Below are 115,343 nucleotides of genomic sequence, written 5' to 3'. Positions count from 1 at the left end.
CTGGCCCGTCAGCTCGGTGCCGCCCTGCCGGACTACGATGCTGAAATTCTGGAAGTCCATCACCGCCAGAAGCTGGATGCACCTTCTGGCACGGCGCTGGCCATCGGTCGAGCCGTAGCCGCAGGCCGGGATGATGACTTCGAGGCTGTCAGGCGGCTGGATCAGAACGGGAAACGGCCTGATGGTGCCATCGGCTTTGCCTCCCTGCGGGGCGGGCAGGTTGTTGGCGAGCATGATCTGCGCTTCTTTGCCGCTGATGAGGAAATCTCCCTCTCCCACCGGGCGCTGGACCGCCGTGTCTTCGCCCGTGGGGCACTGAAAGCCGCCCTCTGGCTGGCTGATCCCCGCCGTACCCCCGGCCTTTACGGGATGCAGGACGTACTGAACACACCCTGAGCCCCCTGCATCATGTGGGAGCTGCCAACAGGCAGGTCCCACATGCCATCCCGTCCTTTCTGGTCGTGTATCCTTACCTTTTGTCCACCAGATACAGATTCTCTGTTACATATCTGTCCCTGTCAGACAGATTCCGGCAGCCACGGAACGTGTTGTAACACGTATCCATGACACTCACCTCCCCCAAGGACCAGAGTTCCGATATGAAACGGTCACGCTTGATGAACCCTTCGGAATTATAGGAAATAAGCACGAAATCGGCTTTCACATTGTCAATGGCATCAAAGAGACGTGTCTCTGCATGTCGTGCCTTGTTGTAGAAAGATCTGTTCCACTCCTTCGGGATGCCGGAAACCCGACTGATATCAAGCGGTCTCCTGTAATCACATAAGATATTCAGCATGAAATAGTTCGATCCATAAGGATGCTGATTGTAAGGGGGATCAAAATAGGCAATGTCCACCTTCCCAACATCCCTTACAACGTCATTCGCATCGCCCTTATGAATGAACGACTCACAGGAAAAATGGCTCAGAACCGGCGCAACCACCTCAATATTCCGCATGATGCGGGACAAGGCATTGCGGGAATCTCCTCCAAACTGACCAAATCCGGCCCGATTCTTGTAAAATCCCTTGAAAACACCAGATGTATTCGTGTGCACGGAAGCTTGGGCAATGACCGGAGCAAGAACATACGGTTTCAGATGATCCGGTGTCTGGGCAAGAGCTCTACAAAAACTGTCCAGAAAAATGGCATTCCGTCTCGTGTAAAAAACTCTTTCTCCGTATTTTATGGTGCGATCATCCTGCGGAGCATATAATTCCGCAATGAAGCCCGGCTCGAAATTCGTTTCAACATCCCGTCTGATCCGCCGGATTTCATGATCCAGCTCATGAATATCAAGAGCCCCCCTGTTCGTCTGGTAGCAGGTATTCGTAACGAAGCTGTACTCTTCAAGATCATTGCAGTGGATACATCTAGCATGGCGTCTGGCCATGCGGGCCACGACGCCTGTTCCTGAAAAAAGGTCAAGAAAATCAATGTGATCCTTGCCAAGCCTTGTTTTCACATCGACGATGGCTGCCTCGATGAAATCCAGAAGCGCCCTTTTATTTCCCAGATAGGTAATCAGCTGGGTTCTGAGAAAATCCTCTTCTTCCCGGAACAGGATTTCATTTTCCCCTGCACATCCAGTCACTCTGAAACCTATCCTCTCATATTCACCATGCCCCTCCCATACAGCACATCCCGGCCATGCAGTAAGCCCGCTCTTGACCTCGAGGGCATTTTCAGCCAAGCGGTAGAACTCTTACTTCCTGTCACTTGTGCCTTTCGGGGGGCAGGGGCAGCCTCTTTTCACCACTCATTCCCTGTGAGGTCCCTGAGTGCGCAATCACGGCGATTTTCTCTTTACGTCTGAATCCGTTTCCGAAGGTCATCCCGACAAGGTGGCAGACCGTATCTCCGATACCGTCCTCGATGCTTACCTTGAGGCCGACCCGGAAGCCCGTGTAGCCTGTGAAACGCTGGTTACCACCAACCGTGTCATTCTGGCCGGTGAAGTCCGTGGCCCCAAGGCCGTGGAGGACACCCTGATCGACCGTGCCCGTCAGGCCATCAAGGACATCGGCTACGACCAGGAAGGCTTCTCCTGGAAAAAGGCCGAGATCACCTCCTTCCTCCATGCCCAGTCCGCTGACATTGCCGTCGGCGTGGACAGCGCAGGCGACAAGGATGAAGGGGCCGGTGACCAGGGCATCATGTTCGGTTTCGCTACACGTGAAACGGAAGAGCTGATGCCTGCTCCCCTGTTCTATGCCCAGAACATCCTTGAGCGCATCCGGGACTACCGCAAGCAGGGTGATGCCCGTGGCGTCGGCCTGCTGCCAGATGCCAAGAGCCAGGTCACGCTGCGCTATGTGGATGGCAAGCCGGTCGGTGCGACCTCCGTTGTCGTTTCCACGCAGCATGTCGAAGGAATGCGGCAGAACACCATCCGTGAGATGGTGCGTGAGACCGTGCGTGAAGTCCTGCCGGAAGGCTGGATGTGCCCGGAACACGAATTCTACGTCAACCCGACGGGCAACTTCGTCATCGGTGGGCCGGATGGTGATGCCGGTCTGACAGGCCGCAAGATCATCGTGGACACCTATGGCGGTGCCGCCCCTCACGGTGGCGGGGCTTTCTCCGGCAAGGACCCCACCAAGGTGGACCGTTCCGCCGCCTATGCCGCCCGCTACCTCGCCAAGAACGTGGTAGCTGCCGGTCTGGCCGACCGCTGCACCATCCAGCTCAGCTACGCCATCGGCGTCTCCCGCCCGCTTTCCGTCTATGTCGATCTCGACGGCTCCGGCAAGGATGTGGATGAGGTCCGCCTCGGCTCCCTGCTGAACGAGATGGTGGACCTTTCTCCCCGTGGCATCCGTGAACGCCTGCGCCTGAACCGCCCCATCTACGCCAAGACGGCTGCCTACGGGCATTTTGGCCGTATTCCGGACCCAGCCTTGGACAACTTCACATGGGAGAACACCGACCTGGCCGAGCAGCTCAAGAGCGCGCTCAACCGCTGAGTCTGTCTCCATGGAGGGGGCTGTCCCCCTCCACCCTTCAGGCCCCTTCTCCCGACCCGCATGGACCATGCGTTGAGGGTGGGGGCTTTTTGCCATTTTCAGACTGTGTATCGACCGTTGCCTGACGACATCAAACCCCAGCCCGAACGTCTCTATGGCCGCCAGCGTGGCCATCCTCTCCGCCCCCGCCAGCAGCGCCTGCTGGATGAGGCCCTGCCCCGTGTGCATTTCCGCAACATGGCCGACCCGCTGAAGGGCTTCGGGAAGCCGGTTTCAAAGCTCTATCTGGAAATCGGATTCGGTGGCGGTGAACATGCCTTCGATCAGGCGGCCCGGAACCCCGAGACAGGCTACATCGCCTCGGAAGTGTTCGATAACGGCGTCTGCTCCCTCCTCTCCCGCATCATTCCCGAAGGCGAAGAGGCCACGGCCACCGGTCCTGACAACCTGCGCCTCTGGGCGGAAGATGGTCGCCAGCTGCTGAAGGGCCTGCCCGATGGCTGCCTGGACCGGGCCTACCTCATGTTCCCGGACCCGTGGCCGAAAGCACGCCATGCCAAACGGCGTTTCATCCATCCCGAAAACATCCGGCAGATGGCCAGACTCCTCAAGCCCGGTGCCCACTGGCGAGTGGCCAGCGACCATCCCGTCTATCAGGAGTGGGTCACGGAGGTGATGGGCCAGCAGGACCTCTTCGAGGCTCCAGCCCCTGCACTGGAACGGCCTGAGGGCTGGTCCCCCACCCGTTATGAGGCCAAGGCCTTCCGTGAAGGACGGCAGCCTTTTTACTGGACCTTCACACGGAAAGGGTGAGATACGTCCCCCGTACAGCTTCATGTTTCAGGCAGCCAGCAGGAGTACGCCATGACGCAGCCACAGAGCGATAACACCGCCATTGAACGGGAAGAAATGGCTTTTGATGTTGTCATCGTGGGTGGGGGGCCTGCCGGACTGACGGCGGCCATCCGGCTGAAACAGGAAAATCCGGACCTCTCCGTCTGTCTGCTGGAAAAGGGCAGCGAAGTCGGCGCCCATATCGTCTCTGGCGCCGTACTGGAGCCCACAACGCTGGCCGAACTCTTCCCGGACTGGAAAGAACGGGGGGCCCCGCTGGATACACCCGTCAGCAGTGAAAAGCTGCTGTTCCTGACCAGAAAGGCCGCTCTCCCCGTCCCGGCCCTGCATCTGCTCATGCCGCAGATGGACAACCGGGGAAATTACGTCATCTCTCTCGGAGCCTTCTGCCGCTGGCTGGGAGAACAGGCCGAGGCTCTGGGAGTCGAAATCTATCCCGGTTTCGCCGGAGCTGACCTCTTCATCGAGAATGGCAGGGTCTGCGGTATCATCACCGGGGACATGGGCGTGAACCGGAAGGGAGAAGAAAAACCGGACTACATGCCGGGCATGATCCTGCGGGCCAGCCAGACCATTCTGGCCGAAGGTGCCCGTGGCTCCCTGAGCAAGAAGGCCATGAACACCTTCGAGCTCCGCAAGGGGGCCGACCCACAGACCTTCGGCCTTGGCATCAAGGAAGTCTGGGAAATTCCGGCAGAAAAACACCGCCCCGGCTTCGTGCAGCACAGCTTCGGCTGGCCGCTGGACACACACACCTACGGCGGGGCCTTCCTCTACCATTTCGGGAAAAATCTCGTCTCCTACGGCTTCATCACGGCCCTGGATTACCGCAACCCGTGGCTGTCACCGTTCGAGGAAATGCAGCGCACCAAGCAGCACCCGGCCTTCCGGGAGCATTTCGAGGGTGGCCGGCGCATCATCTACGGGGCACGGGCCATCTCTGAGGGAGGCGTGCAGTCCCTGCCCCATCCGGTCTTCCCCGGAGGGGTGCTGACAGGCGATTGTGCCGGCTTCCTCAACATGCCCAAGATCAAGGGCATCCATACCTCCATGAAATCTGGCATCATCGCTGCCGAGGCGGTGATGGACGCCATCCAGAATGAGCGGGCCGAAGCGTCTTCCTACATGGACCGCCTCAAAAGCTCGTGGCTGTGGAAGGAACTGCACGCCGCCCGCAACATCCGTCCGGCCTTCTCGCACTGGGGGATGCTGGGCGGGGCCCTCTATAGCGGAATCGACAGCATGATCTTCCGCGGGCAGGCCCCGTGGACGCTGCGCCATCGCCATGCCGACAACGAGACGATGATCCCGGCAGAAAAGGCCCCAAAAATCAGCTACCCCAAGGCGGACGGGACACTGACCTTCAACCGGGCCGAGTCCGTCTTCCTCAGCAATCTGAGCCATGATGAGGACCAGCCCGTACACCTGAAAGTGCAGGACATGGCCACATGGAAAGAGGTCAACCTGACCCGCTTCGCCGCACCGGAGAGCCGCTACTGCCCGGCTGGTGTCTATGAGACCAGCGAAACGGACGAGCTGGTCATCAATGCCCAGAACTGTGTGCACTGCAAGAGCTGCGACATCAAAGACCCGGACCAGAACATCACCTGGTGCACGCCAGAGGGCAGCAGCGGGCCCAACTATCCTTCCGGGATGTGACTTTTGAGACAAAAGGGGATAGTCTGAAGACAGTTTCACTTTGAGCCGCGACAGCAACAAAGGATGACCATGAAGGTTCTTGTCCCCGTCAAAAGGGTTGTTGATTACAACATCAAGCCGCGTGTCGCGGCTGATGGTAGTGGTGTCGAAACGCAGGGCGTGAAAATGTCCATGAATCCGTTCGACGAAATTGCACTGGAGGAGGCCCTCCGCCTTCGTGAGAAAGGCCAGGCTGACGAGGTGGTTGCTGTTACCATCGGGGCACAGGTCGCTCAGGATGTTCTGCGCACGGCCATGGCCATGGGTGCCGACAGGGCCATCCTCATCCAGACCGATGCCGAAGTCGAACCCCGTGCCGTCTCCAGCCTTCTCAATGCCGTTGTGGAGAAAGAACAGCCGGGTCTTGTCTCCATGGGCAAACAGGCCATTGATGACGACATGAACGCCACAGGCCAGATGCTGGCCGCCCGTCTGGGCTGGCCGCAGGGGACCTTCGCCAGCAAGGTGGAAATTGCCGATGGCAGGGTCGAGGTCGCCCGTGAGGTCGATGGCGGAACGGAAACCGTCTCCCTGAGCCTGCCAGCCGTCATCACAGCGGACCTGCGCCTCAACGAGCCACGCTATGCTTCCCTGCCCAACATCATGAAGGCCCGCAAGAAACCGCTGGAAACGATCGAGGCCGGTTCCCTCGGCGTGGACCTGACGCCGCACCTGAAGATCGTCAGCGTGGCGGAGCCGCCGGAACGCAAGGCCGGTGTCATTGTGGAAACGGTGGAAGAGCTGGTCGAAAAGCTCAAGACGGAAGCGAAGGTGATCTGATGACCGCACTTGTTCTGATTGAAGCCGAAAACGGCAGGATCCGTCAGGGCTCCCGCTCCGCCGTTGCCGCTGCCTCCCGCTTTGGCGATGTCGATGCCCTGCTTCTGGGCAAGGCAGGAACAGAGGCCGCCAGCAAACTGCCGGGCATCCGCAAGGTCCTGCATGTCCCCGCACTGGACCATGCTCTGGCCGAACCTGCGGCTGCCCTGCTGGCCAGCCTGGCAGAGTCTTACAGCCATATCCTCTCCGCAGCGTCCTCCACTGGCAAAAACATCCTGCCCCGCCTCGCTGGTCTGCTGGACGCCCAGCCGATCTCCGACGTCGTGGCCATCAAGGATGATGCCACCTTTGTGCGGCCCATCTATGCGGGCAATGCACTGGCTACCGTGCAGTCCAGCGACAGCATCAAAATCATGACTGTCCGCTCCTCCAGCTTCGACCCCGTGGAAGAAGAAGGTGGCAGTGCCCCCATCGACGTGCTGGACGCTCCGGCAGATGACGGCAAAAGCAGCTTCGTAAAACTGGAGCAGAGCCAGTCTGACCGGCCGGAGCTGGAAGTGGCCCGTGTGGTCATCTCTGGCGGCAAGGGCCTCAAGGATGCCAGCAACTTCCATACCCTGCTGGAACCAGTGGCCGACAAGCTGGGCGCTGCCATCGGGGCCTCCCGTGCGGCTGTTGATTCCGGCTTTGCGCCCAATGAGATGCAGGTCGGACAGACCGGCAAGGTCGTGGCCCCCGAACTCTATATCGCCACCGGCCTCTCTGGGGCCATCCAGCATCTCGCCGGGATGAAGGACAGCCGTGTGATCGTTGCCATCAACATCGACCCTGAAGCACCGATCTTCAAAGTGGCCGATTATGGCATGATCGGGGATCTCTTCGAGCTTCTCCCCGCTCTGGAAAAAGCCCTCTGAGGCACCCGGCAGGCGAGGCAGACACGCCCCTTTGCCCGGTTCTTTGCAAAAACCCGCTCTTCCTTCTGGGAGGCGGGTTTTTTTGCGTGTCATGCCCATTTCTGTAAAGAAGGCTTCATTTTTCTATAAAAACAGTCCGTTTGCCCCTTGCGCCTTTCCCTGATGAAGGGTAGGAATAGCCCCACAAAGTCGGAGTGTAGCTCAGCCTGGTAGAGCACTGTGTTCGGGACGCAGGGGCCGGAGGTTCGAATCCTCTCACTCCGACCATTTCATCCCCTGACAATTCCATTTTCTTTCGTTGGCCAGGCAGGTTGTCTTTCCCGGCGTGGTCCCTTTGTCATGTTGGCGCTCCCCATAGTGTGATCGTATCATTAAAGTAAAGATTAACCTTTAGCATCCTTTCCAGCCCTGTCCCTCTCCCCATATCATGAAGGGGCAATGGACGCTCTCTCCATTATGAGCAATAAGAGGGCGTGCCTTTCATCATGATGGCCGAAACCGGACGCCACTCATCCATGACCAACAGGCCAGTCTCATTTTTCTGCAAGGATCAGATCATGACCCGCAAGATTTACTCTCTCATCGCTGCTGCCGTGCTGGCCGGTTCTGCTGCTCCAGCCATGGCCGAGCCGGGTGGTTGCCTGAAATATGGTGCCGCCGGGGCCGTAGCTGGCCATGTTGCCCATAAGCATGGCGTAATCGGTGCTGTAGGCGGCTGCGCCGTCGGCATGTATCAGCGCCACAAATACCGCAAGAGCATCGCCGAGAAAGCTGCCCTGTGGGAGAAGGAACATCCTGTCGACAGCAAGCAGAATGGTTCCGGCTGGTGGCAGAACAACCATTCTGCTGCTGCGACAAACCAGAAGGCCCAGTGGTACGATGCCGAACATCCGGAAAGTGACGCACAGCCTGCGGCTCACTGATGCCTGACCGTTCCTGTGTGAACAGAAAAACCCGGCCAGAAATGGCCGGGTTTTTTCATGCCTGAACGGAATGTTCCTTCACCCAGTCAGAACTGGAACCCTTTCATGGCCTGCCGGGAGAGGGTCTCCAGCAACGTGACAGCCTCTGGCGCATCATTCAGGCAGGGGATGAAAGCAAATTCCTCACCCCCCGCTTCCATGAATTCCTTACGCACCTCACGACCAATTTCATCCAGCGTTTCGATGCAGTCCGCCATGAAACCGGGCATGATGACGGCAATCTTCGTGATCCCCTGTTTCGGCAGGGCCGAGATGTAAGGGGCCGTATAAGGCTGCAACCATTCCATGGGGCCGAAGCGTGACTGGAAGGTCAGCGGAACCTCCTCCTCGCTCAGACCCAGAGCCGCCGCCAGAGCTTTCGTCGTGCGGACACATTCATCCCGGTAGGAGTCGCCCTTCTCCACGAACTCTTTCGGCAGGCCATGATAGGAGGCCACCAGACGCTGCGGCGTGAAAGACAGTCCCTCATAAACCCGGCGCACGGAAGCCACCAGGGCCTCAATGAACCGTGGATGATCCGGGAAGGAAGGAACCGTCAGCACGGAAGGCTGACGCCGCAGGCGCATCAGGGCACGGAACAGCTGGTCATTGGCCGTTGCGGTCGTCGTGGCGGAATATTGCGGATAGAGAGGAATGCTGACGATACGGTCACAACCCTGGTCCATCAGCTCCGCCACGGCCTGCTTCACAGAGGGCTGGCCATAGCGCATCCCCCAGGCCACCGGGATTCCATCCGGGGCCAGACGCTCGGCCAGCCCTTCCGCCTGCTTGCGGGTGAAGACACGCAGAGGGGAGGCATTCTCCTCCCTGTCCCAGATGCGGGCATAGTTGGCCCCACTGGCCGAGGGCCGACGGGCCAGCACCAGCGTGTTGAGGATCGGCTGCCAGATGAGGGGATGGGCCTCAATCACCCGCCTGTCTGAAAGAAACTCCCTCAGATAGCGGCGGACGGAGAAATACCCCGTATCATCCGGCGTGCCGAGATTGACGAGAAGAACACCAACCCGCCCCCCGGAGGGAACAGGCGTGCGAGGAGGCGTGTAAGTGAAATAAGACATAGCTCATCCACTATGGAGACAGCACCACCTTTTGGGAAGAGGATTTCACTTACACTCTTTTACAGGCATAACTTATGAAAAGATTCCACCAGAAAGGCAGAACCTTTTCCAGAAAGTAACGCCTTTTACGCCGGCTCTTCCGGGCGGGCAACCGGCTGCCAGAGCGGCGAGTTCTTGCCGATCAGATGCTGCTCATGCAGGCTTTCGGCAATCTGCACGGCATTGAGGGCTGCTCCCTTGCGGAGATTGTCCGACACGCACCAGAAGGCCAGACCATTCTCCACGGTCGGGTCGATGCGCAGGCGGGACACATAGGTGTCATCCTCACCCACACATTCGATCGGAGTGACGTAACCGCCATCTTCCCGCTCGTCCCGCAGCACGACGCCCGGAGCCTTCCGCAGGGCGGCACGGGCCTTCTCCAGATCGACCGGCTTCTCACACTCGATGCTGATGGCCTCGGAATGACCGATGAAGACCGGCACACGCACGCAGGTGGCCAGAACCTTGATGTCCGGGTCCAGAATCTTGCGGGTCTCGACCGCCATCTTCCATTCTTCCTTAGTGGAACCATCCTCCATGAAGCGGTCGATATGCGGGATCAGGTTGAAGGCGATCTGCTTGGTGAACTGGGCAATGGTCGGTGCGTCATTCACGAAGCTGCCCTTCGTCTGGCTGAACAGCTCATCCATGCCTGACTTCCCGGCTCCCGACACGGCCTGATAGGTGGACACCACCACACGCCTGATGCGGAACAGGTCATGCAGCGGCTTCAGGGCCACCATCATCTGGGCGGTGGAGCAGTTGGGGTTGGCGATGATGCCCTTGCGGGCCTTCTTCAGGGCAGCTGCATTGACCTCCGGCACCACGAGCGGCACGCCCGGCTCCATGCGGAAATGGGACGTGTTGTCCACGACCAGACATTTCGCTGCCGCAGCCTTGGGGGCATACTTTGCAGATACCGCCCCACCGGGAGAAAACAGGGCGATATCCCAGCCCGTGAAATCGAACGTCTCCAGATTCTGGACCTTCAGGACCTTCTTCTCACCAAAGGACACCTCACGCCCGGCAGACCGGGCGGAGGCCAGTGCCACGATGTCATCCACCGGGAACTGACGTTCCGCCAGTGTCTTCAGAATCTCACGCCCAACAGCCCCTGTCGCTCCAACGACGGCAACCCTGTAACCCATTCTCTCATTCTCCCTCGGGCAGGGCCCAACCCCGCCCCGTTTCATTCAGAAACCCATCCGGGCCTCATTATAAGAGCTGTCTCTACCCGAAAAAAGGCAACCGCTTGCAGAAGGCAGACACATGATGGCGCACCAGCTCATACCGGGCACGGCCATCCCGCGCCATGTAATTGAGCTGGACCGTGTGGCGTGCCCCCACATAGGGGCGGTGGCCGTGCCATGTGTCCGGCCCATTCGGAAAAATGACCAGCGTACCACCAACAGGCGGAATCTCGCTGGCATAATCCTCCACATCATCAGGCCCGTTGAGAAAACGCAGGCACCCCCCCTTGTGATCCCAATCCTTTTCCGGGTCATTGAGATAGAGCAGGATGGTCACACGCTTGGAGGCACTGTCCCTGTGTATGCGGCCATCCTTGGCCCGTGTCTGGCCCCGCATGGTCACCATGCTGGGCGCAGAACGGACATCCAGCCCGAATTTCTCAGAGACGATCTCTTTCAGCCGGGGCCCGGCAAAGTCTTCCATCATGGCCTTGAGCTCGGGATGGAGCTCCAGCGCCCCGATGGGGAAAGACCCGCCCGCCCGTATCTCCGGCAGCAGGGACACAGCCCGGGCCAGCGACGGCCCCGCAAGGAAATCCGGCACCACAATGTGCGGACATGGCACCCGGCTGACCACGGCCCGCCTGACAGCCTCGTAATTGATAGAAATCGTACTCATGGTGACAGTCACGCTACCGCCCTCCGGCAGGGCAGGCAAGCCGTCCCCGCCCCTCTGACGACAAGGTGAGGGAAGATTTTGCCTTCCCGGCACGATCGGTTAAAAATACCCTCCCAGCGAGGCAAGAAGGAAAGATGCCATCATGACGGGCTCACCGAACCACCAGAATGCGATCAATGGCGAAAACATCGCCTATCTCGGTGAGCTGTACACCCAGTGGCTGGAGGACCCGGCCTCCGTCCCTTCCGACTATGACACGCTGTTCGCCACCATGGGCGACCCTGCCAGACATGAGACAGGCCCGCACGCCACGGTCCCGGACGTCAGCCTGCGGGATGAACGGCTGAAGGAGGCCTTCCGCCTCTGCGGGCATCTCCAGGCAGAGCTGGACCCGCTGGGCCTGCGCCCTGCCCGCCAGATCGATGCCCTCACCCCCGACAGCCAGACCGACCCCACCCTGTTGGCCCGCCTGAAACGGACCTATTGCGGGCCGATCGGGGCGGAGTTCATGCATCTTCAGGACAGCCAGCAGCGGCAGTGGTGGATCGACCATCTGGAAGAAAAACCGGCCACCGCCCTGCCCCTCTCGCAGGAGCGCATCCTGAGCCTGCTCACCCGTGCCGAAGGCTTCGAGACCTTCTGCCAGCAGCGTTTCACCGGGATGCGCCGTTTCGGCCTTGAAGGCGGAGAAAGCCTCATCGTCGCCCTTCAGGCCCTGCTGAATGAGGCGGCACGGGACGGCGTGCGCTCCATCTCGCTCGGCATGCCCCATCGGGGGCGGCTGAATGTCATGGCCAACATCCTGCGCAAGCCTTATGCCGCCATCTTCAGCGAATTCGCAGGCAAGGCCTTCTACCCGGAAGGCATCCGGGTCTCCGGGGACGTGAAGTACCATCTGGGCACCACGACCACCATCCGGCAGGGCCGCCACGAGATCCGCATCTCCCTCCTCCCCAACCCGTCCCATCTGGAGGCGGTGGACCCTGTCGTGCTGGGCCGTGTCCGGGCCGACCAGGACAGGGACAGGGATGAGGACCGCCAGAAGCATCTGGGAATTCTCGTCCACGGGGACGCCGCCTTCGCCGGGCAGGGCGTGGTGTATGAAACACTCCAGCTGTCCCGGCTGGAAGGATACCGTACCGGCGGCACGGTGCATCTCATCATCAACAATCAGGTGGGCTTCACCACCAGCCCGGACTCGGCCCATTCCGGCATCTGGAACACCGACATCGCCAAGACCGTGCAGGCCCCCATCCTGCACGTGAATGGCGACAACCCCGAGGCCGTGGCCCGCTGTGCCGCCCTTGCCCATGAATGGCGGAAGACCTTTGCCAGCGACATCGTGATGGACATCATCAGCTACCGCCGCCACGGCCATAACGAGACGGACGACCCCGCCTTCACGCAGCCTGCGATGGTGCAGACCATCAGCCAGCACCCGACACTCCGCCGCCTCTATGCCGAGAAGGTTCTGGCCGAGACGGACATCCACCCTGCCGAGGTGGAGGCCCTGTGGGATGATGTGCAGGCCCAGCTCCATCAGGCCTTCGAGGATGCCGACACCTACCAGCCGGACCCGACCGACTGGCTGGATTACAGCCCGCAGGACCCCACCCGCCTGCTGGACACGCCCGAACGCATCCAGCCCATGACGGGCGTGCCCCTGCCCCGGCTCCAGCAGGTTGGGGAAGCGATGACAGCCATTCCGGCGGATTTCACCGTCCATCCCCGTCTGGCCCGGCAGCTTCGGGCGAAGCAGGCCACGCTGGCCGAGGGCGGCCCGGTGGACTGGGCCACGGCAGAGGCCCTTGCCTTTGGCACGCTGGCCCTTGATGGCCACGCCATACGCCTCTCCGGGCAGGATTGCGGCCGGGGAACCTTCAGCCAGCGCCATGCCGTGCTGACGGACCAGCATACGGGCCATCACTACACGCCGCTGGCCCATATCGCCCCCCGGCAGGCTCCCGTGAACGTGTGGAACTCCCCCCTCTCCGAATATGGCGTGATGGGGTTCGAGTATGGCTATTCTCTGGGCAACCCGGATGCGCTGGTGCTGTGGGAAGGCCAGTTTGGCGACTTTGCCAACGGGGCGCAGATCATCATCGACCAGTTCCTTGCAGCCGGAGAGACAAAATGGCTGCGGACATCCGGCCTGACCCTGCTCCTGCCCCACGGCTATGAGGGAGCCGGGCCGGAACATTCCTCCGCCCGCCCGGAGCGCTTCCTCCAGCTCTGTGCCGAGAACAACATGCGGGTCTGCATGCCCTCCAGCCCGGCGAGCTTCTTCCATCTGCTCCGGCGGCAGATCGCCCGCCGCTGCCGCAAGCCGCTGGTCGTGTTCAGCCCCAAGTCGCTCCTGCGGCACAAGCAGGCCGTCTCCCTGCTCAGCGAGATGGGACCGCAGACACGCTTTGCGCCCGTCATTGCCGATGCCACCTGCGCCGGTGGCGCACGGCGGGTCATCCTGTGCAGTGGCAAGGTCTATTACGACCTCCTCCAACAAAGGGAAGACGCCGGACTGAAACACTGCGCCATCATCCGGCTGGAGCAGCTCTATCCTTTCCCCCATCATGCCCTGGCCGAAGAGCTGGGTCATCACCCCCAGGCAGAAGACGTCATCTGGTGTCAGGAAGAGCCGGAAAATGGCGGGGCCTGGCAGTTCGTGGACCGGCGCATCGAAGCCTGCCTGCGGGAGATCGGCCATGCCTGCACCCGCCCGCATTATGCCGGGCGCAAGGCCTCCGCCTCACCCGCCACCGGGCTGCCCGGCATCCACCAGGCCGAGCAGGAAACGCTCATCCGGCAGGCCTTGGGGCTGGAGGCCGCCTCCCCATCCATCGACTGATCCTTCATTCAAGACGTAAAGACACACATCATGCCAGTAGACAAACCCATCACCAGCCAGCTCAATTCCCTTCGCACCGGACCGGATGAACGGGGGCATTTCGGAATCCACGGCGGGCGTTTCGTCGCCGAAACCCTCATGCCCCTGATGCTGGAACTGGAAAAAGCCTACAACCACGCCAAGACTGACCCGCAGTTTCAGGAAGAGCTGGATTATTACCTCCGCCACTATGTGGGCCGTCCCAGCCCGCTCTGGCACGCCAGACGGCTGAGCGAGACGCTCGGCGGAGCGCAGATCTACCTCAAGCGGGAAGAGCTGAACCACACGGGCTCCCACAAGCTGAACAACGTGATGGGCCAGATTCTTCTGGCCCGCCGCATGGGCAAGACCCGCATCGTGGCCGAGACCGGGGCCGGACAGCACGGCGTGGCCACGGCCACCGTCTGTGCCCTCTTCGGGCTGGACTGCGAAATCTACATGGGGGCCACCGATGTGGAGCGGCAGAAGCCCAATGTCTTCCGCATGCACCTGCTGGGAGCCAAGGTCCATCCCGTCACGGCGGGAGCCGGCACGCTGAAGGATGCCATGAACGAGGCCATGCGGGACTGGGTGGCCAATGTGGAGAACACCTACTTCCTTGTCGGCACGGTGGCAGGGCCACATCCCTACCCGGCCATGGTGCGGGACTTCCAGTCCGTCATCGGGACGGAAGCCCGTGAGCAGATACAGGAACAGACAGGCCGCCTGCCGGATGCCGTCATCGCCGCCATCGGGGGCGGGTCCAACGCCATGGGGATTTTTCACCCCTTCCTCGATGATGCCGATGTCCCGCTTTACGGCGTGGAGGCCGCCGGGCTGGGGCTGGACAGCGGCAAGACGGCAGCGTCCATCGCCCGTGGCAGGCCCGGCGTCCTGCATGGCAACCGCACCTACCTGCTACAGGACGAACACGGGCAGATCACGGAGGCCCACTCCATCAGTGCGGGGCTGGACTATCCCGGCATCGGGCCGGAACATTCATGGCTCAAGGATATTGGCCGGGTGAACTACGTCAGCGCCACGGACGATCAGGCCCTCGACGCCTTCCAGACCCTCACGAAGCTGGAGGGCATCATCCCGGCGCTGGAAAGTGCCCATGCCGTGGCCCATGCCATCGTCATGGCCCCGACCATGACCAGAGACCAGACCATCATCGTCAACCTGTCCGGCCGGGGTGACAAGGACGTACCCACCGTTGCGGCCCATCTGGGCGTGAAACTGTAAGGAGAGCCACCATGAGCCGCATCAAGACCTGTTTCGACCGCCTGAAAAAAGAGGGCCGTGGTGCCCTGCTGCCCTATCTGGAAGCCTTCGACCCGGACAGGGAGACATCCCTGGCCCTGCTGCGCCAGATGCCCGAGGCCGGGGCCGATCTCATCGAGGTCGGCGTGCCCTTCTCCGACCCCTCCGCCGATGGCCCGACCATCCAGCTAGCCGCACGGCGTGGCCTGAAGGCCGGGGCCACCCTGAAGGGAACGCTGGAGCTCATCCGGGACTTCCGCAAGGAGAATGACCATACGCCGATCATCCTGATGGGCTATTACAACCCGATCGACAGTTACGGTGTGGAGCGATTCTGCAAGGATGCCCGCTCCGCCGGTGTGGACGGGCTGATCGTTGTGGACCTGCCACCTGAGGAATCCGAGGAGCTGGCCCCCCACGCCAGAGCGGAAGGGCTGGACATGATCACCCTGACCGCCCCCACCACCCCGGATGACCGGCTGAAGACCATCCTCAGGAAGGCCAGCGGGTTCATCTATCATGTGAGCATCACGGGCATCACAGGCACACGCAGCGCCACGGAAGAGCAGCTGAAAGCCGCCATGACCCGCCTTCGGGCCGCCACGGACCTTCCCGTCGTGGCTGGTTTTGGCATCAGCACGCCGGAGCAGGCCCGCACGGCCTCCCGCATCAGCGACGGGGCCGTCGTGGCATCCGCCATCATCAAGGAGATGGCCGCCACCTATGATGAACACGGCCACGCCACGGCCAGAAGCATCCCCACGGCACTGGAGAAAATCCGTTCTCTGGCCAAGGCGGTGCGCAACTGAAACCGGACACGAAAAACCCCCAGCCGCAGGGCTGGGGGTTTCCCGATTGCATCTTTTTGCAGAACTGGCTCTGAAGGCTTACTTCTTCAGCCAGCGGCCAATGGCACACAGGCCAGCCAGAGCGGCCACAATGGCACCACTCCACAGCAGCGTCTGACCAACACACTGGCAACGGCTCTTGGGCTTCAGGTCCTTGCTGATGGACTGGAATGCCTCCTGGGCACGGCTGGCATATTCCTCAGCCTTGGCTTTCAGTTCATCGGGGTTGACGATTTCCTCAGCCTTGGACTTGAGCTCATCAACATTGATAGCGTCCGCCATGGATATTCCTCCCTGAATCCGCCACTGTACCGGAACAACCGGTCTGGCGGATCAAATCTTGCATTTGCGCCAGAAAATTACTGACTGCCGGTAAACATACCACTGATCATTTTACCATTCAGCAAATTTCTCTCATGGGAGCCTCGTCTTTTCTGCATATGTCTGTCTAACTCCCATGCAGAAAAACGTTTTTTCTTCACCCATGCCCAGCAAATGCTACTTTTGTTCCACATGCTACTGCACGATATACCAGCCTGACACCACCATACAGGGGAGCCCCATGCCTGCTTCACCATCATCCCAGACGCTTCCCATAGAAGGGATGAGCTGCGCCTCCTGCTCCGCACGGGTGGAGAAAGCCCTCCGGGCCGTTCCAGGCGTTGAACAGGCCAGCGTCAATCTGGCAACTGCCACGGCCCATGTCACAGGCACGGCCTCCCGCACGGCTCTCATCCAGGCTGTCGAACAGGCCGGGTATGATGTCCCGTCCCCTCCCATCACATTACGCATTGAAGGGATGAGCTGCGCTGCCTGTTCCACACGGGTGGAGAAGAGCCTTCAGGACGTCATCGGCGTCAGGATGGCCAGCGTCAATCTGGCAACCGCCACCGCACAGGTAACCGGGACAGCCACACATCAGGCGCTCATCAGCGCCATCCAGAAAATGGGATTCGCCGCCTCGCTGCTGGAGGGAGAGACAGGGCTGGAAAATGCCCTGACACAGAAACAACGCATGAAGCAGGCCATGAAAACCCAGTGGCGGGACCTGATGATGTCTGCCCTGCTGTGGCTGGCCATCCTGTTCATGACAATGGGACACGGGTTTGGTCTCATTCCACCTGCCATACAGCCCCTGCTGCAATGGGCACTGGCCAGTGTCGCCCTGCTGGGGCCGGGCCGGCGCTTCTACCAGGCCGGGATACCGGCCCTGCTGCACCGGGCACCAAACATGAACTCACTGGTCGCACTGGGGACCGGAGCCGCCTATCTGTACTCCAGCCTCGTGGTGTTCTGCCCCACCCTGATGCCAGCCGGTACACAGCATCTCTACTTTGACACCATCCTGGCCATCCTGACGCTCGTTCTTCTGGGACGCATGATGGAGGCCAGAGCAAAAGGCCGCACATCCGCAGCGCTGGAAAAACTGACCCATCTGCAACCGCAGCATGCCCATCTGCTGACTGAAGGAACATGCCGCATTGTCCCTGTCGCCCAGATACAGACGGGCGACAGGCTTCTTGTCCGCCCCGGCGAGCGGGTTCCACTGGATGGAATCGTACTGGAAGGGGAAAGCCATCTGGATGAATCCCTGCTGACAGGCGAGCCCATGCCAGCCCTCCGGCAGGTCGGCGATACCGTCATCGGCGGGACCATCAACCAGGAAGGAACACTGACGGTCCAGGCCACGGCCACTGGAGCCGACACCATGCTGGCCCGCATCATCAGCATGGTCGCACAGGCCCAGGGTGGCAAACTGCCCATCCAGTCCCTCGTGGACAAAGTGACCCTGTGGTTTGTCCCAGCCATCATTCTGCTGGCCGTGCTGACATTCCTCATCTGGCTGTTTCTGGGCCCTGCCCCGGCGCTGGGCCATGCTCTCGTCAATGCCATTGCCGTACTGATCGCCGCCTGTCCCTGTGCCATGGGCCTCGCCACGCCAACAGCCATCATGGTCGGTACGGGCAAAGCGGCGGAAATGGGCATCCTCTTCCGCAAGGGCGAAGCCCTCCAGACGCTGGAATCCACCACTCTGGTTGCCTTCGACAAGACCGGCACCCTGACGGCCGGCCAGCCCCGGATGACAGAATTCTACCTGCTGGACAAGAACACCTCCGACCATCCTGAGCAGGCCGAGAACACCCTGCTGGCTCTTGCCGCCTCGGTCGAAACGCAGTCCGACCACCCTGTCAGCCGGGCCATCGTCACAGCTGCGCAGGAACGGGACCTGCCTTCCGTAAAGACCCGTCATGCCCGCATCATGCCCGGACTGGGCATAGAAGCGCAGGATGAAGACGGGCAGAGCATCCATCTTGGCAGCCAGGCCTGCATGAGGGCTCTGGGCTTCCATAATGCAGAAGCCAACCGGCTTGCTGCAGAGCTGAGCCAGAAAGGCACGTCCCCCCTCTTCATGGCCCATGGGGGGCAGATCGTGGCCCTCATGGGCGTGGCGGACCCCATCCGCCCCTCCGCCATGAAAGCCGTTGCAGCCCTGCGGGCCCAGAATATACGGACAGCCATGATTACCGGGGACATCGAACCTACAGCCCGGCATATCGCCCGCTTGGCCGGAATCGAGGAAGTCATCGCCCAGGTCCTGCCGCATGAAAAAGGTGAGGCCATACGGACCCTTCAGAAGACACACGGTTCCGTGGCCTTCGTGGGCGATGGCATCAATGACGCCCCGGCATTGGCACAGGCTGACACCGGGCTTGCCATCAGCCATGGAACAGATATCGCCATAGAGGCCGCAGACCTCGTCCTGACGGGCGAGAGCCTGATGACCGTGCCCAATGCCCTTGCCCTGTCCCGGGCCACGATGACCATCATACGGCAGAATCTCTTCTGGGCTTTCGCCTACAACATCGTGCTGCTGCCGATTGCCGCAGGGGTGCTCTACCCGTTCACTGGCACGCTGCTGTCCCCCCCTTTCGCCGCAGGGGCCATGGCGCTCTCCAGCATCTTCGTGCTCTGCAACACGCTACGGCTGCGACGCCTTCGCACGGTCGTGGAAACCGAGACCAGCACGGAAGTCTGAGACCCTGGCCGGGGGCGGGGCCTTCATGCCCTGCCCCCGGCCTCTCCTCCTCACACACCAGCCAGAACGGCGGCCAGAGCCTCCACAACAGGCGGCAGGTTGTGCTCATTCAGCCCCGCCATGCAGACACGGCCACTGCGAAGAACATAGACACCATGCTCCTCCCGCAGACGGTCCACCTGAGCGGGTGACAGCTTCATCATGCTGAACATGCCACGCTGCTTCAGCAGGTACCGGAAATCCTGCCCCGGCAGACGGGCGGAAAGCTGCTCATGAAGCCTCTGGCGCATCACACGGATGCGGGCCCCCATGGCTGCCACTTCCTCCCGCCAGAGCTGCGCCAAGGCCTGATCTCCCAGAACGGCATCCACAAGCTGCGCCCCACGGACGGGCGGACTGGAATAGTTCCGCCGCACCGTGACCTTGAGCTGGCTCAGCACCCGCTCTGCCGCATCACCATCCCGACAGACGACCGACAGGGCCCCGATGCGGTCCCCGTACAGGGAAAATATCTTGGAGAACGAATTGCTGAGCAGGAACTCCAGCCCCGCATCCACCATGGCCCGCACGGCATACACGTCTGCCTCCAGCCCATGACCCAGCCCCTGATAGGCAAGGTCCAGAAACGGAATCAGCTTCCGGTCCTTCAGGACAGGGATCAGCTCATCCCACTGGTCAGCCGTCAGATCGGCCCCTGTCGGATTATGGCAGCAGGGATGAAGCAGGACGACATGATGTTCCGGAATCTGGCGGATGCAGGCCATCATGGCCTCAAAATTCACACCACCCGTTGCCGGGTCAAAATAGGGATAGGCCTGTGTCCTGAAACCGGCTCCGGCAAAAATGGAAATGTGATTTTCCCATGTCGGATCACTGACCCACAATTCGGCCTGCGGAAAATAGCGGTGCAGGAAATCTGCCCCGACCTTCAGTGCGCCAGACCCACCAAGACTCTGGACCGTGGCGATGCGGCCGGTCTGCACCGGCTCGCTGCCACAGCCAAACAGCAGGTGCTGGACAGCCTGCCTGTAGGAAGCCAGACCTTCCATCGGCAGGTAGAGGTCCGGCCTGTCCTGCTGGCTGGCCAGCCTTTCATGCGCCTTGCGGATGCAGGCCAGCTGCGGGACATGACCTGCCTCATCATAATACAGGCCAATGCTGAGATTGACCTTCTTCACCCGGTCATCCCGCTTGAAGTCCTCCACCAGCGACAGGATGGGATCCCCCGGAGACAGTTCAACAGACTGGAACATGGACTGCTTCATCCTTTTTTCGCACTGGTCTTCATGCTGGCATTACGCGGGCCCTGCGGGCCGTAATCATAATCCGCCACGACCATGCCAAATCTCTTCAGGGCATCCGGAGCATCCATCTCCGGCAGAAGGACCTCGATGAACACGGCACGGTCGGCCTGTTCTGCCTGTTTCAGGGCCTGCTCCAGATCGCTGACCGTTTCCACCACGAGGGACAGGGCCCTGTCCTCCCGGTCGAACGCCCGGGGCAGGTCAGCATAACACCAGTTGGCAATGTCGTTGTACCGGGAGCGTTCCCCCAGAATCAGACGCTCGATCGTATAGCCCCGGTTGTTGAGCAGGAAGATGATGGGCTTCTGGTCATGCCGCAGGATGGTGGAGAGCTCCTGCGCTGTCAGCTGGAAGGAGCCATCACCGATGAAGAGCAGGTGCCGCCGGTCCGGGCTGCCAAGCTGGGAGCCGAACAGGGCTGGCAGGGTATAGCCGATGGCCCCCCAGATGGGCTGGGAAATGTAATGGCTGTTCCGGGGGAAAGGCGTGCCCAGCAGGGCGGTGTTGCTCGTCCCCGCCTCACCGACCACGACATCCCCTTCCTTCAGGAAACGGGCCACACGGGGCCAGAGGGTCGCATGGGTCAGCCGGTCCGCCGCCTCACCGGGCAGGGACGCAGCAGAATCCGCCGGACGGGCAGGCAGCGTACGGGAAGACGGCGTCACTTGCGCCAGCAGGGCCTCCAACACGGCCCCGACAGGGGCAGCCGGAATGGACCGGCCTGCAAGGCTCACATCATGGGCCTGAAGATTGATGAACACCTCCGGGCGGATCTCATGCGTGAAGAAGCCCGTGTTGAGCTCCGTGAAACGCAGGCCGACCCCGATCACGCAGTCTGACTGGCTGACCAGCTCCCTGATGTCCGGGCGGCTGGCCCCACCCACATAGCCACCCAGATAGTAGGGGGCTGTCTCATCCAGCACGGCCTTGGCCGGAGCCGCCGCCACACAGGGGATTGCACAGCGTTCCGCCAGCACAGCAATCTGCCCGGCCACGCCGAAGCGGTCGGCATCGGAATCGAGAATCATCACCGGCGAGCGGGCCGCAGCCAGACGTGTGGCGATGTGCCCGGCCGCCAGGGCCACCTGTTCCGCATCACCCTGCGGAAGGGCAAAACGGAACGGCTCTTCGGGCACCTCGATGTTCAGATGGGTGATGTCGGATGGCAGCTGGAGATGGACAGGCCGCCGCTCCCGCCAGCAGGTCTGGAGGACACGGTCGATTTCTTCCACGGCATTTTCCGGCGTCAGGCGGGCCTGGGCGACCGTATATTCCGCCATGCACCGCCCGATGTTGCCATACCCGCCATCACCCAGCGTATGATGCAGCAGGGCACGCCCCTCGACCGCATGAAGCGGTGGAATCCCGGTGATGTGCACGAACGGAACACGCTCGGCATAGGCCCCGGCAATGCCACTGATGGCCCCGAGGTCACCCACGCCAAAGGTCGTCACCAGGCCGCACAGGCCGGAGGTGCGGGCATAGCCATCGGCGGCATAGGCGGCATTCAGCTCGTTGCAGTTTCCCACGAAGGTCAGGGACGCATCAGCCTCCACCTGCTCCAGAAAAGAAAGGTTGAAATCCCCCGGAACACCGAAAAGATGGCTGATTCCTGCCTCGACGAGGCGGCGGGCCAGATAGGCCCCGATCTGCATGCGCATGAACAAATTCCTAAAACCTGTGAAGAGGGCGTACTCCCGTACAGGCAGAATACCCGCCTCGCACGAAACCCCGTTCGGCCCTCGATCATACTGCAATATATATGCAATCTGTGTGCAAATATGATCTATCATGCCCCCTTCTCCGCACGGATCACGCATGAAAGCGCACATCATGGACCATCTTGACTGGAAGCTCCTGTCCGCCCTGCACCGCAACGGGCGTCTGACCAACCGGGAGCTGGGCGAGGCCATCGGCCTCTCACCGTCCCAGTGTTCCCGCCGCCGACTCCTGCTGGAGAAGGCCGGTGTCATCCGGGGGTACAGTGTCACGCTGGACCAGCAGGCCATGGGGCTGGGCGTGATGGCCTTCGTCCAGGTCATCATGAAGGGCCATGCTGCCGGGGCCTTCGAACGCTTCCAGGCCCTCATAAACAGTACCTCCATGATCCAGGAAGCCCATGCCGTCAGCGGTGATGCCGATTACATCCTCAAGGTCGTGACGAAAGACCTGCCGAGCCTCTCCACTTTCGTTACAGACCAGTTGCTGGCGCATGACACGATCGGCCACGTGAAATCCTACATCGCCCTCCGCCCCCTGAAGACAGACAGCCCTCTACCGCCATTCCAGCCCTGAAAACCCTCCCGCTGGGCAGGAAGTCACACAGCCGGTGAAGAGAAAGCTGGCATCTTCAGGCAAGCCCGGATAAAGTCGCCCGACCATGAAGCCCCCCTTCCGGCCAGTGCCATGGTGCCCCCGTACCGGGATGCACCACTCCGATGGCCCTCCGGCAGGCCCGGGTCCACCTGATGATGCACCACTGCTGGAGAGTGAACAGAACACCATGAGCTGGCTGACCGAACATGTCCGTCCCAAACTGCGGAGCCTGTTACAGAGGGATGTGCCAGACAATCTCTGGACCAACTGTGAATCCTGCTCGCAGATGATGCTCACCAAGGAGCTGGTCCGCAAGAAGAAGGTCTGCCCCCATTGCGGACACCATATGCGTGCCACAGCCCATGAGCGGATGAAATGGACCTTCGATGATGGCCAGTATACCACCATCGACCTGCCCGCCGTCCCGGCCGACCCGCTGCATTTCCGGGACTCCAAACGCTATACGGACCGCCTGAAAACTGCCCGCTCCAAGGCGGGTCTTGATGATTCCCTGCTTGTCGCCCATGGCAGGATCGACGGGCGGGAAGCCGTCGTGGCCGTCATGGCCTTCGAGTTCATGGCAGGGACGATGGGCAGCGCCCTTGGGGAGGCTTTCCTGACAGCCTGCCGGGAGGCCATCCAGCGCAAGGCACCGCTCATCATCTTCACGGCCTCCGGTGGGGCCCGGATGCAGGAGGGGGTTGTCAGCCTGATGCAGATGCCCCGCACCACCATCGGCGTGGAAATGCTGCGTGAGGCCGGGCTGCCCTATCTGGTAGTCCTCACCAACCCGACGACGGGTGGCGTGTCCGCCTCCTTCGCCATGCTGGGCGACATCCACATCGCTGAACCCAATGCCCTGATCGCCTTCGCCGGCCCCCGTGTCATCCGTGACACGGTGCGTGAGGAACTGCCGGAAGGCTTCCAGCGTTCCGAATATCTGAAAGACCACGGCATGGTGGACATCATTGCCAGCCGTGCCGAACTCCCCGCCCTTCTGGGGCGTCTGATCGGGATGCTGTCCCCCGCCGCCAACGGGGACGCCAAGGCTGCCCGGGCTTCCTGAACGTGTCCCTGCCCTGCTGCCCTGCGGCTGACAGCAGGGCGGGACGATGCCTCTCTCCTGCCGTCCCCCCCTGAGACAACCGGATTACGCAATCATGGCAACAGGCCAGCAGACCAGCACCCCGCAAAGTGAATTCCACGGGCGGACCGGGGCGGTAGTACGCCGCCTCCAGGAACTGCACCCCAAGCTGATCGACCTCTCTCTGGACCGGCTGGAAGTCCTGCTCGCCCGCCTCGGCCATCCTGAACGGTCCCTGCCACCGACCATCCATGTTGCCGGGACCAACGGCAAAGGCAGCACCTGTGCCAATCTGCGAGCCATTGGAGAAGCTGCGGGACTGAAGGTCCATGTCATGACCAGCCCGCACCTGCTGGACGTGACGGAGCGCTTCCGTCTGGCCGGACAGCTTGTCAGTGAAGATCAGCTCGTGGCCACGCTGGAAGAAATTGAACAGGTCAATGATGGAGCCCCCATCACCGTCTTCGAGGTACTGACAGCCGCCGGGTTCCTCCTCTTTTCCCGTGTTCCGGCTGACCTTCTGGTTCTGGAGGTCGGGCTTGGTGGCCGGTTTGATGCCACGAACGTGATCCCCACGGCCCGGGCCTGCATCATTACCTCCATCAGCCTGGACCATCAGGCCTTTCTGGGCGATGATCTGGCAGGCATTGCCCGGGAAAAGGCCGGAATCATCAAGCGGGGCGTGCCGGTCTTCGTGGCTCCACAGCCGGATGATGTCATGGCAGCCATCGCAGAGATTGCCAGAACCCACGAAGCCCCACTTTACCGGCTGGGCCATGAATTCACCATCACGCCGCGACAGGACGGCCTGCTCTATCAGGACGAGGCCGGAAAGCTGACACTGCCTGCTCCAGCCCTGCATGGTCCCCATCAGGCACAGAATTCGGCCCTGGCCGTGGCAGCCCTCCGCCATGCCGGCCTGAACCTGCCAGACACGGCCTTTGCCGGCATTGCCAGCACATGCTGGCCTGCCCGCCTCCAGACGCTGCATGGCACCCTTACCCATGACATGCCCCCAGGCTGGGAACTGCTGCTGGATGGTGGCCACAACCCCGGGGCCGGTACCGTTCTGGCCGATGTTCTCAAAACATGGCAGGACCGGCCCCTGCATCTCATCGTCGGGCTGAAGGACAGCAAGGACGTGCAGGGGTTCCTGCGCCCCCTGATCCCCCATGTCACCTCCATACAGGCCGTGGCGGAAGACGGACAGCACCTGGCCATGCCTGTCCAGACCATTCTGGAAGCCGCAGCGGCGGCAGGCGGCACAGCCCTGCCCGGGCCGGACATACGCACCGCCCTGAAACGCCTGCGTGACAGCGCCAGCCCCACGGACAGACCAGCCCGAGTCCTGATCTGCGGCAGCCTCTATCTGGCAGGCTGCGCCCTGGCGCTGGATGGCGCCTCCCCACACTGAAAGGGGATCACACTTTCCCCTTTCCCCTTCCCCGTCCGCACCCTGCCACTGTGTGGACACACCCCAATGACAGAGCGAAACGGACCAGCATGAGCGACCAGTCCCCTGCCCCCCAGCCCAGCCCCGCAGCGGAACCCGGCGGAAGCCTCCATGAAATGCTCCAGCGTGTTCCACCTGCCAACCTGCCAGCGGAGCAGGCCCTTCTGGGGGCCATCCTGACCAACAACAAGGCTTATGAGAGCGTCTCGGACTTCCTGCACCCCTCCCATTTTGCCGATGCCGTCAATGCCCACATCTATGAGATGATCACGCAACGCATCGAGCGTAATGGCGGCAAGGGAGGCGTCGACATCATCACGATGCGGGGCGACTTCGAGGCCAGCCCCATTCTGGCTGCAGCCGGAGGGGCCGACTATGTGGCCAAACTGCTCAATGCCATGGTGGGCATCGTCAATGCCCGTGATTATGGCAAGGTCATCCATGACTGCTGGGTCCGCCGCCAGCTGATCGGCATCGGCACGGACATCGTCAATAACGCTCACGGTGCCCGACCTGATCTGGACGGGCAGGAACAGATTTCCGCTTCGGAAGAAGCCCTCTTCAACCTGGCAACGGACAAGGGACAGGAAGGCGGCTTTCTCGTATTTTCCCAGGCCCTGAAGAAGGCTCTCGACATTGCCGACCAGGCCTACCAGCATACGGGCGACATTGTCGGGCTGACCTCTGGCCTGCGGGATTTCGACAAGAAAACCGGTGGCCTGCACCCGTCCGACCTGCTGATCCTCGCTGGCCGTCCTGCCATGGGCAAGACCGCCCTTGCTACGAAAATCGCCTTCTCCGCAGCGCAGTCCCTCTTGCGGGAGGCAGAAGAAAAAGGTGAGCCACCCCGTGGCAGTGTGGCCATTTTCTCACTGGAAATGTCCTCCGAGCAGCTGGCCGCCCGTATCCTCTCCGAACAGGCCGAGGTCTCAGGCGAGCGCATCCGCCGTGGCGACGTGGGGCCGAAGGAGTTCGACCGGTTCGTCCGTGTTGCCACGGAGCTGCAACGCCTGCCCCTGCATATTGACGACACACCAGCCATCTCCCTCTCCGCCATGCGGACACGCTGCCGCCGGCTGGCCCGCACACATGGGCTGAACCTCGTGGTGGTGGACTATCTCCAGCTCATGCGCCCGGCCATTGGCACAAGACCGGACAGTCGCGTGCTGGAAATCTCGATGATCACGCAGGGCCTCAAAGCCATCGCCAAAGAGCTGGAAGTGCCCGTCATTGCGCTCTCCCAGCTCTCCCGTCAGGTCGAATCCCGTGACGACAAGCGCCCGATGCTCTCCGACCTGCGTGAATCCGGCTCCATCGAGCAGGATGCCGATGCTGTCATGTTCGTCTATCGTGACGAATATTACCTGCAACAGCGCAAACCCAAGGAAGCCTCCTTCCCCAGTCCGGACAAATACCAGATCGCCCTGGAAGAATGGCAGCGGAAGATGTCGCTCGTCCACAACAAGGCCGAGCTGATTCTGGAGAAGCAGCGCCACGGGCCGACCGGCACTGTCCATCTCTACTTTGAAGGTGAATTCACCCGCTTTGGAGACCTGGATACCTTCCACGAGTAATCCCGGTCACCGGGGCCTGTCACGAGGCCCCGCTTCCCCTCACTCGTGGGGCTTGTCCTCAAGCGGCGGGGTGATGACGGCGGCAGGAGTGGCGGCAATGACCTCCGGTGTAGGCTTGCGCCGCCACCACCAGCCACGATGCAGCATCTTCTCGAAACGGATCTTCTGCCGCAGCCAGTTCAACATTCCGGACAGGGTGACGACGGCAATGCCTATACCATCCCACATGTCCACGGGCTGGTTGAAAATGAAGTAGCTGAAAGCCACGATCCAGGCCATCTGGCTGTATTGCGGCAGGGCCACACGATTGGCCGGGGCAATGGAGGCGGCCAGCATGAGCAGCAGCTGCCCGGCTGCGGCCAGAAACCCGTAGCCAAACAGCAGCAGCCATTCATTCACCCCATGTGGCACGACAAAATGCTGCACCATCAGGATGCCATCTCCCACCAGCGGCCCGCACAGGCTGGAGCCGTACAGCGTCAGGCGGGATGTTTCCTTGCCCGCAAAACGGTAGGCAATCACGCTGACAGCCGAAGCCATGGCCACCACAATGGCACAGAGATGCCCGAACTGAAGCGCCTTCACACCGGGGCGCAGCACGATCATCACACCTGCAAAACCCAGCAGGACAGACAGCCACGCCCATCCCGTCACCTGTTCCTTGAGGAACAGCACGGAGACGATGGTGACGAAAAACGGCATCAGGAACATCAGGGAGAGGGCTTCTGGCATGGGCAGAAGCATGAAGGCCTCCACACTGCCTGCCGTGGCCACGAAGACCGCCGCCGCCCGCACGAGCCAGAGCCACGGATGACTGGACAACACCAGCGCCCGATAAGACTCATTCGGGCGCTTCAGCAGCGGAACGATCAACAGGCCGAACACACCGCCGAAAAACGCTACCTCGAACGGGTCCAGCCGCCCGGCCAACCCCTTGGAACAGGCATCACTGATGGAAAAAAACGCATACCCCAGAAAGGCCAGTACGATGCCCGATGTAAAAAGTATCTTCCTCATGCAATCCCTGTCCCTGACACTCCGGCCGCTATGGCGTCATGCCAAGGGTAAGGGCTAACCCACCAAAAAGAAACCACCCAACCATATCTCTACAGGATGGCAGCCCTGTGATGATGTTCCATCGTCACAGGGACAAGGCAACGCCCCCCATCACGCTGCGCCGCAGACCATATTGCGGGGCACCAACACCGACCCCACTGCCATCACGCAACATGTATTGCCGGTCGAACAGGTTGATGACATCCAGCCGCAGCTGCATGGTGTGTCCGCCCAGCCAGGGCATATGCCGTAAAGCCTGCACCAGCCCCAGATTGAAGGTGACATATTGCGGCACATGCGCCCCATTGGGGATGGTACCTTCGGCTGTTTCCCTGTCCTTCCGCAGGCCGCTGCCATAAATCATGGTGCCCGAAAACTGGAGGGGATGATTCGTCCCGTGGAAAAAAGCATAGGAGCCACCGGCAGAGGCCGTGATCAGCTGGTCATGATCCAGATGGACCCAGTGATTCCTCATGTAGTGGAGGTCGTCACTGTCAAAATTCCACTGGGCTGACGTAATCTCCTTGCCCGTGGCCCGTGACACCGCCAGATTGCCGTAGAGGGTCAGGGGGCCTGTGCTGTAATCAGTCGTCAGCTCCACACCACGGACACGGCCCCGGTGATAATTGAACGCTGTCAGAATGACAGGGGCGCCGAACTGCCCTTCATCAATCAGGTTTTTCGCCTGCTTCCAGTACGCATCCAGCCCGACATGCCAATGGCGTGTCAGCTGCTGCATGAAGCCGACATCATAATAATTGTCCCGCTCCGCCTTCACACGATCATTCTGATAGTTGGCCGGTGCGGCGGATGTCCCCTCAAAACGGTCCAGAGATGTCGTGCCAATCGTCTCGAAAGGCGGAGGTGTCAGATAACGTGCATATCCCACATGGAACCGCCCGCCATGCCATGGTGTCCAGACCAGCGACACACGGGGGCTGAGCTGGTGGGCATGAACATATTCCTCCACACCATCAAACCGTACCCCTCCATTGAAGACAAGAGACCGTGCAAGGTGCCATTCATCCTGGAGATAGACCCCGTACAAAGCACCCGTCTTGCCCGATGAATCATGCACTTTCACGGTCTGGGGGCTGACAGTCCCTTCTTCATCAACTGGGTAGACCAGTGAGCTGCTCTTGCTCACAGCACGCTCGCCATAAGCCTGCACACCTCCCCGCACGGTATGCGTGCGATTGACGTGCCATGTCACATCACTCTGCACACCGCTGGAAAACACCGACCGGGCTGCCTGCTGGGCAAGACCGTTATAGACAAGGTCCCCCACCCAGTCGGGTGAGTAGCGCATGGAACTGTACCGCAGGATGGCGGATGTCTGTGCACTGACCTTCTCATGGTCTTCCTGCCAGGAGAGGATGGCGAAATCCGTGATCTGCTGCTGGTGTTCATCCAGATGGCTGCTGTCTGGCGCATCCTCCTGCACAGGCCGATTGTCCGCCTTGAAAAGCGGCGTGGCAAACTGGTGCTGCTGGCCGGGATTGTTGGGCAGCTGGTACCAGGCATTGGAAAGCCCCGCCGTCAGGCTGAAGCGTGTCTCTGGCCGCAGAGTATACCGCAGATGCCCCAGAACATGATACTGGTTGGAGAGGTCGTGAATGGCATTGTAACTGGGGGTCGTGTTCTCGATCCCCACCCGATTGTGAACGGCATCTGCCGTGATGAAGCCATCCCACTGCCCCCAATGCCCGCCATACTGGATGGCAGGCTGCACATAGTCCCGCACGCCACCATAACCGGAGAGGGTTCCGCCTTCATCCGACACGCCGTTCTTCGTCTGGATGTCGATCACACCGGCCTGCCGGAAGCCGTACTCCGCTGGCAGGACACCGGTCGTCAGGCTCATGGAATGGGCAAAGCGGGTCATCAGAGCCTGCCCGAAAACACTCACACCTTCCGGCAGGGCCACACCATCCAGCCGAAACTGGACATCATTATGATCTCCCCGGATGTGAATCTGCCCGTAACTGTCCTGCGCCACGCCGGGAGCCTGCAACAGGATGCTGTTCAGCGGGGCATTGTCGGCACCGGGATTGGCCTCGATGGCCTTGCGGGAAAAATTCGTCTGCGTGGCCCCGATGGCAGGCTGAAGAGCCGCACGGGCCTGATCCAGCCGCCGGGCCGTGACGTGAATATGCTCCTCCCTGCTGTCCGCCTTACGGACAGACCCATCCCCCCCATTCTGGGGCTGGTCTCCCGTGGATGTGACTGACGGCTTCCCGCCCGTCTCCACATCACCAGCCTGGGCTGCCTGAGACAGCGTGCCAGACGCCACCAGGGCCAACACCGCATAAATGGCTCCACCCCGTCCCATCATCACCATGATGTTCTCCAGTCCTCGTCATGCTGGTCTGATTGTTCATCGCAAGTTATGTTATAACATAACATATGTGAAGCCATTCTTTTCCGGTGCCCATAAAAAAGGCCGGGACATGTCCCGGCCTTTCCTCAGATCATCTTCACGCCAATCAGCAACAACAGAGTTCCCAGAATGAGCCGCTGCCAGCGTTCCGGGCATCGCCCGGCGCAATGGGTACCAAGCCAGATGCCCGGTAAGGAGCCACTCAGCAGGAGCAGCAGGGTCGGCACCATGACGTCCCCTTCCACCCAGTGGCCTGCACCGGCAATCAGTGTCAGGGGGATGGCATGGGCAATGTCGATGGCCACGAGTTCACGCAGGGGCAGGGTCGGATACAGCATCACCAGCACGGCCATGCCGATGGCCCCGGCCCCGACGGAGGACAGGCTGACCATGCAGCCCAGCACGAAACCCAGCACGACCGTCAGAACCCGTGACTGTACCGGTCCCCCCAGCTGATGCCGCAGCACCCACGCTTTAAGCGTCGGACGGAACAGGATGGCCGGGGCCGTCACCAGCAGGCAGATGCCCAGCGACAGGCGGATGACATGCGCCATCTCCTGCGGCGACCCCAGATGCCGCAGCCAGAGCAGAGCCACCGCCACACCGGGGAGGCTGCCTGCCATCATCCACAGCACGATGGACCAGCGTACCGGCCCGCACCGCCTGTGCAGGACTGTCCCGAACAGTTTCGTCACGGCGGCATAGACGAGGTCCGTCCCCACGGCCGCCTTGGGGTGGATCCCACACAGCAGGATGAGCAGCGGCGTCATCAGCGATCCGCCACCCACGCCTGTCATGCCGACCAGAAACCCGACCAATGCGCCGGAGATGACATAAGCCAGATGCCCCATCACCTTATCCTTCTCCCAGAACGGAAAGAGCCTTTTTCAGACAAAGCCTCCCCCACCGGCATTTTCCTGCTGGAAAAACCGGGTTCCTGTTCCATGTTCTTTCAGAAACCGGGGCCCGCCAGGCCTCACCTCATGGAGGAAGGCCCGGCAGAACCATCTGTCAGCGCACGACCTTATGAACGGCGTCCGTCAGGTGCCGTACGCTCCGGGCCACGTCACCATCACCGGGGACGACAACATCCGGCTTTTCCGGTGCTTCATAAGCCGAAGACACACCCGTAAACTCGGCAATCCGGCCTTCTTCCGCCTGAGCATACAGGCCCTTCGGGTCACGGCGGCGGCACAGTTCGGGGGCCGTATCCACAAAGACCTCGTGCCAGTCTTCCCCGATGATCGCCTTGGCCATCGCCCGGTCCCGGATGAGCGGAGAGACCAGAGCCACCAGCACGATCTGTCCGGCATCCGCCAGAATACGGGCCACATGGGCCACACGGCGGATATTCTCCCGCCGGTCTTCCGGCGAGAAGCCAAGATCGCTGCACAGGCCGGAGCGAACCGTATCGCCATCCAGCACGGTGACATGCAGCCCCTCACGGCTGAGGGCCTCCTCGGCATGGCGGGCGATGGTGCTCTTTCCGGCACCGGGCAGACCGGTCATCCAGAACACGGCCCGACCATGCCCCCGCAGACCAGCCCGGACGGCATCACTCACGCCGCTGGCTGTCGGATGGATGGCCTTGGCTCCCTCCGGCAGGGCCGCCGGACCGATCAGCGGGGCACCGCCAACGATCTTCTGATGGCGGTCCACCAGAACACCACGCCCGTCCGGCATTCCCGGCGCAAAGGGATCGAAGAGGATGTTGCGGGCCACGGCGAGGGTGATCTCGGCAAAGCCGTCCGGTGGCACCTCATCCGCCGGACTCAGGCTGAGATCATCAAGGTCCACCACGGCATCAATGGAAGCCACGGTGACATCATGTTCTGCCGTGGCCAGACGCAGCCGGAAACTCTCCCCCACACGCAGCGGCTCACCACGCAGCCAGAACAGCCGTGTCCTGAGACGGGCGGCCTTCAGCGGGGCTGCGGCTTCATCACCGGCAGGAAACAGCAGGTCCCCACGATCCGGCACCAGATCAGGCTCCAGCCGCAGGGCGATGGATTCACCAGCTCCGGCCACAGGATGATGCGGAGCATGCCAGCGGCAGACCTCGGCCACGGTGGCCTCCTGCCCCTGCCCGCCAATTTCCAGCCGGTCTCCTTCCCGCACCGTGCCACGCTCGATGCGTCCCGCCACATAGCGGATGCCCTCGAAACGATACACGTCCTGCACCGGCATACGGAATGGCAGGGCATGACGGGATGCCGGAGGCTGGATGAGAGACAGGGCCTCCAGCAAGGTCGGCCCCCTGTACCAGTCGGCCTTTTCAGAACGTGTGGCGATATTGTCGCCATCCCGTGCCGAGGCCGGAATGACCTGGTTGACGTTGATCTCCAGCCGCCCCAGCAGCTGACGGATGTCACCTTCCACCTGCTTCAGTCTGGCTTCATCAAACCCGATGCTGTCGGCCTTGTTCAGCAGGACGATCACATGATTGATGCCGATGAGCCGCAGCAGCATGGCGTGGCGGCGTGTCTGCTCCCGCACACCCTCGGCGGCATCCACCACCAGCACGGCGGCCTCGGCATCGGCAGCACCGGTAATCATGTTGCGCAGGAACTGCCGATGGCCCGGCGCATCCACGATGACGAAATCCCGGCCATCCAGCTGGAACGGAATGCGGGTGGAATCCACCGTCACACCCTGATCCCGCTCGATCTGGAGGGAATCGAGCAGGAAGCTCCACTCCACGGCCAGACCACGCTTCCGGCTGCTTTCCACGATCTGGACGAGGCGGCCATCCGGCAGGCTATCCGTATCATACAGAAGGCGGCCAATCAGGGTGGATTTGCCGTGATCCACATGGCCCACGATCACGATCGGCGTGCTGACACCGTGACGGACCTGCGATGATGGTGAATGAGTCTGTGTCATCGAAAAAGTCCCCTCACAGATAACCGGCAACACGGAGACGCTCGAAGGCATCTTCCGATTCATGATCCATGGCACGGCCCGCACGCTCGGAGGTACGGCTTGTCTCCAGCTCGGCAATCACTTCCGCCACGGTGGAGGCATTGCTCTCGATCGGGCTGGTGATGTCCTGATCGCCCAATGAGCGATAACGCTTGCCATCCTTTGCAAAATAGAGGTCCACGAGCGGAATCTTCTCACGCTCGATGTACCGCCAGATGTCCAGCTCCCGCCACGCCAGCAGCGGATGGACACGGACATGCATCCCCTCCTCGTAAGGCGTGGCGTACTGGTCCCAGAATTCCGGTGGCTGGTTGCGGACATCCCACTGGTGACCGGCACCACGGGGACTGAAGACACGCTCCTTGGCACGGGTGGCCTGCTCATCACGCCGGATGCCCGCAACAACACCCCGGAATTTGTGCTGGTCGATCAGGTTTGCCAGACCAGCCGTCTTGCGGGCCGCAGACCGGGCCGCCGGTGGCAGGGAGGGGTCCATATCCTCGACCGGGGGACACTCCCCGAGAACAAGGTCCAGATTCCACTTTTTGACGTACTCATCCCGGAAGGCATACATCTCCGGGAATTTCTTGCCCGTATCCACATGCATGACAGGAAAAGGCACATGCCCCATGAAGGCCTTGCGGGCCAGCCAGACCATCACGTTGCTGTCCTTGCCCAGTGACCAGAGCAGGGCCAGGGGCTTCAGCTTGCGGTAGGCCTCCCGCAGGATGAAGATGCTCTGGGCCTCAAGCTGGTCCAGACCATCCATGATATGTGCGTCTTCCAGAGCCATGACTGCTCCCTTTCCTTCCTGATGGGCCATGCGGCCCGGTCTTATCGTGCGGGCCGCTCTGCAATCAGGGCAGCGGCTGAGATTTCTTCCACATTGGCGTCGGGCGGTGTGGAAACGGGCCGATGCAGGCCACATTCCGTCTTGGCCAGTCCGGCCCAACGTCCGGCACGGCTGTCCTCTCCCGCTCCCACGGGCCTCGTACAGGGTTCACAGCCGATGGAGCGGTAACCCTGCGCCACCAGCGGATGCGGCGGGAGGGCTTTCTCCTCCATGAAACGGGCGATCTGCGCCTCGCTCCAGCCAGCCAGAGGATTCAGCTTCACACTGCCATCCTCCTGCCGTTCCGCCACAGGCAGGGCCGCCCGGGTGGCCGCCTGCATCCGCTTGCGGCCTGTCACCCAGATGTCGAACTCCGGCAGAACCACCTCCAGCGGTTCCACCTTCCGCAGGGCGCAGCAGGCATCGGGGTCGAAAGCCACAAGCTGACCCTCCGGGTCCCGATACTCCACCTCGGCACGGGCAGGGCGCAGGGTGCGGACATCCTCCAGCCCCAGATGACGGGTCAGCTCATCCCGATAGGCCAGCGTTTCCGGGAAATGCCGCTCCGTATCGAGAAAAAAGACAGGCACGGCTCTGTCCTGTGCCGCCACCTGCGCCAGCAGCACGGCAGACTCGGCACCGAAGGAAGAAATCACCGCCACACGGCCCGGAAAACGGGCCAGAACGGAGGACAGCACACGGCCCGTTTCCTCCTCCGAGGCAGCCACGTCTTCCTGCCGGGGCAGGGCCTGGAACTCATCGTCCGATATTGCCATGTGATCTGCTCCCTTCGGAAAATACGATAAGAAAGAAACTAATTACATATTTAACGGGCTTCAATGATGATTTTTGATAAATCATCAATTTTTCAGGATATAAGAATGTCATTATGAGCTTTCCAAAGAATCAGGAAGCCTGACCTCCGGCAGGAAACGGCGGAAAATCGCCTCTGAGACCGCCATTCTTTTTCACAATACAAAATCGTATTTATCAGAAGACTCAGAAACGCAGCGTGAGGGTCGAGAGCATGTAGGTCCCGTTCTTCCCCCCGGCCTGCCTCATGCGATGTGTCAGCAGAATCGCTCCCCCATCAATCTGCCAGTTGACGTGCTGCTGAAGCTGGAACTGCACCTGCCCCTGCGGCTGCAACCCCACGGCCCGCCCGGCCTGCCGCAGCTTCGGCCCTGAAAGGAAAGAAAAGGGCGATGATGAATTATACAGCCCGTCATTCATGCTCTCCCTCCAGAGGTAAGGCACCCGGATACGGATGTTCATGAAAGGCCGGGGTGCGATGCTGGCCAGCGGGCCGGCACTCACGATGTTGGCCCTCGCAATGGTGCGTGTCAGGTCGAACGTTCCATTACGGGGTGAGAACGGGGCCGAGAACGTGCCCACGGTTCCCTCTTTCCGGCGATTGTCTCCTCCGCTGTAAGCCTCCGCCTGCACGCCCAGAAAGGGATGCAGAAAGGATGAGGAATGACGCCAGCCCAGCACGCCCCGCACGGCCCAGGCACTCACGGGACGGCTGGCAATGGATGACGTGCCGGGATGGAACCGTCCCCCCTGATACACGCCCCCCAGCTCATACTCGAAGGACGGTGCCGAACCATACCAGCGGAAGCCACCATTCTGTCGTGTCTGCGTTCCCGCCTCCGACCCTTTGTAACGGGCCACGGCTGCCGTTTTCCCCTCATCACGGAAACCCATCCAGAAGAGGTCCAGAAAGGAATGGACCTGCTCCCCCCCAATGGAAAAGGGCCGCAGGGCGATCCCGACATTCCCCCCATAAAGGCGGGTGCCATCATCAAACCCGCCCCCCATGATGGTATCCCTCGTCACCTGTGTAGCGACAAAATTGTACAGGTCCAGCCTGATCCGGTTCCACAGCGCATAGCCACGGACACCATTCCATGAAAGCGGGACGTTGGGAGTTTCCCGCATGTAGACGAGCCATGAAGGAGCATCGAGAAACTGCTGCCGCCCGACCATCACGCCGGCCTTTGCACCGAACAGTTTACGCTCATACCCGACAAAGAGCTGCTGCACCCCCAGCCTGCGCCGCCATGTCGCATTATAGCCGTAATAGTTCCATCCGGCCGCCTCACCATTGTTCAGCTGCCCGAATATCCGCCAGTGCGGGCCAAGATGAAGGTCCGCCCCCAGCAGGTTGCGTACCGTAAACCGGCCGGAATGACGCCTGTTCACCGTCCCCAGCATGGGGCTCGACTCATACCAGTTGCGTATCCGGGATTCACCGGAAAGCGACAGCCAGATGCTGCCCGACTCATTGAGGCGGATGGCCTTCAGGGGATCAAGAAAATCCGTGTAATTCCTGGGGTCTTTCTTGCTGCTCCAGTCCTCGGCCCAGGGGGCGACCCCGTAGACACCAACTGGCCCGAACCCGGCAAATTCACCATTCCCCCAGTTGAAGGCTCCCCAGTCTCCCTGATGCCGCTTGCGGGACCGGTTCTCCTCCAGCGTGACACGGCGTGGCTGGCCGATCACCCCGGCTCCCGGCATGGTCTCCACGGCAGGGGGAACCTTTTCAGTAACCTGCGCTTCCGCCTGTCCCAGCCCTGCAGCAACAGACAGTACGGCAAGAACTACCGGGGACCGCAAAAACCTGCCCGTCCGCCCCAACAGGCTGACACACCTCAGAGACAGGTCCGGTCTTTCCTGCATCGTCACTCGCCACGATGGCCTGCCTGTCTGCATGAGCGGCTCACTTATTACTTTAAATAATAGTTATTTTTATTAAATCTCATTTTATTACCTATGTGAAGACGTGAATTAACTTTTCTCTCATCCATCACGTTTCCCATGGCCAAAAAAAAAGATGGGCACAGCCATCAATGGTGCCGTACCCATCCCCTACACAGCCACTATTACAGTCAGGCTACGCACTCTTTCAGAAACTGCTGCATCGCCTGCCCACGATGACTGAAGCGGTTTTTCTCCGTTTCGGCCATCTCGGCAAACGTGCGGCTTTCTCCTTCAGGAATGAAGATGGGGTCATAACCATGCCCATGCGTCCCTCTCGGTGGCCATGAGACCTGCCCCCGACACTCACCCCGTACGAAGCGATGCGTCCCATCCGGCCATGCCAGACACAGCACCACCACAAACGACGCTGCCTTGTCAGCCGACCCGCTGGCCTGCATCTCCTCATGCACACGGTTCATCGCCAGTGTCATGTCCCGCTGCGGGCCTGCCCAGCGGGCAGAATAGACGCCCGGTCTGCCATCCAATGCCGCCACGCAGAAGCCGGAATCATCGGCCAGTGCCGGCAGGCCCGTTGCCTTGGCAGCGGCTTCCGCCTTGATGAGCGCATTGCCCTCAAAGTCGGCAGCCGTCTCTTCAGGCTCTGGCAAGCTCAGTTCGGCAGCCGAGCGGACCATGATGCCGCTCTCTGCCAGCAGGAGAGAAAATTCCCGCAGCTTGCCTTCATTGTGACTTGCCAGAACAATCTCGCTGCCACGCTCCAGACGGCGGCCAGAATCCTGCCCGCTCATCATGCACTTTCCTTCCTGCGGGCCAGAGCCTCTTTCTGTACGGCGAACAGCTCCTTTGCACCTTTCTGGGCCAGACCAAACAGAATCTGGAATTCTTCAGGCCGGAAGGGGCGCTCTTCTGCCGTACCCTGAATTTCCACGATGCCGCCATCAGCGGTCAGAACGAAATTGGTATCAGCCTGTGCCGTGCTGTCTTCCGCATAATCAAGGTCCAGCACCGGCCCGGCATCCGTCAGCCCGCAGGACACGGCAGCCACCTGCCCCGTCAGCGCCTTCGACTTGCCCATGCCTTCCAGAGCGATGGCCAGAGCCACCCACGCCCCGGTAATGGAGGCACAGCGTGTGCCGCCATCGGCGTTCAGCACGTCACAGTCCAGCGTGATCATGCACTCGCCCAGAGCCTTGAGGTCCACACAGGCCCGCAGGGAACGGCCGATGAGACGCTGGATCTCCTGCGTGCGGCCGGACTGCTTGCCACGGGCGGCCTCGCGGGAGCCACGGGTGTGGGTGGCACGGGGCAGCATCCCATATTCCGCCGTGACCCAGCCCTGGCCCTGGCCCCGCAGGAACGGCGGGACCCGTGTCTCGACGGAAGCGGTGCAGAGCACCTCCGTCCCGCCGACACGGATCAGGGCGGACCCTTCCGCATGAGTGGAAAAACCGGTCTCGATGGTAACCGGGCGAAGGGCGTCGTCAGTACGGCCGGAGGGACGTTCGAACATGAAACAGCTTCCTCGAATCTCTTCAGAAAATCCACATGGGCGGGACTGGACCAGCCACCCCATGACAGGGCACCACCATAGGCAGCCCCCGTCCCCTCGGCCATACCCACCCATAAAAAACAGGCAACACTCTGCTTCTTCCCGTTCTTTTGCAGGCCATGTTATAGGGAGGGCATGAAGCGTTCCCCCATGCTGCCAGACAGCCCGCCCTCACCATCCCAGAAGCCCCGTTTCCGCCGCTGGCGGTTTCTGCTGGGGGCTGCCCTTGGCATCGGTACGTTTGGCGTTTCTGCCGTCATTCTCACAGGGGTGGGACTGTATGCCCATCTCAGCGCCAATCTGCCCAGCGTGGACGCTCTCCAGCATTACAAGCCGCCCGTGGTCAGCCGGCTGTACACGGCCGATGACCAGCTCATGGCGGAGCTGTCCCACGAACGGCGCATCTATGTGCCCATCCGGGCCATTCCCCCGCTCGTCCGCAATGCCTTCATTGCGGCGGAGGACCAGAATTTCTATTCCCATGGCGGCGTGGACCCGCTGGCCATGCTACGGGCGGGCGTGACGGACATCGTCAGCATCCTCACCCATCAGGGCAAACGGCCTCTGGGGGCCTCGACCATCACCCAGCAGGTGGCCAAGGTCATGCTGCTGAACAACAACAGCCTGACCATCGAACGGAAGGTGCGGGAAGCCCTGCTCGCCATGCGGATCGAGCACACGCTTTCCAAGGACCGGATTCTGGAAATCTACCTGAACGGCATCTATCTGGGGAACGGAGCCTACGGGGTCGAGGCGGCGGCGCAGACCTACTTCAACAAGACGCTGGACCAGCTGAGCGATGCCGAGGCGGCGATGCTCGCCAGCATGCCCAAATCCCCCAGCAACTATAATCCGTTCCTCCACCCCAAAGCGGCCATATGGCGGCGCAACTGGGTGCTGGACCGGATGGGCGAAACCCACGCCATCCCTGCCGATGAAGCCCAGCAGGCCAAGCAGGACCCGCTCGTGCCGCAAGGGCAGGTGCGCTTCGGTCCGCTTGCAGGGTCCGAATGGTTCGCTGCGGAAGTCCGCCGCCAGCTGACATCCCTCTATAATGAGGAACAGACAACGGAAGGCGGGCTGGACGTCCATACCAGCCTCGACCCGCACCTCCAGCAGGTCAGCACGAAACTGCTGCGGGAAGGGCTGATGGCCTATGCCCGCACCCATGAGGGCTGGCACGGGGCTGTCGGCCATCTGGACAGTGACGCCATGGCAGACTGGCAGGGCAGCATGGCCCGGCAGAAAAATCCGGCTGGCATGCTGTCCACATGGCGGCTGGCCGTCGTCCTCTCCACAACACCAGCACCCCGTATCGGCTGGGTGAAGGCGCATGAGGCCCACACTGCCACGCTTCGCAAGACAGACGAAACATGGAGCCGCCGCACCCATCCGCTTCAGACGGGTGACCTCGTGATGATCGAGCCGCAGGATGACGGCTCCGCCGCCCTGGAGCAGATTCCGCAGGTGGAAGGGGCGACCGTTACGCTGGATGCCCATACGGGGCGTGTCCTGGCCCTCGTGGGGGGCTGGTCCTTCCAGCAGAGCCAGTTCAACCGTGTCACGCAGGCGCAGCGCCAGCCGGGGTCTTCTTTCAAGCCGCTGGTCTATCTGGCAGCGATGGAACGGGACATTTCCCCCTCCGAAACATTCGATGATTCTCCCATCAGTTTCGGAGACTGGAAACCGCAGAATTACGAACACGACAACTGGGGCCCCACCACCCTGCATGATGCCCTGCGAGAAAGCCGCAACCTCGTGACCATCCGTGTGGCGGCCCATCTGGGCATGAAGGCCGTCAGCGACATGGCCGTACGGTCCGGCATGGTGGACAACATGCCACCCTACCTGCCCGCTGCCCTCGGAGCCGTGGAGACCACCGTCCTGCGGGAGGCCGGGGCCTATGCGGCCATCGCCAATGGTGGCCACAGCATCACCCCCAGCCTGATCGACTACATCCAGAATCCTGATGGCACCATCATCTGGCGCAACCAGGCCAACCGGCGTACCGTGACAACAGAAAACGGGATGCCCGTCATCCATGATGGCCGCCCGGTCCTGGCCTCGCCGCAGAGTGCCTTCCAGATCACCACCATGATGCGGGATGTCATCGCCCGGGGCACGGGCGTACGGGCTGGCGTGGGAATCGACCGCCCCATCGCCGGGAAGACCGGTACCAGTCAGGACTATCATGATGCCTGGTTCGCCGGGTTCTCTCCCGACACCGTCACCGTGGTGTGGATCGGCTATGATGCGCCCCGCAGCCTGGGCAAGAATGAAACAGGCGGCCATCTGGCCGGGCCGATCTGGAACGGCATCATGAAGGCCGTCTTCGCCACCCGGCCCCGGCTGGAGTTCCCCGCACCGGACGGCATCACGCTGGCGGAATATGATACAGGGCGCATCCGTGCCACGGATGCCTTCAAACCGAACCAGATTCCGGGAGCCTCCGTGCCGCTGCATGGTTTCGGAGCCGGGACACAGGCCCTTACCGCTGCTGACACCGGTGCGGACATGATTCCTGATTCCGAGACGGACATGCCCAGCTCCAGCCCGTCCAGCAGTGGTACCATCACCGACCCGTTGGATGGAACCATGCCCTCACATGCCCCTGCTTCCCTGCCTGCGGCACCGCCCCAGGAGAAAGCAAACCCGGCAGAGGGAGGTGACATTGGCGTCGGTGGTCTATACTAAGGCAGCAACATCAACCTGAAGAAAGCAGGAGAACGCCTGATGTCGGCTGAGACCGAAGCCCTCTCCGAACAGATCAAGCAGTCGGTGGCACTGCTGAGGAGGCATCTTTGACTGGGATGTCGCCAAAACACGCCTTGCCGAACTGAACCATCTCTCTGAAGACCCGGACCTCTGGAACAACCCGGACGCCGCCCAGAAACTGATGCGTGAGCGCACGATGCTCGCCAACCAGATCGAAGGGGTCGAGGCTCTGGAGGCCGACGTGCAGGACACGCTGGACCTTGTCGAGCTGGCCGAGATGGAAAATGACGACACCGTGGTGCAGGAAGGCCTCGCCACCCTGCGCAGCCTCGCCGCCCAGGCCCAGCAGCGTGAGACGGAAAGCCTCCTCTCCGGTGAAGCCGATAGCAATGACTGCTATCTTGAGGTCAATGCCGGTGCTGGCGGTACGGAAGCGCAGGACTGGGCCGAGATGCTGCTGCGGATGTATACCCGCTGGTCCGAAAAGCATGGCTACAAGGTCTCCCTGATGGAAAGCAGTGAAGGGGAACAGGCCGGGCTGAAATCCGCCACGATCCTCGTCAGCGGTCCCAATGCCTATGGCTGGCTGAAGACGGAAGCCGGGGTGCATCGCCTCGTGCGCATCTCCCCCTTCGACTCCGCTGCACGGCGGCAGACCTCCTTTGCCTCCATCTACATCTCACCTGTTGTGGATGATTCCATCGAAATCGAGATCATCGATTCCGACCTGCGTGTGGATACGTTCCGGGCCTCCGGGGCTGGTGGGCAGCACGTCAACAAGACGGACTCCGCCATCCGCATCACCCACATCCCGACAGGTATCGTCGTGGCCTGCCAGACGGACCGGTCCCAGCACCGCAACCGGGCTACGGCCATGGAAATGCTGAAGGCCCGCCTCTATGAGGCCGAACTTCAAAAGCGGGAGGCCGAGGCCTCCGCCGCCGAGGCCGCCAAGACGGACATTGGCTGGGGGCACCAGATACGGTCCTACGTTCTGGCGCCGTATCAGCTCGTCAAGGACCTGCGGACCAACATCGAGAAGGGCAACCCTGATGCTGTGCTCGATGGCGATCTGGATGAGTTCATGGCAGCATCTCTGGCCCAGCGTGTGAGCGCCACACGCTCCGAGGCCAGTGCCACGGCACAGTAAACCCGTCTGACACGGGGGTACTCACCCGGAACAGACCGTAAGAGAGGGGGCATGACATTCTGGTTCATGTCCCCTCTCTTAATGGTAGCTTTTCCGCCAATAAAACGATTAAATATCGTATTTAATGTCAATCATCAAAAAAAATCTGTTTTTTTCATAAGAAGGACCAACCAAAACAATTCACAGGCCGGACATCATCACAGCCACGAAAAACCTTTCAAAATCGTCCATAAACTGCCGTTTTTCCGATTTCCTCAAAAAATATCCACAGATATGCCCCTGTTTATGCACAGGCGATCCTGCGAAAGAGTCGCATGAGAGCCCTTGCATCAAAGGGGCGGCTTGGGCCATTGGTAAAGGAACCGATACGGGAACGTTCCCGTGCTGCTTTGCTGTCTCCCCTTACCGGGCAAGGCCTGACCGCCAGGGACGAGGAGAAGGAATCGGCATGGGGCCGTGCCCGTGATGCGGCACAAGGTTTTTCCCCTCCCCCGTACGGGCACGTCCCGTCTTGTGAGGGTACCAGTCATGCTGGCAGGCCTGCCCTGCCGGGAAGAAGCGCCGGACCTGCGGCGTGGAAAAGGGTAAGAAGGTTTTGGAATGAGAAGCTATGCCGCCCAGCAACGCAAACCGACGGATTACATCGTCGCTGTTGTCGTGGCTTTTCTGGCCATCGGGCTGGTGGTCTATGCCTTGACACTTACCAGGATGGAAAAGCAGGAACCCTCGCATCCTCCCATCCAGACACGTGTCATTGCGGAGGCTCCCCCACCACCGCCGCCTCCACCACCACCGCAGCCGGTGATGGTGCAACCGCCGCCACCTTATATCCCCCCTCCCAAGATCAGGGTGGCACCACCCCCCAAACCGCCGATCCAGCACAGCCACCAGAAGGCCCCCAAACCGAAGGCGGCGGCACCCCAGCCTGCACCATCGGCCCCGGCCCAGTCTTCAGCAGCGGCACCGTCGGCAAGCTCCAGCAACAGCTCGTCTGAAAGTGACCACTCCGCTGGTGCCATGCCCATCAACAATGTGCGGCCGGAATATCCAGAGGAAGCACAGGAGGAAAGCCGTGAAGGCTCCGTGACGGCCTCCTGCGACATCCTCACCAACGGCAAACCGGCCAACTGCAAGCTGCTGAGCGTCAAGGGCGGGCACGATTTTGCCGAAAGTGCGCTGGACTTCCTCGAGCGTTCACCAGTCCGCTACCAGCCAGCCGTGGTGGGTGGGCAGCCAGTCGTGGAACACAACCACGTCCTGCATGTGGACTTTACCCTTGGTGATGAATGAAGCCATTCTGAGCCAGCACAGACCAGCATGAAGCTGCCCTGCCCCAAACGGGCACCCCTGCGGGGGCAGGGTAGCAGACGTTTTCACATTGTCCCGACCTGCCATGGATGGCAGGAATGACAGGGAGACCGATACGGGAGGTTTCTCCCACCGGTGCAGCACCTCCAGACTGGTGCTTTTTTAGACAAGGATATGGGATTCATGACCAGACTGTTCCGCCTCCCCGTAACTGTTGCTGCGCCCCGGGCGCACGCTGTCTATGGCACGGCCCTGGCCCTGACTCTGGCTGCCATGCCGCTGGCCTCCACCGCTTTTGCGCAGGACGCTGCCCCGGCCGCTCCGCCCGCCGGGACCACGATGACAGCCCAGCCTCCCGCAGGCACCACACCCGCAGTTCCCCCCGCCGGGGCTGCACCGGCCACGGCACCAGCAGGGGCCACACCCGCTGCTCCGCCAGCTGGTGCTGAAAGCGGCACCCCGGTCACCGCTACGCCGGTCAGTGAAAAACCGACCGAGGAAGCGCCGAAGGAAAACCCCTACGGGCTGGGTGCACTCTGGAAAAACGGTGACATCATCGCCCGTGGCGTCCTGCTCATCATGGCCATCATGTCTCTGGGGACATGGATCATCATGATCAGCAAATTCCTTGAACAATCCCGCCTCTTCCGGGCCTCCAGGGCCGCCAACCAGACCTTCTGGACACAGAAGACCATCCAGGAAGGGGCACAGACACTGAAGGCGGATTCCCCCTTCCGCTACATTGCCGAGACCGGCATCGTGGCAGCACGCCATCATGAAGGCTCCATGCGGGATTCCATCGACCTCCAGTCATGGACGAGCATGTCCATCCAGCGGGCGCTGGAGACCATCAACACACGTCTTCAGGGCGGGCTGGCCTTCCTTGGTACGGTCGGCTCCACCTCCCCCTTCATCGGGCTGTTCGGTACGGTCTGGGGTATCTATCATGCCCTGACAGCCATTGGCATTGCCGGCCAGGCCTCCATCGACAAGGTGGCCGGTCCTGTCGGTGAATCCCTGATCATGACAGCCATCGGTCTGGCCACGGCCGTGCCGGCCGTGCTGGGCTACAACCTGCTCGTCCGTCGCAACAAGGGTGCGATGGACCGTGTCCGCAACTTCGGGTCCGACCTTCATTCCGTCCTGATCGGCGGTTACCGTCATGACGCCGTGTTCAACAGCACGAAGGATAACAGCCCGACCACGACAACCACGAACGAGCGGATCTGAACCATGGCATTCAACACCGGAGACATGGGTGATGATGGCGAGGTGGTATCAGCCATCAACACGACACCGCTGGTTGACGTCATGCTGGTGCTGCTCATCATCTTCCTCATCACCATCCCGGTGGCCACGCACACCGTAAAGGTCAAGCTGCCGGTAGACCGCAACCAGCCAACCCAGACCAAGCCTGGCAACATCGTGCTGGCTGTCACGGCGGATGGGCAGACCTACTGGAACACACAGCCCATCGGGGACCACAAGGTGCTTGTCAGCCGTCTCATGGAAGCAGCACGCCAGCAGCCCCAGCCGCAGATACAGATCCGCGGGGACGGTTCGGCCCAGTACATGCCCATTGGCAAGATCGTGGCGGCCTGCCAGGAGGCAGGCATCCAGCATGTTGACTTCATCACAGAGCAGCCGCACGACTGACCTGTGGTCTTTCCGGCCCCTGCCCTGCCGGGTGGGGGCCCTTCCTGCCGGTTCTCCCCGGCCCGGTTCACCGGGGCATGACGCCCGAGGCAGACAGTTTTTGGAGATTCCTCATGGCCATGAACGTTGGTACGGGCAGCACTCATGAAGATGAAGCCATTGTCGACATCAACACGACACCGTTGATCGACGTGATGCTGGTGCTGCTCATCATGCTCATCATCACCATCCCGCTTCAGACCCATTCCGTAGCGATCGACCTCCCCCAGGGCGATCCACCACCCTCTGCAATACAGCCACAGGTTGCAACAATTGGCATCAGCTATGACAATACGCTGAGCTGGAATGACACGCCCATCACCTCGGAGGAGGACCTTCAGGCCCATCTGAACGGGGCCGTCCATCCCGTGACAGGTGAGCAGCCGGAGATCCATATCCGTCCCGACCGTCTTGCCACCTACAAGACCGTGGCCCATGTGATGGCGGACGCCCAGCGCCTTGGCGTGACGAAGCTGGGCATTGTTGGTCTGGACCAGTTTGTGGAAGGACAGTAACCCATGAGCCTGCCAAACCCGAAACACCCGCACGGCTGGCTGCTGGCTGGCATGTTTGGCCTGTCTGCCCTCTCCTGCCTGTCCCCCATCTCCGGGCAGGCTCCCACCCGCCTGCTCATCGGGGCAGCGCAGGCAGAGGATGAGCTGGGCCGGGAGGTCGGCACGCAGCTCCAGAATGCACAGTCAGCTCTGTCCAGCCATCAGCCAGCCAAAGCCCTGGAGTTCGTCAATGCTGCTGATGCCGTGGCAGGAAAGAGCGACTATGAAAGCTACGTCATCGCTCAGATGCGGGCAGCGGCGGCCAGCCAGGCGGGCAATGTCCCTGTCGCACTGAAGGCCTATGAAACCCTCATCAGGAACAGCCGCACCACTCCGGCCGCACGGCAGCAGATGCTCATGGCGCAGGCCAGTCTGGCCTATGGAGCCCGTGACTATGCCAGTGCCGCCAACGCAGCCAGCCGTTATCTGAAGGAAGTCGGCCCGAACCAGCAGATGCAGACCCTTCTCCTCCAGTGCCACTATCTCCAGCAGGACTGGAAAGGCACGGTGGAGGCAGGCCGGGCCATGCTGGCCGCCGACCGGAAGGCTGGACAGATTCCGGCGGAAAACCAGCTCCAGATGCTCGCCGCCGCTTACGACCAGCTGCATGACACGGCGGGCAAGACAGGCATCTATGTCAAACTGGTGAAATATCATGCCCGCCCCCAGTACTGGCAGATGCTGATCCATGACCTGACAACCGACCATTCCCTCACGCCACGCATGGTCTTCAATCTCCAGCGTCTGCGCCTGGCCACTGGCCTGCTGACCAGCCCGGCCGAGTTTCAAGACATGGCAGAGCGGGCCGTGCAGATGGAGCTGCCCCAGCTGGCCCTGAACCTTCTGGATGAAGGCTATGCCCGCCACCTGCTGGGAACTGGCACCGGGGCAGAAGCCCAGGCGCATTTCCGGGCTTTCGTGGCTCAACGTGCCGCAGAAGCCCGCACCAGCCTCCCCGCCATGGTAGAAAAAGCCAAAACCTCCACCGAGGCGAGCCCCTCCCTGACAGCCGGATACAACCTTGTCCTCAACGGACAGGTGGATCAGGGTCTGGCCCTCATGCAGCAGGGACTGGGGAAACAGCCCCACCAGCCGGACCTCGCCCGCCTCTCCCTGGGCATGGCCATGATGGACGCCGGACGCCAGACAGAAGCCCTCCAGCTCTTCAGCAGCATGGATGGCGAGGGGACTGCCAACAATCTGGCCCAGCTATGGGCCGTTCAGCTCTCCGCACGTCCATCCCACTGAAAAACGGGCCATAAGGCCTTGCATACTCCGCCATTCCATCTCCGATACCGGGACGGGATGGCGGTACCCCTCCTGCCTGAAACAGGGGATTTCAGAAAATTAATCCTCCTTTCACCAGAGCGTGCCTTAAAATCCTGACACTGTTCTGCGAAAACGGCCCGGACAGAAGGCATGCTGCCGCCTCACACCAAAAAAGGAGATGCGTATCTACATGACTGACAGAATACCGCACCCCAACACGGGGGCCGCTCCGTACCGGCATTTTACCGGTCTGTTCGTACGCAGCCTGTTGCCAGCCCTGCTGGTGGCCTGTCTGGCCCTGTTCGGGTCCCTGCCCGCCCGGGCACTGGCCGCAGACGCCCCGGCACCAGCCACCACGACAGGCCTCTCCGCTGACCAGGCCCGCCAGCTCATTTCTGTCCTGAGCGATGATGCCCAGCGTCAGAAATTCCTGACGACCCTCCAGAACCTGACCCAGGCCGAGCCACAGGCGAAACATGCCTCCGTCATTGATCTGGCCCGGGAAAACATTGCCCTTTTCGGTGACCGTGCCCTCCAGCAGCTGCACATCCTGCATCAGAGCATCATCGATTTCGGCGCCATTGCCCCGTGGGTTCAGGCCCTTGTGCATGACCCGGCCCTACAGGCCCGTGTCGGCCACATCGCCCTGCGTGTGGTCATCATGCTGGTGTGCAGCTACCTGCTTTTCTTCGGCGTGCGCATCATCCTGCGCCCTCTCTACCGGCGCATCAGCAGCATGGCGAAAAAGCACGACCACATGGTTTTCCAGCAGGAAGCTGAAAAACTGCACAAGACCCGTGCCGAAGCAACGGAAGCCGCCACGGATACAGCCCGCACGGCAGCCACCCATAATGAGCAGACCAAAGAGGAGGCCGCCGCCACCCAGGCCAGCCTTGAGGACAGTCTCCGCCATCAGGGGGCACTGACACAGCTCATGCTCTGCCTGCGCCGCGCTCCCTATACGCTGGCCTGCGCCCTGCTGGAGCTGATCACCATCTGCACCTTTCCCCTGATCGCCCTGCTGATGGGCGTGCTGGACCCTGCACCTTCCACCGAAGCGGCCCATGCAATCTGGAGCATCTCCTGGCTGATCGGCATCGGGCTGGGCGTGTGGACCCTGGTCCTGCGCATCTTCCTCGCCCCACAGACCCCATGGCTGCGGCTGAGCATCCTGCGGGACAGTTCCTCAACCTTCATCTTCCGCTATTTCCGCCAGATTGGTGTCATTCTGGCCTGGGGCTTCTCACTGCTGGCCATGCTGCACGCCATGGCCATGCCTATGGCTGTTTCCAGCGGTCTCCAGAAGCTCCTGCTGCTGGCCGTCCACCTCTTCCTCGCCGTCATGATCATCCGCTCCCGCAAGCGGGTGCAGCATGCCTGCCAGCATATCGGTGCAGCCAACCGCCGCCTCCAGTCCATCATGGCGCTGGTCTCCGGCAGCTGGTGGATTGTGGCCCTGTTCTTCGACTTCGCCCTGTGGCTTGTCTGGGCAGCCGACATTGATGGCGGATACCAGCTCATCCTCCAGATATTCGTCCGTACCCTGGTGGCGCTGGTAGCTGTCCGTATTGTCAGCATTCTGGCCTATGGCGGGCTGGAGCGCTTCATGCGGGCACTGGACAGCTGGAATCTCAATGAAGAGACGCTGTTCCGCATCCGCCGTTACTACCCGGCTGCCACGACGGTCATCCGTCTCGTCATGGCCGTCCTGACCATTCTGGCCCTTGCTCTGGCGTGGGGCGCTCCGGTTTACATCCTGCTCGGCCATGACACGCTTGGTCCCCGCATCTTCCAGGCAGCCTTGACCATTCTGGTGGCTCTGGTCATCGGGATTCTGGCTTGGGAGGTCGCCAATGTGACCATCGAGCATCATATCCGCCGTCTGGGCGAACAGGACAGCCGGGATGTGCAGATCCGCATTGCCCGCCTGCAGACACTGACACCGATGTTCCGCATCCTGTTCCTGCTGGTTCTGGCTGTCATCATCGGGCTGACGGTCCTCTCCCAGCTTGGAATTGATACAGGCCCGCTCATCGCCAGTGCTTCCATCTTTGGTGTGGCGCTGGGTTTCGGCTCCCAGAAGCTGGTGCAGGACTTCATCAGCGGAATTTTCCTCCTGCTGGAAAATGCCCTGACTGTCGGCGACTCCGTAACGCTGAACGGCACCTATGGCGTGATCGAACGGCTCTCCCTGCGCTCCGTTCATGTCCGGGCTAATGACGGATCAATGAACATTTTCTCGTTCAGCTCGCTCAGCCAGGTGACCAACTACAACCGTGACTTCTCCCGTGCGATGATTCTCGCCACGGTGGACATCGACAGCGATACAGACCAGGTCGCTGCCATCCTTGTGGAAATTGGCAAGGAAATGCGGAATGAAGAGGCCTACAGAGACCTCATCCTGGCAGATTTCGACCTTTGGGGCGTGTCTGCCATCGGCACATCCTCCGTCTCCGTAAAGGGTGTCTATCCCACCACGAATGCCGGACGCTGGACGGTGGAATGGGAATTCAACCGCCGCATGAAAAAACGGTTCGAACAGGCGGGCATCCAGTATCCCCGTGATGTGGTGGACATCCAGGGCCCGGCGCTGGAGCATTTCATCAACAGCAGGGGCGTGCCCGATACAACCACCGGGCAGAACAAGGCCTGACCGGCCTCTGCCCTTCCCCCCCTTCTGCCATGACAGGCAAGGGGGGCTGATACAGAAAAGCCCCTGCCTTTACGGACAGGGGCTTTTTTCCGGCCAGACTGAAAGCTCAGCGAGCCTCATCATAGGAGCGCAGAGCCAGAAGCGCCCAGATGGCTGCCGGAATCCAACCCAGAATGGTGATCTGCAACACCAGGCAGATGATTCCTGCAATCGGACGGCCAATGGTAAAGAACGTCAGCCAGGGGACGAAAAAGGCGATCAGAATACGAATCATGATTATTCCTCCATGCAATACGGGCATGACTGCAAAAATAGTGGGTTCCCAGTACGGAAAACCATCTCCTTCATCCTTAAAAAAAATGCCATTATTATGAAAGTGTTATTCTGTCCGCTGGAATGACACTGCCAGGAAACCGGAACTTCCACCCGCCCCGGGGGCTCCTCTCCCCCAAAACGGCACCATGAATCAGAAGAGTGTCTGCCATGATCATCGCCTCAGTGTCCTATCTCGCCTCCCCGGATGAGGTTCAGGCCCAACGCCCTGCACACCGTGCCTTCCTTGCAACGCTTTTCGAGCGGCGCATCCTGCTGGCATCCGGCCCCAAACTATCGGGGGATGGGGGCATTCTCATTGTCCGGGATGGGATCACCAGAGAGGAAATTGAAACCCTTCTGGCGGAAGACCCTTTCATCACCTCTGGCGTGGGGCAATACGACTTCACCGAGTTCAGAACGGCGCAACTTGCCCCCGAACTGACAGAGACCCGCTGACCATGAGCCCGGCAGGCCACGCCACAAGGAGCATGGCCTGCCAGATGACGTCTCCGTTATCCAAAGATGATCGCAGCAGGCGACACGTAATGATAAAGTAAATGTTAGCCATTCATTCAATAAGATGAGCCGTGAGGTCTGGCCCCCGCCAGCCCCTTTCAGCAAAGGAACATGCCATGGCAGATTTTCTGACGGAAAAGGTGCCTGAACGCCCTGCCGCCATCCTTGGCGCTGGCACGATGGGCTCCCGTATCGCCCTGATGCTGGCAACACGCGGCGGCACCGTCCGCCTTTTTGACAGGCAGGAAGAAACCACCCGGAAGGCCACCGCCTATGTCGGGCAGCACCTGCCTGACGTTGTCGCCTCTGTCGAAGGTGGAAAAGCCGGCCATGTGGACATCGCCACCACACTGGAAGACGCCGTGAAAGACGCCTGGCTTGTCATCGAGGCCCTGCCTGAAAAGCAGGACCTCAAGACAGACATCTTTGGCCAGCTGGACCAGCTGGCACCTGCCGATGCCATCCTCGCCACCAACTCCTCCTCATTCCCTTCCAGCCAGATCGTCGGCAAGGTGACGAAGAAGAACCGGGTCCTCAACACCCACTTCATGATGCCACCTGAAAAACGGGCCGTGGAACTCATGTCCTGTGGAGAAACTGACACGGCCCTCATGGAGGATCTGGCCCGCTATTTCAGCGAGGTGGGACTGTCCCCCTACATTGCCCGGAAAGAGAGCATCGGATTCATCGAGAACCGCATCTGGGCCGCCATCAAGCGTGAGGCCCTCTGTGTCGCCGCAGAAGGTGTGGCCGACCCCGAAACCATAGACCGCCTCTACTGCGAGACACAGGGCACAACTGCCGGGCCATTCCGCCTCATGGACCAGGTCGGACTCGATATCGTCCTCCAGATCGAGGAACATTATGCCGCAGCCTTCCCCCACCTGCCCGAAGCGCCCCGCACGCTGCTCCGCAAGATGATTGCCGAACACAGGCTGGGCGTGAAAAGCGGGCGTGGTTTCTATGATTACAGCAAGGCCACCTCATGACCCGAAACATCGTTCTTCATTCACTCGAGATCGAACCTGCCCGGATCACTGCCCTCTCCGTACAGGATGGCTGCCCACTGTCCCATATCGACATCGGCTGGGGCTGCCCGGACGGAGTGTGGATCGACCCCACGGAAGGCCGGATATACTGGACGAACATGGGCGCCAACCCCAGTGATGCCGATGGCACCATCGAATCCGCCCGACTGGATGGCAGCGACCACAAGGTGCTTGTGGCCAACGGACTGGTCGTCACCCCCAAACAGCTGACATCCACCCCGGGAGGCGAGCATCTCTACTGGTGCGACCGTGAAGGCATGCGCATCATGCGGTGCCGCCGTGATGGCTCCGACGTGGAGGTGCTTCTTCAGACCGGCACCTACCCGGAGCACGTGAAGGATGCCACACGCCACTGTGTAGGCATCACCCTTGATACCAGCAACGGCCATCTCTACTGGTCGCAGAAAGGCCCTCCCAAAGGGGGGCGTGGCCGCATTTTCCGCATGTCTCTGGACCTCCCTGCCGGTACGGACCCCGCAGACCGTCATGACATCGAGCTTCTGGCCGACCATCTGCCAGAGCCGATCGACCTGCATGTCTCGCCTGCTCTGGGCAAGCTCTGGTGGACGGACCGTGGCGCTGCGCCCGATGGCAACAGCCTCAATGTCGCCCGGGTGGATGAACACGGGCTGCATGACCAGCAGGTCATCCTGCGGGACCTGGATGAGGCCATCGGTCTGGCGGTCGATGCCGAAGGTACCCTGGCCTTTGTCAGTGACCTTGGCGGATCCATCCGGGAAGTCATTCTCGAAACCGGACAGGCCAGACTCATCACCAAACAGGCACCAACAACAGGTCTCTGTTTGGTGGTACAGGAAGACTGACCTCCTCTACAGGGGGCAGGAACACCTGCCCCCGAACAGACACGGTGAAAGGCCTTTCATAAAGTCCCGCACATATTCATCAGGCTTTATATTCCTTTATCATTAACTGTTCATATGGTCATCTCTTTACCTTGACAGAATAGAGCGACCCGCTAAAAACACTCTCTACGCACGGCCTTCCCCGGCCAGAAAAATCATTCCGCACAAGCGGGATGTAATGGTGCAGCCTTGGCAAGACTTTTCCACCCCTGTGGAACTGTCCATGATACCGTACTGATCCACCCCTTAATGTTGAAAGGTACCACCATGTCCCGGTTTTCCCACCTTCCCCGGCGCCGTTTTCTTGGCCTTTCAGCAGGGCTGGCTGGTGCTGCCGCCCTTGGCCTGGCCCATCCGGGAATCGCCCGTGCCGATGGCCGTACGCTGAAAATCGGCATCATGTCTGGCGAGGACGAGGATATCTGGCGGCTCGTCAGCCAGAATGCTGCCCAGCGTGGCCTGACGCTGAAGATCATCCCATTCTCCGACTACAACACGCCCAATGAGGCCCTGTCCGAGCATGACGTGGACGCCAATGCCTTCCAGCACCGGCCCTTCCTCGATGCCCAGATCAAGGCCCACGGCTACAGGATCGTCCCTGTCGGCGACACATACTTCCAGCCGATTGGCCTGTATTCCCACAAATGGCACTCCGTGGCCGAAATTCCGCAGAATGCCCGTATTGGCATCCCCAACGACCCCAGCAACGAGGGTCGTGCCCTCCATGTGCTGGAAACACTGGGGCTGATCCGTCTGCCTGCTGATTCCGGCCTTTTCCCCACGGCGCTGGATGTCACCGACAACCCCCGCAACATCTCCATCGAAGAGCTGGATGCCGGTGTGGTTGGCCGCTCCCTGCCTGATCTGGATGCTGCCGTTGTCAACATGGACTGGGCCCGCAAGGCAGGCATCACCGAGCAGGAACGCATTGGCGTGGAGGGGCTGAAGAACAACCCGTACGTCAATTTCATCTCCGTCAATGAGGGTGATGCCAACGCTGAATGGGTCAAGCCGCTGGTGGAAAGCTATCATCAGCCGAATGTCCACAAGCTCATTCTGGACATCTATCACGGCACAGTCACACCTGCGTGGCCATGAAGCCCATTCTCGACATCCAGCACGTCACCCACAGTTTTGGGCAGCATACGGCTCTTCAGGACATCTCCTTCTCGGTAAAGCAGGGGGAGGTCGTGGGGCTGATCGGCCGCTCTGGAGCAGGGAAGTCCACCCTGCTCCGCTGCCTCTGTGCGCTGGAACGCCCCCAGCAGGGCCACATCCTGCTGGATGGTGTGGACCTCACCACACAACCAGAGCGGCAGCTTGTCCGCATCCGCCGCAAGATCGGTCTGGTCTTCCAGCATTTCAATCTGCTGACTTCCCGCACCGTGGCAGGCAACATTGCCCTGCCCCTCCAGATCGCCGGGTGCCCCCGCAAAGAACAGGCCAACCGCATTGCGGAACTGCTGGAGCTTGTCGGGCTGAAGGGCTTTGAAAAGAAATACCCCTCCCAGCTTTCCGGCGGGCAGAAACAGCGTGTCGGCATTGCCCGTGCTCTGGCAGCCAACCCGACGCTGCTCCTCTGCGATGAAGCCACCTCTGCTCTGGACCCGGAATCCACCAGCTCCATCCTCAACCTGCTGGCCGACATCAACAGGAAGCTGGGGCTGACCATCGTTCTCATCACCCATGAGATGGATGTGGTCCGCCGCTTTGCCCAGCGGATCCTGGTCCTCGATCATGGCCGCCTCGTCGAAGATGGAACCCTGCTGGACTTCCTCCGGGATGGACAGAACAACCGGACCCTCCAGACCCTTCTGGCAGATATCCGTCCGTCCCTCCCTGCCTTTCTGGCACAGACAATGGCTGCCACACCGTCAGCAGGACCACACAAGGCCATCGTACGGCTCGTCCTCAGCGGGACTGATGCCAGCGAGCCGCTCTTCAGTGCACTGCATGAACGGTTCGGCGTGCAGACGGCCCTGCTACAGGGCGGTGTGACCACCGTCGGGGACCATCTGAGTGGTGACATGATCCTCAGCCTTGAAGGAGACAGGACGGAACAGGCTCTGAATCACCTGAAGACGGCAGCGCAGAACATGGAGGTCCTGGGATATGTCCCCTCTCATTCTTAAGCTGATCCTCCATTCCACATGGCAGACGCTGGAAATGGTCGTGGCCTCCACGGCCCTTTCCGTCCTGTTCGGACTGCCGCTGGCCCTGTTCATGATCGCCACCGGCCCGCAGGGGCTATACCGGCTGCCTTTTGCCGCCCGACTGATGGGCATGGTGGTGGATGCCGTCCGTGCCGTGCCATTCATCATCCTGCTGGTGCTGCTCATCCCTGTCACGCGCTTCATCGCCGGGACGTCTCTGGGGACGGAAGCGGCCATCGTGCCGCTATCCATCGCCGGGATTCCCTATTTTGCCCGCATTGCCGAAATGGCCCTGCGGGAGGTTGATTCCGGCCTTGTGGATGCCGTCCGGGCCATGGGTGGCACACGCATGACCATCATCCGCTCCGTCCTGATTGCCGAGGCCCTGCCGGGACTTGTCACCGGCGTGACGGTCACGCTCATCACCATGGTCGGGGCCTCTGCCATGGCGGGCGTCATCGGGGCGGGGGGCCTGGGTGACCTTGCCATCCGTTACGGGTATCAGCGTTTCAACACCACCGTCATGTTCGGGGTGGTGGTGGTTCTCATCATCATGGTCAGCCTGATGCAGCTCATCGGCAACAGTCTGGCCCGCTGGCTGAAACACTGAAGCATCCGCCTTCTTTCTATCGCCATTAAAAAAAGCCCGCCCCTTCAGAGAGGCGGGCTTTTCCGTATCAGGGCTGACACCGTGACCTTCAGGCGGCGTCCAGCGCCTGCTTCACATCCACCAGCAGATCATCCACATGCTCCACACCGATGGAGAGCCGCACGGTGGATGACGTGACGCCAATGCGCTCCCGTACCTCTTTCGGCACGCCGGAATGTGTCATCGTCGCCGGATGGCTGGCCAGAGACTCCGTGCCTCCCAGGCTGACAGCCAGCTTCATGATCTTCAGCGCATTAAGGAAGCGGAAAGCCGCAGCCTCACCCCCTTCAATATCAAAGGAGAAGGTCGAGCCAGCACCACTGCACTGGCGGGCATAGACTTTCCCCTCCGCCGAATCAGCCTCGTAGAACGGTGGGAAATGCACCTTGTTCACCTTGGCATGATCCCGCAGCAGCTCCGCCACACGCTGGGCATTGAGGGTGGCACGCTCCATGCGCAGCCCCAGCGTCTCCAGAGAGCGGCCCAGCATCCAGCAGCTATGCGGGTCCAGATGGGTTCCAATGGCCCCACGGAGCTGACGCACCGGGCGTGTCATGGCATCACTGCCCAGAACGGCCCCGGCCACGAGATCGGAATGGCCGCCGACATATTTTGTCAGGGAATACAGTGACAGATCGGCCCCATGCTTCAGCGGATGCTGATAAAGCGGCCCGAGCAGCGTGTTGTCACAGACGATGATGGGACGGCTGCCCTGTCTGGCCTCGATCTCCTCGGCAATGCGGCGCACCAGCTTCAGGTCCACCAGACCATTGGTCGGGTTGGCCGGTGTCTCGATCAGGATCAGGGAGACACGCCCTTCTGCGATGGCCTTTTCGGCAGCCTCACGCATGATGGCCTCATCCACTCCGCAGCTTCCCAGCCCCACGGACTTGATTCCCAAAGAAGCCATGGTCTTGGTCAGCAGGGTTTCCGTCCCACCATAGAGCGGCTGGGAATGAAGAATCACATCACCGGGACGGGCATAGGCCAGCAGAGTGGTGGCAATGGCCGACATGCCAGAAGAAAACAGCACCCCACGCTCTGCTTCTTCGTAAACAGCCAGACGGTCTTCAACAATCTCACTGTTCGGATGGTTGAAGCGGGAATAGACCAGCCCCTGCCCCTTGCCTTCCGGCGGTTCTTTCCGGCCGGAAACATAATCAAAAAAATCCCGGCCATCTTCTGCCGTGGGAAAAACGAAGGTCGACGTCAGAAACACGGGCGGTTTCACGGCTCCTTCCGAAAGGGCCGGGTCATAACCGTAATTGAGCATCTGTGTCTCGGGATGCAGCTTGTGGCTGCCAATATGGGTCTTCTTGTGATCTGACGCCATTGGGAATTTCCTTCAGCAGGTACCTAGCCTGTATATGATCCATCACCCAGCTTCAGGACTGCCGGACAGTGCCAATACGGCACCAGGGCAGCCAGTCTGGAAAGCAGAACAAGGATATGTTGTTTTCCTTATATCCTGCCTGATCCATCGACTGATACCACATCCCCCAGACTGGATAAAGCTGTGCCCCCCATTGGCAGCCAACATAAAAAAACACCCCCATCAAACCGATGAGGGTGCTTGCTGGCTGACCCGGCAAAAAGGAACCGCTTACCGTCCCCCCCCATGGCGGGGCAGGATGCGGTCCACCACCTGATCTTTCCGGATGAAACGGTGATAAAGAGCTGCCAGCACATGCAGGACTATGAATCCACCGAAAGTCCATGCAAGCCAGTTATGAACATCTGGCATGATTTCCGCCAGATAGCCGCTATCCATCACGCTCTGCGGCAGAGGGATCAACGGCCACGATACCAGCCCGAACAGCACGATCGGCATGGCCATGGCAGAGACCATGAGCCAGCCCGTCACGGGCAGGATGATCTGATACAGGTAGAGGAGCCCTTCCATCCCACCTGCCACCACACGCTGCCCTGCCGACAGGTCCTGCGGCAAGGCCGGGGCCCTATGTATCAGGCGCCAGAGGACACGCACCACGATCAGCAGCATGGTCACGATGCCGACAGACTTGTGCAGCTGATGCAGGGGTGTCGGATCATTGAGGGGTACATGATCCATATACAGCCCCAGGCCGATCATGAAGAGGATCAATACCGCAATCACCCAATGCAGGATGATGGCCACCGAACCATAACGTTCCGGTCTGCCGGTTCCTGTTTCCACTTTCTCTGACACACTCTGCCTCCATAGACCATGGAATAAAAAAACGGCCCCTCCGTTCCTGAGAACGGAAACAGGGCCGACCCAGCAGTAAACAGTCTCCAGCCCTTGGGCCAGACCCCTCTTACTTGCCCTTCTTGCTGTCCACATCCTGGAACAGCTCATTGAAGCGACGCTTGGCAGCGCCATAAAGCGGCGCCTTGCGGGCCTCTGCTTCATTGTTGGCATTATCGACAACAACCAGCCCTACCATGCCCAGCGCAAAATGGGGCAGGCACTTATAGCCATACAGACCCGGCTTGGTGAACTGTACCGTCTTTTCCTGGCTGAAAGGAACATTGATGGGCTGTGCGCCATCAGGTGTCATGCCGGGGATGGACTGGGCGTTATGACCCTTGTCCGTCGGAATGAAATGAACACTGTCACCAGAATGGATGTAAACGACAGCTGGCTCAAAAGAGAAACCGTGACTGCCACGGCTCAGCATCTGCACATCAACCGTTGCCGCCGTGGCAGAAAAGGCTGTTGCCATAAACAGGGCGAGTGCACCACCAGCAAATTTCAACATGCTATCCTCCACGTTTGGACAGACCGCCGGGGAGATGTCTCCCCGACGGAATGTATCGTCTGATCTTCCCGCAGGAAGGGACAGATCTTAGCGCTGCAGGTCGAAGCGGTCGAGGTTCATCACCTTCGTCCAGACCTTCACGAAGTCATTGTAGAACTTCGCCTTGCCATCGTTGGAGGCGTAAACCTCAGCAACGGCACGCAGCTCGGGGTTGGCACCGAAGACCAGGTCCACGTCCGTGGCTGTCCACTGCTTCTGCCCGGTTGCACGGTCAAAGCCCTCGTAAAGGTCTTCCTGACCCTCAACCTTCTGCCAGCGTGTGTCCATCGTCAGCACGTTGGTGAAGAAGTCCGTGCTCAGCACACCCGGGTTCTTCGTCAGCACACCGTTGGCGGAGTGACCCGTGTTGATGTCCAGAGTACGCAGACCACCCAGCAGGACTGTCATCTCAGGGATGGTCAGACCCAGCGTGTCAGCCTTGTCCACCAGAGCGTTCAGAGGCGGCGTGTTGTCCGCATCCGCACGGTAGTAGTTGCGGAAGGCATCAGCCGTCGGCTCCAGCAGGTTGAAGGAGTTGACGTCCGTCTGGTCCTGTGTGGCATCGCCACGGCCCGGAGCGAACGGCACCTGGATATTCACACCAGCCTTCTTGGCAGCATCCTCGATACCGACGCTACCGCCGAGAACGATGATGTCAGCCAGAGCAACCTTGCGGGCGCTGTGAGCGTTGAACTTGTCGCGGACCTGCTCCAGCTTCGGCAGGACGGTCTTCAGCTCTTCCGGATCGTTCACGGCCCAGCCGTTCTGCGGCATCAGGGCCAGACGGCCACCGTTGGCACCGCCACGGTGATCGGTCACGCGGTGGGAAGAAGCAGCAGCCCATGCTGTCTTGATCAGCTCACGGTCGGACAGACCGGTTGCAGCGATCAGCTTGCGCAGCTCACGGACGTCAGCCTGGTTGATCGGCTTGGCCGGCATGTTGACCGGGTCCTGCCACACGAAGGTTTCCTTCGGAACTTCGCTGCCGAAGTAGCGGCTCTTCGGACCCATGTCACGAACGACCAGCTTGAACCATGCACGGGCGAAGGCATCGGCGAACTCGTTCGGATGCTCGGCCCAGCGGGCAAGGATCTTGTGGTAGGCCGGATCGGTCTTCAGGGCGATGTCCGTGGTGAACATCATGATCGGACGCATCTTGGACGGATCGTTCGGGTTTGCCGGATCCGGAGCAATCTTGTCATCCGTCTTGGTGTGCCACTGGTGAGCACCGGTCGGGCTTGTGCCCAGCACCCAGTCATTGTTCAGCAGGTTGTCAATGTACTGCGTGGTGAAGTGGATCGGATCGGCAGACCAGGAGCCTTCCAGACCGCTGGTGGACGCATCGTCAGCCGTCTGCTTGCCCTTGATGCAGTGGTCGGCCCAGCCCAGACCCTGATGTTCCACACCGTTGGCAACCGGCGGGCCGCTCAGGCAGGAGTTTGGATGGGCACCATGAGCCTTGCCGAAGGTATGACCACCGGCGATCAGGGCCACGGTTTCTTCGTCATTCATGGCCATGCGGCCGAATGCCAGACGGATCATGGCAGCGGACTTGACCGGATCAGGATCGCCGTTCGGCCCTTCCGGGTTCACGTAGATCAGGCCCATGTGCGTGGCAGCCAGCGGGTGCTTCAGAGTACCGTTCTGACCGACCTGGAAGGAGCTCTTGTTCGGGAAGAACGTCGTGCCCGGACCCCAGTAGATCAGCTCGGACTGCCAGTCATCCGGACGACCACCGACGAAGCCGAGGGTCTTGAAGCCCATCTGGTTCAGGGCAACGTCACCGGTCAGGACGATAAGGTCACCCCAGGAGAGCTTCTCACCATACTTCTTCTTGACGGGCCACAGGAGGCGCTTGGCCTTGTCGAGGCTGGCATTGTCCGGCCAGTCGTTCAGCTGGGCGAAACGCTGCTGGGCACCCTCTTCACCACCACGGCCATCGATGGCACGGTACGTACCGGCATTGTGCCAGGCCATACGGATGAAGAACGGACCATAGTTGCCGTAGTCAGCCGGCCACCAGGGCTGAGAGGTCAGCATGACCTTCTCGATGTCCTTGCGGACTTCCTGAAGGTTCAGCTGCTCAAACTTCTTGTGATAGTTCGTATAATAATCCGCACCGTACGGATCAGACTCTGAATCGTGAGCACGCAGCTTGGCCAGGTTCATGCCCTTCGGCCAGTAGTACTGGTTCGGGCTCGGAACATCGGCAGCCATGGCTGCAGAGGCGAAAGATGTCAGGGTCGTGCTGGCGATCAGCAGAGCAGCCCCGAAATTCTTCAGTTTCATCCTGATCAGTTCCCCATTCATGGATAAGATCTCGACAGATTGTATAGCAACAACGAGCCGGAGCACGATTGGAGCCGTCCCACACGCCACTACTACACATCGCAGGAGTTATATTATCGAGGGGGGATAAAACAAGTAAATCGTTATTTTTAATAACTCTTATAAGTTAACTCTTTTCAGAGAAACCCTTCCTCATAAAGGAAACCTAGCATATATACAAGGAAAACTATTATTGCAAGCCCCTCACGATACCTTTGTTATCTTTTTTTGCCAGTTTCCTGCCATTTTCGGGCCATCTCTTACAATGTGGAACCTGGCCTGACAGCTTGTGTTTCCGCCCCACACGCTACCAGCACACAGGCAAGGGCATGAAATAAAGGGGCCGCTCTTTTATCAGCTGTTAAATATTCACAACAGCCCACACCAGTAATTCTGCTTCATATCAAGCACTCTGTTACCGGATATTATATTTTCTGGAAAAAAGACTGGTGCCCAGAAGAAGACTCGAACTTCCACGTCCTTGCGGACACAGGCACCTGAAGCCTGCGCGTCTACCAATTCCGCCATCTGGGCACACTCTCTTGCGAGCATGGTGAACCGGCTGGGACTCGAACCCAGGACCATTCGATTAAAAGTCGAATGCTCTACCAACTGAGCTACCGGTTCACTTGAGGAGGCTATCTACCTGCTCCCCCGGGGAGCGTCAACCCCGGAGGCCGCAGAAAACACCACCCTCACGATTTTCTTCATCCGCCGGACGGCACGCCACCATGCGGACGGAGAATCATCAGGTTTCAGACAGTTATGTCAGTTCTCGATGTAAGCCTTGATGATATGATCCGGATTCTGGACCATGCCAGAAGCCCCGGAGCCACGCTTGATCTTGTCCACATGCTCCATGCCCTCGATCACCTGACCGGCAATGGTGTACTGGCCATCCAGGGACGGTACACGGTCGAACATGATGAAGAACTGGCTGTTGGCGGAGTTCGGGTCCATCGTGCGGGCCATGCCCAGCGTGCCACGGTCGAAGGTGGCCGTCTGGCTGAACTCGGCCGGCAGGTCAGGATAGGAGCTGCCGCCCGTCCCCGTGCCTGTCGGGTCACCACCCTGTGCCATGAAGCCCTCGATCACACGATGGAACTTCACGCCGTTATAGAAACCCTCATTGGCCAGCGTCTCCAGACGCTCGACAGCCTTGGGGGCCAGATCGGGACGCAGGGCGATGACCACCTTGCCATCCTTCAGCTCCAGAACCAGCTTCTTGCCTGTTGTCGTACCTGTCATTGTCGTGCTCTCCCTGAGCTGATCGTTACCATCCTGACCACCGGCCCATGCCTGTGTCAGGGTTCCACCGGTCAAGGCAGAAACTGCTGCAAGACCGGCCATGAAATGTCGCCGTCTCATGTCTGTTCTCCTGTCAGTTTTGCCCGCACGAGGCGGGCGGTCATGGGGCTGACAAATGGGGAAATATCCCCCCCAAGACGGGCAATTTCCTTCACGATCCGGCTCGCCGTCGTACGGTGGCTCTCGGATGCCAGAAGAAAAACCGTTTCAATCTCCGGGGCCAGACGCCGCAGCGCACCGGAAAGCTGGGTCTCGAAATCGAAATCCCCGGCAGAACGCAGACCACGGATCACCGTGCCCGCCCCGGCCTGCCTCACGGCATCCACCAGAAGCGTGTCAAACCCGGTGACGGAAATGCGGTCCTTATGCGGCAGGGCGGCCACTTCCTGCTCCAGCAGCTCCCGTCGCTCCTCGAAACCCAGAAGGGGCCCCTTGGCATCATTGATCGCCACACCGACCACGACATGGTCGAACAGGGCCGCGGCCCGGTCGATCACGTCCAGATGACCGAACGTGACCGGGTCGAACGTGCCGGGATAGAAGCCGATGCGCCGGTCAGTCATCCGTCCCACCGGCATCAGCCGCCGGGGCAGCTCCGGTGTCTCCACCGTCCGCCCCATCAGCCTCGGTCTCACCCTCGGCGGTATCGTCCGCATCATCTTCCATCACGGGGAAGACGCTGATGATGCGCTCGTCACCATCCACACGGAAGAGCGTCACACCCCCTGCCTGACGGGACATCACACGCACCTGCTCGACCGGCAGACGGATGAGACGGCCCGTATCCGTCACCATCATCACGTCCGTGCCATCCAGCGTCACGAGCGTACCCACGACCTCACGCCCACGGCGGGCGTTGGAGAAGGTCATGTTGTTGATGCCCTGCCCGCCACGGCCGGAGACACGATAGTCATAGGCAGAGGACCGCCGCCCGAAGCCCGTGTCCGTCACGGTGAGCAGGATCTGCTCCTGCGCCTCAAGCTCGGCATAACGGTCTTCGCTCAGCGGGCTGTCAGCCAGAATCTCCTCAAGCCCTTCCTCATCGGAAGCCAGCTCGCTGCCATCCTCGATCTCTTCCTCCAGCCCCTCATCCCCGGGCTGGGCCGCCAGAACACGGCGATGGGCATTGGCAGCCCGGAGGTAAGCAGCCCGCTCCTCCACGCTGGCCTCGACATGGTTCAACACGGCTAGGGAAACGACCCGGTCACCGTCAGCAAGGCGGATGCCCCGCACACCGGTGCTGCCACGGCCAGCGAAAACACGCAGCACGTCATCCGTGATCTGGAAGCGGATGGCCCGGGCATTACGGGTGGCGAGGAACACGTCCTGCCCCTCCCGGCATGTTGCCACGCCGATCAGCTGGTCATTCTCATCCAGCTTCATGGCGATCAGACCGGAAGAACGGATGTTGCGGAAGTCGCTCAGGCGGTTGCGCCGCACGTTCCCGCTCGCCGTGGCAAAGACGAGATGCAGGTCATCCCACAGCTCCTCATCCTGCGGCAGCGGCAGAACGGCCGTGATGGTATCCTCGCCCAGCTCCGGCAGCAGGTTGACCAGTGCCCGCCCCTTGGCCGTCGGGGCTGCCTCCGGCAGGTGCCAGACCTTCATGCGGTAGGCCTTCCCGCCCGAGGAGAAGAACAGCACCCACTGGTGGGTATGGGCATTGAAGCTGCGGATGACGATGTCATCGCCTCGCCGCCCCGCTGCCGTGCGGCCACGGCCACCACGGTTCTGCGAACGGAACAGCTCCAGCGGCGTCCGCTTGATGAAACCGTCCCGTGTGATGGTCACCACCATCTGTCCCGGCTCGATCAGGCTCTCATCGGACTGGTCACCCAGCGCATCGGAGATTTCCGTGCAGCGTGGGTCAGCCAGAGCAGCACGGGCGGCCTGAAGCTCGTCCCGCATGACCTCCATGCGGCGCACATGGCTGCCAATGATCTCCAGAAGCTCCGTGATGCGGGCACTGACCTCTGCCAGCTCCGCCTGAATCTTCTCACGCTCCAGACCGGTCAGACGCTGGAGGCGCAGCTCCAGAATCCCACGGGCCTGCGCTTCTGTCAGATGGACACGGCCATCGACGATCACATTGCCTTCATCATGGATCAGCTCCAGCAGCGGCTCCACGTCGGCGGCAGGCCATGTGCGTGTCATGAGCTGCTCACGGGCCGTGGCGGCATCCGGGGCGGAACGGATGAGGGCGATCACCTCGTCAATGTTGGCCACGGCCAGCACCAGACCGACCAGCAGATGCCCCCGATCCCTCGCCTTGTTCAGGTCGAAACGGGCACGGCGGAGAATCACATCCTCACGGAAGCGGATGAAGGCCTCCAGCACGTCCCGCAGCCCCATGGTGCGGGGGCGGCCTTCATCCAGTGCCAGCATGTTGACGCTGAAGCTCGTCTGAAGCTGGGTGAAACGGTAAAGCTGGTTCAGCACCACTTCCGGCGTGGCGTCACGCTTCAGCTCGATCACCACCCGCATGCCGGAACGGTCACTTTCATCCCGGATGTCGGAAATGCCTTCAATGTCCTTGGAGCGGACGAGATCGGCAATCTTCTCCTGCAGTGTGGCCTTGTTGACCTGATATGGAATCTCCGTCACCACGATGGCGAAGCGGTCCTTGCGGATCTCCTCGATCTCGGCACGGGCACGGACAGGGATGGAGCCACGGCCCGTCTCATAGGCCTGCCGGATGCCCCGACGGCCCATGATGATCCCGCCGGTCGGGAAATCCGGCCCCGGGACGATCTGCATCAGCTCTTCCAGCGTCATGTCCGGGTTGGCGATCAGGGCCAGAACGGCATCGATCACCTCGCCCGGATTGTGGGGCGGGATGTTGGTGGCCATGCCCACCGCAATGCCGGACGCCCCATTGACCAGAAGATTCGGGAAGGCAGCCGGAAGAACCTGCGGCTCCTGCTCGCTCTCGTCATAGTTGGGCTGGAAGGCGACCGTATCCCGGTCAATGTCATCCAGCAGGAAGGAGGCAGATTTGGCCAGCCGGGCCTCGGTGTAGCGCATGGCCGCCGGACTGTCGCCATCGACAGACCCGAAATTGCCCTGCCCATCCACCAGCCGCACACGCATGGACCAGGACTGCGCCATGCGCACCATGGCGTCGTAAATGGAACTGTCACCATGCGGGTGATATTTACCCATCACGTCACCGACCGCACGGGCCGACTTGCGGTAGGGCTTGTCCGCCGTGAAACCACTCTCCCGCATGGCGTACAGGATACGCCGGTGCACGGGCTTGAGGCCGTCACGCACATCTGGCAGCGCACGGGAAACAATCACCGACATCGCATAGGCCAGATAGGAGGAACGCATTTCCTCTTCAATCGTCACCGGGAGGCGGTCGGAAGGCAAAATATCGTGCGGCTCGCTCAAGACAGGTCCACCAGTTTTCTGTAAATGGTCAGTGATCGAGCATAACCCATTCTACCTCAGGTGCCTAGTTCCTCCCCACCCGCCCTGCTGCAACGTGACCGGATACCCCGCCCCTCCCCCATGCCTTTTTCTCCTCCTCTTCCTGCCCCCCACATCACGGAACTGCCATGGTGCCCCCCGGAGCGGCTCTTCCCCCTCTGCCGGGAGGGAGGCGCATCCGTCTTTCTCGATAGCGGCGGCCCGGCAGAACAGGAACGGCATCGCTGGAGCTTCCTCTGTCCCCGTCCGGCCGGACGGCTCACCCTGCCCCTGGCGGAGATGCACCATCTCCCGCAGCATCTGCGGGCCTTTCTGGCCGCCCATGCACCGGCGGGCCGCCCTTCCCCCCATCTGCCGGAACTTCCCTTCACCGGCGGCGTGATCGGCCTGCTCAGCTATGAGGCCGGCATGGCCCGTGAGGGCCTCACCTCCCGCCACGCAACGGGCTGCCCCGCCTTCACAGCACTGGCCTGCCGGGACCTGTTCATTTTCGACAGGCGGGAGCAGAGGCTCTGGTGGGCCAGTGCGGACGGCACCCCACCACCGGGCCAGCCCGCCACCACGGCCAGACCGGACCACCCGGGGCCGTCTCTCACTCCCGTGGCCGAACAGGATGCCGCCACGTGGCAGGCTGCCGTCCGGACCGTGCAGGAGTACATTGCGGCCGGAGACATCTTTCAGGCCAACCTGACAATGCGCTGGGTCGCCCCCCGCCCGGAGACGCTCGATCTGCACGCCCTCTACAATCAGCTCCGCACTCGCTGCCCGGCCCCTTTCGGGGCCTGGTTCCACACGCCGGACTTCACGCTGCTCAGTGCCTCGGTCGAACGCTTTCTTTCACTGGACCGTCAGGGACGCATCGAGACACGGCCCATCAAGGGCACCTGCCCCGTCAGTGATGATCCCCAGCAGAATGACGCCCTGAAAGAGGCCCTCCACAGGGATGAGAAAGAGCTGGCCGAGAACCTGATGATCACCGACCTCATGCGCCACGACATCGGCAGGGTCTGTCAGCTGGGCAGTGTGAATGTTCCGCAGCTTTTTGCCGTGGAACGGTTCGCTCACGTTCACCATCTCGTCTCCAGCGTGACGGGGCAGCTTCAAAGGGACCATGATGCCACCGACCTTCTGGCAGCCACGATTCCCCCCGGTTCCGTCACCGGAGCCCCGAAATACCGGGCCATGCAGATCATTGATGAGGTCGAGTCTTCTGCCAGAGGAGCCTATTGCGGCACGCTTTTCCGGCTGGGCTGGGATGGTGCGCTGGACAGTTCCGTCATCATCCGCAGCATCAGCGCCACAGCCAGCCATTTGCAGGTAGGAGCCGGTGGGGGCATCACCTACCCTTCACATCCAGAGCGGGAATATGAGGAAATGTGCCTCAAGGCCGCTCCCCTGCTGGCCGTCCTGCGTGACCATGGAGCCTGATGCATGGCACCCACACCCTGCCCCTTTCTCTGGCTCAATGACCAGCTGCTCCCGGCGGACAGTCCAGCCATCATGGCACAGGACCGTGGTTTTCTGCTGGGTGATGGGCTTTTTGAAACCATGCAGCTTCGCCACGGAGCTGCCCCCCGGCTGGAAGCCCATCTGGCACGGCTGGAAGATGGCTGCCATACCCTGCGCCTGCCCTTTCCCGGACGGGACACGATCCGACAGGCCCTGCCCCACCTGATGGCTGCCAACAGCCTGACGGATGGTTCCGCCCGCCTGACCCTCACACGAGGCCCCGGCCCAAGAGGGCTGGCTCCGCCTGTCAGACCACACACCACACTGCTCATCACGACAGCCCCGCCGTCAGAACAGTCCGCTCCCCCCGTCCGGCTGCATGTCAGCACGCAGCGACGGGACAGGCAGGCCGTGCTGAACCGGGTGAAGTCCCTCAACGCCCTGCCCGCCATCCTTGCCCGCATGGAAGCACGGGAAAAAGGGGCCGATGATGCCCTCTGGCTCACCCACGAGGGTGAGATTGCCGAAGCCACAGCCGCCAGCTTTCTGGCCCTGCTGGATGGGCAGATCGTCACGCCACCCCTCTCCGCCGGAATCCTGCCCGGAATCTCCCGGGGCCGCCTGCTCTCTGCCGGTCTCTGCACGGAACGCCTCCTGACGGAAGCCGACATTCCCAAGTTCCAGGGGGCCTGGCTCATCACGGCCCTGAGCCTGACCCCGGTCGCCGCCATAGGGACGCAGGCGCTGCCACTTCAGCCGGAACAGACGGGCCGGCTGCGGCATTTTCTTTATGACGCCTCATGACGTCTCCATCTGGACCATTGAATCCCTGCCGATCAACAGCCACATCTTCCCCCATGACTGCTGACAAACACACCGCTCCCGCCCTGCCCAAGGCCCCCGTGGCCCGGCGCAATCCCGTCGTGCTGGAACAGCTCGGCCGCACCCGTACGGATTCCTACGCATGGATGAAGGACGAAAACTGGCAGAAGGTCCTGCGGGACCCGTCCGTCCTGCGGGATGACATACGCTCCCATCTGAAACAGGAAAACGCCTATACGGAGGCCGTCCTCGCCGGAACGGTGCCGCTTCAGGAAGACCTCTTCAAGGAGATGGTCGGCCGCATTCCTCCGGCAGAAGAGTCCGTGCCGCTGCCTGACGGGCCGTGGCTGTACGGCCTGCGCTTCGAGAAGGACGCCCAGTACCCGCTCCATGTCCGCCGCCCCCGCAAGGCCGGGGCCAGCGAGGCCGACGGACCGGAAGAAATCCTGCTGGACGTGAACGAACTGGCCGCCCGGCACAGCTTCTACAGCCTCGCCCAGGCCGCCCACACAGAGGACCACCGTTATTACGTCTATGCCGAGGACGTGCAGGGGTCGGAAGTCTACCGGATTCAGGTCAAGGACCTTGCCACGGGTGAACTCTGCGCCCCCGCCGTGGAAAGCAGCACGGGCAGCTTCACCCTCTCCCCGGACAGCCAGCATCTCTTCTGGATCTACCGGGACGACAATGGTCGCCCCTCCCGCATCTATCGCCGCCCGCTTCTGGGTGATGAGGACACGCTCATCTTTGACGAAACCGACCCCGGCTTCTTCCTCAGCATCGGTGTCAGTGCCTCCCGGAAATGGATCGCCATTGAAAGGGGTGACCATGACACGAACGAGACCCTGCTCATCCCCGCCTCAGACCCGACGGCCATGCCCAAAGTCGCTGCACCGCTGGTGCGGGGGGAACGCTACAGCCTGACCCACTGGCAGGACCGCTTCATCGTCCTGACCAACGCAGGCGGGGCCGTGGACTTCAAGCTGATGACGGCCCCGGAAGCCACGCCGGACCGTGCCCACTGGCAGGAGTTCCTGCCCCATGAGGAAGGCCATTTCCTCCTCGGTGTCAGTGCCGGGAAGGACCATCTGGCCTGGCTGGAGCGGCGCAACGGCAATACGGAAATCTTCACCCTCAGCCGTGAGGACGCCGACAGGGGCGACATCCGCCGCCATGCCCGCCATATCAGCATGGACGAACCCGCCTATACGCTCAGCCTGCTGGGCGTGCTGGAATATGACCAGCCCTTCCTGCGCTACATCTACCAGTCCCCCACGACCCCGGCGCACTGGTATGATTATGACATGCGGACAGGGGAGAAAAACCTCCGCAAGGTGCGGGAGGTTCCCTCGGGCCACGACCCTGCCGCCTATGAAACACGCCGCCTGTTCGCCCGGGCTGATGATGGCGCCATGGTGCCCGTCACCCTCCTGATGAAGAAGGGGACGAAGCTGGATGGGCAGAATCCCATGCTGCTGTACGGCTATGGTTCCTACGGCATCTCCATGGAGGCCAGCTTCTCCACCACCGCCCTCAGCCTCGTGGACCGTGGCGTGATCCATGCCACGGCCCACGTGCGGGGTGGCAGTGAAAAGGGCTGGAACTGGTTCCTTGAAGGGCGGGCGACCAAGAAAACCAACAGCTTCACCGACTTCATCAGCTGTGCCCGGCACCTGATTGCCGAAGGCTACACCGCCCCCCGCCGCATCGTGGCGCATGGGGGCTCGGCAGGCGGGCTGCTGATGGGAGCCGTTGCCAACATGGCACCGGAGCTGTTTGCCGGTATCGCCGCACAGGTACCGTTCGTGGACATGCTGAACACCATGTCGGACGTCTCCCTGCCGCTTACGCCGCCGGAATGGCCGGAATGGGGTAACCCGCTGACGGACCCGGAGGCTTACGACCTCATCGCCAGCTATTCTCCCTATGACAATATCCGCCCCGTCTCCTACCCGGCCATTCTGGCCCTGGGAGGGTTGTCCGACCCACGGGTAACCTACTGGGAGCCTGCCAAATGGATCGCCCGCCTGCGGGAAGAGGCACGGGGGGGGCCCTTCCTCTGCCAGATCAACATGGAGGCAGGGCATGGTGGGTCTTCGGGGCGCTTTGCCCGCCTGAAGGAAGTGGCTCTCGTGCAGGCCTTCGCCCTCTGGAGCCTGAAACAGGCAGAAAACTGACCTCCTGAAAGAAAAGCCCCTGCTCCTTTTACGGAACAGGGGCTTTTTCCTGGCGGTCCCGCCCACTTACTGGAGATCGTCGCCCTGATCTTCCGAATCGAGTTCAGAGAGCTGGTTACATATCTTGCCCAGCCGTGCATTCTGCCCGGCAACCCCACCCCCACAGGCCGTGCGTGCATCCCGGCCGCAGCTGGCAATCACGCTCTCCATGTCCGATTCCAGCACATCCCGTAGAAGACCGACATCGAAGCTGCGCTGGGCCGTTTCCTCGTCATCCAGCTGCTTCTGCACCCTGCGCATCTCATCCAGGGTCTTCAGGCACTGGTTGCCCGCCGAATTCGGGCTGACCCGCAGAACAGCAAGGATATTGTTCACCACGACGCCCTTGGCATTCACGGCTGGGTCGTCATCATCCGTTCGGGCCGCCCCCCCTGCCCAGGCCTGGCTGGCCAGACAGAGGCTCCCCAGGAAAAGAACCGGCACGAGCTTGCGGAAACATGAAGGACGAAAAGATGGAAACTGGCTCATGCCGGGCAACATAATCTGAAAAGGATCAGGAAGAAATGGGGTTTTGGCCGCCACAACCTTGACTCACCCCCAAAGGACAGGGTATGCGGACGCCAAGTTTCGCGGGCGTCTCAGCCCTGCATTATGAGAGCCGCTGTCCGGAAGGGCAGGCAGGCCTGTCTTTTCTGTCGGGGAGCCTGAACATCATGAAGATCCGTAACAGCCTGAAGTCCGCCAAGGTTCGTGACAAGAACTGCCGTGTCGTGCGTCGTCGCGGCCGCGTGTATGTCATCAACAAGCAGAACCCGCGCATGAAGGCCCGTCAGGGCTGAGCTGACAGACGGATGGGACGGTGCGGCATGTCCACGGCTCCGCTGCGCCACCCTGTCTTTCATGCTCTGAAGCGTGAAGCCCCCTCCGGGGGGCTGAGGCCTCCCGCTTTTCGGCTGGGGGCTTTTTTTATGGCGGCGGCCTGTCTACTCTACAGTGCAGGGCCAGCGGCCATGGCAGCCACCGCTCCGGCCCACAAGCCAGTGCAGGGCCAGCCCCATGCAGCAATACCCGCACCCGACTCCAAAAACAGCCTTCATGTTCCACCGCCCCCAAAGCCGCACAGCCCGAGCCTGAAAGAAAAGCTGGAACAGACCGAGCAGGCCATTGCCAGCGAACAGGATGACCAGAAGGCCCACAGCCTGATGAAAAAGGCTGACACGCTGCGCCTCTACAGTGTCAAGAACAGTGGCCGCATCCTGCTCAGCGAGGCACAGGCTGAACTCAAACAGGGCCATACAGGTGACGCTGAAAAAGACCTCTCCGCGGCTCTGACCCTCCAGCCCGACAACGCCTTCCTCCGCCGCCAGCGGGCTGCCGTCCGCTTTCTCGGCAATGATCTGACAGGAGCCGTGCAGGACCTTCAGGTGGCGCTGGTGCATGACCCTGGCGATGCCCAGAGCTGGGACATTCTGGCCCACACGCAGGAACATCTCCATCATCCCCATCAGGCCCTCCATGCCTATACCGAGGCCCTGACACACGCCCCCCTGCTCCCGGACGGACAGAAACGCTACCGGCAGCTGGAACAGCAGGCCAACGGCATCCCGGACTGACCTTTCCCGGTTACATGAAAGACACCGGGTCCACGTCCACGTCGATGCGGGCATCATTCTTGCGGGGCGCACCGTCCAGCCACCGCCTCAGCAGGGGCTGAAGGGCGATGTCCCGCCGGGTCCGCAGGAGAAGACGGTAACGGTAGCGGTCCCGCAACAGGGCCAGAGGGGCCGGAGCCGGCCCCAGAACCTGAATCCCCTCCCCCCGTGGGGCGTGCATGGCCAGCAGGCGGGCCAGCTCCTCCGCCTGCCGCTCCTTCGGCGCACTGACGATCACGGCAGCAAGACGCCCGTAAGGAGGCCAGAATCCCGGACGACGCTGGGCAGCCTCCTGCTCCATGAAGCTGATGAAGTCATTGGCCAGCAGGGCCTTCATCACCGGGTGATCGCCCGCATAGCTCTGCAACATAACCTGCCCCGGCTTTGTCCCACGCCCTGCACGCCCCGCCACCTGATGCAGCAGCTGCATGGTCCGTTCCGCCGCCCGCAAGTCACCCCCACCCAGCCCGAGGTCCGCATCCACCACCCCGACCAGTGTCAGGTCCGGGAAGTGCCAGCCCTTGGCCACGACCTGCGTGCCAATGATGAGGTCCACCTCCCTGCTGGCGATTTTCCGCACGGCCTCTTCCATGGCCGTGGGCGAGGTCAGCGTGTCGGAGGCCATGCTCAGCAGCCGTGCATCCGGGAAGCGGGCCTGTGCCTCCTCATGAATGCGCTCCACCCCCGGGCCGATCGGCACGAGACTGTCCTGCGCCCCGCAGGATGGACAGGCACTGACAAGTGGCTGGGTGTATTCACAGTGATGACAGGCCAGAATCCGGCGGCGCCTGTGCTCCACCATCCACGCCGAACAATGAGGACATTGCAGGCGGTGCCCACAGGCACGGCACAACGTCATCGGCGCATAGCCACGCCGGTTCAGAAACAGCATGCTCTGCTCCCCGGCCTTCATCCGCTCTTCAATGCTCTCACAGAGCAGAGGGGATAGAAACTGCCCCCGCTCCGGGCCATGCTCCTTCATGTCGATCAGGGTGATCTCCGGCATCTGGGCCGTTCCATGCCGGGCCTCCAGCACCTCATGACGGAAGCGCCCCTTCTGCACATTGACGAGCGTCTCCATGGACGGTGTGGCGGAGACGAGAATGACCGCCCCCTGCACCAGCCTCGCCCGCACGATGGCCATGTCCCGCCCGTGATAGAGAACGCCTTCTTCCTGCTTGTAGGTGTTCTCGTGTTCCTCATCGACCACCACAAGCCCGAGACGGGCAAAAGGCAGGAACAGGGCAGAGCGTGCCCCCACGACAACCTGCTGCCGTCCCTCGGCAATGGCGCACCATGTCTCCCGCCGTGTCTTCTGCCCCAGCTCGGAATGCCAGACGGCAGGCCGGATGCCGAAGCGCCGTTCAAAACGGTCCGTCCACTGGGCCGTCAGGACGATCTCCGGCAGCAGCACCAGTACCTGCCTGCCCTGCCTCAGGCACGCTGCCACAGCCTCGAAATAGACCTCCGTCTTGCCGGACCCCGTCACCCCCTCCAGCAGCGTGACATTGAAGGTCCGCTCCTCCACGCCGGCCACCAGAGCCTCCGCCGCCTCGGCCTGCTCTGCGGAAAGGGTCGGCGGGGCATGGTCCGGGTCCGCCTGTCCGGCAGGGGATGGTACCTCCATGAGGCACTCTTCCAGCACCCCTGCATTGGCCAGACCCCGGATCACCGCCGCACTGGCCCCGCTCTGCGCCGCCAGCATCGCCGTGGTGCCGGGACCACCCTGTTCCAGAGCCTCCAGAACGGCCCTGCGGGCCGGGGTCAGACGCAGCGTGTCCGGCAGGGGGCCGGGTTTCCGCATCCAGCCCATGAGGGGTTTCATGCTGCCCGCCTGCGCCGGAACCCGCAGGGCAATGGCCAGCACCATGCCCGGCGCACTCAGGCCATAGGCCGCCACCCAGTCGATGAACTGGCGGAGATCATCCGGGAGGGGCGGTACATGTTCCAGCACGGCCGAGATGGGACGCAGTTTTGCAAAAGCGAACGTTTTCCCTCTGGAGACCGGACGGAAATCGACAGGAAGATGGGCTGGCTCGCCGTCCCACACACAACCTGTCAGCTCCTGCCGCCCCAGCGGCACACGCACCAGCGTTCCCGGTGCCAGAAGCCTGTCGGACCGATAATCCAGCGGGCCATCGAAGGGACGGGGCACCAGAACGGAAAGACGATGACCGGCTTCCATTCTCCTGCTATGGGGAGGGAGGCTGTTTTCTGCCATGTCTTCATCCTAACCTCTCCGGCAGGGAAATACCATGCGCCTTCCATTTGGAAGCCCCCCCTCCAGCGCCATGACCATTCATACGGCCCATGAGGCCCTCACGGCCTGGCAGGACTGGCTGACCCATGAGAAAAGAGCCAGCAAGGCCACACGGACAGCCTATCTGCACGATGTCTCCCTCGCTCTCGGTTTCTTCAGCCGCCACTTTGGTGGGGACCTGCCGCTGGAAGCACTGGGCAAGCTGACACTGGCTGATTTCCGCTCATGGCTGGCCCATGAAACGAACCGGGCCGAAAAGATGGCCCGCCTCCATCCTGGCAGCCGTCACACGCCAGATGGCCACGCCCGCAGCCGGGCCCGCCGCATCTCCGCTCTGCGGGCCTTTTACCGCTATCTGGAAAAAGAACACCGCATCACCAATCCGGCCCTCACCCTCCTGCGCAGCCCCCGGCTGAAAACCCGCCTCCCCCGCCCTCTGACGCCGGAAACCGCACGCACGGCCCCGGACGGTATTGCCGACCAGACAGCCGATGGCCATTTTGCCCTGCGGGATGCCGCCCTGTTCACCCTGCTATATGGCACGGGCCTGCGCATCAGCGAGGGACTGTCCCTCAATGTCGGTGACGTGGAGCGGATCAGCGATGACATTCTGTTTGTCACAGGCAAGGGAGGGAAGGAAAGAGCCGTGCCTGTCCTGCCCGCCGTCCGGGATGCTCTGGGACGCTGGCTGGCCGTCCATCCCTCACCCCATGCCAGTGCACCGCTTTTCTGCGGCGTACGGGGTGGACGCCTCAATCCGGGTGTGGCCCAACGGGCCATGCGGCAATGGCGCCTGATGGAAGGACTGCCCGATTCTGCCACCCCCCACGCCCTGCGCCATGCCTTCGCCTCCCACCTGCTCCAGAATGGAGCAGACCTGCGAGCGATTCAGGAACTTCTGGGTCATGCCAGCCTGTCCAGCACACAGATATACACGCTGGCAGACGAGCATCACCTCATGGAGGTCTGGCAGAAGGCCCATCCCCGGGCCGACCGTTGACAGCTCCTTCCTGATCCAGACTGACCTTTCATTGCCGACCTCTTCGGACAGACCCATCATCCCATGACGACGCACGCTTCCCGTTTCCTCCCTTTCCTCACCGGCATCATTCTGGCATTTGGCAGTTCCTTCATGGCGTCTTCTGCGGCTCTGGCCTCCAGCCCCGAACCGGCCTGCCGCCAGACCCACATCACCACGCTGCCCCTCAAGGAAACAGGCTATTACCTGACGACCGTGGCGCAGATTCATGGCCATTCCCTCTCCATGATCGTGGATACAGGGTCCGAGGGCAGCCTGCTGACACCAGATGCCATCACCCACCTGCATCTCACCCCCAATGAGGAAGATGCCACCATCATCTCCGGGCCGGACGGACGGGGGCATGTAGTGCCGACCATCCAGCTGACGACCATCACGCTTGGACAGCTCACCTATCACCATCCTGTCCTGCCTTTGGGCACCCTGCCGGGATTCCCCGCCATACAGCCCCCCGTGCTGGGGCTGATCGGCATGGACCTGCTCGGCCATTATGATCTGGACCTCGACCTGCCCCATCACCGGCTCAGCCTGTGGGACATCCATACCGGGTCCCTCCTCTGCCGCCAGCCGCCTTTCTGGTCCACACCGGGGCAGCGGCTTGTCGCCCAACGCATCCGCAACCGGTTCTTCATCCCCTTCACGCTGGATGGTCAGAAAGGGCTGGCGCTGATCGACAGCGGGGCCCGCTCCCACATCATCAGCCGGGACTTCGTCCACAGGCTCGGCATCACGAAAGAGCAGCTGGACCGGGACCCCGGCGGGACCAGCGCAGGCATTGGCGACAGGGAACACCGCTATCACTGGCACCGTTTCAACCGCCTCACCCTTGGCGGGCAGACCCAGCTGCACCCGGTCCTCACCGTCACTTCCCTGCATGAACAGGCCGACATGCTCCTCGGAGCCGACTGGCTGATCCATCATCAGCTCTGGCTCTCGGCAGGGCCAGAGGGGGCCGTTTTCATACACGCCCCCTGAAATGGAATTTTCATGAAGAAAAACGTAAAAAAGTGATATTTCTCTATTGCCAACAACACCGTATCCCGCTAGATAGACGCCATCCCAAGGGAACGACGCTTTTCCAGAAAAGCTGAAGACTGCGGGTGTAGCTCAGTTGGTTAGAGCGCCGGCCTGTCACGCCGGAGGTCGCGGGTTCGAGCCCCGTCACTCGCGCCACTCTTTTTCAAAAGGGTGGCGTTTTTTATTCCCTCCTCTCCCCCTTGATATCATGATCCGCCTTCTGCTGCGGAAAGATCGTTTCGGCCCTTTCAGGCAAGAAAATCCTTGCATCCTGAACGCAGCTGCCCGACATCTCTGCCCATGCCTTATATCGTCAAGGAACTATTCGCCACATTGCAGGGTGAGGGTGCCCATTCCGGGCGTGCGGCCATATTCTGCCGGTTCACCGGCTGCAATCTCTGGTCCGGCCGGGAAGAGGACCGCCACAAGGCCCAGTGCACCTTCTGCGACACGGACTTCATCGGGACGGACGGCCCCGGCGGAGGCCGCTTTGCCACGGCTGAAGCTCTGGCCGCTGCGCTGGATGACTGCTGGCAGGCCCACACTGCGGACGTGACCCGGCGTTATGTCGTCTTCACCGGTGGGGAGCCCCTGCTCCAGCTTGATGCAGCCCTGATCGCCGCCACAAGGGCCCGTGGTTTCACCATCGCCGTGGAAACCAATGGCAGTCTTCCTGCCCCTGAAGGAATCGACTGGGTCTGCGTCAGCCCCAAACCCGGCCAGCCGCTGAAACAGACACATGGCCATGAGCTGAAGCTCGTCTATCCACAGGACACCCTGACGCCGGAACAGTTTGCGGCGTGCGACTTCCAGCATTTCTGGCTACAACCCATGGATGGACCGGACCGCCCTGCCAATACGGAAAAGGCCGTGCGCTACTGCCAGACCCACCCGCAATGGCGGCTGAGCCTGCAAACCCACAAACTGATCGGAATCCCCTGATGACGACACCCGCCTCCCCCTCCGCCAGCCATCAGGCCGCCCGGAACCGCCGTGCGCTCGTCCTCTTCTCCGGTGGGCAGGATTCCGCCACCTGTCTGGCCTGGGCACTGCATCATTTCGACCATGTGGAGACGGTCGGCTTCGCCTACGGGCAGCGTCACGCCGTGGAGCTGGAGTGCCGCACCACCCTGCGGCAGAGCATCAGTGCCCAGAATCCCGCATGGGCAGAAAAGCTGGGAGAGGATCACACGATCGACCTGGCCAGCCTCGGCGCCCTCTCTGATACCGCCCTGACACGGGATGCCGAGATCAGCATGGGGGAGAACGGGCTGCCCAACACCTTCGTGCCGGGCCGGAACCTGATCTTCCTGACCTTCGCCGCTGCCCTCGCCTTCCGCCGCAGCATCCGCCACATCATCACCGGTGTGTGCGAGACGGACTATTCCGGCTATCCCGACTGCCGGGATGACACCATCAAGGCCCTTCAGGTTGCCCTCAATCTGGGCATGGAGCAGCGTTTCGTCCTCCACACGCCGCTCATGTGGATCAACAAGGCACAGACATGGCGGCTCTGCCACGATCTGGGCGGAGCTGACCTGACAGAAACCATCCGCCATGAGAGCCATTCCTGCTATAAGGGAGACCGTACCCATGAACATGCATGGGGATTCGGCTGTGGAGACTGCCCCGCCTGTGCCCTGCGTGCCGAAGGGTGGCGGCAGTATCAGGAGGGGGCATGAGCGACATCACCCGGACAGAACTGGTTTTCACACGGCGTTTCTGCATGGGGCACCGGCTCATCTCAGGCAGCAGCGAGCGTTGTGCCATCCCGCACGGGCATAACGAATATGTCACCGTCACGCTGGTGCCCGGCCCCAACGCTCCGCAGGACCGGCGGCTGGATGGGCACGGCAACATGCTGCTGCCCTTTGCCGAGGCCAAGGGCCGCTGGCACCGCTTCATCGACGAACGGATGGACCACAGTTTCCAGCTTTCCGAGTCTGACCCGCTTCTGGGCTGGTTTGCCGAGCATGAACCCCAGCGGCTGGACCGCCTTGTCGTCACGCCCGGCGACCCGACGACGGAACTGCTCGCCGCCCTGCTGATGAGCAAACTTCAGGCGTTCCTGACCGCCCAGGGCGGGCTGCTGTCCCCCGCCTCGCTCGAGATCAAGGAGACGCCCACCAACACGGTGCGCCTGCATGGCGACCCGTCCCTCTATCTCCCGCTGGTGGACCGCCCGGCAGACCGATGCTGGTGGCACCGGGCCGACGACACCACACGGGACTGACACCACCTCACAAAGCGGTCTCAGTCCCGCATCAGGGCCATGACTTCCTGCCGGGCCTGAGCATCATCGGCCCAGAGACCGTAAGAGCCTGTCGTCACGGTCGTGGCACCGGGGCTGCGGACCCCCCGCAGGCTCATGCACATATGCTCGGCTTCCACCACGACCAGAACGGCTTTCGGCTCCAGCACCTCAACCATCGCCTGCACGATCTGATCTGTCAGACGCTCCTGAAGCTGCGGGCGGCGGGCATAGCCTTCCACGACACGGGCCAGCTTGCTCAGCCCCGTCAGGCGGCCACCTTCCGGCAGATAGGCCACATGGGCACGCCCCAGAACCGGCAGGAGATGATGCTCGCAGGTGGACTGGAAGCGTATGTCCTTCACCAGCACCATGCCGCCATGCTGGTCGGCACTGAACTGCTTTTTCAGGTGGTCCCGCGGGTCCTCATACAGGCCGGAGAAAATCTCCAGATACATCTTGGCCACACGGTCCGGCGTATCCCGCAACCCTTCACGGGAGGGGTCTTCCCCTATGGCCAGCAGAAGCTCCCGCACGCCTCCGGCAATGCGGCTGATGGCGTCCTCCGGCCGGGTGATCGCTCCGGCGGCACCCTCCGGTGTCGGGGCCTGTTTCCCCGGAATCCCTGTCTCATTGGCTGACATTCAGCATCCCCCAAAGTTCATCCACCCTGCCCCGGCCTGCGCCGTGTGACATCCCCAGCTATACGATCCAACCCTGCTAACGCTTCCTTCACGGAACGTCCAGCGATCTCAAGCTCCGGCTCCAGCTCGGCAAGGGGTTCCAGCACGAAGGCACGGTCAAAAAGATGACGATGGGGAAGTGTCAGAAGAGGATGGCACACGGTGCCATCCCCATGGAAAAGCAGGTCCACATCCACCGCCCGCTCGCCCCAGCGTCGCCCGGGCACACGGCCCAGCGACCGCTCGATCTCCTTGCACAGCCCCAGAACGGCCTGCGGGGGCAGGACCGTCCGCCCCAGGGCGGCGATATTCACGAAGGGAGGCTGATCTTCCACACCCCACGGAGCACTGTCGTAAAAAGAGGAAACCGCCTCGATCTCCAGCCCCGGCTGATGGCCCAGAGCCTCCACGGCAGCCCGCAGCACGGCCTCCCGCTCGCCCAGATTGGCCCCGAGCGAAAAACCGACCCGGTATTCCCGCTGCTGCGTCACCGTGACGGATACATCCTCCACCGCATGGGGCACAGGGGCTGAAGGCTTGCGCACCGTGACGGACACATCCTGCACGGCGGGGCAGTCCGCCAGCACGGCAGTGCCTATCCGCCCGGCCAGAGTTTCGATCAGCTTGCAGGGACCAGCCTGAAAGACCCGCTCGGCACTCTGGCAGAGCTGCCCGTAACAGACGGCCTGTGTATAATCATCCCCCGCAATCGCTACCGACAGGTCAGCCCGAACCTCCAGCGACACATAGAAACGCTGACCGAGACGGGTTTCTTCCTCATGTACGCCATGATGCCCGAACAGGCAGAGATCATGCACCCGCACATGGGTCAGGGACGGAATGATCACTCGACATCTCCCTTCACCATTCCATTCACGGCCAGCAGGGCGGTCATGTCCAGCATGTCCCTGTGTGCCTGCACGTCATGCACCCGCACCATGCAGGCCCCCTGCGTCGCCCCGTAAAGATTGACCGCCAGCGTCGCTGGCAGACGGTCATGCACTTCCCGCCCCAGCAGCCTGCCGAACATGGATTTGCGGGACACGCCCAGCAGCACGGGCAGGCCGTAATAGGCCTCCAGCCGCCGCATGTTCTGCACAGCCCAGAGATTCTGCATCACCGTCTTGCCGAACCCGACGCCGGGGTCCAGAAGGATGGTCTCACGGGCGATGCCTGCCCGGTCGGCCAGCTTCAGGGACCTGTCAAAGAAACGCCGCCAGTCATCCCAGAGATCAACGCTGGCATCAACCACCTCACGATTGTGCATGATGGCCACCACGGCACCGGCGGAGGCCACGACGGAAGCCATGTCCGGGTCGGCCTGCAACCCCCACACGTCATTGACCATCTGCACGCCAGCCACCAGGGCCTTCCGGGCCACGGAGGCCTTCGTGGTATCGACGGACAGGACCGCCCCCTCCCGGGCCAGAGGCGTCAGGACCGGTTCCAGACGCCGCCATTCCTCTTCCGCATCCACGGGCGTGAAACCCGGCCTCGTGGATTCCGCGCCGACATCCAGCAGGTCCGCCCCCTCGGCCAGAAGGGCATGGGCCTGCTTCAGGGCGGCCTCCGGCGTAAAGAACTGCCCGCCATCCGAGAAGGAATCCGGCGTGACATTGACGATCCCCATCAGCAGGGGCTGCCTCCATGAAGGGGAAGGACGTGCTGCCAGCCAGGCGGCCATCTGCTCCGCAAGGGTCATCATCTCAGCCTTTCACCAGCAGGGGGAGGATCACCCCTTGCGGGCTGCCTCGAGAAACTGCTCCATCTGCTCCATGCCCAGCGCACCGGGTGCCACGGCAGCCTGACCGAACAGGAAGGTCGGCGTCCCCTGCACGCCCACACTCTGGGCCTGACCAAGGTTGGCTGTCAGCAGCCCCATGACGGCCTGCCCCTTCATGTCCTTCTCGAAGCGGGCCACGTCCAGCTTCAGGCTCTTTGCCACATCACGGAGATGCTCCATGCCGGGTTTGGCCGTCTCCTCCATCAGGCGGCGGCGCATGGCGTCATACTGCCCCTGGAAGGCTGCCGCATAGATGGCCTGTGCATCCAGCAGGCTGGCATCACCCAGAACGGGAATGACCTTCTCCACCAGCCGGACATCCGGGTGTCTGGCAAGGAACTGGTCCACCACCGGGGCCATGTGGCGGCAGTAGGTGCAGCGCGGGTCCAGAAATTCCACGACCGTGACCTGCCCCTGCGGGTTGCCGCGTACGGCGTAGGATGGCGCCGTGGAAAGAGCCTGCCAGTTGGCCCGCACGGCCGCCTTCACGTGGGCTTCCTGCTGGGAACTGGCCTGCTGCTGGATGGACCGGATGGCATCGGACAGGATGCTCGGATCATTCTTCAGGGCCTCACGGACAATCTGTACGATCGCCGCCCGCTGCTTTGCGTTAAAAACCGCTTCATCCGCCGCATGGGACGTCCCCGCAAGGGACAGCCCCATGAGAGGGAGGCCAGCCAGCAGGGCCAGGGAAAATGACTTCACACGCTGTTTCATGGTCGTGCCCTCCATGGGGTTATGCAGCATTTCATGGGCGCTTGAGAAAGAGAGGGGCCCCTCCACCTGACCATGCAGGTAGAACCGCCCCGATGACCAGCCCTGTTAAACAGCAAACCGGTCTGTTTTTGAAGCCCTATCCCTTCATGAGGAACGATGATGCCGCTCCCCAGCCTACAGCCGAAGCATGTAAGACCCGTTAAAACCACCCCCTGCGGGGTTGCCCTCCCAATCCCGGCAGTTTAACGCTATCATACCTCAATCCGGGACCGCCATGATGGCAGACAGTCCCTGCAAACAGCCCTGATCGTGACCCGCAACACTGGAGAGCCGCCACCGTGGTAAAGCCTGACAGCCGGACCCCTCATCCCCCCTGCCTGTCTGACCGTCCCACTCCCCGGTGGGCGCGCGGGCTTGGTCTGCTGGCCTGCCTGAGCCTTCTGGGCAGCAGCCTTGTCGCCTGTTCTGGTGGCAGGAGCCTCAAGCATCATCTCTTCGGCCATACAGCCCCATCCGCCAGAGCCAACACAGGCATTGTGGTAGCTGATGAACCGCAGGCAGCACTGGTCGGCCGTGATGTCCTCGCCCGTGGGGGCAATGCCGCCGATGCTGCCACGGCAACGGCCTTCGCTCTGTCCGTCACACTCCCCTCCCGTGCCTCTCTGGGAGGTGGCGGGGCCTGCCTGGTTGCCCGCCCGGGCCAGCCCGCCGAGAGCATTTCCTTCCTGCCTGTTGACGGCACCGGCACGGGCGGAGACCGCCCCGCTGCCGTACCCATGATGGCCCGTGGACTGTTCCTGCTGAATCTCCGGTACGGGTCAGTCCAGCTGGGTGATACGATCGACCCGGCCATAACACTTGGCCAGCAGGGCATCACGGTCAGCCGCCAGCTGGCCAATGACATCGCCGCCGTGCAGGGGCCTCTCCTTTCCAACGAAGGAATGAAGGCCCTCTTCAGCCGGGGGGATTCCGGTGTGGCCATCCGGGAAGGGGACCAGCTGACCCAGCCCCGCCTGACGTCATTCCTCTCCCGCCTGAAACTGGTTGGGGTAGGAGACCTCTATACCGGTGCCCTGTCCGATGTTTTTGTCACACAGGCCAACAAGGCTGGTGCAGGCCTGACACGCGACGACCTGCGCCGCTCCCTGCCCGGACAGACATCTGCCCTGCATTTTACCAGCGGGCCGTATCGCCTCAGCTTCCTTGCGCCACCAGCTGATGGTGGACTGGGCAGTGCTACAGCCTTCCGCCAGAACCTGCGGGCTGAAAATGTCATCAGCGCATGGCGCCGTTCCGGCCGGACAAGCCTCCAGGAAGGCCAGATATTCATGGCCTCTGGCCAGAGCGATGCCACCGGCCTGCCCCCGCTGCCGGCCTCCACCTCCTTTGTCGTACGGGATGGCCATGGCCTGAGCGTTGGCTGCGTGCTGACAGACAACAACCTGTTTGGCACGGGGCGTCTGGCCGGCAGTACGGGGGTTGTCCTCGCTGGAGCCCCGCATGACTACCCCCGCCCGCTCCTCAGCGCTGCCATACTGGAAGCCCCCCACAAACGGATGCAGGCTGTCCTTGCAGCCTCGGGGCAGAACGACGCCGCCCAGAGCGTTGCTGATGCCCTGCGGCAGCTCGCACAGGGGCAGGCCATTGCTCCCTCTACAGGGACAGGGCAGCTCAACAGCATCGTCTGCTCCGGTGATGACTGTGTCGGACGGGCCGCCCCCAACGGGAACGGTCTGACCGCCCACACCATCACCCACTGAACCAGCAGGGAACACCACTCTGGACAGATACGCCCCAAGGGCTTGTCCAGAGCCCTTCTGAACGCCATCTGATGGGGCAGGCACATGCCCCGCCACCACTCCCTGCCCCATCATCCGGGGCCTGTCAGTCACGAGGTCTTCATGTCAGCAGACAAGAACGCAGAAAGAAGCAAAGCGCTGGATGGCGCTCTCAGCCAGATCGAACGCTCCTTCGGCAAGGGGTCCATCATGCGGCTGGGCCAGCGGCCCAAGGAGCAGGTGGATGTCATTTCCACCGGGTCGCTGGGACTGGATATCGGGCTGGGCATCGGTGGGCTGCCACGGGGCCGCATCATCGAGATTTATGGCCCGGAGAGCTCCGGCAAGACCACGCTGGCTCTCCACGCCGTGGCTGAGGCGCAAAAAAAGGGCGGTACGGCTGCCTTCATTGATGCTGAACATGCGCTGGACCCCATTTATGCCCGCAAGCTGGGGGTGGACATCGACAATCTGCTGCTCAGCCAGCCAGATGCCGGGGAACAGGCTCTGGAAATTGCTGATACGCTCGTCCGCTCCGGGGCCATCGACATTCTGGTCGTGGACTCTGTCGCTGCCCTCGTGCCCAAGGCCGAGCTGGAAGGGGAAATGGGGGACAGCCATGTCGGCCTCCATGCCCGCCTGATGAGCCAGGCCCTGCGCAAGCTGACAGGCTCCGTTTCCCGCTCCAACACCACCATCATCTTCCTGAACCAGATCCGCATGAAGATTGGCGTGATGTTCGGCAATCCGGAAACCACGACAGGCGGCAACGCCCTGAAATTCTATTCCTCCATCCGCCTGGACATCCGCCGCATCGGCTCCGTGAAGGACAAGGACGAGGTCGTGGGCAACCAGACACGGGTGAAGGTCGTCAAGAACAAGATGGCCCCCCCTTTCCGGCAGGTGGAATTCGACATCATGTATGGCGAGGGCGTCAGCAAAATGGGCGAGCTGCTGGACCTTGGCGTAAAGGCCAATGTGGTGGAGAAATCTGGCGCCTGGTTTTCTTACGACAGCACCCGCATCGGCCAGGGCCGGGAAAATGCAAAGCAGTATCTGCGTGAGCATCCTGAAATGGCTGCGGAAATTGAAAAACGGGTCCGGCAGGATGCTGGCATCATCGCTGAAGACATGATGGTTGGTGAGTCGGCAGAGGATGATACGGATTCATCCAACGAGCTGCCGCTGGACAGCACCAGCACCGGCAACCGCCGCAAAAGCTGACGGAAAGTCCTTTTGTCCCCCAGAAGCGGGGGACAAAAGAACGCCTCATGCAAAAAGCCCCGCTCCAGCATATTGGAGCGGGGCTTTTTTCCATCCAGTCCCAAGAACTGGCACTATCCCTCAGGCAGCCTGATGGGCATCACCATCCTTCTGACCACGCAGGCGACGCCACAGCTTGACACCGCGCAGGGCCATGCGGGCCGCAAACGGTGCCATCTGCGGGCGCAGCAGGCGAGGGTCATACCCTGCAAAGCGGCGCTCGTTCTCCTTGAGGCACAGCTCCATCAGCTCAACAAAATCCACCTTCTTGTCCGTCATGCTCTGGGCACCGGTCACGGTGAAATTGTTGTCCTGCGTATGCTCCACGCCATCATCATCAAAGCTGCGGACGAGGCTCAGACGCTCATAAAGCAGGAAGAACAGCACACCGATCACCCGCATCTCGAACCACGGACGGCGCCAGAGCGGCATGACGGCACGATGGTAAGCCAGCCAGTTGGCAAACAGCAGGATGTGGCGACACTCCTCCTGCATGACAGGCTCGAATGTCTCGATCAGCTCCATCGGGAACAGGCCGGCCTTCTCGGCCAGAGAAAACAGACCGAAGGCGAAGAAGCTGTCCCAGCACTCGGAGAAACCCGTCACCAGATAGGCCCATTCCGTATCCCGCGGCTCGATGTAAGGGTCTTCCGGGGCAAGCGGAATACCGTAATGCTCCACCATGCGGGCCAGAACCTCCTTGTGGCGGTTCTCTTCCCATGCATTACGGGCAATGGCGTCCTTCACATCCGGGTCGTCCAGCATGTCGGCATAGGCAGCCATGCGCAGGCGGGCCTTGCCTTCGGTCTGCACGGCGATATCCCAGATCGGCAGGGAGGTGATGCGGTGCAGCGTCTCCGGGTCCAGCTTCGGCCAGGGGATGACTGACGGCTTGTAGGGGTTGAACGTCTCCCGGAACATGTCGGCCATGGCCTTCTTGTGCTCCGGGGTACCCGGCTTCAGCGGCCCTTTGACCGGGCTGCTCCAGTGGCGGGCATCGTAGTCCACCTGCTCCAGCGTTTTTTCGGATGGGCTGTCCGGCAGATGGGAATAAATATCCGCCAGAGAGCTCTTCCCGTCCGCTTTATATGCATCGCTCACGATAAGGCTCCTTTCCTTGCTGGGACTCAGGCCTGTTCGAGATCGGCTGCCGAAGAAATGATGCGGCCAACAAGCCCGTACTCAACCGCCTCCTTCGCCGACATCCAGTAGTTGCGGTCCGTATCACGGGCCACTTTCTCGTAGGGCTGTCCCGTTTCACGCGCGAAAAGCCTGTTCAGACGTTCACGCATCTTGATGATCTCGCGGGCCTCGATATCAATATCGGTCGCCGGGCCCCGCACGCCGCCCATCGGCTGGTGCAGCAGGAACCGGGTATTGGGAAGACACAGACGCCGCTCCGGACGCCCCGCCGCAAAAATCAGCGCACCGGCAGACGCCACCCAGCCCGTACCGATGATGTTGACCGGAGCAACAGAATCCACAAAGCGGATCATGTCATGGATGGTATCGCCACTCTCCACGTGGCCGCCGGGAGAATTGACGTAAACATCAATCGGCCTGTCCGATTCCCCAGCCAGAGCCAGCAGCCTGCCCGTAATGTCACGGGCCATGCGGTCATTCACTCCACCGAAGATCAGCACCTTGCGCTGCTCGAAGAGGTGGCGCTCCACCTCCGGGGCCGGGCCGGACTTTTTCTCGTCCTCCGGAGGCCCATCCGGCTCGTCCTCCATGCGGGGACGCACCGTGGCGGTGCCATGGCGGACATCCTCTCCAGAAGAGGCAGAAGCCCGCAGGCGGGCAACATCATGGGTGTGGCATTCATCATATGTCATCATGCCGCTATCCTGCCCCTGCTTGACCTCTCTGCCAAGCCTTAAAACGACGCTTTCTTGCAGCTTTTTCATCATTTCCCATGATCGAATCAGGACCCTTTTTCTCCCTTTCTTCCCCAGTAAGGAATTGCGTCCGAGGGAAGAGACACATATCCTGCCTCCCCACCCTTTCATTCCGGGGCTTTCCTGTTTTGGCCCTGCCCCTTCCGCCCTGTTGCACGCCGGACCATGACACCCAGCCTTTTCACCCGTTCTTTCCGTTCCATTTCCACCACCCTCACACGGGGTGCCGGCCTCTTCCAGTTCGGGCTCTGCCTGCTGGCCCTGCCTGCCTTCACCGCAGGCTGCCAGCACCGTGATGCCATCGACACCACACGGGACATCGCACACGACATCATGGGCGGGGAGATCAGACGGCTGCGCCCCCCCACGCCGGGTTATGACAGGCCCGCCCCCAACATCGCCCTCATCCCCACCACCCGGCCGGAATTCCCAAGTGCCGATGCCCGGGCGATGATCACGACTCGTCTGGAGCGGGATCGCAACTACTCCCAGCGCATTTCCGCTGCTGGCGGGGCCCTGCCCATCGGCATGATGAACCCGCCACCACCCCAGCCCCAGAATGGCGGTTCCATGACGCTGGAAAGCCAGAGCAACGGGCCTGCTGCCAGCCATCCGGCCATCATCCGTCAGGACAGGTCCACCGGCCCGGCAGGCAGTGGCTCCAGCCTGATCTACCAGCCCGTCACCCATGCGCTGCCCATCCACCTGCCGGACCCCGGCCAGCCGCCAAAGCCTCTGCTTTTCCCCGGCTTTTCACTCCCCAGCACGGTTCTGCCCGTCATACCGGATTTCGATACCGCCACACCGGTCGGGGCTCTGGTGCGTTTCCAGGCCGATACCGACCATCTGGATGGAGACCAGACAGACACGTTCAACCAGATCGTAGCCCAGCGACACCGTCATCTCCTGCTCATCCGGGGCTTCGGCACGACCCTGAGCGCCCAAAGCGGCCTTTCTCCTGATGAACAGACGCATGAAATCGGTCTGGCCCTGCTCCGGGCCCGGGCCGTTGCCCAGCGTCTGGCCAGCCTCGGCGTGCCGCATGACGACATGCGCCTGACAGGGGAGGCCATCGGCGATGGCGTGCGTGTCTCTTACGAAAAGAACATCAGGGCCGGAACTGCCCCCGCCCACTGAAGGCCGCAGGACCATAGAGGCACGAACCAGGTAAAAATTCCGTCTTTTCTGCTGGTCCCCCCTTGCCGGACTGACCAGCCTCATGAAACATGGGATGCCCGTTTCCCGGGAGCCAGCCCGGCTCCCTTCCATCTGACTGATTGAGTATCATGACCGAAGAGTTCCACAAGATCCGCCGCCTGCCGCCTTATGTCTTTGCCGAAGTCAACAAGGCCAAGGCCGCCGCGCGTGCCGCCGGAGAGGATATTGTGGACCTCGGCATGGGCAACCCGGACAGCCCGCCCCCCCAGCATGTCATCGACAAGCTGGCAGAAACGCTGCGCAATCCCCGTGTGCATGGCTACTCCGTCAGCCGTGGGATTCCCGGCCTCCGAAAAGCGCAGGCCGCCTATTACGAACGCCGCTTTGGCGTGAAGCTGGACCCGGAAACGGAAATCATCGCCACGCTCGGCTCCAAGGAAGGGCTGGCCAATCTGGCCTCCGCCATCACGAGCCCCGGCGATACCATTCTGGTCCCCAACCCGTCCTACCCCATCCACCAGTTCGGCTTCATCATTGCCGGGGCCTCTGTCCGCTCCGTTCCGGCCTCGCCAGATGATGCCATGCTGGAGGCCCTGTACCGGGCCGTGCGCCACTCTGTCCCCAAGCCGACGGCGCTCATCATCAATTTCCCCTCCAACCCGACGGCCTATCTCGCCTCGAAGGAGTTCTACAGGGAGATTGTCAAATTCGCCCGGAGAGAAAACATCTGGGTCTTGTCCGATCTCGCCTATTCAGAGCTCTACTTCGGGGATGAGCCCCCGCCCTCCATTCTCTCCATTGAAGGGGCCAAGGACATTGCCGTGGAGTTCACCTCCATGTCCAAGACCTATTCCATGGCGGGGTGGCGAATCGGCTTTGCGGCTGGCAATCCCCGCCTCATCCAGGCGCTGACACGCATCAAGTCCTATCTGGATTATGGAGCGTTCACACCGGTGCAGGTTGCAGCCACCGCCGCCCTGAACGGTCCGCAGGATTATGTGGAGAACATGCGTCTGCTCTACAAGGACCGGCGTGACGTGCTCATACGTGGCCTCCATGCAGCAGGGTGGAATGTTCCGACACCGGAAGGCTCCATGTTCGCCTGGGCTCCGATTCCTCCCCAGTTCGCCCACATGGGCAGCGTGGAATTTTCCAAGCTTCTTCTGAAGGAAGCCAAGGTTGCCGTGGCGCCGGGGCTGGGCTTCGGGGAACACGGGGATGGCTTTGTCCGTATCGGGCTGGTGGAGAACAACCAGCGCCTCCGCCAGGCCACACGGTCCATCAAAAACTTCATGAACCAGCACAGCGCCCTCAAACCATAATGCCACACCCGGCCCTGCCTCCATGCAGGGCCACAGCCTGACAGGAAACCGCCTCTCATGACTTCCGTACATCGCAACACTGCCTCATCCTCCGTCACATCCCCGCTCCGGCTGGGCATTGCCGGCCTCGGGACAGTGGGTACGGGCGTCATCCGTCTGCTGCGTGAACATGCAGACCTGCTGCGCCACCGCACCGGCCGCAGCATCGAGGTCGTGGCCGTCAGCGCCCGTAACCGTACGCGGGACCGTGGGATCGACCTTTCCGGCCTCCACTGGCATGACGACCCCGTGGCTCTGGCCAATGACCCGAATGTGGACGTCGTTGTCGAACTGATGGGCGGGGCCGAAGGAACAGCCCACACGCTGGTGACAGAAGCCCTGAAGGCAGGCAAGGCCGTCGTGACGGCCAACAAGGCGCTGGTCGCCCGCCATGCAGAAGAGCTGGCCCATCTCAGCCACCAGCATGGAGCTCCTCTCCTGTTCGAGGCCGCCGTGGCGGGTGGCATCCCGGCCATCAAGGTAGTCCGGGAGGGGGTGGCGGCTGATGCCCTGACCCGTCTGGGCGGTATCCTCAATGGGACAAGCAACTTCATCCTCACCGAAATGGCCGAAACAGGCCGTGCCTTCGAGGATGTGCTGCAAGAGGCCCAGGACAAGGGTTATGCCGAGGCCGATCCCTCTGCCGACATTGATGGCTGGGACGCTGCCCACAAGCTGAGCATCCTGACAGCCATCGCCTTCCGCCCGATCGTTTTTGACAGTCTGGCTGTCAGCGGGATGCGGCGCATCACCACAGATGACATCCATCAGGCCCGCAAGCTGGGCTATGCCATCAAGATGCTGGGCGTGGCCCGACGCCTGCCGGAAGACCGTGTGGAAGCCTGGGTGCAGCCCTGCCTCATCCCGGCACGGTCCGGGCTGGCGCAGGTCAATGGCGTCTATAACGCCCTGACGACAGAAGGCCCCTTCAGTGGTCCCATCACCATCTCCGGGCAGGGTGCCGGGGAAGGCCCCACGGCCGATGCCGTCATGGCCGACGTGATCGACCTGGCCCGTGGTCATGGCCTGCCTCTCTGGGGCCGGGTGGATGAACAGGCTCCCATTCCCTGCGAACCGGTGGAGGGCCTGGTCAGCCGCTTCTATCTCCGCATCACGCTGAAGGGCTCCGTGGAGGCAGAAACGGCTCTGGAAGACATCCGCACCGTCCTCGGCAATGAAGATGTTGCCGTGGAGAAAGGACACCATCACACATCACAGAAGGGCGACGCACAGCTCATCCTGCTGACAGGGCCTGTCACGCTGGGCGGGATCAACCGCATCCTGCCCCTCCTTGAGGAAATGCCCCTGATAAAAGGCACTCCACTGGCCCTGAAAGTGGAAGACCTGCCATGACAGCCAAACAGCCCCATCACGTTCCCCATGAATATCGGGTCACGGGCCGCAATCTGGGGCTGGACCTGGCCCGTGTGACCGAGGCCGCCGCCATTGCCTCCGCCCGCTGGACCGGTCGTGGCGACAAGAATGCGGCAGATGGTGCCGCTGTTGAGGCCATGCGGAAAGCCTTTGATACGGTTGCCATCGATGGCACCGTCACCATTGGCGAGGGGGAAATGGATGAAGCCCCCATGCTGTATATCGGTGAAAAAGTGGGCTGTGGCGGACCGGAAATGGACATTGCCGTGGATCCACTGGAGGGCACCAATCTCTGCGCCCGCAGTCTGCCCAATGCCATCACGGTGGTGGCTCTGGCACAAAAAGGCTGCTTCCTCCATGCTCCTGACATCTACATGCAGAAAATTGCCGTAGGTCCCGGCCTGCCAGAAGGCGTGGTGGATATTGACGCCTCCATAGGCCAGAATCTTGCCAGCCTTGCGCAGGCAAAAAAATGTGATGTCAGCGATCTGGTCCTCTGTGCGCTGGAACGTGAGCGCCATGAGGAGCTCGTTGCCAAGGCACGGGAAGCCGGTGCCCGTGTCCGCCTGCTCAGCGATGGTGACGTGGCCGCCGTGATTGCCACCTGCCTGCCTGGCAGTGGCGTGGACATCTACGCCGGTAGCGGAGGCGCACCGGAAGGCGTTCTGGCCGCTGCCGCCATACGCTGCATGAACGGACAGATGCAGGGCCGTCTGCTCTTCGAGAATGAAGCGCAGATTACCCGCACCCGCCGCATGATCCGCCCCGACCTCGACCCCACACAGGCCCTCAGCCTGACAGACATGGCGGCCGGACCGGTCTTCTTCTGCGCTACGGGCGTGACAGCAGGCGACCTGCTACGGGGCATTGAATATCCCTCCGACAATTACATCCGTACCCATTCCGTCATGATGCGCTCAGAAAGCGGTACAATCCGTTACATGGAGACTTACCACCATTTCGACCCCCACAAGGTTTGAGCCACTCCTCCGCCCTTATGCTCCAGACGACGTCCCAGCCAGAACCTGATACCCGGGTCACTCCCGCCCTTGTCCTGAATGTCCAGCGCAGTGCGGGGCTGCGCCGCTGGGTCTGGCGGCATCCTGTCCTGGCTGAAACGGACAACCGGCTTGCGCTGGCCCTCGCCCAGAAGATGGACATCTCCGAACTGGCTGCCCGCATTCTGGCCGGGCGGGGCATTTCGGCTGGAATGGTGGAATCCTATCTGCGGCCCCGCCTGCGTGATGCCTTGCCCAACCCCTCCATCCTGCGGGACATGGATGCCACAGCCCTGCGGCTGGCAGCTGCCGTACAGGCTCGGGCAACCATAGGCATTCTGGGCGATTATGACGTGGATGGGGCCTGTGGTACGGCGCTGCTCAGCTCCACACTCACGGCTCTGGGCTGCCATGTCGTCACCCATATCCCCGACCGGCTGGCTGAAGGGTATGGCCCCAATATTCCGGCGCTGCAATCCCTGCTGGATCAAGGCGCCAGCCTGCTTGTCTGCGTGGACTGCGGCACAGCGGCCATTGATGTTCTGGACCATTTTGAAGGGCAGGCCGACCGGATCGTTCTGGATCATCACAAACCGGATGGACGGCGCCTGCCCAAAGGGCTGGTCGTGAATCCGAACCGGCTGGACTGCGAGTCCGGTCTGGGCCATCTCTGCGCCACGGCCGTTGCCTTCCTGACAGTCGTGGCCCTCCAGCGCACCCTGCGCCAGCAGGGATGGTTTGAAACCCATCACGCCCCAGACCCCATGGCCCTGCTGGACCTCACTGCTCTGGCCACCATCTGCGATGTCATGCCGTTGCAGGGCCTCAACCGTGCTCTTGTGGCACAGGGGCTGAAGGTCATGAACCGCCGTGAACGGATCGGGCTGGCCGCCCTGGCCAATGTGGCCGGGGTCAAGGCCAATGCCAGCGCCATGAGCTGCGGCTTCGCCCTTGGGCCGCGCCTCAATGCTGGTGGACGCATTGCCAGGGCTGACCAGGGCCTGCGGCTGCTCCTCAGCCAGTCCGAGCATGAAGCACAGGCCATTGCTGAAGAACTGGATGACATCAACCGCAAACGCCAGACCGTGGAAAGCCACATTCTGGATGCCGCTGTCGAGCAGGCCCGGGAACAGGTTGAGGCCGGTCATGCGGTCATTTTCCTGCATGGTGATGACTGGCACCCCGGTGTGGTTGGCATCGTGGCCGGGCGGCTGAAGGAACGATTCAACCGTCCTGCTCTGGTCGGTGCCCTGAAGGATGGTGTGGTGAAAGGCTCTGCCCGTTCCGTCACGGGTCTGGATATCGGGGCAGCCATCATCCAGGCCCATCAGTCCGGCCTGCTCCTGACGGGGGGAGGACACGCCATGGCGGCAGGATTCTCCGTAAAAGAAGAAAACTGCGCCGCCCTCCATGCCCGACTGGATGAAGCCCTTGATGAGGCCCGTCACCTCCCCCCCCAGGATGACCTGCTGCTGGATGGTGTCGTCACCATCAGGGGGGCTACCCCCACACTGGCCCAACAGATCGCCCTGCTGGCCCCCTTTGGGCCGGGCAATGAGGAACCCCTGCTGGCCATACGGGATGTCCGCTGCGTGAAGGCCGATCGGATCGGGCAGGATGGCAACACACTGCGTGTCATTCTTCAGGATGCTGATGGCTACAGCCGGATCAAGGGGCTGGTCTTTCGGGCTGGGGACAAACACTTCACCGATCTTCTGGAAGATCGCAGCCGCCCCCTGCTGCATGTAGCCGGGCAGCTGCGTCTGGAAACATGGCAGGAGCGGGAAAATCTTACTTTTTTCATTTTTGATGCCGCACGGGCTTGACGCCACCCCCGTTCCTGCCTATTAACCGCCTCACGCCTTTAGTCCCGTTCGTCTAGAGGCCTAGGACACCGCCCTTTCACGGCGGCAACACGGGTTCGAATCCCGTACGGGACGCCACATCTTCTTCCACATGAGAAGAGAACAATGTGGCCTTTCATGGGCTATCTCCCATAAATAACGGATTACGTTGCCGGGGGCCAAGCTCTCCGGCCCAGTTGAGCCGCCATGAGGCGGGGACACCCTCCCATCAGCCCTTGTGCCGATACGGATCAGCCGTCCCTCTCACCCCAGAAACACCCCCTCGACCTCCAGCAACAGCTCTGCCCGGCAGATGTCGGCAATGAAGAGAGGGGACTGCTCCAGCGGGCACTGGAAGGCCCGTGAAATACCCTCCCGCACGACCGCTGCATCTTCAGGATGACGGACATAGAGCTTCATGCTCTCAAAGCGCCCTGCTTCAAGACGGGGAAAACGTTTCCGGGCCGCATCAAGCAATGAATTGATTGTTTCAATCGTGACAGAGAGCTGCTCCTCCACCGTCGTCCCGACGGATTCATGTCCCCGGATGCTCGCCGTGCCGGAGAGATACAGAGCTGTCCGATCTGGTCCTTCCATGACGGTGGCACGGGCAAAGGACGGTGAACGCCGCCCATAACGGGGCGGGTAATGATAGGCAGGAAGCTGGCTGGGATTCTCCAGATTGACACCACCCACATGACGATGGGCGATCAGGAAGACAGCCACACCACCGGAAGAGAGGCCAATGCCCGTGGCCGCAGGCAGCTCACCCAAACCGATGCTCATGGCTTCAAACGCCTGGGAACGACCACTACAGAAATCCCGATACCGTTCCTCACCCCGGGCATTGTCCTGATTGATGGCCCCCAGATAATTCCACATCCGATAGATGTGGCCAAAACCCTTGCCCCGCGCCAGGCCAATCAGCCGTTCGTAACTGGTCTGCACCGCCTCGCAGAGCTCCGGCTGGTCTTCCACCCAGAAGGCAGCGAAAAGCAGATCACCTTCTGCACTCCAGCCGATCCCCTGTTCCAGCCCTGTCTGCCGGCCTCTGGCAGCCTGTTCGTGCCGGGTCTCACCCGATAGGGATGCTGGACACCACTGTTCGCAGGTCGCCGGCAAAGGCCCGGGCAATGTCATGTGGACACGACCATTCCGCACATCCAGCCCACCACTGGCCCCTCCATAGCAGATCGTGGCCAAGGGGGATGGCCCCGCTCTCTCTGGTTCAGAATGATAGACTGGCAGCAATACCATCATGTTTCAGGCCATCCCCTGCAAATTCACCCATCTGCCCGTGTCTTAAGCGAAAGCCCAGCCAGATGACAGGCCTTAATGGCCAGCCAGAAACCTGCCATTCATTTCAGGTCGTTCCGCATGAAAACGGCACGGCCAGCCATGAAATTCTGCTTCAGGGTGGAATGGTCATAATGCCGGATGACGAGATGGCGGATGATCATCTCCACAGCAAAGAAAACGACCGCCGCAAGGCCTGTTCCTCCCTCAAGAGGCCAACGCCATGCCCTCTCATGTGGTGCCCAGAACCACAACATGAGAGGGGCCAGTAGGGCAAGAATGAAAAAAATGCTCCATGCCCATGTCACACCCACCGTATAACGCTGCACATCCGCCCGCAGGGGAGTCCCATGCACGGCCCCGGCCAGCCGGGTCACCAACGGGACCTGCCCCCGCCTGAGAGAGCGGACAAACAGCCACAGCATCCCCCACAACATCAACCCGTAAATGGCCAGCTGGTCACACACTCTGGACAGGGCCGGAGCATACCACCCCAGTACCCCTACAACAGGTACGAGCACGAACCAGCCCGGATGCCGTCCGGACAGCAGAGCGGCCAGCTGCATCATCAGGCCAAGACAGACACAGCCTGCGGACCAGCCAGCACTTTCCGGCACCAGACTGACCAGCCCAACACCCCCGAGCAGCAGGACCAGCCGCCATGACCGGGTTGCCCACCTCTTGCTGAAGGATAAACCCGATGCTAAACTGTGATAGACCTTCCCTATCATCAATGGATTAACCTCTTAGTGACGACAGTTTCCGCTTCTCACGATCAGACGCCTCTGGAACGTGAATTGGCTGCCCATTTGACAGAGGCCGTCCAGCTGGACATGGATCCCCTGGATATTGATCCCGAAATGCCCCTCTTTGGTGAAGGGCTGGGGCTGGATTCCATCGATGTGCTGGAAATAGCCCTCATGGTCAACACACAATACGGGATCAAGCTGGAATCACATGATGATGACAACCGCAAGATCTTTCACTCCCTCCGTTCTCTTGCACACCATATCAGCACACACCGTCCGGGCTGATGCCTGCCCTGCCTGATCTGTCCCTCATCACGACGCCGGGCCGCCCCGTCTTCCATACGGCTGCGGGGCCTCTGTGCGGCACGCAGCTTCTGTCCCATGCCTGGGCACTGGCCGAGCGGCTGCCAGAGCGCCCCATCATCAACCTGCACACCAATCTGGTCCAGTTCACGCTCGTCTTTCTGGCCGCCATGATGAAGGGGCAGTATTGCCTGCTCTCCAGCAATCATGCCGTTTCCCAGCTCATGGCCCTGCAACAGGCCCATGGAGCCCTCTGCACGGGGCCGTCCCTGCCTGAATCCCTGGCCAGCCTGACCCTGCCCCCCCTTGCCGAACTGACATCATCCCGTCAGGACAACATCCAGCTGCCTGCCGGGCACGAAGCAGCGCATGTCTTTACATCCGGCAGTACCGGGCAGGCCAAAGTCCATAAAAAACGCTGGGGAGAACTGGTTGCCCGCAGCCATGCTGCCCTGCCCCTTCTGGCACCGTCCCGTCCAGACGGGACAACCCTGCTGGGTACCGTACCCCCCTACCACATGTACGGTTTTGAGACACTCATCCTGCAAAGCCTGCATACACCAACCGCCACAGCCAGCGGCCCCTGCTTCTTCCCCGGGGATGTGGAAAAGCTGCTGGACAGCACGCCATCTCCCCACACGCTCATCACCACCCCCATCCATCTGCGCTCTCTCACGACGGCCAGAGCCAGACTGCCTGGGCTGGAACGCATCATCTCGGCATCTGCTCCACTCCCCCGGGAACTGGCTCTGGAGGCTGAAGAACGCTTCCATGCGCCGGTCATGGAAATTTATGGTGCCACCGAGACTGGTTCCATCGCCAGCCGCCGGACTGTCAGCCCCGATCCGTGGCAGCTCTATGACGGGCTGACCCTGACAGCCGACCCGACTGATGACCAGACCCATATCTGCATGGCTCCCCATGCCACGCCACATCCTCTGAATGATGTCATCACCATGCAGGGGGACCGCCATTTCCATCTGGTCGACCGCAAGGGGGACCTGCTCAAGATCGCTGGCAAACGAACCTCCTACGGAGCACTCAACAAGGCCCTGCTCCAGACGGATGGCCTCCTGGACGGCTGCTTTGCTCCCCTGTTCAGCGAGGAAGACCTGAAGGAAGACCAGCCCGAACCGACACGCCTGCAGGCCTTCATCGTTGCGGGAACCGAGGTGACCACCACAGCCATCATGCGGGCCCTCCGCCAGCATGTGGACCCGGTCTTCATGCCACGACGGCTTGTCCGCCTCTCCCGCCTGCCCCGCAACCCTGTCGGCAAACTGACACGGCAGGCACTGGAAGGTCTCATCCGGGACCATGCGGAGAAACGGGCCCATCCACCTTTTTCCATCCCGGCCAGCCATCCGGCCCTGCCCGGCCATTTTCCCGGTAACCCCACCGTACCGGGCATTACCCTGCTGGAACGGATATTCACCCTGCTGGAGCTGGACGTCCGTACGATCAGCACCGTGAAATTTCTCTCCGTCGTCCGGCCGGGCGACCCCATGCAGCTGCTTTCCAGCGCTCTGGGCAATGGACAGATACGCTTCACCCTCCATCACCTTTCCGGCCCCCTGAAAGGAACCGTCATTCTCCGGGGGCAGGCCGGGAGCCAGCCCTGATGCAGCGCAACACATGGCTCCGCCCGGAGAAAGGCAACAGCCTGACCATCCGGCTGCTGATATGGGTTGCCCTGAATCTGGGATACCGGGTCACCGCCCTGCTACGCTGGCCAGCCACACTCTATTATGCAGCTGTCTATTCCTCGGTCCGCCGGGCCTCGTGGCAGTACCTGTCCCACCTGCACCGTGCCGGCGCACTGCGCCGTCCTCACTGGGGCATGGTGCTGCGCCATATCCACGCTTACAGCACCAATACTCTGGACCGCATATACCTGCTCAGTGGCCGCTTCCCACGGGAAAACATCCACATCACCGGGCAGGACATCCTCCATGAAGCCCTGCACCAGAACAGGGGATGCATCATCATGGGGGCGCATATCGGATCATTCGATGCCCTGCGCCAATGCGGCCTGAATGCCTCTGTTCCGTTCCGCATGCTGATGTATCGCCGCTTCATCGGGGCCACATCCCGTTTCATTGAGGCCCTGGCACCGGGCTTCAATGCCGACATCATCGAGCTGGGGCAGCCAGACAGCATGCTGGCAACCCTCAAGGCCCTGCGGAACGGTGAATTCATCGGAATTCTGGCAGACAGGGCCCATGATGGTGGCCGCTCCATACCCATCCGCTTTCTGGGCGAGGAAGCTCCCATTCCCGCAGGTCCATTCCATCTGGCCAGACTGACCGGCGCACCGGTTGTGCTCGTCTCCGCCATAAGGCAAAAAAATGGCACCTACCATATTGCCTGCACAGGTCTGGCTGATACTCTTCTCCCGGAAACAGAGCCAGCCCCCGCACGGGAGGCGCTGCTCTCCCCCATGCAGGCTTATGTCCGCTGGATGGAAGAACTGTGCCAGCGCCATCCCTACGCATGGTTCAATTTCTTTGATTTCTGGGAAAAAGGCCTCTGACATTATGAAATGCCTGCCCCTCTTCCTCCTTGTGCTGCCCCTCTTCTGGCGGGAGGCACAGGCAGACACTGCGGCCATGTCGCCTCCTGCCAGTGCCATCACCTCGCCCACCGCAGAGGAGGAGGCTCTGGCTGTCAACATCCTGCACCACATTGGTCTGGTCTCGCAGAGGGAAAACCACTTCACGGAGACACGCCAGCTGCACGCTCTCAAAGTGCCACTTCATAGCGAGGGAACACTCCGTTTCATTCCCCCCGATCGGGTGGAAAAACTCACCCTCACCCCTGTGCAGGACAGTTTCATCATGCAGGGGGACACGGCATGGCTCCGCCATGGCCAGACCCCCGCGCGGGCCGTACCACTACACATGAGCCCGGCGCTGCAGGTCATGGCCGCCACAATCCGGGGGCCGTTGCAGGGAGATGTCGCACTGCTCCAGCAGTATTACACGCTCTCCGCCACGGGTGACATGGGACGCTGGACCCTGACAATGACACCCCGCACACACGACACCGGCCAGATCGTCCGGCTCGTCCAGATACAGGGCCGCAACAACTCGCTGGACAGCCTTCATCTTGTCCTGGCCAATGGCGATGTGACCGATACAGCCATCACCTCACCATGAAACGCCGTCTCCCCCTTCTGCTGGCCCTGCTCGGTGCCATCATGGTGGCGGCGGCAACATTCTCTGCCATCCCCCTCCGCATGGGGATGCAGGCCTTCCTGCCCCGCCCCCATGACGCAGCGTCCCAGTTCCTGCTGGATGAGCTGAACCACGGGCCTACCCAGTCCATCATGATCGCCTCCATCAGGGGCAACGATACGGCCAGCCTGCTCCAGACCGGGCACAGATTCCATGAGGCTCTGGCCGCAACGGGGCAGTTCAGCCTCATTCTGGATGGCCCGGCCTCCCTCTCATGGCAGAAGGACCAGCCGCTTTTTTTCGCCCACCGTTATGGACTGGCCCCTCATGACCGGACACGCCTTTTCTCCCCGGACGCCCTGAAAGCCGATACTGCCCGGCTTTATGACCTCCTCCAGTCCATGGCGGCTCCGCTGGTGGAGGATATCGGACTGAAAGACCCGACCGGCGCCTATGCCGACTATCTGGCCAGTCTGGAAAGCAGCACACCCCCCGCCAGCCTGGATGGCCTCTGGCTGACAGCAGACCACCATGCCACGCTCATGCTGCTCCAGCTTCGCCAGCCGACACTCGACCCCGCACAGCTGAAACACCTGCACCAGGCCATCCGGCAGGCTTTCGAGAACAGCAGGCCACCCCATGGCGGGGACTGCCAGCTGCTTCTGACAGGCTCCCCGGCTTTCTCCTTCATCGCCGCCCAGTCCCTCCGCCAGGACATGGACCGCCTCGCCCTTCTCTCCCTTCTCGTTGTGGTCGGCATCCTTTACTGGCGCTTCCGCTCTCTCTGGGTGCTGGCCACACTGGGCGTACCTTTCCTGCTCTCACTGTCCCTCTCCATGCTGGTAGTCCAGCTCTGTTTCGGCTGGGTTCATGGCATTGCAGTCGGCTTCGGCATGACCATGCTGGGTGTGTCGCTGGACTACCCTGTCCTTCTGCTGGGGCACCGGGACAGGGGGGAAGCCATTCCTGTCGTTCTGGGCCGCATTGGCACCAGCCTGAAACTGGCCACCCTCACGGCCATTGTCGGGCTGCTGAGCATGATCTTCTGTGGTCTGCCCGGCCTCATGGAACTTGGCCTTTTCTCCGCCACCGGGATTCTGACTGCCGCCTGCATCACCATCTGGCTTCTGCCCCATCTGGTCACACAGGCTGACCTGGCCGCCCATCATCAGGGTGTATCCCCCTCGCTGCTGCGCTGGGAGGCACTCCGCCGTTACCGTGTGCTCTGCCTTATGGTAGCACCTCCCGCCATGGCCGTGCTTCTGCTCCATCCCTTCAGGATCGAAAGACAGGGGGAAATCCTCAACCCCATCCCACCAGCCCTGCTGGAAGTGGACCATCAGCTGCACGAGCAGCTCGGCTCCCCCCAACCTGGTCTGATTGCCGTTGTCCACGCCCCGGACAGTGAACACATCCTGCAACAGGAGGAAGAGCTGCTCGGCCACCTGCCCGCCAGCCAGGACATGGACGATGCGGCCCGCCTGCTGCCCAGCAGAGCCCGCCAGCAGCAGCGGCTGGCCACCCTGCCCGCAGCGGACAGCATCCGGGCCAACCTCCAGACAGCCCTTCAGGCCTCCCCCTTCCAGCCCGAGGCTTTTGCCAACCTGCCAGAGGATGTGGAACAGGCCCGCCATCTACCACCTCTCGGGCTGGACGACATCGCCCATACAGCCGTGGGCCACCGCATCGATCTGCTGCTCATGGCCCGGCATGGTCTGTGGTATGGCCTCATCCTGCCCCGCTCACCTGCGGCATCTGCCTCTCTCGAGCGGCTTCACCAGCAAAAGCCTGACCTGCTGCTCGTCAACATGAAAACAGCCGTGGGAGACCTGCTGCGCCCCTATGTCCGAAAAGCGGCTTTCTGGCTGGCCACAGGGATTGCCGTTGCCCTGCTTACGCTGCTCGTCTGCCAACGCAGCCCGGCCTGCACGGGGCGTCTTGCCCTCACCCTTGGCCTGACAGGCCTGAGCGTGCTGGCCCTGCTGCGCCTTCACGGCCCTGTCTTTTCCATCATCCATATCGTGGCACTGGCCTTCGTGCTGGGTGTTGGCATAGATTACGCCCTCTTTTTCGGCCGCCCCCAGCTTGATGCCGCTGAGCGGACCCGGACACTCCGCACCCTGCTGACCTGCAACATGATGACCGTTCTCTCCTTTGCCATTCTGGCAAGCTGTCAAACCCCTCTCCTGCGGGAGCTGGGTCTCACCATTTCTTCTGGAGCCTTGTTCGCCATGATCTTCAGCTTCCTGCTGATGGGCACCATCCCAACCTCCTCCCAGCAGGGAAACCACGCATGACCGCATTGATCATCACGGCCGGAACAGCCATCAGCGCCATGGGGCGAGGCATGGAAGCCACCCGGACCTGTCTGCTGGAACAGCGCCAGACCCTCCAGCCTGACACGTTCCAGTCTCCGGGGCATGGCTATATCGGGCGCGTTGCCGGTGTGGAAGACCATCAGCTGCCAGGAGCCCTGCACCGGTTTGACTGCCGCAACAACAGGCTGGCCGACATGGCCCTGATGACCGATGATTTCATGGAGGCTGTCGCCGATGCCCGGGCCCATTATGGCCGCCATCGCCTTGCCGTTGTCATGGGCACCAGCACATCCGGCATCCTGACAACGGAAAAAGCCTATGCTGCCCGCAAAGACCGGGATGAAGCCCTGCCGCCGGATTTCCCCTATGACGGCACGCAGGACCTCTCCTCCCTGCCACGCTATGTGGCAGCCCGGCTGGATGTCACCGGGCCGATGCTGACAGTCTCCAACGCCTGCGCCTCCTCTACCCGTGCTTTCATTGATGCCGCCCACCTTCTGGCTACCGGTCTCTGCGATGCGGCCATTGTCGGCGGGGCGGACAGCCTCTGCCGCATGACACTCCAGGGCTTTGCCTCTCTCGGGCTGGTCTCGGCCCATCCCACCCGCCCCTGCGATGCCGGGCGCAGCGGTATTTCCATCGGCGAAGCCGCAGGCTTTGCCCTGCTGGAACGGGCCGATGGCCGGCCACGCCCTGCCCGGCCAGCCGGTTACCGTCTCCGCCTTCTGGGATATGGAGCCAGCAGTGATGGCCACCACATGTCCTCACCCGACCCGACAGGCAGCGGCGCCGCTCTCGCCATACAGAAAGCCCTGGCCCGGGCCAGCCTGCCACCAGAGGCCATAGGGTACATCAACATGCATGGCACGGGGACACCGGCCAATGACCAGATGGAAGACAGGGCCATGGCTTCCATCTTCGGCCGGGCCGTTCCCTGTTCTTCCACCAAAGGCTGGTCCGGGCACACATTGGGAGCTTCCGGAATTCTGGAGAGCATGATCTGTGCCATAGCCATACAGGACCAGTATCTACCACATTGCATGAACAGTCAGACGGTTGATCCTCTCTTCCAGAGTGATATTCTCCTTGCACCCCGCCACGGCAAGCTGAACTTCGTCATGAACAATTCTTTTGGTTTTGGTGGCACGAACAGCAGTCTCATCTTCGGACCACTGACATGATCATTTCCATCGCAGGTATCGGATGCTGGGGGGACGGCCTGCATGGTTGGGCGGAAGCGAAACCTGTCCTGCGAGGGGACACCCCCCATGACAGAACCAGCCTGACACTGCCCCCACCCACCAGTCTGCCCGCCAATGAGCGCCGGAGAGCCAGCCAGGTCATCCGGCTGGCCATGCTCTGTGCCGAGGAAGCCTGCCAGCAGGCTGGGTGCCATGCCGGGGACCTGCCTGCCATCTTTGCCAGCTCCAACGGCGATGGTTTCATCATCAACCGTATTCTGGAGTCCCTCGCCAGCCCGGCAGGAGCTGTCTCACCCTCTCTTTTTCACAACTCCGTCCATAATGCGCCTGCCGGATACTGGATGATAAGCCACAAGAGCCACCAGCCTGCCGTCTCACTGGGGCTGCATGACGAAACCCTGCCCGCCGCCCTGCTGAAAGCGGCTGCCGAAGCCCATGCAGAGGAAAAGCCCGTTCTCTTCTGCCTGTATGATGCGCCCATTCCCGGGTCACTCGGCACGGTCAGGCGGACCAGGGGCTCCTTTGGCTGTGCTCTCATCCTGACACCAGGCCGGGACACGTCACTCCAGCTTGCACTGTCCCTGAAAAATGGCAGGGATGTGCGTGACCCTTTTTCCTCCCTGCCTGAAAGCCTGGCAGACATGGCCCGCCACAATCCTGCGGGCCAGATACTGCCCCTGCTGCAGGCCATTGCCTGCGGGCAGGATCAGTCCATTTCCCTGCCCTACGGGGCCAACCATATGACAATTGCGCTGACCCATGCTCAACCGTGATGCCATCCTCCGCCATATCCCCCACCAGGGAGCCAGCTGCCTGCTGGATGCTGCGAACCATTGGGATGAAACACAGCTTGAGGCCACGACCCACCTCCATAACGACCCGGCCAACCCCTACCGGGTGGCGGGCCAGCTGCCCCCCGTCACCGGCGTGGAAATGGCCATGCAGGCGGCTGCCCTGCATGGCGCGCTGACAGCCCATGAGGCACGGCAGGGGTGGCTGACCAGTATCCGGGATGTCCAGATCCACTGTGACCGGCTGGACAATCCCGACTGGCCGCACCTCATCATCACCGTCATCCAGAAGCACCAGGCCCATGGCGGCATGATCTACGATTTCACCCTGCGGACCCCCTCTGCCAGACTGCTGATGGCCGGAACGGGTACCGTCATGCTCCCAACGGAATAAACCACCATGACCCAGTCCCCTCTCCCCTGTGATGTCCTGATCATCGGCGGTGGCCCCGCTGGCAGCACGGCTGCCACCGTTCTGGCCCGACGCGGGCTGGATGTCATCATGCTGGAAAAAGACCAGCATCCCCGCTTCCACATCGGTGAATCCCTGCTGGCCTGCAACCTGCCCATACTGGAGACGCTCGGTGTGCTGGACGATGTCGCAGCCATGGGGGTCTACAAACCCGGAGCCGAATTCGTGACAGATACCGGGGAAGGACGGCTTTCATTCCCCTTCCGTTACGCCATCGACCCGCAGGCAGATCATGCCTATCAGGTTCGCCGGTCAGAATTTGATGAGCTGCTCTTCCGCAATGCCGCCAAAGCAGGCGCAAAGACCTTTGAAAAAACCCGTGTCACGAAGGTCACCTTCCCGACACCGGATGCTCCCCTCGTGGAAGCAAAAACGGATGGAGAAAATCCCCGTTTCTTCACCCCACGATTCATTCTGGATGCGTCCGGCCGGGATACGCTCATGCTCCGCCAGCATGGAAAGAAATACAGCGACCTCCGCAACAACAAGGCCGCCATTTTCAGCCACTTCCGCAATGTCCCCCGGGCAGAAGGCGAAGGAATGGAGGGCTATATTTCCGTCCATCTCGTCAAGGGTGGGTGGTTCTGGATGATTCCCCTGCCGGATGACATCATGAGTGTCGGCTTCGTGGGGGACCATGACAGCTTTAAAAATCACGGTGGCTCGCTGGATACTCTCTTCTGGAAGACCGTACAGTCCAGCCCCAGCGTACGGGAGCGCATGAGCCAAGCGGAAGCACTGGCACCACTCACCACGACCGGCAACTACTCTTACAAAGGGAACAAGGCCTGGGGAGAGCGCTATTTCATCATCGGTGATGCTTTCGGCTTTCTGGACCCCGTTTTCTCATCAGGAATCATGCTGGCCATGCAGGGAGCACTCCGCGGCGCCGATGTTGCCAGCGCCTGGCTGCTTGATCCAGCCCGGGGGCGCAGGGCGGCCCGCAAGGCTGAACGTAAAACAAGACAGGAAATGCGGCTGATCGGCTGGCTCGTCTATCGCATCAACGACCCGCTGCTGCGCTACTTCTTCATGCGGCCAAAGAACAGTCCGCTCCGGATGCGGGATGCCATCATCTCGCTTCTTGCAGGCAACTTCTCGCCCTCATGGCGGATCATGCTCCCCTTCCGGGCCTTCACGGCCATTTTCGCTTTTGCCAAGCGCTTCGGCCGCCAGCAGGGGAAAAACGCCTGATCAGACCGGATCAACCAGTCAACCACTCTGCCGCCACACGCTGCACATTCTGGCTCAGCCGGTTCAATGCCGAACCATAAAGGCGGGGGACTGACCAGAAAAGCGGCATGGAAGGCCGGTGCGCTGGAGGCAGTTCCACCAGGGCACCGCTTCGCAGATGATGTTCCACAAGCGGCAGAGGATGCATGGCCCAACCAAGACCATGAAGGCAGAGGTCCAGAAACGCTGTGGAAGAACGTATCCAGCAGGCGGGGGCACCCAGCGTGACGCCATACACTGCCTCTGCCCACCGGGCCTGAAACATATCCCGCCGATCGAACCGCAGATAGGGAGCCTTCTGCACGGTTTCGGCCGTCACACCCTGAGAAAAATGCACCCCCATGAAGGACGGGCTGGCGCAGGCCACATAAACCATACGCCCCAGCGAGACCGTTCTGCACCACGGGAGCGGATCGGACGATGCCGTCACAGCAGCCATGACATCCCCGGACCGCAGACGCTCCGCCGTACAGCTCTCATCATCAATGGAAATATCCAGTGTTATGGCAGGGTCCTGCCGGGCAAAGGCCATCATGGCATGAGAAAACCACGTCGTGATGCTGTCTGCGTTGACAGCAAGTTTCACCGTAGCCGGAAGTGTGGCCCCTCTGTCCTGCCAGGCCAGCCGGGCGGCCAGATCACTCTCCAGCACCCTGACACAGTCGAAATGACGGCAGAGCATTGTCCCGAGTTCTGTCAGCCGACATGGCTGCCCACGAATGACCAGAACACCCCCCAGACGTTCCTCAAACCCGCGGACACGCTGTGAAACGGCAGACGGTGTCAGCCCGAGTACAGCGGCTGCCCTCTCGAAACTACCTTCCCGCACGACAGCACTAACAGCTGTCAGGGCAGCGTAATCGAACATGATGAAGTTTTCCTTCATTCAATGAAATAAAATAAGCTGTTCTGTATATACCCTGCCTGTCATAGACGGGCCATGCACACGATCATCACCCCCATCATGACCGGTTTCTGCCTTGGCGCCTCTGCCATCATCGCTGTTGGAGCCCAGAATCTTTTCATTCTGCGACAGGGCCTGAAGCGGGAGCATGTCCTGCCCATCATCCTGCTCTGCGCCAGTGTGGATGCGGTCTTCATCACAGCCTCCGTCCACGGCGTTGGAAAAATTGTCGCCGCCATGCCGTTCTTTACGGACATCCTGACCTATGCTGGCGCTGCTTTCCTCATCTGGCAGGGCCTCTCTGCCTTACGCCACATGACAACCAGCAGCTCTGTCACACTGGAAGACCAGCCTCCGCAGAGCCTGCGCAAAGTCATTGCCATGACCTGCGGCTTCACACTGCTGAATCCTCATCTGTATCTGGATACGGTGCTTCTCATGGGGTCTGTCAGCCTCACCCAGCCTGAAGGCAGCCGCTCATGGTTCGGACTTGGTGCCGTACTGGCCAGTTTTGTCTGGTTCCCCCTGTTGGGTTACGGAGCCAGAGTGCTGCGTCCCTTTTTCAGCAATCCACTCTCATGGCGAATTCTGGATGGGGTAACTGCCGCCATCATGCTCACCCTGGCAGGAACACTGCTCTATCACGCTGGCCTGGCAGGGTAAGCCTGCGCCCCCCCCTGACACGGCAGACACAAAAAAGGCCGCCCATGATGGACGGCCTTTTTCCTGATCCATTCCTGACGCTTGTCAGAACTGCACTTTGACGGACCCTGTAGCACCACTGTCCATGGCATGCTCGCCATACTGCCCCGTGTAGGACAGGTCGAGATCCACAGAATCCGTGACCCGGGCCGCTACACCCGCCTTGATCACAGCAGCATCACGGGACAGCAGCACGCCATTGATATTCATGCCACTGCCATCACCCATGAAACGTTCCGTCCTGCTGGAGCCGAGGCTGCCATAGGCACGGCGGTAAGCCCCCATGGCATGGGCCCGCAGCCACATCTCTCCAATCTGGAAGCTGCGTGCCACACGGAAACCAAAGCTGGTGAAGCCCACGCTACGATCCTTGGACTGACCATACAGGGCAGCCACGCCATGCTCCTGGAAACGGCCTGCGTACTGGTTGACGTAGGACCCCTCGAAGAAAGGTTCAAACTGGAACTTGTCAAAGTCAAACTTGTAGCTCAGCTCCGTAAAGGCACGGGCCGTCCCGTTACGGTAATTGCTGGTCTGCCGGCCACCAAAATCAGCCACCTGCACATGCCGACGCATGTTCATCAGGTTCCAGGTGTAGAAGGCCCCCAGACGCAGATTGAAGCGTCCCCAATGAGACCCGGCATAACTGCCCAGGCTGATGTTGTTGCTGTTACCAGACGAGTTGCTCGTCCCATTGGCATTGAACATGGAATGCCCGTAGGCAATCATGCCACCCACACGCCACCGGTCATCAACTGGTGTATCCACACCCATGACGAATCCGGCTGTCTGATGGTGCAGCAGGCTTGCGTTCCCGCCGCCACCATTATGCCCCAGGCTGCCATAAGCCTGACCCCACATGATGGTGTGGTCGCTGTGGCACTGGGATTCCTTGCGCCGCGTGTAGAAATTGTAATGCCCCTGGGCGGACATTTTTCCATCACCATCACAGCCTGCCTCAACCAGACGGTCCAGCACGGCCTGTTCCAGCAGATAGCTGTCCTGGATCAGGGCAGTCCGGGCAGATGCGTGGATGTCACCAGAGAGATTACCCAGTGCACGACGGGCCTCACCAGCGGAACTGACGCCTGTCATGGCCTGCACCACGCTACTGCCACTGGCCATGCCATCAAGTGCATGGCCAACTTCACGCTCGTTCTGGTTCCCCGCCACGCTGCTGAAGGAGACATTATTACGGGCATAGACCACGTCCACGGCCTGATTCTCGAACGCCAGATAAGGCGACACGAACAGGCCATCTGGCAGATTGCCTGTCAGGGCGTTGTCATGATTGGCACTGACCGTCCCTGTTGCTGTGAGGATACGATAACCATCCCCCGCATAGATACGGTCATTGTCGTTCTTCACAACATTGAGGGTCGCACTGTTCAGCTGGGCATCACCATTCACATGGATCAGGCCACTATTGAGCTGACGGTAGGAGCCTGTCAGCGAACGGCCGGTCGTATCGATCGTACCATTCTGGCGGCTATACCCCTGAACGTTGTTCAGCGTGATGTAGGAGTTGGACGAAACCGGTGTGGAGCTTGCGCCCACGGACAACACAGACTGGTGACCCGCAGTGCCATTCATTGCCAGGGCTGTCCCCTGATGCCCGGCAGCACCGATATTCAGGGTTCCGCTGCTCTGGTTCCAGTTAGCCTCAACGGTACCACCTGCCGCAACTGTCGTGACGGCAGCAGCCCCATTATCTGTTGTGTTACCTGTCAGACGGGCACCATCCTCAACCGTGATCCCGGAAGAAGAAGAATTGTTGCTGTCAGACGCCTGACCATACCCGGAAGCAACGGCCAGCGTCGTGTCCTTGCCCGACACGACCGTCTCACCCTGGTAGCTGTTGTCATGATTGGCCACATACAGCGTACCGCCGCCTGTTGCCGTCAGACCGCCAGTCCCCGTCAACTTGCCTGTCAGATAGGTGCTCTGCTGGTTTGTATCGAATGTCCCATGCCGGACAGCCTCCCCGGAGGGAGTCCCATCGGACAGATAGACATTGGAATCCACATGCAGGTCGCTGCCCTGACGGTTCTGGATGACGCCGTTACCGTACAGGACCACGCCACCATTCTCCTTGGCAGACGTCCCATTCGTCTGGGTGGCATCACTGCTGATACCACTGCTGCCGTTCGTGTCGCCAGCAACCAGAGTACCGGTTGCTGCCCCGGCATTGGACTGATCCTCACCACCAACCCGCAGCTGACCATCGCTCATGATATGAACATTGCCAGCATTGTTGATGGTACCACCAGCAGTCACACCGGCATAATAGCGGGGTGCTGTACCATTGCCCTCACCAATGACCATGCCACCCTGACCAACATTCAGCTGACCACCGGGCTGGGTCACACCACCTTCGGCAGAACCAACAGTCAGAGAGCTGTTAGAGGCCAGGTGCCCGTCCGTGTCCTCGCCACTAACGGCCACGCCATAGGCTGTCACCTCACCACCCTTCTGGATGCTCAGGTGACCGGTCCCCTGCTGGCCAACAACGAGGTTCCCCGTGTCGCCGCTACCCGTCAGGTCCATTCTGGACTGGACATTGCCACTGGCATTCTGCCCGTCACCGACCGTCACATACCCAACGGACCCAGCCTGATTCCCGAGGGTGACATTGCCATCCGTGGTGACCGTACCGCCATTCCGGACATTCAGCGCCCCCTGGCCCTGGTCACCGACAACCATCTGTACGGCCTGGTCCCCATCCTTCTTGGCTGTCAGGGACGAACCGGAGCCATCAACCGTCACGCTACCCTGGGAGCCAGCACTGCCACCGACAACCACATCGCCACCCACAACGGCCTTGCCGCCCTGCGTGACAGACAGGCTGCCCTCGCCATCAGCCCCAACAAACATGCCACCAGCACCAACGGTCAGACCGCTGCCTGCCCCGGTAACAGACACATCACCCTTGCCGGAGGCCTGGTTGCCGATAGCGACAGTCATGGCACCCACCTGGCCACCATTCTGGACAATCAGACGGTTTTCCTGCCTCGTATCGCTGGCACCGTAGCTCTGATCGCCATTGCCAACAATCAGCTGACCATAAGGCTGCATGACCTTGCCATCACTGTCTGTCTGGCCACGCAGCAGCAGGATGCCATCCTTGTCCACTGTCAGCGTACCAGAATCGTTGGCGGCCAGACCAACTATCGTTGCCCCCCCGGAAGTGATGCCACCAACCTTGCCATCACTGCCTGTCAGGGTCAAAGATCCATTACCACGGACAAACGTACGCCCATTATAGACATTCTGCCCCGTGAACGTCACGTTGTTGGGCTGGGTCTGCTGCGTCTGATTGACAGTCTCGCCCGTATTGACATCAACACCACCGGCCTGGTCGATGGCGGCTGTCTGATCAGCACTCCCACGGATGGAACCCGAGAAGGTCTGATCCGTTCCATCTCCTTTGACACGATAGATATCGCTGCCCGTATTGATGACGCTCCCCTGATCGGACAGGTTCGTCACTTCCTTGACGGACGACTCCTGGCCATTGATCGATACCGGCATGGCCGCCGAGACCGCGTCCGCAGCCTGGGCAGGCGTAAAGACAGGCCCGAAAGGCGTTACCTCCACACAGAACAAAGCTGCTGTAAAGAAAAGTTTATTCCGCATGACTTTCCCCGCACCCGTACTCCATTGCAATCCTCTCCTCCCAACAACACCAGAAAACAGCCTGCCCCCGGGAGGGCACAGTCCAATGAGAAGAGCGGCTATGTTCATCGAAAAGTAATATAAAATTAAAATTAATACAAGTTGTTTGTTAAGTTAATAATAACCATAATGAAACCATATTTTCACTCTATTATGACCGAGCGAGCTCGTGATGCCGACATGACAGAACCCCCTCCAGAATCAGCAGAAATGCTGTCCGGACATGGAGAAGCAGCCTCATCAAAAAAGAGAGGGATCTTATATGGTGAAGGAAATGGGCGCCTGTCTGGGCCGCTCCAGCCCTTCACGCTCGGCCTTCTGGAGAAGATCAGCCAAGGTGATCGCTGAAAGCCGATCCTTGATTCCTTCATTCAGATCAGCCCACAATGGTGCAATCACCAAAGACTGGAGGGGACTGCCATCCCGCTCCTGCAAGGCAGCCACCTGGTCCCGCACACCAACAGCACAGACAATCTCGTGCAGGCTGACCACCCGTGGGGACCGTCCCAGCCGGTATCCCCCTTTTGGCCCACGAACACTGTCCAGAAGCTCCGCCCGTGAAAGAGCCTGGAGCACCGGCTCGATTCCACGCCTCAACAGACCGCTGCGCCTGGCTATGTCCGCGCCACTCACGACCCCGGACCGTCCGGCATAAAAGGCCACATCAAGCATGATGGACAGGGCCGTCAGGATACGATCGTTTTTCAGATACATCATTCACTCTTCAGCCATCAAAGCGTCAGCCTCCTTTTAGCCCATCTCGCGTTATAAGAAAGAAAATTATGCGAATGTTTCGCGATCCTTTACCGTTTCTTCTCCAGTCTTTCCAAAGCGACATGACGAATACCGGGCAGACCTGCTAGTCTTGTTCTTACATTCATCATGGCAGGGAGTACCAACGATGACAGAACCTCGCTCATCAGATTTTCCTTTCCCTCTTTCCACGACCCCGTTCGCAGCCCCCCGTGGGCATGTCTATCCTTCTTTCATGGAAGTCGTGGGCGGCACTCCGCTGGTGGCCGTTCCCCGGCTGACAGAAAAGGAAGGGTTGAAAGCCAACCTGCTGCTCAAGCTGGAGTTCTTCAACCCTCTGGCCTCCGTCAAGGACAGGATCGGCGTGGCCATGCTGCGGGAAGCACAGGAAAAGGGACTGATCACACCGGGCAAGTCCGTTCTCGTGGAGCCGACATCCGGCAATACCGGCATCGGCCTCGCTTTTGCGGCAGCCTCCATGGGCTACCGGATGATTGTCACCATGCCGGAAAGCGCCTCGATGGAGCGGCGTAAAATGCTGGCCCTGATGGGAGTGACCCTGGAGCTGACCCCCGCCCCACAGGGCATGAAAGGGGCCATCAGCAAGGCACAGGAGATCCTTGAAAAAACCGAAAATGCCTGGATGCCCAGCCAGTTCACGAATCCAGCCAATCCGAAGGTTCATGCCGAGACAACCGCTGAAGAAATCTGGACAGACACGGCCGGTGCCGTAGATGCCGTCGTGGCAGGTCTGGGTACTGGAGGAACGGCGTCCGGCATTGCCCATGCTCTCAAGCCACGCAAGGAAGGGCTGAAAGTGTTTGGTCTTGAGCCCTCCGAAAGTGCCGTCCTCAATGGTGACGATCCTGGCCCGCATGGCATCCAGGGGCTTGGCCCGGGCTTCAAGCCCGATACGCTGGACATCCGTGCGCTGGACAAGGTCATCCCCGTTACCGAGCATGATGCCCTGACGACAGCCCGCCTCTGCGCCCGCACGGAAGGTCTGCCCATTGGCATTTCCGCTGGGGCAGCCCTGTTTGCCGCCATGGAGCTCGCCAAAAAAGACGAATGGGCTGGCAAGACCATCGTAGCCATCGTGCCTGACTTTGCCGAGCGTTACCTTTCAACGGCTCTGTTCTCCGGCCTTTGAGAGACCTGATCCCGCCTGCCAGACCGTAGGCTACTCTCCGGCTGGCAGACATGTAGCGATGAAAAAAGCCCCCGTTCCTGGCATGGGAACGGAGGCTTTTTTTTAAAGACTCGCGGGCCTGCTCCGGCCCTGCGCCTTACTCGGCGGTATAACCACCGTCGATCACCAGCTCGGTTGCCGTGACGAACTTGGATTCGTCAGAGGCCAGGTACAGAACACCGTAGGCCACGTCTTCCGGCGTGCCCAGATGACCGACCGGATGGATGTCCACCAGATGCTGATAGGCGGCCTTGTCGGTACGGGTCAGCTCATCAACCAGCGGTGTCTGGATATAACCCGGGCAGACGCTGTTGATGCGGATCTTGTACCCGCTGCGGGCACAATGCAGGGCAGCAGACTTGGTGAGCATCTTCACGCCGCCCTTGGAGGACCCATAGGCAGCCAGATTCGGAATACCAACCAGTGCAGAGCTGGAACACATGTTGACGATGGAACCGCCCTCACCACCATTCAGCTCCCGCATGATCTCGACGGCATATTTGGTTCCGAGGAACACACCATCCAGATTGATGGACTGCACACGGCGCCAATCCTCCAGAGACGTGCTCTCGATGGTCCCGTCATAGGCGATGCCAGCGTTGTTGACGACAATGTCCAGACGGCCATCATGTTCCTTGATGGCAGCCATCGTCTTCTTCCACTCGTCTTCCTTGGCCACGTTCAGGGGCAGGAAGCAGGCCTTGCCGCCAGCCTTGCGGATTTCTTCCACAACCTCTTCACCACCCTTCGGGTTGAGGTCAGCCACGATGACCTTGGCACCTTCCTTGGCCAGAACCTTGGCAATCCCCTTGCCAATGCCGCTGCCGGCGCCTGTCACGAGTGCAATCTTTCCAGCAATCCGTCCCATCTGTCATCTCCTCAGATAAAGGTGTCTGTTGTCACGCTACTCTCTTTGCATGAAAGGTCTTTGATTTATATCAAATTAACTACTGCCCTCTGCCACTCCATTACTGTTTCCCGTCATCGACTCCATCATGCTCCGCAGTCTTCAGCGCTTTTTCATTCAGCATCCATTAATGCATATCATCCATGCCCTTACAGCACTCCCACATGACCCGATGGGGAGCCGGTCCCCCATCACATGCCACAATAACCGGGCCATCAATTAATACGAAATAATATAGTTGTTTATAGAGAACTGGAAAAACACGCTACCAGGCCTTTCACCCAGCAGGATCACTTCACAAAAATATATATAAAACAGTGTGTTATGAAAAAATTTACTCAAAATGACATTTTTCACTTTCAAATAAGATGAAATACCCCATTATGACATTCGGATATGTTGTTTTATAAAATGACTATCATAATTCGTTTTATGGAGTTCCTACCATGGCTTCCACCGCTGCTGCTTTCGCTCCGCTACACCATGCCCCGGTCACCCTGAAGGCCATCCCCCTCAGCCCGGCCATCGGCGCCATCGTAGAAGGTGTGGATATTTCACAACCCCTGTCTCCGTCGCAGAAGAACGACATCCACGAGCTGCTTCTGCGCCATCAGGTCCTCTTCTTCCGTAAACAGACCATCACACCCAAACAGCAGCGGGACTTTGCCCGCAACTTTGGCAAGCTGCATCTCCACCCCATATTCCCGACCGTCCCCGACGTGCCGGAAGCCATCGTGCTGGATACCGCCAAGAACGACCTGCGGGACAATGCCCTGTGGCATACGGATGTCACCTTCCAGCAGGAACCGCCAAAAGCTGCCGTGCTGACCAGCCGCCTCCTCCCGGAAACAGGCGGGGGAGATACGATCTGGGCCAGTGGTACCGCTGCCTATGATGCCCTTTCCGACGGCATAAAACAGCGCATCGACACGCTGACAGCCCAGCACGACTTTCTCCGCTCCTTTCCTGTCTCCCGTTATGGCCGCACGGATGAAGAGCGGAAAAAATGGGCTGAAACACGCAACAATTTCCCACCCGTGACCCATCCTGTCGTCCGCCTCCACCCGGAAACGGGAGCAAAGGGGCTGTTTGTCAGTGAAGGCTTCACGACCGAAATCAACGATGTGGACCCCGAAGAAAGCGCTGCCCTGTTGGCTTATCTGACCCGTCATGCCACAAAACCTGAGTTCTCCGTCCGCTGGCGGTGGGAAGAGGGTGACGTTGCCTTCTGGGACAACCGCATCACGCAGCATTATGCCGTGAATGACTATCTCCCCGCCCGGCGGATCATGAACCGCATCACCATCATCGGGGACCGCCCCTATGGCCCCGGTCAGAAAGGATAACGTACCCGATGAGCCAGCCTCCTGCGTCACCGTCATCCTCGTCCGGTGCCCCTGCCGCAAGCCGTTTCAAAGGGCTGCATGTCGCCATGATCTCCATTGGCGGCATCATCGGGGCGGGGCTGTTCGTCGGAACGTCCGCCACCATCGCCGCAGCCGGTCCTGCTGTCCTGCTGTCCTATCTGGCAGCGGGAATCGTCGTCTGGCTGGTGATGCGTCTGCTGGGAGGGCTGGCCATCAACGCACGGGGGCAGGGGTCCTTCATCACCCACATCGCCACCCATAACGGCCCCAGGGCAGCCTTCATTACAGGCTGGAGCTATGCCTTCCTCTGGGCCGTGACGGCCGGAGCACAGGCCGTTGCCGGTGGCATGATCATCGGACGGCTGGCAGGCGTTGCCCCCCTCTGGGGAGCGCTTGTCCTTGTTGCCATTGCCTGGACGATAAACCGTCTCTCCCTGCGCCATTACGGGCAGGCAGAAACAGGTCTCTCCATTTTCAAACTGCTCTTTCTGGGCGGTTTCATCGCCCTCGGCCTGGGCTGGCTGGCTCTCTCCGGTCATCCCTTCGCCATAGCGCTCGACAACATCACCGCACATGGAGGCATCTTCCCCAAAGGAAGCTGGGCTGTCATCGGGGCTGTCCCCATGATCGTGCAGACCTTCACCGGCTGCGAGATTGCCATCATCGCCGCAACGGACAGTGACCGCCCCCTGCGGGCCATTGCCCATACCATGCGGCGCCTCCCTTTGCAGGTCCTGTTCTTCTACGCCGGGTCGGTACTGGTCATCATCTCCCTGTTGCCGTGGAATGGTGTGCATGTAGGGCAGTCCCCCTTCCTGAGCGTGCTGGAATATCTCCGTGTTCCGCTGGCCCGCTACGCCGCCATTGCCGTAACACTGGTCGCTGTCCTCTCCTGCCTCAATTCAGCTGTCTATGTCGTGTCCCGCACCTTGCGGGAACTGGCCGATCTGCGCCTCGCCCCGCAGAAACTGACAGAAGAAACAGACCGGCAGGTCCCCATCTGGTCCCTGCGCCTGACCACCCTGCTGGAGCTGGCTGTCATCGCTGCTGCCATCGGCTCGCCGGAAACACTCTATCCCGTTCTTCTCGGCTCATCAGGCGGGCTGATCCTGTTCATCTATTTCATGATCGCCATCGCCTACTGGCTCTGGGCCCGGCAGTCACAGACAGCCACGGCCCTGCCGCTGGCCAAGGGACTGGCCGTGCTCATCCCCGTTCTTGGAGCCATCCTGCTCATTCTGCCCTCCGCACGCGGGGATGCCCTGCTGTCACTCGCCGTCATTCTGCTTCTGACGCTGACCAGCCTGACTTTCATCACCCGGCGATGTCTGAACAGGGCCTGATACCTCTCTCATAAAACCGGGGTGCCCCAAAGATGGGGCACAACTCCGGCACCTGCCCTTTCACCGTCTCAACGGATCCGTCATGCCATCATATCGCCATCTGTTCTGGATGGGCCTCACCGGCCTGTCCGCACCCTTTGTCGTGCCTGCTTCACTCCTGGCCGCCGGTCTCCATAACAGCCCGGAAACTGACCATCACACCCAGCATCTCACGTCTCGCCATGCAGACGGCAAGACGGGTCGTCTCCGATCATCAGCCCCTCATCCGGGGGGCGCCGCCACAGCTGGGGCCAGCACGAAACGCCATGCCCGCAAGGCCGTTCATGGCG

The 115,343-nt window shown here is 61.2% G+C and carries 99 protein-coding genes and 5 tRNA genes (1 of these 104 running past the window's edge); 64 read left to right on the top strand and 40 right to left on the bottom strand.

Annotated elements, in window-relative coordinates; all coding sequences use genetic code 11:
- On the top strand, positions 1–396 hold the 3' portion of the coding sequence (gene dapB / locus ASO19_RS08005) for a 4-hydroxy-tetrahydrodipicolinate reductase (protein WP_043558682.1). It extends 357 nt beyond the left edge of the window; the window shows 396 of its 753 coding nt (coding positions 358–753); its start codon lies beyond the left edge, outside the window; the stop codon is at positions 394–396.
- 73 nt (positions 397–469) lie between these two features.
- Here the strand turns inward: dapB and ASO19_RS08000 are convergent, their stop codons facing one another.
- On the bottom strand, positions 470–1,597 hold the full coding sequence (locus ASO19_RS08000) for a DNA adenine methylase (RefSeq protein ID WP_219811872.1): 1,128 nt from the start codon (positions 1,595–1,597) through the stop codon (positions 470–472).
- Positions 1,598–1,784: 187 nt separating this feature from the next.
- On the opposite strand from ASO19_RS08000, the gene metK reads away from it, so the two are divergent.
- The 7 genes from metK to ASO19_RS07965 all read left to right on the top strand — a co-directional run bounded on the left by metK (position 1,785) and on the right by ASO19_RS07965 (position 8,139).
- Positions 1,785–2,969 carry a methionine adenosyltransferase gene (gene metK, locus ASO19_RS07995; RefSeq protein WP_081562489.1) on the top strand — a complete coding sequence of 395 codons (1,185 nt, stop codon included), beginning with the start codon at positions 1,785–1,787 and terminating at the stop codon, positions 2,967–2,969.
- Positions 2,970–3,029: 60 nt separating this feature from the next.
- Entirely contained in the window at positions 3,030–3,782 is a 753-nt protein-coding gene (gene trmB, locus ASO19_RS07990; protein ID WP_081562490.1) for a tRNA (guanine(46)-N(7))-methyltransferase TrmB, read from the top strand.
- 51 nt (positions 3,783–3,833) lie between these two features.
- Complete coding sequence (locus ASO19_RS07985; RefSeq protein ID WP_258036060.1) at positions 3,834–5,483, top strand: electron transfer flavoprotein-ubiquinone oxidoreductase; 1,650 nt, start codon at positions 3,834–3,836, stop codon at positions 5,481–5,483.
- A gap of 69 nt (positions 5,484–5,552) precedes the next feature.
- The gene (locus tag ASO19_RS07980; protein WP_103765777.1) at positions 5,553–6,302 is read left to right on the top strand and encodes an electron transfer flavoprotein subunit beta/FixA family protein; all 750 of its coding nucleotides are present in this window, start codon (positions 5,553–5,555) and stop codon (positions 6,300–6,302) included.
- A complete protein-coding gene (locus tag ASO19_RS07975) occupies positions 6,302–7,216 on the top strand; it encodes an electron transfer flavoprotein subunit alpha/FixB family protein (protein ID WP_103765761.1) in 915 nt (304 codons plus the stop codon). Before ASO19_RS07980 ends, ASO19_RS07975 begins: the two co-directional genes overlap by 1 nt.
- Before the next feature lie 190 nt (positions 7,217–7,406).
- Positions 7,407–7,483 (top strand) — tRNA-Pro (locus tag ASO19_RS07970).
- 290 nt (positions 7,484–7,773) lie between these two features.
- Positions 7,774–8,139 carry a hypothetical protein gene (locus ASO19_RS07965; protein WP_081563347.1) on the top strand — a complete coding sequence of 122 codons (366 nt, stop codon included), beginning with the start codon at positions 7,774–7,776 and terminating at the stop codon, positions 8,137–8,139.
- A gap of 86 nt (positions 8,140–8,225) precedes the next feature.
- On the opposite strand, the gene hemH is transcribed toward ASO19_RS07965, so the two are convergent.
- The 3 genes from hemH to ASO19_RS07950 all read right to left on the bottom strand — a co-directional run bounded on the left by hemH (position 8,226) and on the right by ASO19_RS07950 (position 11,168).
- Entirely contained in the window at positions 8,226–9,257 is a 1,032-nt protein-coding gene (gene hemH, locus ASO19_RS07960) for a ferrochelatase (RefSeq protein ID WP_103765760.1), read from the bottom strand.
- Between the two features lie 125 nt (positions 9,258–9,382).
- The gene (locus ASO19_RS07955; protein ID WP_103765759.1) at positions 9,383–10,447 is read right to left on the bottom strand and encodes an aspartate-semialdehyde dehydrogenase; all 1,065 of its coding nucleotides are present in this window, start codon (positions 10,445–10,447) and stop codon (positions 9,383–9,385) included.
- Positions 10,448–10,529: 82 nt separating this feature from the next.
- The gene (locus ASO19_RS07950) at positions 10,530–11,168 is read right to left on the bottom strand and encodes a 2OG-Fe(II) oxygenase family protein (RefSeq protein WP_081563348.1); all 639 of its coding nucleotides are present in this window, start codon (positions 11,166–11,168) and stop codon (positions 10,530–10,532) included.
- Positions 11,169–11,310: 142 nt separating this feature from the next.
- Between ASO19_RS07950 and ASO19_RS07945 the strand changes: the two genes are divergently transcribed.
- Genes ASO19_RS07945 through trpA form a run of 3 tightly spaced genes read left to right on the top strand, consistent with a single transcriptional unit; the run spans position 11,311 to position 16,103 of the window.
- Positions 11,311–14,013, top strand: coding sequence for a 2-oxoglutarate dehydrogenase E1 component (locus tag ASO19_RS07945; RefSeq protein WP_103765758.1), 2,703 nt, complete (start codon positions 11,311–11,313; stop codon positions 14,011–14,013).
- 30 nt (positions 14,014–14,043) lie between these two features.
- Positions 14,044–15,276, top strand: a complete 1,233-nt coding sequence (gene trpB, locus ASO19_RS07940) for a tryptophan synthase subunit beta (protein ID WP_043558701.1) — start codon at positions 14,044–14,046, stop codon at positions 15,274–15,276.
- 11 nt (positions 15,277–15,287) lie between these two features.
- Positions 15,288–16,103, top strand: a complete 816-nt coding sequence (gene trpA / locus ASO19_RS07935) for a tryptophan synthase subunit alpha (protein ID WP_103765757.1) — start codon at positions 15,288–15,290, stop codon at positions 16,101–16,103.
- 78 nt (positions 16,104–16,181) lie between these two features.
- On the opposite strand, the gene ASO19_RS07930 is transcribed toward trpA, so the two are convergent.
- A complete protein-coding gene (locus ASO19_RS07930; RefSeq protein ID WP_043558707.1) occupies positions 16,182–16,424 on the bottom strand; it encodes a hypothetical protein in 243 nt (80 codons plus the stop codon).
- Between the two features lie 280 nt (positions 16,425–16,704).
- Here ASO19_RS07930 and ASO19_RS07925 point away from each other — a divergent pair, with 280 nt between their 5' ends.
- Positions 16,705–19,179 (top strand): heavy metal translocating P-type ATPase, encoded by a 2,475-nt coding sequence (locus tag ASO19_RS07925; RefSeq protein WP_103765756.1) that lies wholly within the window; start codon positions 16,705–16,707, stop codon positions 19,177–19,179.
- Positions 19,180–19,229: 50 nt separating this feature from the next.
- Here the strand turns inward: ASO19_RS07925 and ASO19_RS07920 are convergent, their stop codons facing one another.
- A complete protein-coding gene (locus tag ASO19_RS07920; protein WP_103765776.1) occupies positions 19,230–20,432 on the bottom strand; it encodes an amino acid aminotransferase in 1,203 nt (400 codons plus the stop codon).
- Between the two features lie 8 nt (positions 20,433–20,440).
- A complete protein-coding gene (locus ASO19_RS07915) occupies positions 20,441–22,144 on the bottom strand; it encodes an alpha-keto acid decarboxylase family protein (protein WP_103765755.1) in 1,704 nt (567 codons plus the stop codon).
- Positions 22,145–22,301: 157 nt separating this feature from the next.
- Here ASO19_RS07915 and ASO19_RS07910 point away from each other — a divergent pair, with 157 nt between their 5' ends.
- From ASO19_RS07910 to ASO19_RS07895, 4 genes are all read left to right on the top strand, one after another.
- Entirely contained in the window at positions 22,302–22,778 is a 477-nt protein-coding gene (locus ASO19_RS07910) for an Lrp/AsnC family transcriptional regulator (RefSeq protein ID WP_227431405.1), read from the top strand.
- A gap of 208 nt (positions 22,779–22,986) precedes the next feature.
- Positions 22,987–23,865, top strand: a complete 879-nt coding sequence (gene accD / locus ASO19_RS07905) for an acetyl-CoA carboxylase, carboxyltransferase subunit beta (RefSeq protein ID WP_081563350.1) — start codon at positions 22,987–22,989, stop codon at positions 23,863–23,865.
- A 94-nt stretch (positions 23,866–23,959) separates the two neighbouring features.
- Entirely contained in the window at positions 23,960–25,297 is a 1,338-nt protein-coding gene (locus tag ASO19_RS07900) for a bifunctional folylpolyglutamate synthase/dihydrofolate synthase (protein WP_103765754.1), read from the top strand.
- Between the two features lie 155 nt (positions 25,298–25,452).
- Complete coding sequence (locus ASO19_RS07895; RefSeq protein WP_227449763.1) at positions 25,453–26,910, top strand: replicative DNA helicase; 1,458 nt, start codon at positions 25,453–25,455, stop codon at positions 26,908–26,910.
- Between the two features lie 39 nt (positions 26,911–26,949).
- Here the strand turns inward: ASO19_RS07895 and ASO19_RS07890 are convergent, their stop codons facing one another.
- From ASO19_RS07890 to rph, 9 genes are all read right to left on the bottom strand, one after another.
- Entirely contained in the window at positions 26,950–27,927 is a 978-nt protein-coding gene (locus ASO19_RS07890) for a DMT family transporter (protein ID WP_052348948.1), read from the bottom strand.
- A 124-nt stretch (positions 27,928–28,051) separates the two neighbouring features.
- Entirely contained in the window at positions 28,052–30,301 is a 2,250-nt protein-coding gene (locus ASO19_RS07885; RefSeq protein ID WP_181005241.1) for a TonB-dependent receptor, read from the bottom strand.
- A gap of 131 nt (positions 30,302–30,432) precedes the next feature.
- Entirely contained in the window at positions 30,433–31,197 is a 765-nt protein-coding gene (locus ASO19_RS07880; RefSeq protein WP_043558721.1) for a sulfite exporter TauE/SafE family protein, read from the bottom strand.
- A gap of 160 nt (positions 31,198–31,357) precedes the next feature.
- Positions 31,358–33,229, bottom strand: coding sequence for an adenylyl-sulfate kinase (gene cysC, locus ASO19_RS07875; protein ID WP_043558723.1), 1,872 nt, complete (start codon positions 33,227–33,229; stop codon positions 31,358–31,360).
- A 13-nt stretch (positions 33,230–33,242) separates the two neighbouring features.
- The gene (gene cysD / locus ASO19_RS07870) at positions 33,243–34,037 is read right to left on the bottom strand and encodes a sulfate adenylyltransferase subunit CysD (protein ID WP_043558821.1); all 795 of its coding nucleotides are present in this window, start codon (positions 34,035–34,037) and stop codon (positions 33,243–33,245) included.
- Between the two features lie 65 nt (positions 34,038–34,102).
- Positions 34,103–34,876 carry a phosphoadenylyl-sulfate reductase gene (locus tag ASO19_RS07865; protein WP_081847662.1) on the bottom strand — a complete coding sequence of 258 codons (774 nt, stop codon included), beginning with the start codon at positions 34,874–34,876 and terminating at the stop codon, positions 34,103–34,105.
- Positions 34,877–35,099: 223 nt separating this feature from the next.
- Positions 35,100–36,719 carry an alginate export family protein gene (locus ASO19_RS07860; protein WP_181005238.1) on the bottom strand — a complete coding sequence of 540 codons (1,620 nt, stop codon included), beginning with the start codon at positions 36,717–36,719 and terminating at the stop codon, positions 35,100–35,102.
- A gap of 272 nt (positions 36,720–36,991) precedes the next feature.
- Positions 36,992–37,612, bottom strand: a complete 621-nt coding sequence (rdgB, locus tag ASO19_RS07855) for an RdgB/HAM1 family non-canonical purine NTP pyrophosphatase (RefSeq protein WP_103765775.1) — start codon at positions 37,610–37,612, stop codon at positions 36,992–36,994.
- A complete protein-coding gene (gene rph / locus ASO19_RS07850) occupies positions 37,612–38,334 on the bottom strand; it encodes a ribonuclease PH (protein WP_103765752.1) in 723 nt (240 codons plus the stop codon). The genes rdgB and rph overlap by 1 nt, the downstream gene beginning before the upstream one ends.
- Before the next feature lie 174 nt (positions 38,335–38,508).
- On the opposite strand from rph, the gene ASO19_RS07845 reads away from it, so the two are divergent.
- The 9 genes from ASO19_RS07845 (at position 38,509) to ASO19_RS07810 (ending at position 49,717) form a co-directional block, all read left to right on the top strand.
- A complete protein-coding gene (locus ASO19_RS07845; protein ID WP_103765751.1) occupies positions 38,509–41,067 on the top strand; it encodes a penicillin-binding protein 1A in 2,559 nt (852 codons plus the stop codon).
- 39 nt (positions 41,068–41,106) lie between these two features.
- Positions 41,107–42,238 (top strand): peptide chain release factor 2 gene (prfB, locus tag ASO19_RS07840; RefSeq protein WP_103765750.1). Its coding sequence is split into 2 segments (ribosomal slippage): positions 41,107–41,175 and positions 41,177–42,238, totalling 1,131 coding nucleotides; the frame shifts between segments, so codons are not numbered across the junction.
- Between the two features lie 462 nt (positions 42,239–42,700).
- Positions 42,701–42,826 (top strand): hypothetical protein, encoded by a 126-nt coding sequence (locus tag ASO19_RS09250; protein WP_258036102.1) that lies wholly within the window; start codon positions 42,701–42,703, stop codon positions 42,824–42,826.
- Positions 42,827–42,838: 12 nt separating this feature from the next.
- Positions 42,839–43,528: an energy transducer TonB gene (locus tag ASO19_RS07835; protein WP_043558736.1), complete on the top strand. Its 690-nt coding sequence runs from the start codon at positions 42,839–42,841 to the stop codon at positions 43,526–43,528.
- 201 nt (positions 43,529–43,729) lie between these two features.
- Positions 43,730–44,776: a MotA/TolQ/ExbB proton channel family protein gene (locus ASO19_RS07830; RefSeq protein WP_103765774.1), complete on the top strand. Its 1,047-nt coding sequence runs from the start codon at positions 43,730–43,732 to the stop codon at positions 44,774–44,776.
- A gap of 3 nt (positions 44,777–44,779) precedes the next feature.
- Positions 44,780–45,202, top strand: coding sequence for an ExbD/TolR family protein (locus tag ASO19_RS07825; RefSeq protein WP_043558738.1), 423 nt, complete (start codon positions 44,780–44,782; stop codon positions 45,200–45,202).
- 113 nt (positions 45,203–45,315) lie between these two features.
- Positions 45,316–45,756 (top strand): ExbD/TolR family protein, encoded by a 441-nt coding sequence (locus tag ASO19_RS07820; RefSeq protein WP_043558836.1) that lies wholly within the window; start codon positions 45,316–45,318, stop codon positions 45,754–45,756.
- A 3-nt stretch (positions 45,757–45,759) separates the two neighbouring features.
- Complete coding sequence (locus ASO19_RS07815; RefSeq protein WP_258036062.1) at positions 45,760–47,043, top strand: tetratricopeptide repeat protein; 1,284 nt, start codon at positions 45,760–45,762, stop codon at positions 47,041–47,043.
- 211 nt (positions 47,044–47,254) lie between these two features.
- The gene (locus ASO19_RS07810; RefSeq protein ID WP_181005237.1) at positions 47,255–49,717 is read left to right on the top strand and encodes a mechanosensitive ion channel family protein; all 2,463 of its coding nucleotides are present in this window, start codon (positions 47,255–47,257) and stop codon (positions 49,715–49,717) included.
- Between the two features lie 106 nt (positions 49,718–49,823).
- Here ASO19_RS07810 and ASO19_RS07805 read toward each other — a convergent pair whose 3' ends face one another.
- Complete coding sequence (locus tag ASO19_RS07805; RefSeq protein ID WP_086431740.1) at positions 49,824–49,988, bottom strand: YqaE/Pmp3 family membrane protein; 165 nt, start codon at positions 49,986–49,988, stop codon at positions 49,824–49,826.
- Between the two features lie 212 nt (positions 49,989–50,200).
- Between ASO19_RS07805 and ASO19_RS07800 the strand changes: the two genes are divergently transcribed.
- From ASO19_RS07800 to ASO19_RS07775, 6 genes are all read left to right on the top strand, one after another.
- Complete coding sequence (locus tag ASO19_RS07800) at positions 50,201–50,488, top strand: YciI family protein (protein WP_043561763.1); 288 nt, start codon at positions 50,201–50,203, stop codon at positions 50,486–50,488.
- 176 nt (positions 50,489–50,664) lie between these two features.
- Positions 50,665–51,537, top strand: coding sequence for a 3-hydroxyacyl-CoA dehydrogenase family protein (locus ASO19_RS07795; RefSeq protein ID WP_103765749.1), 873 nt, complete (start codon positions 50,665–50,667; stop codon positions 51,535–51,537).
- Positions 51,534–52,421: an SMP-30/gluconolactonase/LRE family protein gene (locus ASO19_RS07790; RefSeq protein ID WP_086441456.1), complete on the top strand. Its 888-nt coding sequence runs from the start codon at positions 51,534–51,536 to the stop codon at positions 52,419–52,421. Before ASO19_RS07795 ends, ASO19_RS07790 begins: the two co-directional genes overlap by 4 nt.
- 306 nt (positions 52,422–52,727) lie before the next feature.
- The gene (locus ASO19_RS07785; RefSeq protein ID WP_081562507.1) at positions 52,728–53,558 is read left to right on the top strand and encodes a MetQ/NlpA family ABC transporter substrate-binding protein; all 831 of its coding nucleotides are present in this window, start codon (positions 52,728–52,730) and stop codon (positions 53,556–53,558) included.
- A complete protein-coding gene (locus ASO19_RS07780; protein WP_043561769.1) occupies positions 53,555–54,592 on the top strand; it encodes a methionine ABC transporter ATP-binding protein in 1,038 nt (345 codons plus the stop codon). Before ASO19_RS07785 ends, ASO19_RS07780 begins: the two co-directional genes overlap by 4 nt.
- A complete protein-coding gene (locus ASO19_RS07775) occupies positions 54,573–55,223 on the top strand; it encodes a methionine ABC transporter permease (protein ID WP_043561771.1) in 651 nt (216 codons plus the stop codon). Before ASO19_RS07780 ends, ASO19_RS07775 begins: the two co-directional genes overlap by 20 nt.
- A gap of 88 nt (positions 55,224–55,311) precedes the next feature.
- Here ASO19_RS07775 and ASO19_RS07770 read toward each other — a convergent pair whose 3' ends face one another.
- The 9 genes from ASO19_RS07770 to gyrA form a co-directional block, all read right to left on the bottom strand.
- Complete coding sequence (locus ASO19_RS07770; protein WP_043561774.1) at positions 55,312–56,595, bottom strand: cystathionine gamma-synthase family protein; 1,284 nt, start codon at positions 56,593–56,595, stop codon at positions 55,312–55,314.
- A gap of 270 nt (positions 56,596–56,865) precedes the next feature.
- Positions 56,866–57,450 carry a cytochrome b gene (locus ASO19_RS07765; RefSeq protein WP_258036063.1) on the bottom strand — a complete coding sequence of 195 codons (585 nt, stop codon included), beginning with the start codon at positions 57,448–57,450 and terminating at the stop codon, positions 56,866–56,868.
- A 109-nt stretch (positions 57,451–57,559) separates the two neighbouring features.
- Entirely contained in the window at positions 57,560–58,003 is a 444-nt protein-coding gene (locus ASO19_RS07760; RefSeq protein ID WP_154980901.1) for a pseudoazurin, read from the bottom strand.
- An 87-nt stretch (positions 58,004–58,090) separates the two neighbouring features.
- On the bottom strand, positions 58,091–60,331 hold the full coding sequence (katG, locus tag ASO19_RS07755; protein ID WP_043561779.1) for a catalase/peroxidase HPI: 2,241 nt from the start codon (positions 60,329–60,331) through the stop codon (positions 58,091–58,093).
- A gap of 486 nt (positions 60,332–60,817) precedes the next feature.
- Positions 60,818–60,904 (bottom strand) — tRNA-Leu (locus tag ASO19_RS07750).
- A gap of 17 nt (positions 60,905–60,921) precedes the next feature.
- Positions 60,922–60,997 (bottom strand) — tRNA-Lys (locus tag ASO19_RS07745).
- Between the two features lie 141 nt (positions 60,998–61,138).
- Complete coding sequence (locus ASO19_RS07740; RefSeq protein WP_043561902.1) at positions 61,139–61,618, bottom strand: peptidylprolyl isomerase; 480 nt, start codon at positions 61,616–61,618, stop codon at positions 61,139–61,141.
- Between the two features lie 116 nt (positions 61,619–61,734).
- Positions 61,735–62,241 carry a pantetheine-phosphate adenylyltransferase gene (coaD, locus tag ASO19_RS07735; protein ID WP_373364577.1) on the bottom strand — a complete coding sequence of 169 codons (507 nt, stop codon included), beginning with the start codon at positions 62,239–62,241 and terminating at the stop codon, positions 61,735–61,737.
- Positions 62,234–65,011 (bottom strand): DNA gyrase subunit A, encoded by a 2,778-nt coding sequence (gene gyrA / locus ASO19_RS07730; protein ID WP_081562510.1) that lies wholly within the window; start codon positions 65,009–65,011, stop codon positions 62,234–62,236. Before gyrA ends, coaD begins: the two co-directional genes overlap by 8 nt.
- Before the next feature lie 120 nt (positions 65,012–65,131).
- On the opposite strand from gyrA, the gene ASO19_RS07725 reads away from it, so the two are divergent.
- From ASO19_RS07725 to ASO19_RS07715, 3 genes are read left to right on the top strand one after another with little or no spacing between them, the layout of a single operon-like run.
- Positions 65,132–66,538 (top strand): anthranilate synthase component I family protein, encoded by a 1,407-nt coding sequence (locus tag ASO19_RS07725; protein WP_258036095.1) that lies wholly within the window; start codon positions 65,132–65,134, stop codon positions 66,536–66,538.
- A 3-nt stretch (positions 66,539–66,541) separates the two neighbouring features.
- The gene (locus tag ASO19_RS07720; protein WP_103765745.1) at positions 66,542–67,363 is read left to right on the top strand and encodes an aminotransferase class IV; all 822 of its coding nucleotides are present in this window, start codon (positions 66,542–66,544) and stop codon (positions 67,361–67,363) included.
- A gap of 53 nt (positions 67,364–67,416) precedes the next feature.
- Positions 67,417–69,558 (top strand): S9 family peptidase, encoded by a 2,142-nt coding sequence (locus tag ASO19_RS07715; protein ID WP_103765744.1) that lies wholly within the window; start codon positions 67,417–67,419, stop codon positions 69,556–69,558.
- Positions 69,559–69,624: 66 nt separating this feature from the next.
- Here ASO19_RS07715 and ASO19_RS07710 read toward each other — a convergent pair whose 3' ends face one another.
- A complete protein-coding gene (locus ASO19_RS07710) occupies positions 69,625–70,041 on the bottom strand; it encodes a hypothetical protein (RefSeq protein ID WP_181005236.1) in 417 nt (138 codons plus the stop codon).
- A 230-nt stretch (positions 70,042–70,271) separates the two neighbouring features.
- On the opposite strand from ASO19_RS07710, the gene ykgO reads away from it, so the two are divergent.
- Both ykgO and ASO19_RS07700 read left to right on the top strand, forming a co-directional pair.
- Positions 70,272–70,397 carry a type B 50S ribosomal protein L36 gene (ykgO, locus tag ASO19_RS07705; protein WP_043561915.1) on the top strand — a complete coding sequence of 42 codons (126 nt, stop codon included), beginning with the start codon at positions 70,272–70,274 and terminating at the stop codon, positions 70,395–70,397.
- Positions 70,398–70,568: 171 nt separating this feature from the next.
- A complete protein-coding gene (locus tag ASO19_RS07700) occupies positions 70,569–71,171 on the top strand; it encodes a hypothetical protein (protein WP_143539967.1) in 603 nt (200 codons plus the stop codon).
- A 10-nt stretch (positions 71,172–71,181) separates the two neighbouring features.
- Here ASO19_RS07700 and ASO19_RS07695 read toward each other — a convergent pair whose 3' ends face one another.
- The gene (locus ASO19_RS07695) at positions 71,182–73,431 is read right to left on the bottom strand and encodes a primosomal protein N' (RefSeq protein ID WP_103765741.1); all 2,250 of its coding nucleotides are present in this window, start codon (positions 73,429–73,431) and stop codon (positions 71,182–71,184) included.
- Positions 73,432–73,465: 34 nt separating this feature from the next.
- On the opposite strand from ASO19_RS07695, the gene ASO19_RS07690 reads away from it, so the two are divergent.
- The 6 genes from ASO19_RS07690 (at position 73,466) to ASO19_RS07665 (ending at position 77,759) form a co-directional block, all read left to right on the top strand.
- Complete coding sequence (locus ASO19_RS07690; protein ID WP_232317260.1) at positions 73,466–74,470, top strand: tyrosine recombinase XerC; 1,005 nt, start codon at positions 73,466–73,468, stop codon at positions 74,468–74,470.
- Between the two features lie 63 nt (positions 74,471–74,533).
- Positions 74,534–75,484, top strand: a complete 951-nt coding sequence (locus ASO19_RS07685; protein ID WP_103765740.1) for a retroviral-like aspartic protease family protein — start codon at positions 74,534–74,536, stop codon at positions 75,482–75,484.
- Between the two features lie 121 nt (positions 75,485–75,605).
- A tRNA-Asp gene (locus ASO19_RS07680) sits at positions 75,606–75,682 on the top strand.
- 144 nt (positions 75,683–75,826) lie between these two features.
- A complete protein-coding gene (gene queE, locus ASO19_RS07675) occupies positions 75,827–76,468 on the top strand; it encodes a 7-carboxy-7-deazaguanine synthase (RefSeq protein WP_103765772.1) in 642 nt (213 codons plus the stop codon).
- Positions 76,468–77,208 (top strand): 7-cyano-7-deazaguanine synthase QueC, encoded by a 741-nt coding sequence (gene queC / locus ASO19_RS07670; RefSeq protein ID WP_043561798.1) that lies wholly within the window; start codon positions 76,468–76,470, stop codon positions 77,206–77,208. The genes queE and queC overlap by 1 nt, the downstream gene beginning before the upstream one ends.
- Positions 77,205–77,759, top strand: a complete 555-nt coding sequence (locus ASO19_RS07665; RefSeq protein ID WP_103765739.1) for a 6-pyruvoyl trahydropterin synthase family protein — start codon at positions 77,205–77,207, stop codon at positions 77,757–77,759. The genes queC and ASO19_RS07665 overlap by 4 nt, the downstream gene beginning before the upstream one ends.
- Before the next feature lie 20 nt (positions 77,760–77,779).
- On the opposite strand, the gene folE is transcribed toward ASO19_RS07665, so the two are convergent.
- From folE to ASO19_RS07645, 4 genes are read right to left on the bottom strand one after another with little or no spacing between them, the layout of a single operon-like run.
- Positions 77,780–78,421 carry a GTP cyclohydrolase I FolE gene (gene folE / locus ASO19_RS07660; protein ID WP_081847770.1) on the bottom strand — a complete coding sequence of 214 codons (642 nt, stop codon included), beginning with the start codon at positions 78,419–78,421 and terminating at the stop codon, positions 77,780–77,782.
- Positions 78,422–78,438: 17 nt separating this feature from the next.
- A complete protein-coding gene (gene folK, locus ASO19_RS07655) occupies positions 78,439–79,308 on the bottom strand; it encodes a 2-amino-4-hydroxy-6-hydroxymethyldihydropteridine diphosphokinase (RefSeq protein WP_103765738.1) in 870 nt (289 codons plus the stop codon).
- Positions 79,305–80,165, bottom strand: coding sequence for a dihydropteroate synthase (gene folP / locus ASO19_RS07650; RefSeq protein ID WP_227431411.1), 861 nt, complete (start codon positions 80,163–80,165; stop codon positions 79,305–79,307). The genes folK and folP overlap by 4 nt, the downstream gene beginning before the upstream one ends.
- Positions 80,166–80,192: 27 nt before the next feature.
- A complete protein-coding gene (locus ASO19_RS07645; RefSeq protein WP_103765771.1) occupies positions 80,193–80,960 on the bottom strand; it encodes a DsbA family protein in 768 nt (255 codons plus the stop codon).
- 338 nt (positions 80,961–81,298) lie between these two features.
- On the opposite strand from ASO19_RS07645, the gene ASO19_RS07640 reads away from it, so the two are divergent.
- Positions 81,299–82,720 carry a gamma-glutamyltransferase gene (locus tag ASO19_RS07640; RefSeq protein WP_227449749.1) on the top strand — a complete coding sequence of 474 codons (1,422 nt, stop codon included), beginning with the start codon at positions 81,299–81,301 and terminating at the stop codon, positions 82,718–82,720.
- Positions 82,721–82,861: 141 nt separating this feature from the next.
- Positions 82,862–83,962 carry a recombinase RecA gene (gene recA, locus ASO19_RS07635; protein WP_052349241.1) on the top strand — a complete coding sequence of 367 codons (1,101 nt, stop codon included), beginning with the start codon at positions 82,862–82,864 and terminating at the stop codon, positions 83,960–83,962.
- 120 nt (positions 83,963–84,082) lie between these two features.
- On the opposite strand, the gene ASO19_RS07630 is transcribed toward recA, so the two are convergent.
- Positions 84,083–85,102 carry a hypothetical protein gene (locus tag ASO19_RS07630; RefSeq protein WP_081562520.1) on the bottom strand — a complete coding sequence of 340 codons (1,020 nt, stop codon included), beginning with the start codon at positions 85,100–85,102 and terminating at the stop codon, positions 84,083–84,085.
- A 26-nt stretch (positions 85,103–85,128) separates the two neighbouring features.
- Positions 85,129–85,734, bottom strand: coding sequence for an ATP-dependent Clp protease proteolytic subunit (locus ASO19_RS07625; protein WP_181005240.1), 606 nt, complete (start codon positions 85,732–85,734; stop codon positions 85,129–85,131).
- Between the two features lie 330 nt (positions 85,735–86,064).
- Between ASO19_RS07625 and ASO19_RS07620 the strand changes: the two genes are divergently transcribed.
- The 6 genes from ASO19_RS07620 to ASO19_RS07595 all read left to right on the top strand — a co-directional run bounded on the left by ASO19_RS07620 (position 86,065) and on the right by ASO19_RS07595 (position 92,733).
- Positions 86,065–87,036 (top strand): hypothetical protein, encoded by a 972-nt coding sequence (locus tag ASO19_RS07620; protein WP_081562521.1) that lies wholly within the window; start codon positions 86,065–86,067, stop codon positions 87,034–87,036.
- A gap of 149 nt (positions 87,037–87,185) precedes the next feature.
- Positions 87,186–88,379, top strand: a complete 1,194-nt coding sequence (locus ASO19_RS07615; RefSeq protein ID WP_043561808.1) for an LL-diaminopimelate aminotransferase — start codon at positions 87,186–87,188, stop codon at positions 88,377–88,379.
- A gap of 57 nt (positions 88,380–88,436) precedes the next feature.
- Complete coding sequence (locus ASO19_RS07610; protein WP_103765737.1) at positions 88,437–89,771, top strand: homoserine dehydrogenase; 1,335 nt, start codon at positions 88,437–88,439, stop codon at positions 89,769–89,771.
- Positions 89,768–90,772, top strand: a complete 1,005-nt coding sequence (gene glpX / locus ASO19_RS07605) for a class II fructose-bisphosphatase (protein WP_043561816.1) — start codon at positions 89,768–89,770, stop codon at positions 90,770–90,772. The genes ASO19_RS07610 and glpX overlap by 4 nt, the downstream gene beginning before the upstream one ends.
- Positions 90,773–90,789: 17 nt before the next feature.
- The gene (gene recJ / locus ASO19_RS07600) at positions 90,790–92,616 is read left to right on the top strand and encodes a single-stranded-DNA-specific exonuclease RecJ (protein ID WP_103765736.1); all 1,827 of its coding nucleotides are present in this window, start codon (positions 90,790–90,792) and stop codon (positions 92,614–92,616) included.
- A gap of 41 nt (positions 92,617–92,657) precedes the next feature.
- Positions 92,658–92,733 (top strand) — tRNA-Glu (locus ASO19_RS07595).
- A gap of 165 nt (positions 92,734–92,898) precedes the next feature.
- Here the strand turns inward: ASO19_RS07595 and ASO19_RS07590 are convergent.
- Together ASO19_RS07590 and ASO19_RS07585 are read right to left on the bottom strand one after the other, a co-directional pair.
- Positions 92,899–93,894, bottom strand: coding sequence for a chorismate transformation enzyme, FkbO/Hyg5 family (locus ASO19_RS07590; RefSeq protein WP_103765735.1), 996 nt, complete (start codon positions 93,892–93,894; stop codon positions 92,899–92,901).
- 98 nt (positions 93,895–93,992) lie between these two features.
- Complete coding sequence (locus ASO19_RS07585) at positions 93,993–94,664, bottom strand: COG4648 family protein (RefSeq protein ID WP_146046933.1); 672 nt, start codon at positions 94,662–94,664, stop codon at positions 93,993–93,995.
- A gap of 15 nt (positions 94,665–94,679) precedes the next feature.
- Between ASO19_RS07585 and ASO19_RS07580 the strand changes: the two genes are divergently transcribed.
- Genes ASO19_RS07580 through ASO19_RS07540 form a run of 9 tightly spaced genes read left to right on the top strand, consistent with a single transcriptional unit; the run spans position 94,680 to position 104,135 of the window.
- On the top strand, positions 94,680–94,964 hold the full coding sequence (locus tag ASO19_RS07580) for a phosphopantetheine-binding protein (RefSeq protein WP_043561817.1): 285 nt from the start codon (positions 94,680–94,682) through the stop codon (positions 94,962–94,964).
- On the top strand, positions 94,964–96,604 hold the full coding sequence (locus ASO19_RS07575; RefSeq protein WP_052349227.1) for an AMP-binding protein: 1,641 nt from the start codon (positions 94,964–94,966) through the stop codon (positions 96,602–96,604). The genes ASO19_RS07580 and ASO19_RS07575 overlap by 1 nt, the downstream gene beginning before the upstream one ends.
- Positions 96,604–97,515 carry an LpxL/LpxP family acyltransferase gene (locus tag ASO19_RS07570; RefSeq protein WP_081562526.1) on the top strand — a complete coding sequence of 304 codons (912 nt, stop codon included), beginning with the start codon at positions 96,604–96,606 and terminating at the stop codon, positions 97,513–97,515. The genes ASO19_RS07575 and ASO19_RS07570 overlap by 1 nt, the downstream gene beginning before the upstream one ends.
- A gap of 4 nt (positions 97,516–97,519) precedes the next feature.
- Positions 97,520–98,140 (top strand): LolA-related protein, encoded by a 621-nt coding sequence (locus ASO19_RS07565; protein WP_103765733.1) that lies wholly within the window; start codon positions 97,520–97,522, stop codon positions 98,138–98,140.
- Positions 98,137–100,455, top strand: coding sequence for an MMPL family transporter (locus ASO19_RS07560; protein WP_103765732.1), 2,319 nt, complete (start codon positions 98,137–98,139; stop codon positions 100,453–100,455). Before ASO19_RS07565 ends, ASO19_RS07560 begins: the two co-directional genes overlap by 4 nt.
- On the top strand, positions 100,452–101,657 hold the full coding sequence (locus ASO19_RS07555; RefSeq protein ID WP_103765731.1) for a beta-ketoacyl-[acyl-carrier-protein] synthase family protein: 1,206 nt from the start codon (positions 100,452–100,454) through the stop codon (positions 101,655–101,657). Before ASO19_RS07560 ends, ASO19_RS07555 begins: the two co-directional genes overlap by 4 nt.
- Positions 101,654–102,451, top strand: coding sequence for a beta-ketoacyl synthase chain length factor (locus tag ASO19_RS07550; protein WP_081562530.1), 798 nt, complete (start codon positions 101,654–101,656; stop codon positions 102,449–102,451). Before ASO19_RS07555 ends, ASO19_RS07550 begins: the two co-directional genes overlap by 4 nt.
- The gene (locus ASO19_RS07545) at positions 102,438–102,863 is read left to right on the top strand and encodes a hypothetical protein (protein WP_043561832.1); all 426 of its coding nucleotides are present in this window, start codon (positions 102,438–102,440) and stop codon (positions 102,861–102,863) included. Before ASO19_RS07550 ends, ASO19_RS07545 begins: the two co-directional genes overlap by 14 nt.
- Before the next feature lie 6 nt (positions 102,864–102,869).
- On the top strand, positions 102,870–104,135 hold the full coding sequence (locus ASO19_RS07540; protein ID WP_043561835.1) for an NAD(P)/FAD-dependent oxidoreductase: 1,266 nt from the start codon (positions 102,870–102,872) through the stop codon (positions 104,133–104,135).
- Positions 104,136–104,145: 10 nt separating this feature from the next.
- Here ASO19_RS07540 and ASO19_RS07535 read toward each other — a convergent pair whose 3' ends face one another.
- Positions 104,146–105,042: a LysR family transcriptional regulator ArgP gene (locus ASO19_RS07535; RefSeq protein WP_086431736.1), complete on the bottom strand. Its 897-nt coding sequence runs from the start codon at positions 105,040–105,042 to the stop codon at positions 104,146–104,148.
- A gap of 72 nt (positions 105,043–105,114) precedes the next feature.
- Between ASO19_RS07535 and ASO19_RS07530 the strand changes: the two genes are divergently transcribed.
- Positions 105,115–105,741, top strand: coding sequence for a LysE/ArgO family amino acid transporter (locus ASO19_RS07530; RefSeq protein ID WP_103765730.1), 627 nt, complete (start codon positions 105,115–105,117; stop codon positions 105,739–105,741).
- Positions 105,742–105,825: 84 nt separating this feature from the next.
- On the opposite strand, the gene ASO19_RS07525 is transcribed toward ASO19_RS07530, so the two are convergent.
- Together ASO19_RS07525 and ASO19_RS07520 are read right to left on the bottom strand one after the other, a co-directional pair.
- The gene (locus ASO19_RS07525) at positions 105,826–109,416 is read right to left on the bottom strand and encodes an autotransporter outer membrane beta-barrel domain-containing protein (RefSeq protein ID WP_181005235.1); all 3,591 of its coding nucleotides are present in this window, start codon (positions 109,414–109,416) and stop codon (positions 105,826–105,828) included.
- A 297-nt stretch (positions 109,417–109,713) separates the two neighbouring features.
- Complete coding sequence (locus ASO19_RS07520) at positions 109,714–110,169, bottom strand: RrF2 family transcriptional regulator (RefSeq protein WP_043561842.1); 456 nt, start codon at positions 110,167–110,169, stop codon at positions 109,714–109,716.
- 187 nt (positions 110,170–110,356) lie between these two features.
- Here ASO19_RS07520 and cysK point away from each other — a divergent pair, with 187 nt between their 5' ends.
- Entirely contained in the window at positions 110,357–111,358 is a 1,002-nt protein-coding gene (gene cysK, locus ASO19_RS07515; protein WP_043561845.1) for a cysteine synthase A, read from the top strand.
- 136 nt (positions 111,359–111,494) lie between these two features.
- Here cysK and ASO19_RS07510 read toward each other — a convergent pair whose 3' ends face one another.
- Positions 111,495–112,265 carry an SDR family NAD(P)-dependent oxidoreductase gene (locus tag ASO19_RS07510; RefSeq protein ID WP_043561847.1) on the bottom strand — a complete coding sequence of 257 codons (771 nt, stop codon included), beginning with the start codon at positions 112,263–112,265 and terminating at the stop codon, positions 111,495–111,497.
- Between the two features lie 485 nt (positions 112,266–112,750).
- Between ASO19_RS07510 and tauD the strand changes: the two genes are divergently transcribed.
- From tauD to ASO19_RS07495, 3 genes are all read left to right on the top strand, one after another.
- Entirely contained in the window at positions 112,751–113,650 is a 900-nt protein-coding gene (gene tauD / locus ASO19_RS07505) for a taurine dioxygenase (RefSeq protein WP_103765728.1), read from the top strand.
- 8 nt (positions 113,651–113,658) lie between these two features.
- Positions 113,659–115,014, top strand: a complete 1,356-nt coding sequence (locus tag ASO19_RS07500) for an amino acid permease (protein ID WP_086431680.1) — start codon at positions 113,659–113,661, stop codon at positions 115,012–115,014.
- Between the two features lie 82 nt (positions 115,015–115,096).
- Positions 115,097–115,343: hypothetical protein (locus tag ASO19_RS07495; protein ID WP_146046932.1), on the top strand; the 247-nt coding region annotated here is incomplete at its 3' end.

The organism is Parasaccharibacter apium, from assembly GCF_002917995.1.
GTDB lineage: Bacteria > Pseudomonadota > Alphaproteobacteria > Acetobacterales > Acetobacteraceae > Bombella > Bombella apis.
Note: the sequence above shows the minus strand (reverse complement) of the source record. Positions and strands in the feature narration are given on the sequence as shown.

Excerpts from the sequence above, each read along its gene's own strand:
- ASO19_RS07615 (WP_043561808.1), top strand. The coding sequence starts at position 87,186 with ATGACCGAAGAGTTCCACAAGATCCGCCGCCTGCCGCCTTATGTCTTT.
- ASO19_RS07525 (WP_181005235.1), bottom strand. The coding sequence starts at position 109,416 with ATGCGGAATAAACTTTTCTTTACAGCAGCTTTGTTCTGTGTGGAGGTA.
- ASO19_RS07550 (WP_081562530.1), top strand. The coding sequence starts at position 101,654 with ATGATCATTTCCATCGCAGGTATCGGATGCTGGGGGGACGGCCTGCAT.
- ASO19_RS07980 (WP_103765777.1), top strand. The coding sequence starts at position 5,553 with ATGAAGGTTCTTGTCCCCGTCAAAAGGGTTGTTGATTACAACATCAAG.
- accD (WP_081563350.1), top strand. The coding sequence starts at position 22,987 with ATGAGCTGGCTGACCGAACATGTCCGTCCCAAACTGCGGAGCCTGTTA.
- ASO19_RS07880 (WP_043558721.1), bottom strand. The coding sequence starts at position 31,197 with ATGGGGCATCTGGCTTATGTCATCTCCGGCGCATTGGTCGGGTTTCTG.
- ASO19_RS07930 (WP_043558707.1), bottom strand. The coding sequence starts at position 16,424 with ATGGCGGACGCTATCAATGTTGATGAGCTCAAGTCCAAGGCTGAGGAA.
- glpX (WP_043561816.1), top strand. The coding sequence starts at position 89,768 with ATGACAGCCAAACAGCCCCATCACGTTCCCCATGAATATCGGGTCACG.
- ASO19_RS07685 (WP_103765740.1), top strand. The coding sequence starts at position 74,534 with ATGACGACGCACGCTTCCCGTTTCCTCCCTTTCCTCACCGGCATCATT.
- ASO19_RS07955 (WP_103765759.1), bottom strand. The coding sequence starts at position 10,447 with ATGGGTTACAGGGTTGCCGTCGTTGGAGCGACAGGGGCTGTTGGGCGT.
- ASO19_RS07575 (WP_052349227.1), top strand. The coding sequence starts at position 94,964 with ATGCCTGCCCTGCCTGATCTGTCCCTCATCACGACGCCGGGCCGCCCC.
- ASO19_RS07545 (WP_043561832.1), top strand. The coding sequence starts at position 102,438 with ATGCTCAACCGTGATGCCATCCTCCGCCATATCCCCCACCAGGGAGCC.
- ASO19_RS07760 (WP_154980901.1), bottom strand. The coding sequence starts at position 58,003 with ATGTTGAAATTTGCTGGTGGTGCACTCGCCCTGTTTATGGCAACAGCC.
- ASO19_RS07555 (WP_103765731.1), top strand. The coding sequence starts at position 100,452 with ATGACCGCATTGATCATCACGGCCGGAACAGCCATCAGCGCCATGGGG.
- ASO19_RS07785 (WP_081562507.1), top strand. The coding sequence starts at position 52,728 with ATGTCCCGGTTTTCCCACCTTCCCCGGCGCCGTTTTCTTGGCCTTTCA.
- ASO19_RS07790 (WP_086441456.1), top strand. The coding sequence starts at position 51,534 with ATGACCCGAAACATCGTTCTTCATTCACTCGAGATCGAACCTGCCCGG.
- ASO19_RS07780 (WP_043561769.1), top strand. The coding sequence starts at position 53,555 with ATGAAGCCCATTCTCGACATCCAGCACGTCACCCACAGTTTTGGGCAG.
- ASO19_RS07965 (WP_081563347.1), top strand. The coding sequence starts at position 7,774 with ATGACCCGCAAGATTTACTCTCTCATCGCTGCTGCCGTGCTGGCCGGT.
- recJ (WP_103765736.1), top strand. The coding sequence starts at position 90,790 with ATGCTCCAGACGACGTCCCAGCCAGAACCTGATACCCGGGTCACTCCC.
- queC (WP_043561798.1), top strand. The coding sequence starts at position 76,468 with ATGACGACACCCGCCTCCCCCTCCGCCAGCCATCAGGCCGCCCGGAAC.
- ASO19_RS07895 (WP_227449763.1), top strand. The coding sequence starts at position 25,453 with ATGCTCCAGCGTGTTCCACCTGCCAACCTGCCAGCGGAGCAGGCCCTT.
- cysK (WP_043561845.1), top strand. The coding sequence starts at position 110,357 with ATGACAGAACCTCGCTCATCAGATTTTCCTTTCCCTCTTTCCACGACC.
- ASO19_RS07740 (WP_043561902.1), bottom strand. The coding sequence starts at position 61,618 with ATGACAGGTACGACAACAGGCAAGAAGCTGGTTCTGGAGCTGAAGGAT.
- ASO19_RS07845 (WP_103765751.1), top strand. The coding sequence starts at position 38,509 with ATGAAGCGTTCCCCCATGCTGCCAGACAGCCCGCCCTCACCATCCCAG.
- ASO19_RS07570 (WP_081562526.1), top strand. The coding sequence starts at position 96,604 with ATGCAGCGCAACACATGGCTCCGCCCGGAGAAAGGCAACAGCCTGACC.
- ASO19_RS07830 (WP_103765774.1), top strand. The coding sequence starts at position 43,730 with ATGACCAGACTGTTCCGCCTCCCCGTAACTGTTGCTGCGCCCCGGGCG.
- ASO19_RS07920 (WP_103765776.1), bottom strand. The coding sequence starts at position 20,432 with ATGTTCCAGTCTGTTGAACTGTCTCCGGGGGATCCCATCCTGTCGCTG.
- ASO19_RS07810 (WP_181005237.1), top strand. The coding sequence starts at position 47,255 with ATGACTGACAGAATACCGCACCCCAACACGGGGGCCGCTCCGTACCGG.
- ASO19_RS07590 (WP_103765735.1), bottom strand. The coding sequence starts at position 93,894 with ATGATGGTATTGCTGCCAGTCTATCATTCTGAACCAGAGAGAGCGGGG.
- ASO19_RS07565 (WP_103765733.1), top strand. The coding sequence starts at position 97,520 with ATGAAATGCCTGCCCCTCTTCCTCCTTGTGCTGCCCCTCTTCTGGCGG.
- katG (WP_043561779.1), bottom strand. The coding sequence starts at position 60,331 with ATGAAACTGAAGAATTTCGGGGCTGCTCTGCTGATCGCCAGCACGACC.
- ASO19_RS07535 (WP_086431736.1), bottom strand. The coding sequence starts at position 105,042 with ATGTTCGATTACGCTGCCCTGACAGCTGTTAGTGCTGTCGTGCGGGAA.
- ASO19_RS07950 (WP_081563348.1), bottom strand. The coding sequence starts at position 11,168 with ATGAGTACGATTTCTATCAATTACGAGGCTGTCAGGCGGGCCGTGGTC.
- ASO19_RS07975 (WP_103765761.1), top strand. The coding sequence starts at position 6,302 with ATGACCGCACTTGTTCTGATTGAAGCCGAAAACGGCAGGATCCGTCAG.
- ASO19_RS07885 (WP_181005241.1), bottom strand. The coding sequence starts at position 30,301 with ATGATGGGACGGGGTGGAGCCATTTATGCGGTGTTGGCCCTGGTGGCG.
- gyrA (WP_081562510.1), bottom strand. The coding sequence starts at position 65,011 with ATGCGTTCCTCCTATCTGGCCTATGCGATGTCGGTGATTGTTTCCCGT.
- cysD (WP_043558821.1), bottom strand. The coding sequence starts at position 34,037 with ATGGATGGTCTGGACCAGCTTGAGGCCCAGAGCATCTTCATCCTGCGG.
- ASO19_RS07700 (WP_143539967.1), top strand. The coding sequence starts at position 70,569 with ATGGCAGCCACCGCTCCGGCCCACAAGCCAGTGCAGGGCCAGCCCCAT.
- ASO19_RS07690 (WP_232317260.1), top strand. The coding sequence starts at position 73,466 with ATGCGCCTTCCATTTGGAAGCCCCCCCTCCAGCGCCATGACCATTCAT.
- ASO19_RS07520 (WP_043561842.1), bottom strand. The coding sequence starts at position 110,169 with ATGTATCTGAAAAACGATCGTATCCTGACGGCCCTGTCCATCATGCTT.
- ASO19_RS07795 (WP_103765749.1), top strand. The coding sequence starts at position 50,665 with ATGGCAGATTTTCTGACGGAAAAGGTGCCTGAACGCCCTGCCGCCATC.
- folP (WP_227431411.1), bottom strand. The coding sequence starts at position 80,165 with ATGATGACCCTTGCGGAGCAGATGGCCGCCTGGCTGGCAGCACGTCCT.
- ASO19_RS07530 (WP_103765730.1), top strand. The coding sequence starts at position 105,115 with ATGCACACGATCATCACCCCCATCATGACCGGTTTCTGCCTTGGCGCC.
- ASO19_RS07715 (WP_103765744.1), top strand. The coding sequence starts at position 67,417 with ATGACTGCTGACAAACACACCGCTCCCGCCCTGCCCAAGGCCCCCGTG.
- rph (WP_103765752.1), bottom strand. The coding sequence starts at position 38,334 with ATGTTCGAACGTCCCTCCGGCCGTACTGACGACGCCCTTCGCCCGGTT.
- coaD (WP_373364577.1), bottom strand. The coding sequence starts at position 62,241 with ATGACTGACCGGCGCATCGGCTTCTATCCCGGCACGTTCGACCCGGTC.
- ASO19_RS07645 (WP_103765771.1), bottom strand. The coding sequence starts at position 80,960 with ATGAAACAGCGTGTGAAGTCATTTTCCCTGGCCCTGCTGGCTGGCCTC.
- ASO19_RS07610 (WP_103765737.1), top strand. The coding sequence starts at position 88,437 with ATGACTTCCGTACATCGCAACACTGCCTCATCCTCCGTCACATCCCCG.
- trmB (WP_081562490.1), top strand. The coding sequence starts at position 3,030 with ATGGACCATGCGTTGAGGGTGGGGGCTTTTTGCCATTTTCAGACTGTG.
- hemH (WP_103765760.1), bottom strand. The coding sequence starts at position 9,257 with ATGTCTTATTTCACTTACACGCCTCCTCGCACGCCTGTTCCCTCCGGG.
- ykgO (WP_043561915.1), top strand. The coding sequence starts at position 70,272 with ATGAAGATCCGTAACAGCCTGAAGTCCGCCAAGGTTCGTGACAAGAAC.
- rdgB (WP_103765775.1), bottom strand. The coding sequence starts at position 37,612 with ATGAGCGGGCAGGATTCTGGCCGCCGTCTGGAGCGTGGCAGCGAGATT.
- ASO19_RS07900 (WP_103765754.1), top strand. The coding sequence starts at position 23,960 with ATGGCAACAGGCCAGCAGACCAGCACCCCGCAAAGTGAATTCCACGGG.
- ASO19_RS07910 (WP_227431405.1), top strand. The coding sequence starts at position 22,302 with ATGAAAGCGCACATCATGGACCATCTTGACTGGAAGCTCCTGTCCGCC.
- ASO19_RS07945 (WP_103765758.1), top strand. The coding sequence starts at position 11,311 with ATGACGGGCTCACCGAACCACCAGAATGCGATCAATGGCGAAAACATC.
- ASO19_RS07915 (WP_103765755.1), bottom strand. The coding sequence starts at position 22,144 with ATGCGCATGCAGATCGGGGCCTATCTGGCCCGCCGCCTCGTCGAGGCA.
- ASO19_RS07695 (WP_103765741.1), bottom strand. The coding sequence starts at position 73,431 with ATGGCAGAAAACAGCCTCCCTCCCCATAGCAGGAGAATGGAAGCCGGT.
- ASO19_RS07620 (WP_081562521.1), top strand. The coding sequence starts at position 86,065 with ATGACACCCAGCCTTTTCACCCGTTCTTTCCGTTCCATTTCCACCACC.
- tauD (WP_103765728.1), top strand. The coding sequence starts at position 112,751 with ATGGCTTCCACCGCTGCTGCTTTCGCTCCGCTACACCATGCCCCGGTC.
- ASO19_RS07540 (WP_043561835.1), top strand. The coding sequence starts at position 102,870 with ATGACCCAGTCCCCTCTCCCCTGTGATGTCCTGATCATCGGCGGTGGC.
- queE (WP_103765772.1), top strand. The coding sequence starts at position 75,827 with ATGCCTTATATCGTCAAGGAACTATTCGCCACATTGCAGGGTGAGGGT.
- ASO19_RS07820 (WP_043558836.1), top strand. The coding sequence starts at position 45,316 with ATGGCCATGAACGTTGGTACGGGCAGCACTCATGAAGATGAAGCCATT.
- trpA (WP_103765757.1), top strand. The coding sequence starts at position 15,288 with ATGAGCCGCATCAAGACCTGTTTCGACCGCCTGAAAAAAGAGGGCCGT.
- ASO19_RS07815 (WP_258036062.1), top strand. The coding sequence starts at position 45,760 with ATGAGCCTGCCAAACCCGAAACACCCGCACGGCTGGCTGCTGGCTGGC.
- trpB (WP_043558701.1), top strand. The coding sequence starts at position 14,044 with ATGCCAGTAGACAAACCCATCACCAGCCAGCTCAATTCCCTTCGCACC.
- ASO19_RS07560 (WP_103765732.1), top strand. The coding sequence starts at position 98,137 with ATGAAACGCCGTCTCCCCCTTCTGCTGGCCCTGCTCGGTGCCATCATG.
- ASO19_RS07865 (WP_081847662.1), bottom strand. The coding sequence starts at position 34,876 with ATGGCAATATCGGACGATGAGTTCCAGGCCCTGCCCCGGCAGGAAGAC.
- ASO19_RS07800 (WP_043561763.1), top strand. The coding sequence starts at position 50,201 with ATGATCATCGCCTCAGTGTCCTATCTCGCCTCCCCGGATGAGGTTCAG.
- folE (WP_081847770.1), bottom strand. The coding sequence starts at position 78,421 with ATGTCAGCCAATGAGACAGGGATTCCGGGGAAACAGGCCCCGACACCG.
- ASO19_RS07720 (WP_103765745.1), top strand. The coding sequence starts at position 66,542 with ATGGCACCCACACCCTGCCCCTTTCTCTGGCTCAATGACCAGCTGCTC.
- ASO19_RS07825 (WP_043558738.1), top strand. The coding sequence starts at position 44,780 with ATGGCATTCAACACCGGAGACATGGGTGATGATGGCGAGGTGGTATCA.
- cysC (WP_043558723.1), bottom strand. The coding sequence starts at position 33,229 with ATGACACAGACTCATTCACCATCATCGCAGGTCCGTCACGGTGTCAGC.
- ASO19_RS07770 (WP_043561774.1), bottom strand. The coding sequence starts at position 56,595 with ATGGCGTCAGATCACAAGAAGACCCATATTGGCAGCCACAAGCTGCAT.
- ASO19_RS07500 (WP_086431680.1), top strand. The coding sequence starts at position 113,659 with ATGAGCCAGCCTCCTGCGTCACCGTCATCCTCGTCCGGTGCCCCTGCC.
- ASO19_RS07985 (WP_258036060.1), top strand. The coding sequence starts at position 3,834 with ATGACGCAGCCACAGAGCGATAACACCGCCATTGAACGGGAAGAAATG.
- recA (WP_052349241.1), top strand. The coding sequence starts at position 82,862 with ATGTCAGCAGACAAGAACGCAGAAAGAAGCAAAGCGCTGGATGGCGCT.
- ASO19_RS07510 (WP_043561847.1), bottom strand. The coding sequence starts at position 112,265 with ATGGGACGGATTGCTGGAAAGATTGCACTCGTGACAGGCGCCGGCAGC.
- ASO19_RS07890 (WP_052348948.1), bottom strand. The coding sequence starts at position 27,927 with ATGAGGAAGATACTTTTTACATCGGGCATCGTACTGGCCTTTCTGGGG.
- ASO19_RS07665 (WP_103765739.1), top strand. The coding sequence starts at position 77,205 with ATGAGCGACATCACCCGGACAGAACTGGTTTTCACACGGCGTTTCTGC.
- ASO19_RS07625 (WP_181005240.1), bottom strand. The coding sequence starts at position 85,734 with ATGGAGGACGAGCCGGATGGGCCTCCGGAGGACGAGAAAAAGTCCGGC.
- ASO19_RS07835 (WP_043558736.1), top strand. The coding sequence starts at position 42,839 with ATGAGAAGCTATGCCGCCCAGCAACGCAAACCGACGGATTACATCGTC.
- ASO19_RS07925 (WP_103765756.1), top strand. The coding sequence starts at position 16,705 with ATGCCTGCTTCACCATCATCCCAGACGCTTCCCATAGAAGGGATGAGC.
- ASO19_RS07775 (WP_043561771.1), top strand. The coding sequence starts at position 54,573 with ATGTCCCCTCTCATTCTTAAGCTGATCCTCCATTCCACATGGCAGACG.